At 37.2% G+C, this 101,355-nt stretch carries 51 protein-coding genes and 2 pseudogenes (1 of these 53 cut by a window edge); 30 read left to right on the top strand and 23 right to left on the bottom strand.

What is annotated here, in order from left to right:
* Positions 1 to 192 precede the first annotated feature (192 nt).
* Positions 193 to 486, bottom strand: coding sequence for a glycosyl hydrolase 53 family protein (locus tag CLV62_RS09155; protein ID WP_317048078.1), 294 nt, complete (start codon positions 484 to 486; stop codon positions 193 to 195).
* 83 nt (positions 487 to 569) lie between these two features.
* On the bottom strand, positions 570 to 2,297 hold the full coding sequence (locus CLV62_RS09150) for a hypothetical protein (protein ID WP_110310478.1): 1,728 nt from the start codon (positions 2,295 to 2,297) through the stop codon (positions 570 to 572).
* A gap of 365 nt (positions 2,298 to 2,662) precedes the next feature.
* Here CLV62_RS09150 and CLV62_RS09145 point away from each other — a divergent pair, with 365 nt between their 5' ends.
* From CLV62_RS09145 to CLV62_RS09125, 5 genes are all read left to right on the top strand, one after another.
* Positions 2,663 to 2,845 carry a carboxypeptidase-like regulatory domain-containing protein gene (locus CLV62_RS09145; RefSeq protein ID WP_110310477.1) on the top strand — a complete coding sequence of 61 codons (183 nt, stop codon included), beginning with the start codon at positions 2,663 to 2,665 and terminating at the stop codon, positions 2,843 to 2,845.
* A gap of 399 nt (positions 2,846 to 3,244) precedes the next feature.
* The gene (locus tag CLV62_RS09140; RefSeq protein WP_110310476.1) at positions 3,245 to 3,877 is read left to right on the top strand and encodes a murein L,D-transpeptidase catalytic domain-containing protein; all 633 of its coding nucleotides are present in this window, start codon (positions 3,245 to 3,247) and stop codon (positions 3,875 to 3,877) included.
* Positions 3,878 to 4,054: 177 nt separating this feature from the next.
* Entirely contained in the window at positions 4,055 to 4,438 is a 384-nt protein-coding gene (locus CLV62_RS09135) for a LytTR family transcriptional regulator DNA-binding domain-containing protein (RefSeq protein ID WP_110310475.1), read from the top strand.
* Positions 4,435 to 5,295, top strand: coding sequence for a phosphodiester glycosidase family protein (locus CLV62_RS09130; protein WP_110310474.1), 861 nt, complete (start codon positions 4,435 to 4,437; stop codon positions 5,293 to 5,295). Before CLV62_RS09135 ends, CLV62_RS09130 begins: the two co-directional genes overlap by 4 nt.
* A gap of 136 nt (positions 5,296 to 5,431) precedes the next feature.
* Positions 5,432 to 6,250 (top strand): polysaccharide deacetylase family protein, encoded by an 819-nt coding sequence (locus CLV62_RS09125; RefSeq protein ID WP_110310473.1) that lies wholly within the window; start codon positions 5,432 to 5,434, stop codon positions 6,248 to 6,250.
* 85 nt (positions 6,251 to 6,335) lie between these two features.
* On the opposite strand, the gene CLV62_RS09120 is transcribed toward CLV62_RS09125, so the two are convergent.
* The 14 genes from CLV62_RS09120 to CLV62_RS09055 form a co-directional block, all read right to left on the bottom strand.
* Positions 6,336 to 7,358, bottom strand: coding sequence for a zinc-binding alcohol dehydrogenase family protein (locus CLV62_RS09120; RefSeq protein ID WP_110310472.1), 1,023 nt, complete (start codon positions 7,356 to 7,358; stop codon positions 6,336 to 6,338).
* 43 nt (positions 7,359 to 7,401) lie between these two features.
* On the bottom strand, positions 7,402 to 8,649 hold the full coding sequence (gene fucP, locus CLV62_RS09115; RefSeq protein ID WP_110310471.1) for an L-fucose:H+ symporter permease: 1,248 nt from the start codon (positions 8,647 to 8,649) through the stop codon (positions 7,402 to 7,404).
* Positions 8,646 to 9,569: an amidohydrolase family protein gene (locus CLV62_RS09110; RefSeq protein WP_110310470.1), complete on the bottom strand. Its 924-nt coding sequence runs from the start codon at positions 9,567 to 9,569 to the stop codon at positions 8,646 to 8,648. The genes fucP (CLV62_RS09115) and CLV62_RS09110 overlap by 4 nt, the downstream gene beginning before the upstream one ends.
* Before the next feature lie 105 nt (positions 9,570 to 9,674).
* Positions 9,675 to 10,607 carry an aldo/keto reductase gene (locus CLV62_RS09105; RefSeq protein ID WP_110310469.1) on the bottom strand — a complete coding sequence of 311 codons (933 nt, stop codon included), beginning with the start codon at positions 10,605 to 10,607 and terminating at the stop codon, positions 9,675 to 9,677.
* A gap of 81 nt (positions 10,608 to 10,688) precedes the next feature.
* A complete protein-coding gene (locus CLV62_RS09100) occupies positions 10,689 to 13,406 on the bottom strand; it encodes a glycoside hydrolase family 78 protein (RefSeq protein ID WP_110310468.1) in 2,718 nt (905 codons plus the stop codon).
* 63 nt (positions 13,407 to 13,469) lie between these two features.
* Entirely contained in the window at positions 13,470 to 16,787 is a 3,318-nt protein-coding gene (locus CLV62_RS09095) for an MGH1-like glycoside hydrolase domain-containing protein (protein ID WP_110310484.1), read from the bottom strand.
* A 35-nt stretch (positions 16,788 to 16,822) separates the two neighbouring features.
* Entirely contained in the window at positions 16,823 to 17,767 is a 945-nt protein-coding gene (locus CLV62_RS09090; RefSeq protein ID WP_110310483.1) for a glycoside hydrolase family 43 protein, read from the bottom strand.
* Positions 17,768 to 17,772: 5 nt separating this feature from the next.
* Entirely contained in the window at positions 17,773 to 20,904 is a 3,132-nt protein-coding gene (locus CLV62_RS09085) for a DUF6298 domain-containing protein (protein ID WP_110310467.1), read from the bottom strand.
* Positions 20,905 to 21,039: 135 nt separating this feature from the next.
* Complete coding sequence (locus CLV62_RS09080) at positions 21,040 to 21,690, bottom strand: DUF3826 domain-containing protein (RefSeq protein WP_110310466.1); 651 nt, start codon at positions 21,688 to 21,690, stop codon at positions 21,040 to 21,042.
* 179 nt (positions 21,691 to 21,869) lie between these two features.
* On the bottom strand, positions 21,870 to 23,558 hold the full coding sequence (locus CLV62_RS09075) for a polysaccharide lyase (RefSeq protein ID WP_110310465.1): 1,689 nt from the start codon (positions 23,556 to 23,558) through the stop codon (positions 21,870 to 21,872).
* A gap of 58 nt (positions 23,559 to 23,616) precedes the next feature.
* A complete protein-coding gene (locus CLV62_RS09070) occupies positions 23,617 to 25,740 on the bottom strand; it encodes a RagB/SusD family nutrient uptake outer membrane protein (protein ID WP_110310482.1) in 2,124 nt (707 codons plus the stop codon).
* Positions 25,741 to 25,756: 16 nt separating this feature from the next.
* On the bottom strand, positions 25,757 to 29,074 hold the full coding sequence (locus tag CLV62_RS09065; RefSeq protein ID WP_110310464.1) for a SusC/RagA family TonB-linked outer membrane protein: 3,318 nt from the start codon (positions 29,072 to 29,074) through the stop codon (positions 25,757 to 25,759).
* Positions 29,075 to 29,118: 44 nt separating this feature from the next.
* Positions 29,119 to 30,591, bottom strand: coding sequence for a DUF4992 family lipoprotein (locus CLV62_RS09060; RefSeq protein WP_110310463.1), 1,473 nt, complete (start codon positions 30,589 to 30,591; stop codon positions 29,119 to 29,121).
* Between the two features lie 276 nt (positions 30,592 to 30,867).
* On the bottom strand, positions 30,868 to 31,059 hold the full coding sequence (locus CLV62_RS09055) for a hypothetical protein (RefSeq protein WP_110310462.1): 192 nt from the start codon (positions 31,057 to 31,059) through the stop codon (positions 30,868 to 30,870).
* Between the two features lie 500 nt (positions 31,060 to 31,559).
* On the opposite strand from CLV62_RS09055, the gene CLV62_RS09050 reads away from it, so the two are divergent.
* From CLV62_RS09050 to CLV62_RS08970, 18 genes and pseudogenes are all read left to right on the top strand, one after another.
* Positions 31,560 to 34,157, top strand: coding sequence for a glycoside hydrolase family 2 protein (locus CLV62_RS09050; RefSeq protein WP_110310461.1), 2,598 nt, complete (start codon positions 31,560 to 31,562; stop codon positions 34,155 to 34,157).
* 214 nt (positions 34,158 to 34,371) lie between these two features.
* Positions 34,372 to 35,364 (top strand): LacI family DNA-binding transcriptional regulator, encoded by a 993-nt coding sequence (locus CLV62_RS09045; protein ID WP_110310460.1) that lies wholly within the window; start codon positions 34,372 to 34,374, stop codon positions 35,362 to 35,364.
* Between the two features lie 63 nt (positions 35,365 to 35,427).
* Positions 35,428 to 36,747 (top strand): annotated as a pseudogene (locus tag CLV62_RS09040) (glycoside hydrolase family 28 protein); the annotation flags it as partial.
* A 263-nt stretch (positions 36,748 to 37,010) separates the two neighbouring features.
* Positions 37,011 to 38,411 (top strand): acetylxylan esterase, encoded by a 1,401-nt coding sequence (locus tag CLV62_RS09035; RefSeq protein ID WP_110310458.1) that lies wholly within the window; start codon positions 37,011 to 37,013, stop codon positions 38,409 to 38,411.
* 76 nt (positions 38,412 to 38,487) lie between these two features.
* Positions 38,488 to 40,887, top strand: coding sequence for a glycoside hydrolase family 95 protein (locus CLV62_RS09030; protein ID WP_449389518.1), 2,400 nt, complete (start codon positions 38,488 to 38,490; stop codon positions 40,885 to 40,887).
* Between the two features lie 27 nt (positions 40,888 to 40,914).
* Positions 40,915 to 42,360 carry a glycoside hydrolase family 140 protein gene (locus tag CLV62_RS09025; RefSeq protein ID WP_110310457.1) on the top strand — a complete coding sequence of 482 codons (1,446 nt, stop codon included), beginning with the start codon at positions 40,915 to 40,917 and terminating at the stop codon, positions 42,358 to 42,360.
* 1 nt (position 42,361) lies between these two features.
* Positions 42,362 to 46,108, top strand: a pseudogene (locus CLV62_RS09020) (family 78 glycoside hydrolase catalytic domain); the annotation flags it as partial.
* Positions 46,109 to 46,129: 21 nt separating this feature from the next.
* Positions 46,130 to 46,972: a sugar phosphate isomerase/epimerase family protein gene (locus CLV62_RS22030; protein ID WP_317048079.1), complete on the top strand. Its 843-nt coding sequence runs from the start codon at positions 46,130 to 46,132 to the stop codon at positions 46,970 to 46,972.
* A gap of 105 nt (positions 46,973 to 47,077) precedes the next feature.
* Positions 47,078 to 48,913, top strand: a complete 1,836-nt coding sequence (locus CLV62_RS09015; protein WP_110310455.1) for a right-handed parallel beta-helix repeat-containing protein — start codon at positions 47,078 to 47,080, stop codon at positions 48,911 to 48,913.
* Positions 48,914 to 48,917: 4 nt separating this feature from the next.
* Positions 48,918 to 51,083, top strand: coding sequence for an alpha-L-rhamnosidase-related protein (locus tag CLV62_RS09010; RefSeq protein ID WP_110310454.1), 2,166 nt, complete (start codon positions 48,918 to 48,920; stop codon positions 51,081 to 51,083).
* Between the two features lie 4 nt (positions 51,084 to 51,087).
* Positions 51,088 to 53,115 carry an aceric acid hydrolase gene (locus tag CLV62_RS09005; RefSeq protein ID WP_110310453.1) on the top strand — a complete coding sequence of 676 codons (2,028 nt, stop codon included), beginning with the start codon at positions 51,088 to 51,090 and terminating at the stop codon, positions 53,113 to 53,115.
* 93 nt (positions 53,116 to 53,208) lie between these two features.
* Positions 53,209 to 55,887 carry an alpha-d-galacturonidase gene (locus CLV62_RS09000; protein WP_110310452.1) on the top strand — a complete coding sequence of 893 codons (2,679 nt, stop codon included), beginning with the start codon at positions 53,209 to 53,211 and terminating at the stop codon, positions 55,885 to 55,887.
* 100 nt (positions 55,888 to 55,987) lie between these two features.
* The gene (locus CLV62_RS08995; RefSeq protein ID WP_110310451.1) at positions 55,988 to 60,439 is read left to right on the top strand and encodes a beta-d-glucuronidase/beta-L-arabinofuranosidase; all 4,452 of its coding nucleotides are present in this window, start codon (positions 55,988 to 55,990) and stop codon (positions 60,437 to 60,439) included.
* Positions 60,440 to 60,465: 26 nt separating this feature from the next.
* Positions 60,466 to 63,723, top strand: coding sequence for a glycoside hydrolase family 2 TIM barrel-domain containing protein (locus CLV62_RS08990; RefSeq protein WP_110310450.1), 3,258 nt, complete (start codon positions 60,466 to 60,468; stop codon positions 63,721 to 63,723).
* 84 nt (positions 63,724 to 63,807) lie between these two features.
* The gene (locus CLV62_RS08985; RefSeq protein ID WP_245904059.1) at positions 63,808 to 66,678 is read left to right on the top strand and encodes a glycoside hydrolase family 2 TIM barrel-domain containing protein; all 2,871 of its coding nucleotides are present in this window, start codon (positions 63,808 to 63,810) and stop codon (positions 66,676 to 66,678) included.
* Positions 66,679 to 66,682: 4 nt separating this feature from the next.
* Complete coding sequence (locus tag CLV62_RS08980; protein ID WP_110310449.1) at positions 66,683 to 70,030, top strand: glycosyl hydrolase; 3,348 nt, start codon at positions 66,683 to 66,685, stop codon at positions 70,028 to 70,030.
* A 46-nt stretch (positions 70,031 to 70,076) separates the two neighbouring features.
* Complete coding sequence (locus tag CLV62_RS08975) at positions 70,077 to 71,510, top strand: sialate O-acetylesterase (RefSeq protein WP_110310448.1); 1,434 nt, start codon at positions 70,077 to 70,079, stop codon at positions 71,508 to 71,510.
* 100 nt (positions 71,511 to 71,610) lie between these two features.
* The gene (locus CLV62_RS08970) at positions 71,611 to 73,860 is read left to right on the top strand and encodes a DUF5703 domain-containing protein (protein WP_110310479.1); all 2,250 of its coding nucleotides are present in this window, start codon (positions 71,611 to 71,613) and stop codon (positions 73,858 to 73,860) included.
* Between the two features lie 56 nt (positions 73,861 to 73,916).
* Here the strand turns inward: CLV62_RS08970 and CLV62_RS08965 are convergent, their stop codons facing one another.
* On the bottom strand, positions 73,917 to 74,777 hold the full coding sequence (locus tag CLV62_RS08965) for an AraC family transcriptional regulator (protein WP_110310447.1): 861 nt from the start codon (positions 74,775 to 74,777) through the stop codon (positions 73,917 to 73,919).
* Positions 74,778 to 75,042: 265 nt separating this feature from the next.
* Between CLV62_RS08965 and CLV62_RS08960 the strand changes: the two genes are divergently transcribed.
* The 4 genes from CLV62_RS08960 to fucP (CLV62_RS08945) all read left to right on the top strand — a co-directional run bounded on the left by CLV62_RS08960 (position 75,043) and on the right by fucP (CLV62_RS08945) (position 80,389).
* Entirely contained in the window at positions 75,043 to 76,830 is a 1,788-nt protein-coding gene (locus CLV62_RS08960; RefSeq protein ID WP_110310446.1) for an L-fucose isomerase, read from the top strand.
* A gap of 99 nt (positions 76,831 to 76,929) precedes the next feature.
* Positions 76,930 to 77,574: a class II aldolase/adducin family protein gene (locus CLV62_RS08955; RefSeq protein ID WP_110310445.1), complete on the top strand. Its 645-nt coding sequence runs from the start codon at positions 76,930 to 76,932 to the stop codon at positions 77,572 to 77,574.
* 6 nt (positions 77,575 to 77,580) lie between these two features.
* Positions 77,581 to 79,044: a rhamnulokinase gene (locus CLV62_RS08950; protein WP_110310444.1), complete on the top strand. Its 1,464-nt coding sequence runs from the start codon at positions 77,581 to 77,583 to the stop codon at positions 79,042 to 79,044.
* 7 nt (positions 79,045 to 79,051) lie between these two features.
* Positions 79,052 to 80,389, top strand: coding sequence for an L-fucose:H+ symporter permease (gene fucP / locus CLV62_RS08945; RefSeq protein ID WP_110310443.1), 1,338 nt, complete (start codon positions 79,052 to 79,054; stop codon positions 80,387 to 80,389).
* Positions 80,390 to 80,481: 92 nt separating this feature from the next.
* Here the strand turns inward: fucP (CLV62_RS08945) and CLV62_RS08940 are convergent, their stop codons facing one another.
* From CLV62_RS08940 to CLV62_RS08915, 6 genes are all read right to left on the bottom strand, one after another.
* Complete coding sequence (locus CLV62_RS08940) at positions 80,482 to 82,983, bottom strand: glycoside hydrolase family 2 TIM barrel-domain containing protein (protein WP_110310442.1); 2,502 nt, start codon at positions 82,981 to 82,983, stop codon at positions 80,482 to 80,484.
* A 22-nt stretch (positions 82,984 to 83,005) separates the two neighbouring features.
* Entirely contained in the window at positions 83,006 to 84,478 is a 1,473-nt protein-coding gene (locus tag CLV62_RS08935; protein WP_110310441.1) for a cellulase family glycosylhydrolase, read from the bottom strand.
* A 116-nt stretch (positions 84,479 to 84,594) separates the two neighbouring features.
* Positions 84,595 to 85,953 (bottom strand): hypothetical protein, encoded by a 1,359-nt coding sequence (locus CLV62_RS08930; RefSeq protein ID WP_110310440.1) that lies wholly within the window; start codon positions 85,951 to 85,953, stop codon positions 84,595 to 84,597.
* 26 nt (positions 85,954 to 85,979) lie between these two features.
* Positions 85,980 to 87,599, bottom strand: coding sequence for a RagB/SusD family nutrient uptake outer membrane protein (locus tag CLV62_RS08925; RefSeq protein ID WP_110310439.1), 1,620 nt, complete (start codon positions 87,597 to 87,599; stop codon positions 85,980 to 85,982).
* Between the two features lie 35 nt (positions 87,600 to 87,634).
* The gene (locus CLV62_RS08920; RefSeq protein ID WP_110310438.1) at positions 87,635 to 90,814 is read right to left on the bottom strand and encodes a SusC/RagA family TonB-linked outer membrane protein; all 3,180 of its coding nucleotides are present in this window, start codon (positions 90,812 to 90,814) and stop codon (positions 87,635 to 87,637) included.
* 119 nt (positions 90,815 to 90,933) lie between these two features.
* Positions 90,934 to 93,762 (bottom strand): TIM-barrel domain-containing protein, encoded by a 2,829-nt coding sequence (locus CLV62_RS08915; RefSeq protein ID WP_110310437.1) that lies wholly within the window; start codon positions 93,760 to 93,762, stop codon positions 90,934 to 90,936.
* Positions 93,763 to 93,972: 210 nt separating this feature from the next.
* Between CLV62_RS08915 and CLV62_RS08910 the strand changes: the two genes are divergently transcribed.
* The 3 genes from CLV62_RS08910 to CLV62_RS08900 all read left to right on the top strand — a co-directional run.
* Positions 93,973 to 98,094, top strand: coding sequence for a hybrid sensor histidine kinase/response regulator transcription factor (locus CLV62_RS08910; RefSeq protein WP_110310436.1), 4,122 nt, complete (start codon positions 93,973 to 93,975; stop codon positions 98,092 to 98,094).
* A 228-nt stretch (positions 98,095 to 98,322) separates the two neighbouring features.
* Positions 98,323 to 100,512, top strand: coding sequence for a glycoside hydrolase family 3 C-terminal domain-containing protein (locus CLV62_RS08905; protein ID WP_110310435.1), 2,190 nt, complete (start codon positions 98,323 to 98,325; stop codon positions 100,510 to 100,512).
* 47 nt (positions 100,513 to 100,559) lie between these two features.
* Positions 100,560 to 101,355, top strand: the start of a protein-coding gene (locus tag CLV62_RS08900) for a glycoside hydrolase family 95 protein (RefSeq protein ID WP_245904058.1). The gene runs 1,514 nt beyond the window's last position; only the first 796 of its 2,310 coding nucleotides appear in the window; the start codon lies at positions 100,560 to 100,562; its stop codon lies beyond the right edge, outside the window.

Raw genomic sequence — 101,355 nt, 5'->3', positions numbered from 1 at the left:
CTAAGATACGTAAAATCAAGGTCTTTTCAAAATGAAAAATCACTTATTATCAATAAATTACCTGATTTATTGCTCTTTTTTTGTCATGTACTGAGCAAAAGTGACACTTTTTTCAATGTCTTATTTTCCTTATTCATTCTTGTTACTTTACATCTATTTATAGATAAATGATCAACTGCTGATTCGCACCAATTATTCTTGTCCGTTTTGAAGGTGGACAATCACTTTTGCATTTGGAAATGTCGCTTTCACGGCATCATATCCTTTCATGTTTTCGGAAGCTTTACCGTCTTCCCATAACATACCATTGCCTGTTTCATTTCCTACTTGTACCCATTCAGGAGTTATTCCATTCGATTTTACGGTACTCAGAACTTCGGTTGTATGAGCGGCCACTGCCTTTTTCAGATTGTCAAAACTTAAGTCAGTCCAAGCAGAAGGTTTTGTTTGTTTCGAAGGGTTTGCCCATGTGTAAAGTGCCCCCAAAAAGATTAGGTAGAAAATTTTTGGGTGCACTTCAGTTTCCAATAAAAAAACAGCCTCTAGGCAATTTAATTATTATGAAATTTTCATTTTTTAAAATAAGCCATTAAATCTTTTGCTGTCCATAAATATGGACGGTATGATAAATTAGAAGCAAACTCATAGTCAGGATCGTATGTTCTAGTTGAATAGAAAGTTTTTGATACCCCATTAACAAGAATAGTATATTCAATAGAGACTTTAATATCTTCTGTATTCATAACATTCTTGGTACTAGCTAAATTGTAAGCAGGTTCATTTTGATTGCCATATGCAGAATTAGGTAATACATCAAAAACAGCATTATTCGAATAAGACATATACGGCATTCCCCCTCGATTATGAAAACGAATAAGAGAAGAGTCGTTCTGATAAATTATAAAGTTTAAATAATCTCCAGATTGATTATCAGCATAAAAGTTTACATACTTAGAAAGTTCTATTTTACTTTTGTTTTCGGCTTGTAACTCTTTCTTTGAATTACTTGTCGAATTATATATTTCATTTTTCATATGCCCATTTGAATAAATAAAAGAATATTTATAATTAGTCATATATGGGCTTAATGAAGGATTTATCACAGGGATACTTCTATTGTATACAATAAATTTAGTAAAGTCATATTTATAGAGATATGAATTATTGTAAAACATAGATATATCTTTTAAAACGGCATATTTATTTACTTCTACAACTGGTGCATTAGGTAAATTCCAGATACCAAGTTTTCTTTCATTATCTATAGAAATCTTTAGTGATGGAATTGAGGTTGTGCTAGGATTTTCCGTTCGACCCGTAAGTGATATTTCACCTGAAGTTTTAAATTGAAGAGTATAATTATTTGTAGTTGCTGTGGATACACTACTCCCCATAAAAGAGCCGAAAATTAAACTGATCCCCGAACTTACATAGCTTTTCATATCATTATTTACAATACTTGTAATTGTATTTTGAAGCACATTTTTTATAGGTTTCTTACTTCCACCAATGCTTATATTACTTAATATCCAATTTTTTGCACTATCGGCTACTGCTGTTATAGTACTCTTATTAAATGTGTCTAATGCCGTTGGTATTGATGATGATGATGATGGAGAACTTATGATAGTTCCAGAAGAAGTGGAGTTATAGTCTCCTTTTAGAACTATAGATCCTATATTTTGTTGAAACGCTGTAATTCCAAGAGTTAGATTCGGTTGTAAGGGATCAAATGTCAACTCAACTTGAAAGCAATTCCATCCTTCTGTAAATCCTTTTACTGGATTATCTGTGATGTTCATAATATTTACTCCTGAGATTTCCTTATTAAGAGAGACTGGGTACGTAAAAAAGCCATCCTGATTATATAGAAGCTTTTGAGAACCACTATCAAAATAAATTCTCCAATATGCGTTATTTCCAACAGATGCGGTTTCTAGATAATAGAATCCTTTCAGAAATCCAGTAAACTGATTATAAAAAATAAGATAATTCAACTTTGGTTGCTTTTCACTTATTGTATTTCGCAAAAGAATCCATCCATCTTCGGCCTTTATATCAAATCGAATCTTGTCTGGAATGGTAGTTGCAGAAGTCATTCTGTTCCATGGCACATTTACAGGATTGTCAATATTTACTAATTTAACCGAAGCCCAATTCTCCCACTCTCCTTGCGGTATTATTAAACTCGACCTCAGACTGTTGATTATAACGTCCTCTTTAATAGGTTCAACAATATTTTCGTCAGTACAGCTAAATGCTAAAAAAGTTACAAGTATTAGACAGATTCTTTTCATGTTGTTTTAATTTTAGTTAAGATGACATAATTATATTAAATTTTATTGATAACAGCTATACTTTTCATTATCATACATTTATAAATTATAGATAATTAACTTATTGAGCTCCTTTTCCGTTTATTAATTGCTCAGGCGAATTCATAAATCATGGATTAAAACACTGGTAACTGTACCTGTCAGGTCTTTTTTCAATTGCGAACCATAACCTATAACTACAAGTTCAGAAATCATCTGCGACTTTGGTTGTAATTGAACGTTTAAAGTATTGTTGTTTGTTATAATTATACTTTGGATATCGTATCCAAGGTAAGAGAATACAAGTTCATCCTTTCCCTGAGGAATTATTACTTATAGTGCCATTGATGATAAATGCAACACCTCGCCCTATAGAACAAAATAGTTTGCAGGCGAACAGAACTGTCACAGGAACAGTGATCGAAGAAAACAAAGAACCCATGATTGGTGTCATAATCAAAGTTTCAGATACCACATTGGGAACAGTTACAGATATAGACGGGAAATATTCTATAATCATTCTATTATGAGGTGAAAATGGATAAGCTTTTTTAAACTAATACATCTCTTCATGGTTAAATTTTTTATTTAAGGTAGTTATTCAAATGAAGGTCTCAGACCTATTTAATGTTTTGTAAGTATAGCAAAGAGTCAGTCGGTACTTTTTGAGAACTTAAAGGTTATTGGTTTCACTAAATCATTTTTTATTCGATCCATACGCTTCCTAATTCGATGTTTGAATTTTCATTTATATCGTCTGTTGTTGCTATTTGAAACTGAATGAAAGCCTTCCTTTTAATTTGTATTTGATAAACACATTCCGGGAAAATGTACAGACTCCTCTTTTATATAAAAAATTCTTTATTGCTATTTTGTAAAATGAATAAGAATTATGTACTTTACACAAAGTACACTAATCTAACATATATATGCATTATTCATTTATCACATATGTCAAAACAGCTATTGTTTTGGTATTTTTCTCTGCTTGCAATAATATTTCAGGTCAACCACTCGATACACAGGATACAGAGGCTCAAAAACGTTTGGAGCAAAAAGCAAATGAGGCTATAGCCTTTTGCGAAAAGAACAATTACAATACAGACTTTTGTGTCTTAATTGATCTGAAAATTCACTCGGGAAGAAATCGTATGTTTGTCTGGAATTTCAAAACAAACAGTATCGACCGAAAAGCTTTATGTGCACATGGTTGTGGTAAAGGCGAAAACCTAAGTACAGGAGCAAAACCAGTATTCAGTAACACCGAAGGCAGTTTATGTTCTTCACTGGGAAAATATAAGCTGGGAATACGTTCATACAGCCAATGGGGAATTAATGTGCATTACAAAATGCATGGACTCGAAAAGACTAATAACAATGCATACAAACGTATTATCGTATTTCATTCTCATACACCTTTGCCCGATAAAGAGATATATCCGCAGCATTTACCTATGGGATGGAGCTTCGGATGCCCTGTCACAAGTGATAAAATGATGACGTATATGGATAAAAAACTACAAAACAGTAAAAAGCCTACTTTGATGTGGATTTATTACTGATTTACAATTTTATAAGAAAAAAACACTTGTTACTGACCTATTAAGAAGCCCTCAAATACATTTCATCATCAGATTCGATAGTTTCATACATCCAACTGCCCATTTTATAAAATGGAAATAAATAGATAATACTAAATGCCGCGAAAGGCATATATTTGTATTATAAAAAAGTGAATAATGTCAAAGTTTTTAGTATTAACCAATAGCAATGAGGTAATTCGGGTTTCTCCCGAACGAATTGTATGCATATTGTCGGATGGTAATTATTCGACAATGACACTCGTCAATAAGGATGAACATGTGTTTACATTCAATTTGGCTTCATTCGAAAAAATAATAGAACAACAATTGGGTACTGATGCACAAACATTTATTCGTTTAGGAAAAAGTTTAATAATTAATGGTAAGTATATTTACTACGTTAATGTATCAAAGCAACAAATTGTACTTTCGGACAGCAGTTTCTCCAATAAATTTACCCTCTCGGCTTCTAAAGAAGCATTGAAAGCGCTGAAAACAGTCTTAGAAGATAGTATAAAAAGCAGGAGGATTGGAATATGAGCACAAAGAATAATAAAGACAACGAAGTATATATTCTTGGATCAGAAGTTCAGGAAAGAAAAAAAATTGCAGCAAAAGGAAAATGGCTTATCTTTTCTATTTGTTTTATAATAATTCTTATAGCCATATATGTAATTTTCTTTACTAAAGAACAAACTCCGGAATATTACTTTGAACCGGAGAATACCTCGCAAGAAAGTATATTAATGCCGATAGACAGCACCGATAATTCAGATAAGGCAGGATATCTCGAAATATTAAGCGACACCATAAATGATGTACCCCTGTCGGTTTATATTCCCCATAAAGCTACGATGTCACTAGTATTGGGAATGCCTGATAAATCCGATTCGACTATAATTTTTGCGGCAATGGCTGCAGATATACGTAAAGATAACCAAGAAATTGTAGGAGATTTTGTCCTTTCGGGCAAACAGTTATCTCGAGGTGTAGCAAAAAAAGGATTTTGTGCCATTGATAATAAAACAATTACTATTGGCATAGGTGAATCGACTCCTTTACTGGAACAGGTTATTAACAATAATGGTTCTTTTTTCAGACAATATCCTCTCGTACATAATGGCGAATTGGTTGAAAATAAACCGAAAAATAAATCTGTTCGCCGTGCCCTTGCTGTTCGAAATGAACAGGTTCTAATGATAGAAAGTAAAAATACCGAATCTTTCCACGACTTCTCGCAAGCTTTAATTGATATAGGTGTATCAAATGCCATATATCTGGTTGGAGGCAATGCCTATGGATGGTATTACGACAAAGAACACATTCTTCACGAATTTGGTGAAGAACTATCCGATCTTCCTCAAAACATATCCTATATTATCTGGCGAATAGAATAAAATAACCGCCTTAGATATTTATTAATTAATTGAAATTGGAGCTTACTGCTCCGATCATGGAATTCTATGCCTTCTTGGCAAGCAGAACTAATAACTAACAACACTTTTATATACAACAATGTAACCTGAAAAAATCATGAAAAGAGTAAACTCCCTATTCTTCATTACCATCTTATTAATTATGAATATAAGTTGTTCGTATAACGAAAACACACTGAATTCTGAAAGTCCGACTATTCCAATAACCGATTCGATAGCACACCCCGAAATTGTAATAGAAAAGAAAGACTCGTTAAGTCCGCTAAAATATATTTATCTTACAATTGATGATGCACCTCTCAATGGAAGTAAATATATTGACAGTGTTATATTAAATCAAAAAATAAAAACAAGCCTTTTTGTTGTGGGTAATGCAATAGATGGCAGTAGTAGATTTCGGAAATATTATAGCATGTTTCAAGAAAACCCTTATGTGGAAATTTATAACCATAGTTATTCGCATGCCAATAATAAATACACTGATTATTACAAGAATCCGGAATTAGTTCTAAATGATTTCGAGAAAAACCAAAACGAATTTAATATCTTGCATAAAATAGCCAGACTACCCGGACGTAACTTATGGCAAACAGGTGAAAAGACAAAAAATTACAAGCAGACAGGCTCTACATCTGCCGGATTATTAGCTGAAAACGGTTATAAAATATACGGATGGGATGTTGAATGGACATACAATGCAAAAGATTACAGTCCGCTAAAAAGTATTGATGAATTGATAACAGAGATTGAGAATTCTTATCATTCCTCTAAAACATTTACACCAAAACATGTTGTGTTATTGATGCATGACCAGATGTTTGCAAAAGTAAATGAAAAGAATAATTTGGGAGAATTAATTACTAAGCTAAAAGAACATGATTTCATCTTCGAATATCTTAGTTCATATCCCGAATAATTAATTTATCACACACTTTTTTACAATAATATTGCAAAATTGAAAAAGCCATAGATTTTAGATTTCCAATCTATGGCTCTCAACCTTAAAATTGAATTAACAACCGAAACACTTTGCCCGGATCTTCCTGCCATTTGATTAAAGCTTGTTGAGCTTCATCGGGCTTGTAGATGCCGCTAATCAGTTCATCGATAGGGCACGTTCCCCTCTTTAAATATTTCATTACACTCCTGAAATCTTCAGGCATAGCATTACGTGAACCTCTTATATCTAACTCTTTTTGAACAAAATACTTAGTTTCGAATGCTATTTCGCTTTTTGCATAACCAATGCACACTACCTTACCTGTAAAAGCAACTTCATTTATAGCCATCTGATACGTTATAGGTGAACCCACAGCTTCAATAATAACGTCAGCTCCACAAGCATTAGTAAGACCTTTTAAAACTTCTGTAACATTTTCTGTTTTAGAATTAATTGTATGATGTGCCCCAAGGCGTTTAGCCAATGCCAGTTTTTCATCATCCATATCTACGGCAATAACCGTAGCCCCTCGGATTACAGAACGAACAATAGCTCCTATACCAATCATGCCGCAGCCTATAACCATAACAATATCAAGGTCGGAAATGTCACCTCGGGATACCGCATGGAAACCTACACTCATAGGCTCAACCAATGTAAAATCTTTGGGAGAGAGTTGCGAATCAGCATCAATAATAACTTTACTCCATGGTACGGCAATATATTCAGCCATTGCCCCATTACGTTGAACCCCGAACGTTTCATTAAACTGGCAGGCATTAGGACGACCATTCCGGCAAGAAGGACAATTACTACAATTGGTATACGGATTTACCGTACACGGCAATCCAACTTTAATAGTTGAAGGAACTTTACTCCCTACAGACTCTATAACGGCTCCTATTTCATGACCGGGAATGACGGGCAGTTTAACCATTGGATTCTTTCCCAAATATGTATTTAGGTCTGATCCGCAGAATCCCACATAATGCAGCTTTACTAAAACTTCATCTTCCTGAAGTATTGGTGTTTCCAGTTCAACCATCTTAATTTCTCCGGGTTGAACAATTTGTATTGCTTTCATTGTTTTATTTCGTTATTATTTTTATTAAAGTTTTCGTTTACGTTCAATCTACCACTTTATAACCTTTCCATCCATAATAAGCACAGAACAAGAAACATATAAGAGGAATAATATAAGCAATCTGATAAATATGCTCATTAAGGTGCATTAAATAAGCTGTTACTTGCGGCAAACAGGCATTCCCCACAATTGCCATAACTAAGAAAGCCGATCCGCTTTTAGTATTTGATCCTAAATCTTTTAAGGCAAGCGAAAATTGCGTTGGGTACATTATCGACATAAAGAACGATACTCCCAACATAGCATAGAGTCCTATCGTTCCACCGAATACAGCTATCACAATACATAGCAGTACATTTATAATAGCATATAGAAGTAACATATTCTGAGGCTTGAATTTGCCCATAAATAATGTACCTATCCATCTGCCTAAAAGGAAAGCCAGCATATAAAGCCCGAAGAAAGTAGTTGCCACATGTTCTTCCATATTAACATATACACAGCAATATACCAGAAATAAACTATTGATAGCTGTCTGTCCTCCATTGTAAAAGAATTGTGCGATTACCCCCCATCTTAAATGAGAACGTTTCAGAACTTTAAAGTCGATTAATTTCCCTGAATCTTCTTCGGTTTCTTCCTCTTTTATTTTAGGAAACTTGAAAAAGATAAACAGAACTGCTATCATAACCAAAACAAAAGCCAATAGCAGATAAATCCATTTCATAGAATCGGTTTCGAACTGAATATATGCTTCCCATCCTCCTGCATAATCGGTTGGCAGTGTATCCCGTGTATAAGTATGTCCGCTCAAAACAAGCTTACTTAAAAACATGGCAGCAATAAAAGCCCCCAATCCGTTAAACGATTGAGCCAGATTGAGCCTTCGTGCCGATGTGTTAGGGTCACCCAAGGCTGTTACATAAGGGTTGGCGGCGGTTTCCAAAAAGCACATACCTGTTGCTATAATGAAAAATATGCCGAGATATACCCAATACTCTTTTATATCTGCTGCCAAAAGAAATAAAAATCCTCCGAAAGCGGCTATAAGAAGCCCCAAAACAATTCCCGATTTATAACTGTATTTTTTCATGAACATAGCTATCGGTATGGGAAATATAAAGTAAGCAAGCCAATAAGCAGTTTCGGTAAATGATGCCTCGAATGTGTTAAGTTCGCAGGTCTTCATCAATTGCCGAATCATGGTTGGCAACAGGTTACTACTGATTGCCCATATAAAAAACAGGCTGAAAATTAATATTAATGATCCTCTGTATGTGTTGTTTTTCATTCGGACATATTTTTAATATAAGGTAATTCTACTAAATCTTTTAAGTTATAAAATCGAGCAGCATTTTCTCCCAGAAATAAACGTTTTTCATTTTCAGAAAGTAAATCAGACTTCAATATAAAATCGTAAGACATACGATAAGTTATAGCTGTAATCGTACGGGGATAATCTGATCCCCACATCAATTTTTCCATTCCTACAAGCGAAGCAGCTTCTTTAATAGCTAATACAGCTCCTTTAAAGGGATAAAATTCATCATTAAACAACCAGGTTATTCCTCCCGATTCGATCATTACATTTTTATATCTGGCTAACTTAATCTGTTTTTGCCAGTTAGGTCGGTTTACCATCCCAAAGTGCCCTATTGCGATACGCAAATCTGGATATTCTGAAATTACTTCTCCCATTTCTGCAATTTGAGTGTCACCTTCTGCCAGATCAATAGACAGCAGAATATCTTTTTCCTCCATCAACTTAAATATTTTCATCATCTCAGATGATGTCAGGAATGTTTGTTTATGTGGTTCTATTAATCTTTCAGCAGGAATCTTAATAGCCTTAAATCCCTGTTCTATTAACTGCTTGGCATGTTCAAAATAATCAGGCTGACGAGCATCGACCATACCACAACATAAAAAACGATTGGGATATTTCTGTTGAACTTCCCACAAATAATCATTCTGCAAGCCGTCTATATATTCTTGCGTAATAACTGCCGACGATACTTGTGCATAATCCATATTCGATAAAAATATTTCGGCAGTATTACATCCGTCAATCATAAATGGAGGAAGCATTTGACGAACTTCTCCCATAAAAAGTGAACGTCCGTTATCTAATGTTTGTATTTTAAGTCCATTTACCTCGGCATCTTGTTTCAGCCAAAGATGTGCATGTGCATCAATAATTTTAATTTTCATACATCTTAGATTTAATAGTTTCTTAATTAAAATTTGTGTTCAATTTAAGGAATATAACTGTCAGTAGTGTTATGTTTACCAAAAATAATAGAAACATCTGAGACCTTAGCTATTCAACCAAGTATCCCGAAGCCTTGATCTCAGAATATCCTGTACCTCTGTCAACAATTGAATATCTAAAGGTTCTTCAGCCCATTGCAGATTCTGAAGAACTGCTTCTGAACGGGTAGTACTAAACAAAGTGGTCGAAATACGAGGATTACTTATTGAATATTTCACAGCCAATTGTTCGATACTTTTCCCTTTACTTTTACAATGTTGTGCCGCCTTTTTACAAAGCTCTATTAATGGTTTCGGTGCCGGATGCCAATCGGGAACACCTCTTTCAGTTAATAATCCCATAGAGAAGGGAGAAGCATTGATAACCCCCACCCCATTAGCTTCAAAATAATCAAGATAGTCACTCAGAGCATCGTCATTCAGACAGTAATGGCAGAATGAAAGAACACTGTCAACTGTTCCTTTAGGAACATGATCAATCACATATTTAAAATGCTTTAATGTCAGATTAGTAATCCCAACATGTCCAACAACACCTTCCTTCTTCAATTCGACTAAAGCAGGTAATGTTTCATGACAAACCTGATCTAAATCTGCAAACTCAATATCGTGTATATTAATCAAGTCAATGTAGTTGGCATTCAAACGCTCCATACTTTTGTATACACTCTCCTTTGCTTTTTTAGCTGAATAGTCCCAAAGGTTGATACCATTCTCCCCATATCGACCGACTTTTGTTGACAAATAATACTTACTCCTATCTATTTCTTTTAAAGCTTTTCCTAATAGAATCTCCGACTTTAAATGTCCGTAGTAGGGTGATACATCAATAAAGTTTATACCATTTTCGACTACTGTATGTACTGTTTTTATACCTTCGGCCTCCTTCAACGAATGGAAAACTCCACCCAATGAAGAAGCTCCAAAACTCAGAGTAGACACCCTCATGTCTGTATTTCCAATTCTTCTGTATTCCATTTCAATTCTTCTAAAATATTATAAGGTCTCAGACCTTTTATTTTTTTATCTGGTTATATTTTCAAAGCACTATGTCAATCTTTACTTTTTATTTAATTTACACTCTAGTAAATGTTCTCCTGAGTCAACTATTCTTTTTGTATTCTTACCATCGGGTAATATAATAGTAGCACGAGTATTAACGGGTACATCAACTGATAGGTAGAATGTATCATCCTCCACTTTCCAATTCACTGCTATCTTTCCATATAATGTTTCGTGATTAGCTTTTACCCAGGTTAAATCACCCACAGGTTGTGGTTGTATTGTGAACTCTTTGAATCCGGGTGTTGATGGAACGATTCCTGCTAAACTATGAAAAAACCACTCATCTATTTGTCCCATCATAAAGTGATTCCATGATGCACCTTTACGTGGATCCCATTGTTCTGTTAAAGTTGTTACACCAAATTGTATTTGAAAGCCATAGCCTGGAGCATCGGTATGGTTATTCATTAAATACATTAGTTCGCTTTCACCATTAAGAGCCAAAGCCTGAAATAAATACCTGTTGCCTACATCACCTGTTGTCAATCGATTACCTCTTTGCTGAATATCAGCTTTCAGATTTTGAAGTACAGCAACTTTATTTTGTGGCTCCACTATACCCATAAATAAAGCTACGGCATTACAAAACTGGCTACCAGAGCCATATTGCATCGTGTTTTTATCTAAGAACTTCTCATTGAACGCTTTTCTTATATCCTGAGCTAAAACTGTATATTTTTTATCATCATTAGACTTATTAAACATCTTTGCAGCTTTTGCAAACAAATGTGTGACATAGTAATAATGAGCTGTAGCCGACACTTCAACAGGGCTATTCATAGAGAATCCTGCACGATGTTCTCCATAATCGTACCAATCACCCAATCCATGAGAAACTATGTGATTTGTTGATCTTGAAGTTAAGTAATCTACATATTGCTTCATCACATTGTAGTATTCCCCAATCAAGGCATTATCTCCATAAAACTGATAATACATCCATGGTACAATAACTGCAGCACCTCCCCATTCGGGAGAATCTCTGAATACTTCGAGTCCTTTGCCAAACTCTACATATTCGGGAACTATATTGGGTACAAGTCCATCTGCTTGTTGTCCGTCTGCTATATCCTGCATTACTTTGGGAAAGAACTGAGTCAAGTCCCAATTGTAAAGAAGTCCCGGGCCATTTAAGTGCGTTTCTTCTAGCCATCCTAATTTTTCGCGGTGAGGACAATCTGTAAATACCGACTGCATATTACTTCTCACAGCATTTTTAATCAACTGATGCGCTTTATTAAAAATCTCGTTCGAAGATTCAAAATGCCCGTTCTCATTAGTTGAATTATATATGAAGTGTGATTTTATATCTACAATCAATGGCTTATCCGAACCATCTGACGATAATACATTAGCCCCGTCAATCTGAAGATATTGAAAACCATAGTAAGTAAACTCAGGGTGCCACTCCTCCACTCCATCACCTTTTAATGTATAGGAATATGTATGTGGTCCTCCCGATTGCTTTTGAGAAACTTTCCCTGTTTCTTCGTTCAACAACTCTCCTAGGGTAATTTTAACTGTCTGTCCTTTTTTGCCTGTAACTTTTATTTCGGGGTAACCCGAAAGGTTTTGTCCCATATTCAAAACATAGCTGGTATCTATTTTAGACATCGATACTGCTCCATATTCTCTCATGCTACGAACACTTGTAATCTGTTGGGCACGAAGAATTCCTTCTGGAGCTTTTTGGATAACAACCGATTTCCATAACTTATCATTGAAGTTTGGTTTATCCCATCCTTTTTGTTCTAAGCGGGCATCGTAGTCTTCGCCCCCAAAAATATCATTGAATGTGATAGGACTAAGTGCGTATTTCCACGACTCATCAGAAGTAATTATTTCACTTGTGCCATCCGTATAATACACATGCATTTCAAGAAATAAAGTTGGAGGTCCGAAAGAAACCCACAATTTCCGATAACGATTACCTACCGTATTGTAAAAGCCATTGCCTAATGTTATCCCGATAACGTTTTCTCCTTTATTTAGTAAAGTATCTATTTGATAAGTATTGTAGTAAACCGTCTTATCATAATCGCTCCATACAGGGGTAAAAATATCTTCACTTACTTTCTTGCCATTTAAAGAAAGGTTATAATGTCCCAAACCCGAAGCATGAACAATTGCTTTGTCCACAGTTTTGCTTGTATTGAAAGATTTTCTCAATATAATACTGCGTAATGCTAATGGATTTATTTTATCATATAGCTCTTTGTATTCGGCTTTCTTAAAGGATGGACTATGTAAATCGCGACGACCTATCGGTAAATTGGAATTTGCTTGAGTAATTGCTCCAATCCATTGTGTTTTTGTATTATTAAAATCGGGTGCAGTTTCAAAGAAAGTGTTTTTGCTCTCACTCATTTTACCTTTTGCATCCCACACTTTCACAGTCCATAAATAGCGTTTACCTTTTTCCAAAGGTTTACCTTTATAGGCTACTAATTGACTTTGATCGGATTTTACTTTTCCCGAATCCCAGATTTTCAATCCATTAGATGTAAGTGTTATCTGGTATGCCGATTGTTTATCCCCTTGTATATTAGAAGCCAGCTTCCAACCAAAACGAGGATTAGCTTTATCCATAGCTAATGGTGTCTTTTGCATTTCACAAGTCAGGTCCTTAATATCTATCGGATAGGCATTAAAAGCAAAAAGTGTACACAATATAAATAACAGAGAATATTTAATGTTGTATTTTAGAATCATAGTTATCAGTTATTTTTAGACTTGCCATAGCAATAAAAAGGTCTTATAGAATCCTTCGTATCATTACATCTTATAAGTTAATCGTTCCAATTTATCAGATTTAGCTACAATTTTTCCGTCTAGCATAATATAGAATCCTTTTCCTCTCTTATACTTACCTCCTGTTTTATCCCAAACGATAGTAACCGTTTTTCCATGATAAGGAACGTTATCCAAACAGAACCAATCCCATTTATTTTGAGGTATCAGAGGATTAACGTCTAAAGTATTATCGGGACGAGGTTTTAAGCCTATCAATCCAGAGATAATCAAGTCGTTGAATGTAGAGTGATTGTAATAACGGCTGCGTTCGTGATCGCCTTTGAGCCAGTAGCCTGTTACTTCATCCTGATATTCTCCGATATAAGGTCTTCCTCTGTGATACTGACTTTCTACATATAGTTCCATATGACGAAAATAAACACTGTCGTTTACTACATCTTGTTTGTAATTATTCAACAGATTAGCCATTGCTGTTAAAGTCTGAGACGAGGCAAAAGGCCAGATAGCTCCATCCCACTCACATTTGCAGCATCCATGAGAACGAAATTCGGGATGACGGCGTTCTGCTGTTGTAAGTCCGTAAGGAGCACAAAAACCATCTTCGTTTTTCACTTGAGACCATGCTTTTGCAAAATCAGTCTTATTGTCGGGAAGATTAAAATACCAAGGTATATAACCGATTGCTTCGCGTACCAAAGCAAATTTTCCGGGCTCTCTTAATGTTTCAAAGAATATACTATCTGAGTTCCATAGTTGATTTTGAACTAAATTCTTAATCTCAATAGCTTTATTCTCATATTTCTGAGCTGTAGCATTGTCTCCTTTCAATTTGGCAACTTCCGATAGAGCTTTTGCATTACCAAACATATAAGAATTGATAGTTGGGCGGGCATATTTCTTACGACGTCCACCACTAATGGTTTCTTCCATTCCGTCTTGTACATCTCCTTGCCAATATAATCCGCTTGGTAAGCGATGATCTCCCTCCCATGCTGCATATTCGCTCTCCAGATCGGGAAACATATCTAACAGATAGTTTTTATCTCCATCCACCAAATATTTATTATAAAGTGCATCGGATGTCCAACTACTGAAACTACGAAGCTTCGACATAGGTTTTCCCTCATTTCCTCTAAACCAAACATGTACGTATTGATTTAAATATTTAGGATCGCGTAACCATCGGCTTTCATAGATATGATGTCCTAAAGCACAAGAGATTAAATTATATTTATCAGCATACGAACGATTTACTAAAAACTCGGTCATTATATAACCTTCGGGAGTTTCTTTGATATGTTTTCTTAAAGACCACCATCTATAATAGAACATCTCCTCGAAGTTATTTTGAGGACATTCAAACAATGGTATATTGGCTTTCATCCACTCCCAAGACTGAGCATTAGGAATAGCTTGTGCTATATTTTCGTCTTCCATTGTATTAAAATAGTCTGAATAACGCTTATAATCATCCACATTTAGAATTGCAGCATGATTTGATGGATCAGATGTTTTTAGGTATGAAATATAATATTCGGCTCTCGGGTCTTCTGCTCCTGCATTGGGCAAATCGGTATCTCTGTCAGCCAAATCATTAGGAGTAGGATCGGTCGGTAAATCACCCGTTCTGAATACAATTCTTTGTATAGATTCTACGGGATTAAAAAATAATTTTGTAGAGATTTCCTTATCATTGATTTTCATTGTCAGGCTTCTCGTAGAAGTCGATAAAGAAACTTTGATATCATATACAATTCCTGCTTCATAGGGTATTAAGGTAGCATATCTTGCTCCGGTTTTTAATTTTATCAAACCGTCATTGTCAAAGATGATACGGGTACAAGCATCACCTTGAGCATTTTGAAATTCAACTTGTAGATTTCCATTCTTGTTTTGGGCAGGCAGAACCGAAAAAGAGGCTTCTAAATTCTTAGATTCGGGAATTACTCTTTCTACTTTTGCATAATCAAACGGATCCCAGTCTTTCAACGAAAGCCAACGTTTATTATCCGATCTTTTTTCTATTTTGACAGGAGCCCATAACGGGCTGTAAACATTCCATGTATCTAATTCTTTACCTTGTGATATCAAATCAAAGGTTTCATCGGCATGACTAATCGCTTTATCTGTCACGGGAACCGGAACTTTTGCCACCCATATATCCTCCTTATTCACACTATATGTTACCCACATATTACCATCGGGAGGTGTACCATTAGTTTCAAGAATACCTCTTGGATATTGAGGTCCTCGTGACTTATAGTTTCCACCGTAACGCATCGATGCTATATCTCCATGTACAGAATATAAATTAGTGTAATTCAATCCATCTTCACTTGTTGATACAGCCAATGGCCAACGAAACTCGGATGGGTTATAAACAGTAGCAAACTTTCCATCAGAGGTTCTTTGTCCCCATATTTTCGCGTTACTATTTACAAAGCCAACAGCACGGGCAACATTTCCCGGCCATGTTTTACCTCCATCTTTGCTTATCGTAGTTAGGGCATGCTTCCATAGAGCAACAACATCACCATTGTTTAAATGATAATAACTGAATGCTTTGTATTTTTTTTTCAATGGTATAAGAGCATCATTACCGTCCGATTCTTCAACCCATTGCATCATCATCAAAGGGTTAGCCATTAATTCGTCACACGCTGCAATAAATGCTTTATCCTTGCTCTTTTTATAAAAAGGATAAGCTGTGTTTTTCTCGTTCCACGTTGGATTGTAATGTATAAAATAAATAGGTCCGTAGCTTCCGTCAGCTTTTATTTCTCTTACAACACGCCCTATTCCTTTTCCATCATTCGGATCATCTTTTTTATCAAGACAAATACCGTAAAAGCCAATAATTAGTAAACGATTACTTTTTGATACATAAAAACCCATGCGTTGATGCATTATAGCGTATAAGTCTTTTGCAACACCATTATATCCGGCTTTGGTTGTACCATCGGGTACTTTATATCTAGGGAAAACAATTTCGGGTTTAGTCCAGCTGTAGCCGTCTTTTGATGTTTGTAACAATGTATGAGATGGAGGTATATGTTCACCAACAGAATCACTTAAATACTGCAGATAATATGTATTGTTCCAATATGCCAGAAAAGATTGATGATTGTAAGTCCAGCCGAAACCGTCTCCTTTTTCGGGATGCTCACGATTTGCACGCATCGTTTGAATATTGTGAGTACCTACCGCAGGGTTCAATCGTCCATTGTGATAGTTCACATTAGATAATGTTTTTCCCGTATAATAAACACCCTCTTGAGCCTTGGATAAGAAGATGCTGCTCAAACAAAGTAAGGATAGTATAATTGATTTCTTTTTCATAATAATCATTTAAAGTCACAGACCAAATTAAAAACTTATTTAGCTGCTTTTAGTTTAGTCAAAACACTTTCGGGAGCTTTAAATATAGTCCCATGTTTATGTCCGACAGGAATCGAAATTTTATCATTTATATCGGTAAATGTTTTGAAATCTTTTGTTGATACTGCATCATAAGACTTTTTATCGTAAGCATCAAAATAGATAAGCCATTCATTTCCTACTTTCACTACCGAAGGACCTTCTGTAAAATTACCTGTAAAGGGTGCAGATGGATTAATATATTCTCCTGTTGGAGTTGTTGCAAATGCTACTTTCATATTCCGTTCAGGGCGTGTATTGTCTTTGAAAACCAAAACATAATCTGCCGAATCTCGTTTAACAATCACAGCATCAATAGAGCTATATCCGGGATCATACAGCAATTCTGCTTTAGTGAAGTCTTTAAAGTCTTTTGTTTTTGTGTAATATAAGCGATGGTTATTATCTTCATCTTCTATTCCTTTTTCGAATTTGAATGGAACTGTTGAAGCCCATACAATAATAAAATCGTTTGCTTCGTCATCATAAAATAATTCGGGAGCCCAAACATTTACGGTGGTTGTGTCGAATGCCATGATCGGAATATACTGTTGTTCAGACCAATTAATCAAGTCTTTAGAAGAAGCATAACCAAATGCGGGATCACCTTTCCAACTGCAAGTCCACACTAAGTGAAATGTACTATCGGGTCCTTGAACTATACTAGGGTCACGCATTATTTTTTGCACCCCTACTTCGGGTTTTAGGTATATTCCCGGAATACTATCCCATTTATATCCATCATAACTATAAAGGAATCTAAGCCCTTCGTTAGCCGGTTCATGAAAAGAAGTAAATAGATAAACTTCTTTTTCTGGAGTGGTATTTTCTGCTTCTTTTTTACTTGTATTGCAGGACATAAGAAGAACTAGTCCTAATATATATAAGATTGATTTTTTCATAGTATTTATTTTTTTTGCAGCCATATAACTACATCCTTAGTATCAGTGTTTTTTAATTGAATGTGAGTTCCTCCTTTTACTTCATTTTTCTCTTTTACAATTGAGCCATCTGTAGGATTAATTCTATTCACAATAAATTTACCTGCCACTTTAGACAGATCTAAATCTATTGTTGAATTGCTCGTATAAATAATGAAGCCTTTACTTTCATCTCCCAATACATACTGATTTGTACTATTCAGTGCTTGTATTGGTTGCATAGAAGAAGCTGCTTCTAAGAAATATTTATTAGCAATAGTAGGTAAATTGGTTAAAGACCCACCAGCCATAAATGAAGCCCATGTTTGTTGCGGATATGAATTCGAAAAATAGGTAACTGCTTTTGCATATTTTGTTTTATATTCATTCACTGCACGATAAACGGACTCAAAGGAAACTTTTCCCGGTTTAGTCAATCTGGCATGTTGGCGTGGCGCCAAGTTTAATCCTCCCTGAGGTTCGTAAGTAGTACCGTCTTCACGATAAAACCAATAACGGATGTCTATAATATCAATAACTTTTGAACGGATAGGATCAGCAAGGATAGCGTCTTGAACATCTTTTGTAGCACTGAGAGCTATAAGAGGTTTCTCTCCTGTCTCGGTTTCCCATTCGGCAATTACATCTAACCAGAATTCCATAAAATGGAGAGGTCCTGTATATTCTTCGCTGATAAGCTGAACAACACTATTATTTCCTCTGAAATTCTCTAAACATTTACGAATAAAGGCACGATGTAACTCTCTTCTTACCGGATGATTTATGTCATAAAACTGCTCAGCCAAAAAGATGCGTTTATCTCCTGCATAAGGAGCAGGTTCGGGGAATCCCGTATCATTTATATTGTTTGCCGGTCTCCAAGGACTATCAGCCCAATGTGCACCTGCTTCGATAATATTATGTTGGAAATAATTCTGATGAAATAAGATCAGTTCGTCTTGATCTGCTTGATCTGCAAATTGACGAAGCCGCCTCCAATACCAGTCATTGTATTTTGTCAGGTCATATTTACTTAACCCGTCATAAGCAGTGCCTTCCCCACTACGGGCAAAAGGTTGCTCATAAAACGGAGGCCATACTTCGCCATTTATGCGACGGATTCGTTCGTGATCGTCTCTTCGGCGGTCATACCACAAACCATAATTATGATCAAGAACAAGAACATGTTCTTTTTTCATCCAGCTACTAACAGAATCAATATCATCAGTTAATCCTGTACCTGTTCTTCCCGGAACAAAGCGTGTTAAATGAGGACTAGCCGATTTGTTCAGATAAGAGGGCTGAACTGTTCCGTTCCACCATTGTATATTGTGTTTACCTCCTGTTTGAATAGTGTTATTTCTCACTAACCATCCATTTTTTATAGATAATGGTGAAGCAGTCGCCATTGATTTACCAGTAAGTAGTTTATTGTTTTGTCCAAAGGTTTTGATACCTGCTTTTTCAATAGGAATATTGCTATTCAAAATAAGAGTATCTACCCACTCCGAAAGGGTTAAAGGTGTTGTATATGCTTTCTTGGTTAACTCTTGTGCAACAGCTATTTGTGGAGAACTAGATGCTTCTGTTTCCACAGCCAATAAATTCGACCTATTAGTGTATTTATCTCCCAAACGCTCTTTCAACTGTGCATAATACAAACTTCTGGGATTGATATGATTATTGCTTTCGTTCCAATAACCGTTTCCTGAAAATTCAGACCATGAACCAAATGCCCAGTTTTGAGCTGTGGGGGGTGAAAAACATTCCATCAAAGACGCTGTACATTGCCAGAATACACTATTTGCTGCATTCCAACCTGCACCTTGTGCTTCTTGCATCCTATTTCTGTAACTCAATGCATTACCATTTATATTAACGATATCAAATAATACACCCGAAGCCCAACTATCAACAGGACCGCTAAAGCTATAAGGCAATTCAGATTGACATTGCACAAAAGCATTAGGGCCGGCAGCACAGAATCCTAAAGCAAAATCGTGATATCCTTGTTCAGTATACAATCGTTGAAATAAACATTGTTGTCCAGATGTAAAGAATGTGTATCGACGTTGTCCCCCTATTTCTGAAACCGGATCGAGTGATTTACAGTTTTCTACTGTTACACGTTTTGCCGATTCGAGAACAGCAACTGCCGATCCTGCAAAGTGTTTGAATATAACATTACGTACCCATGCATCAGAAGTATTTTCCATTGTTATTGCCATCCATGCATGTGCTTCATCTTTGGGATTACTTGAGTCATATTCAGAAATGCAGGATAAGTTTTCTATTCCCACATTAGATATTCGCCCATTCCAAGTGTAAGGCAGTATAAATCCTCCACCATATTTTTGATCTAAGGCAGTTGTAAGAGGTGCATCAAATGTTACTCTATTTCCGTTTACCGAAGTAATTGTTCTGTCCCAATAAATATTCTGCTCCGATGGTTTCCATCCTAGAGATGTTATACCTCCTCCGAAGTGATCTGTTCCCAATTTGTCAATCCACTCTTTCGTTGAAGGTCTTTGAATTAAAATATTATCCCCAATCTTTAATCCGTGATTTACTGATAATGTAACCGAAAATGAATTTACAGGCACATAATCATCGGATATTTTAATTGCTGTGTTTAATCTCTTATCATCTTGTCCTAAAACACGAATTAATGTACGACGGTCTTTTCCTGATACGATAAGATTTGTTCCATTCTCTCCTACACCGCTACCTCGAATAACAATTCCTGATTGTCGGATTTTTAATTGTCCTTCAATTTTAAAAGAACCTTTGTCTAATAAGATCGCTCCCCTAAATCCATTCTTATCCAGAGGTAACGAACCCACATAGTCTATTACATTTTGAAGAAGACCGGTTACATCTCCATCTTGCCATGCTACAAATATCTTTGCATCAATAGTCGGAATAGGCTCGTCGGATGCTTTATAACCGCAATAAGAGAAATCGGGTATCCTATTACCTAAGCTATCAGGTGCATAAGAAAGCCTTCCATCTTTAAATACTATAGGGGGTATTGGTTTAGGTGAATCCTTTTTATTCTGTGAAAATCCATTGATTCCCACCGCTAAAAAAAATAATAAACAAACACATATCTTTTTCATAAACTACTTTTAAAGTCGTAGACTGATTTATTGCTTTGGTAAGTACAATAACTAAAGTTCGTTACATTTGTGAAATTTATCATTAAATACTTTCACTTACTTTATTACTCTTGAAAATATAAAAATAAGCCTCTATTATTTTTTAGTGGTTTCTTTTTCTTTGATTCTTTTCTGCCATTCTTCTCTTTCTTTCTGTATATCATATCCTTGTTTCGAAAGATAGTTATTAAATCTGCCTTTATATTTTCCGAACCATTCATGTTTTTCTTTCGAAGATGCTGCACTCATTGCATGTTCACGAGCTTCTACTAACCAGGCATATAATTGTCTTTTTTCTTCGGGTTTTAACGAGGGGATCATATCTTGATATGAGGTATAAGTAACTTGCACTACCCCATAAGTCATTCCGTCTTTTACTTTTTCTACCTGATCATTTGTCAGATAAGCCGAAAGAGCACCTATATAAGCACAATGCAGATTATATAAGTTTGAATTCAATTCTGTATCTAATGCTTTGATAGCATTTTCTTTTGCTGTTTTATCAGCTATATTTTGCTTGGCGTTTTTGATGTCGGCATCCGATTTATCATGTAATTCTCCTAAACCTTTGTACTGCGTAACGATAACTTGTGTAACAGCATCATAAACAGATTTATCGTTAAGGTCAAGAGTATTAACTATTTTTTTAGCTCTTTGAGTCAAAACCTTGTTATATTCCTCTTCTTTGTTTTGACTAAAAGCAGATAAGGAGATTAAAACAGAAACAAATAATATAAGTGATTTCATAGATTCAGATTTCTAGAAAGGTCTCAGACCTCTTTATTGTTTTAGTAAGTAAACAATTTGTTGTAGTATTTAAATATAGCAATTAAGATTTATATATTGCTTAATAAGTTCAATTTTAAAAGAGTAACTGCACAGCCTAAGCCTGTACAGTTACCTTCAATTCAAAACTATTATTAAACCTAAAATAAACTCTTTCTTTTTGCTAAAGTATCGTAGTTGTTATTTGGATTTTTCCAATCAACTTTTTTCTTAGGATCTATACCATTGATATATTTTTCAATATTAGTATATCCATCACCATTCAGATCTTTAACAGCATCCGAGGGATCATTCGGATTCAATCCGTATTTAATTTCCCATGCATCAGGCATTCCATCGCCATCAGAATCCTTGTATGGTGTTCCTTTGTACTCAGGGTAGCCGCCTACTTGTTCAATATCTGTAATAATACCTTGCTTATAGGAATCAGCAGGTAAACGGCGGTGTTCAAACTGATAGAAACTTTCAGGATTTAATCCTTCTTTATAATATACTTTTCCGGTCTTCACTTGTTCAATAACACGTTCGTCTACAATATCACGTTTAGGGAAAGTAGCTCCTACATTGTCCATCACGAAGTTATATGCCTCTTTTGCAGGCATAATAGGAAAAGGATTATCTATAGGGAATGGCTTATCCCATTTCATATTGGCAGTATATCCCTCAGTGTCTTTTTGTTCCTGTACTTGAATACCTCCGTTCCAATTGTCCTTTGTAACTGCATCGTTACCTTCCACGATATTACCATTAGCGTATACCCGACCAAAAACAAAATAACCTAATTTACTACGTCCTGCCTCAGGCTTAAGTATTCTGTGTCCAACAGGTTTATCTATCGGAGTTAAAGGTCCCGGTTTATAATAGTTATTAATCATATTATAAAGAGCAGTATAATCCCCACCATCTACAGAGCGATGCACCCAATTGTAGATTACATTATTTACAAAGTTGAAAACTCCATTCCAACCAATCGACGGATTCCGACCTGCATTATTAGCCCAAAGGTTACGCATAAAAGTACAATTCTCTCCACCAAGCGTACTACCGAAAGAATGATTATATGTATCTAATGCCTGAGATGATATTGTATTCTGAATAGTAACATTTACAGTTGGTAACTTCAGGTCTTTACTTCCGTCTTGTGGATTAAACATGTGACGATAAAAAGATATATTCTCATCCAATCCCCACGAAGTAGAACAATGGTCTATCATAATGTTACCTACAGGATTTCCCCCAAATGAATCATCACGCCTTCCGACATAAGTTTCACCCCTGCGAAAACGCATGTGGCGTACAACAACATCGTGAGTATTTGCCCAAATAGTTTCGCCTGCAATACAAACACCATCGCCCGGAGCTGTTTGTCCTGCAATCGTAATATAAGGAGCCCTTATAATAACAGGAGTTTTGATACGAATGATTCCCGATACATTAAAAACGACAATACGGGCTCCGCCTGTTTCGCAAGCTTCGCGGAAGGTTCCGGGGCCGCTATCTTCTAAGCTTGTAACTACAATAACTTTTCCGCCACGACCACCTAAAGAATATGCACCGCCACCTTCAGCTCCGGGGAAAGCCGGAATTTCGCCTTGAGGAAGATCTGTTGGACGAGCTGCCCAAGGAATATACGGGCGACCTTCTTTTGCCTGTTGTTCTATAATTGGCAAAGCTTTTTCCCAAGCTATGTCTGATAATCGCTCTGTCTCTGCCATCATTGCATCCGACTCTTTTTTTACCTCAGGAGTAATCTTGGGGTATTGTGCAAATAAGTTATTAGCACAGACCAAAGAGACAAAAGCAGTAACTACTAAAAATTTCTTTTTCATTATTATTATTTTCAAGTTTATTGTATTTTCAATCCAATGTACTATTCGATTTATCCTATCATTCAGCAAGTGGATCGAATGTTCCGGTGCCACCTTTGATTATATCTGCCCAACCTACGGTTTGTTCCAGTGTAGGGTTATTGGTTTGAGCATTGGATTTAAGACCTATGAAATAATATTGGGGTTGGAATGAAACAGTCTTTGTCAGGTCATCCCCTATTCTATCCTTACGTGTCAAACTGTCAGTGTAGAATTTAACCAAATCGGCACGATCCGAAAGAGTCTGTGTTGCCAGATTCCATGCCGCAGGGCGAGTCGCGTTATAAGGATCGGTAGCAGTAGCATTGCCGACAACTCCATTTTTTACTGTTACACAAAGTTCTACAAGACCTCTTCTATTTCCATTGAAAGGCTTAACACCCAAATATGTACACGTATTAGCATTAAATCCGGTCAATGCCCAAGTCGGCTGTATAGAAGCTTGTCCTACACCTCCATCCCAAAGCATCCAGCGACGCATATCATCGAAACGTTTTCCTTCGTAAGCCAGCTCTATCTGGCGTTCGTATAGAATAGCTGCGAACAGTCCGCCTCTGTCTCCGGCTAAGGCATTATCTAAACCACACTCTCCCGTATAACCTACACGCTTACGTATATCCCTCAAAGCTTCCAAGGCTTCACTATAATAACCGGCTCCACATGCAGCTTCGGCAAAGTTAAGCAATACTTCGGCATAGCGTATCTCCATATATGGAGAGGCAGATTGTTCGAAGCCGTTCCCTTTATCAACTTTATATACATATAATGGTGTGGCGTTTATATCCAAATCATCTGTACGTTTGCGAATATATACACCTTTATAGTTCTCGGCTAAGCCATCACCCGAGTATCCGCTCTGATCCATTGCTGTGCGTTTATCTGCCGTATCATACCATGCATAATTCCATAAAGCATAATCACTTCCTTTATATGGATAGGCACTAGAAGGTGGATTGGTAGTAGGATCTCCCGAGAATCTCCAATATACCCCGGGAAATGCAAATGTGCGGTAAAAACGGGGGTCTCGATTTATCATAAAGAGGTTTTTATTATAAGTAAATGATGATTGTCCCGGTTTCTTACCGTCAGCCATAGGGAACAAGTCTATCATTAGGTCTGTGGTATTTTTCCCGCCGCCGCCATTTGCATTAGTCGGACGAATCGCTTTTTCCCAACCATTCCATAGTTCCGGAGTGGTGTTTGTGCCTTTATTTACATTGTTATAAAGTGTTACAAATACAGCCTCTGTGGAGGAAAAGTCGGAAAACATTTTTCCCCAACCCGAAGCATTTACTCCCGGAGCATCCGCATAAGCCAAACCGAAGCCTGCGGCTTTCAATTCTGCAATTGCATTTTTATTAGACTGGTAAGCCGCTTCCCAACGGTCTTTATTATCGGCACGATTAAATACCGGGCTTGCATACAACAAGCGTGTACGTCCTTGCAGTGCTAATGCCGCACCTGCAGTTACCCTGCCATAATTGTTACCGCTCCATGAAGAAGGTAGAAGTGTGCTTGCCGTTTGCAAATCTTCGCAGATAAAGTCGATACATGCTTTTGTTGTTGAGCGCGGAATCGTTAGAGCATCAACCTCTCCGCTTATAGGGTTTTGAACTTTTGTTACAATGGGTACGCCTCCATACTCTTTCACCAAACGATAATAAACCCATGCACGAAAAAAATACGCCTGACCGATCAGTTTATCTTTCTCTTCTTGCGTAAGCCCTGTACTTGCAGGTATACTTTCGATGGCATCGTTGCAGGAAAAAATAAACCCATATAAATTAGTTGAGGTTTTACGTTCATTATAAAAAACATTTGGTAAAGAACCGTCACCAGAGGTTGTTATTGTTACATCTTGGTCAACCAAAGCCGATAACCCTGAATATTCCTCCGTTGATTGAGAATATATATCACTCGAGCCCGCACTCGAAAATCGCCAACCGAAACTTGCGGTCGAGTTCGATAAGGCTAAAGCATATATACCATTGATCGCAGCTTCTGCTGTGGCATAATTACTATAAGGATCGGTTACTTTAGTGTAGTCTTTTTTATCTTGCAGGAATTGGTCGCTACATCCGGTAAAGATGAGTACTGCAGCCAAAAGGGCAGTAGCGAAACCAACTATTTTTCTTGTATTCATCATTTTTTTTTCGTTTTTAGAATGAAACATTAATTCCTAATGTAATTTTCCGCAAGTTGGGGTATTGTCCGTAACTCCCGGCAAACGAGCTGTAAAAATTATCGGGATACGCATTGTGGAAATTCAATACATTCTGTGCTGTCAGATTCAGGCGGCAGTTTTCGACCCCGACTTTTTTAATAAACACTTTAGGCAGCGTATAAGCTAATGTGATGTTACTCACCGAAACAGAAGCATTATTCATTCTCCAGAATGTAGACTCGACATCGTTTACCTTTTCATACATCAAGTTAGGATATCTGGCATTGCGGTTGGCTTCGGCTACTACATTCCCATTAGCATCCAGTACATCTTCGTAAACAAACATATTGTTTGCCCAGAAAGACGGCAAGTTGGTGTACTGCATCGAATTGTAGCCCGATGTATTCAATAAGCTATTGTTGATTGAACGCATATTTTTCGACATAACGGTGTAGCTTCCCCAATTGGCATTAAGCTGCATGCTTAGTGAAAGGCTTTTCCATTCAGCATTAAGAATTACCGTAAAGCCATAGATATTATCACTACGGTTAGATATTTTAACACGGTCAGCTTTTTCATCTATTACTCCGTCAGCCGTTTCGATATAGTATCCGTTTTCGTCCCGTTTAGTGCTGCGAATGTCTTTATATATCAACATACCGGGTCGCATATCGGCTTTTCCCACTCCTAAATAATCGGTAATGTTATTCTTTGCAAAATATTCTTCAATTTCCTGATAAGTTTTGAATATACCTAAACATTCGAGTCCCCATACGCCTCTATCGTTTCGCTCGCCTTGTACTATGCCATCCAGTTCTTTTGTTGTCGGCCAGTTCATTTTATTCAGGCGATTGTCGGAATATCCGGTATTCACCCTGACACCATATTTGAAATCTTCGCCTATTTTGTCTTTCCACGCTGCTGCAATCTCAATCCCATAGGCGTCGATTGAAGAAAAATTTTCATTTGCAGGCATTGAACCCGCTGTACTTGGTATACTGCTGTTGAGTGGAGTAAATATGTCCCGGTTCCACTCGTAGTACCCATCGACATTGAAGCTCAGGCGATTGTTGAGTAAACCGAAATCGAGTCCGTAGTTAGACTTGTAACTTTTATCCCACTTGGCGTCGCGGTTAAAGCCTTGATCGGGAAGAGTAATATAATTTCCGCTAGCAGAGTTTGGACTTCCAAACACAGGACCTTTGTCCGGATTATAACTATAATTTTTAGCCCATGTCCAAGCCGTAATATTATCACGACCGGTAAGTCCGAACGATGCACGTAATTTCAGGTAATCAATAACTTCTATCTTAAACCATTCCTCCTGCGACATAATCCAGCCTGCAGATAGAGAGGGGAATACCCCCCAGTAATTTTCGGGGGCAAATTTAGAGGAAGCATCAGAGCGAACCAAAAACTCTAACAGATATTTATCCCTGTAAGCATAGTTTATGCGTCCGATATACGAAAGGCTAGCCGATTCGGCACGCGAGAATCTGTTATCTTTGGTTCCTGCAAGATTGCCGGTGGTAGAAGATTGCCCATTTGCATTAGGGTATAGATCCGATCTTGATGCATACACATCTTCGAATACTCTTTCAGATTTTTCGATACCAAACAATCCGTTTAAATTATGGTTACCGAATGTACGTTGATAGGTCGCCAAAAAATTCATCTGATAATTATCGGTACGAGACATAGTACGATCGACCATACCTCCGTTATTTACGGTAGATCTTGTGAAATTACTATCTGACAAATCTATATCACTTCCTGTATAAAGATGGTTGCCACTACCACCCCGAGCCACCAGACTATAGAGATTATAGCTTGTTCCTAATTGTTTCGATTCGAGCGTATTTATACTTTTTATATAAGTAAATTTTAGTTTCAACCCTTTTAGCAAATCGCTCCAGCCAAAATCATATTCCAGCCCCGTGTTGACATTCATCTCCTGATTTATGTTCATTTTATAGTCACCCGAATTCTGAACGGCATCATAGTTGTAGAGTTGAGAGTTATGTACAGTGGCATTTGTAATACCATAGGATGCTATGGGACGGCCATCTATAGACGAAGGAATATAACGTGGTTGCGTTAGCAATCTGTTATAATCCGCCTCAGCATTAGTAGATGAAGCAACTCCGTTATAGGCTTTAGTATCTTCACCGTAGTTACCCGATACCTGCAACGATGCTTTTAACCATTTATTTATTTTAAGATCCATACCGGCACGGTAGTTCCAACGCTCGTAGTTGAGTTTCCCTATATTTCCGTCTTGTGAGTAAAATGCTATACCAGCAAAGTAGTTGGCATTATCGCTCCCTCCGCCCATATTTACAGCATGCTTTTGTGTAAAGGCGGCACTCCATGCATCTTCCAGCAAGTCGTAGTTCAACCTTTTCATAATTTCCAATTCATCTGCCTGAAATAAATCAAGACGCGAATCATATGGTTCAGACGGATTAGCTGCACGAACACCGTTCCATATTTTACCGTATTCGTAAGAGTTCAGCATTTTTGGACGGGCTATTTCATCAGCATAGCCAAATTGTCCGCTATACGAGATTTTAGGTTTTCCAATCTGTCCACGTTTAGTGGTTACCAAAACAACACCATTTCCTGCACGAGAACCGTATACAGCGGCAGAAGCATCTTTCAATACCGAAATACTTTCTACCATTGTAGCATCCAGATTATTGAAGGCTATTGCACCCTCTTGCATAGGATAAGCATATCCATCGATTACATACAATGGATCTGTTTCATTAGCTGAGCTGAGTCCACTCACTGCATTGTTCTGACGGATATCTATTCGGGATGTTGCTCCGGGACGTGCAGTTCCTGTTGTACTGACCGAAACACCGTTCATCAAACCTTTCAAAGCCGAAGAAAGATCGCCTGTGACAAGGTCGGTTACATCATTCATATTCGTAGTTGCAATAGAACCGGTAAGGTGGGCTTTCTTTTGTACACCATAACCAACAACCACAATATCGTTCAGTTGCAAAGCATCTTCTTTTAGAACAATACGGGTATTGGAAAAATCCGAAATAGTCTGATTTGCATGCCCGATATAAGACACAACCAGTTTTTTACCCACCGGTACCTGAATTGAATACTTGCCATCGAGATCGGTTATTGTAGCAGTAGTAGTACCCTCTACTTTCAATGTGGCTCCGATAACAGCCTCTCCGTCTTCGAATACGACAGTCCCATTGACTGTCCGGGAATCCTGTGCATGAGCCGGCAAAACAAAAGCCAAGATAAAGCTCATGCATAAACCGAGAATTATTAAATATCTTTTCTTCATATCTTTTTTCTTTTTTGATTTACAATCAATCCTCTTTTAATTTATTATTGAGCAGGCAGCCATCTCGGATCGCCCGTTCGGTCAGAGATCTGAGCAGCTCCTCCAACAGTAAAGTTTCCATTTGCAGGGTCTGCAAGTTTAGGGTCAGACTCTATATGGGTTCCGGATTTGTCTCCTTGATTATGAGTGATTTCATTTTCAGCTAATACTCCATCATACCAATATGTATTTTGAATGAAAGTGGCAGCAACATTATTACTTGACATTCTGATTCGTCTAAGCACCTCTTTATTTGCAGTATCTACAAATATAGATCTTTGTACATTCACAGAGTTGGTAGTTTGTGCCCAGCCGTTAGAATTGAAAAACTGCCTGCTATAAGCAATCTGCCAAAATGTACAATTCTGGATATTTATACTTCCTTTTTCATTTGCCCATATAACCCTGTCGGCAACTTGAACAACACGAACGTTTGCATACACAATCCAGTTGCTTCCATAACTCTTATTATTGTTGTAGAAGGTAGAGTTTATCATTGACAATTCTTTTATTAAAGCACCTGTGAAGTTAATGAATGGATTGCTTGATGTAGCATGTTGTTCTACAATACAATCATTGAAAGTGAAGTTTTTCAAAGCATATCTTTGACCTCTATCATTAATTAATGAAGTTTTAAGATTGGTAACTTTACAGGATTCCATGCCCGATGAGACTCCTACCACAATCCACGGATTACCGTTGTAGTAAATTGCATTTTCTTCATTTATGGTGGTATTGTATTGTATAAAACCAACACCGGAATAATCATTCAGGTCGAAATCTGTCCATCTTATTTTGAATCCGGCTCCATCACTGATAAAAGAGGCATTACCGGTAACTTTTATCTTAGGATGATAGACTTTATCACCTCGGAGGGTAATATTCGTTGATTTGAGTCCAACATCAGACCCCATGGTGTATTCACCATTTGCCTCCAGTTCATAAACAATCTCTGTAGCATCGCGACCTTGTGGTTGAACAGGATTATTTGTAAAATACACTCCCAAATCAGTCCCGCTGGGGATAGACGCATATACAGGGATCAATGTAGTGTATTCAGTCTCTGTAGCCTCCGTTGCACCAGTATTGTTGAGTTCTGTATTGCCCAATGTTTTAATAACAATTTTATATCTTGTGTCATCAGCCCTTTCACGCGTGACAGAACATCCGTCAATAATTTCATTTTCTATGCCAACTACCACAGGGTTGTCAGGGTCATCCACATTGTAAAGAGTGAACTGATAGCCTCCGGCACCATAGACCACAGGCCATGTGATTTTAAGATCTTGTCCCCCTGTGATATTAGCTACAGCTACAGTTGTTACTTTACTGCCATCAGGCGATATCAGTTGTGTGTTCCTTACATCTGAGGAGAATGTATTATCATCCTTATATCCATCGACACAGGAAGTAACGAATAGAGCCATCAAAAAGCATAGAATGCCTATGATCGGTCTAATTTTCTTTTTTGTATTCATACATTAAATTTTATAATAAGTTAAGTATTAAAGTATATAAACATATAATAAACAGACAATTATGCCATTTGTAAATTGTTTTTTTTTAAAATATGCAATAGCGTTTTATATATTGACGATTCTCAACAAATTAATTATCTGTTGAGAATATAATTCTATTGCTTATTTGCAAAGTGCAGGCATAATTTTGGTCTTTTATACATTGGCAACTTTTAAGGTTATATTTAAATCAGTTCATCCTCCGATATGTGTTGCAGTATCAATGGCTCTGGTTCTTTAATCAACAACATTTCCGCTTACTTTAATTTTAGATTGCTGTTGCTCTGATACAATAGCCTTTTCTGATTTAGCTTGAAGTTGTGGTATTGCGCACAGCGCCAGAAAAAAACAAAATATATTTCTGAGGTAAGAACTCAGATAACTATACTTCGTACTGGCTTTCAATAAATTCAGTGACTTGTTTTCCATAGTTTTTTCATAATTAATAAATTAATAAAATGGTATTAATAAAATAGGTTTTCAATATTGATTAATCGTTTAACTAAAGAGAGATGAAATCTGATTAAACGTTTAACTTAATTCAACTAAAAAAATCGGGAATTTATTTATATTAAATAGTGTCTTCTTCAGGTTTTAAAATTCTAAATGATTTAGGTTTAATTTTTCTAAATAGTATTTGATGTCTGCAAATATATGTTCTTATTCACATTTTGATATATGCAAATTGATCTTAATTGTAATTTATTTGATCTTATATTAAAGTAACATTGGTATATTTTCATTACTTATTTACACCTGAGAGTCGCTTCAATACTAAGGTTTTCGAATATTTCGTCCTGTACCAAAAATACAAAAGACTTTCTTTTACTCATTTTATTCTATGACAAAACTTATATATTTTTGAGAACACAATCACTTTTATACAGGCAAAAATAACCTTTTAATTGATCATTTGAAAATCACGAATAATGAATAAAAAAATATTATTTCTTTTATTTTCTCTATTTTTATCATTTGCCACTCGAGGTAGTGGAATCCAACCGGAGACATCGGTTGCAGGTTTTTTCGATTTGAATAATTCGGGTCGAAAAGTTTATAACTTCAATGTTGGATGGAGATTTCAAAGAGGCAATCCAAGCGGTGCTGAAAAGATAGACTTCGATGATTCTCGATGGGATATAGTTTCTACACCTCATACTGTTCAGCTAATGCCCGCAGAAGCTAGCGGAGGACGAAACTATCAAGGACCAGCATGGTACAGAAAGCATTTTATAGTAGATGAGACTTTAAAAGATCAGTTGATAAATATCTATTTTGAAGCTGCTATGGGTAAAACCATTATATATTTAAACGGACAAAAAGTAGAAGAACATTTGGGTGGTTATCTGCCATTTAGCATAGAACTGACTCAGTATGGAGTAAAGGCAGGAGATAAATGCCTGATCGCAGTACTAACCGATAACTCTGATGATAAAAACTTTCCTCCGGGTAAAAAGCAATCAACACTAGACTTTACATATCATGGAGGTATCTACAGAGATGTATGGTTAATAGCAACTTCCAAGATTCACATTTCAGACCCTAATAAAGAAAACAAACCTGCGGGAGGTGGAATATTTGTACATTTTGATGAAATTTCTAAAAAGAAAGCATCCATATCCATTGACACAGATGTATTGAACCAATCTGCAAATAATGAAAACATTAAGATTGAAACCCGACTGTGTGACGCAGATGGAAATGTGTTAAAAACAGTATCTTCTAAAGTAAATCTAAAACGAGGAGAATCGAAACAAATAAAGCAAAATATTATACTGAATAATCCTACCCTATGGTCGCCCGATCAGCCCTATTTATATAGAGTAGAATCGAGAATTATTGCATCTAATGGAACGAGCTTAGATGGTGGAACAACACGTATAGGTTTAAGGAAAGCCGAATTTAGAGGTAAAGATGGTTTCTGGTTAAACGATGAGTTATCGGACAAACTTATTGGAGGTAACAGACATCAGGATTTCGCATATGTAGGTAATGCCATGCCCAATTCTCAACATTGGCGTGATGCTAAAAAATTGCGTGACGCAGGATGCCGTATAGTTCGTGTAGCACATTATCCGCAAGATCCCTCTTTTATGGATGCTTGCGACGAGTTGGGTATATTTGTTATTGTAGCTACTCCTGGATGGCAATACTGGAATAAAGACCCTAAATTTGCTGAACTGGTTTATGAAGATATACGGAATATGATTAGACGAGACCGTAATCACACCTCAGTTTTAATGTGGGAGCCTATTCTTAATGAAACACGTTTCCCTTTAGAGTTTTCACTAAAAGCCCATCAGATAACGCACGAAGAATATCCATATATGGGAGCTTTCTGTGTAGCCGATGCACATTCGGAAGGGGTGGCCGAAAACTACGAAGTTGTTTACGGATGGCCTAAAGATGTAGGTAACTATAAGCAGTGTATATTTACACGCGAATTTGGTGAAAATGTAGATGATTGGTATGCACACAATACTAACAACAGAGCATCTCGCAGTTGGGGCGAAAGACCTCAGGTTGTTCAGGCTTTGCAGCTGGCGAAAGCTTACAATGAGATGTATACACAAAGCGATCAGTTTATAGGAGGTGCATTATGGCATCCTTTCGATCACCAGCGAGGTTATCATCCTGACCCATATTGGGGTGGACTAATGGATGCTTTCCGTCAACCCAAATATTCATATTACATGTTCAAGAGTCAGGTTGATGCCGACCTTAAACATCCATTATCGGAAACTGGTCCAATGATATTTATCGCACATGAAATTTCTCCTTTCTCAGATCAGGATGTAACCATATTTACTAATTGCGACGAAGTCAGACTGATTGTCTACGGAAAAGATACTTTAACTCAGAAAGTACAAAAGGCTCAATATGGAATGCCCCATCCTCCGGTTATTTTCAAGAATGTTTATGATTTCAATTCTATGAGAGAATATCCATATGTACAAAAGCAATGGCAAAAGGTAACCTTTGTTGCAGAAGGTCTTATAGATGGTAAAGTAGTATGCTCTACAACTAAAAAGCCATCGAGACGCTCTACTAAATTGAGTTTGAGAATAGATAACGAAGGAAGACAATTATATGCTGACGGCTCTGATTTTGTCCCCGTTATATGCGAGGTTACCGATGATGAAGGTAATGTGCGCAGATTAGCTAAAGAGCAGATTTTATTTACGATAGAAGGCGAAGGCGAAATAATTGGAGGTTCGCAAATAGGAGCAAATCCACGGACAGTAGAGTTTGGTTCTGCCCCCGTTTTGATAAGATCAACTATAACTCCCGGTAAAATAAAGGTGCATGCCCGTGTATTATTTGAAGGGGAACATGCCCCTACCCCGGCTGATATAGAATTTGAGACAATCGCCACAAATCGTAATCTATTATTTTTAGATAAACCGACAGTTAATAAAAATAGCAGTGAAGCATATCAGCGAAGCTTTAACAGACAACTTTCAGAAGAAGAACGAAAAAAAGCTTTAGATGAAGTTGAAAGGCAACAAACCGAATTTGGGCAATAAGGTCATAAACCTTCTTATAGCTTTGGTTAGTGTATACAGTCAAAGCTATAAGAAAGCTCAACAATAGACAGTAATCGTTACATAGATATGATAGCCATAGAAATAATTATTAGAAGGGTTTTAGTAATCCATGTTTCATAACATAACAAAAACACCTTGCTAAAACGTTTAATCTGATATTTTTGTAAAATCGAAAACTATAAATAGCACAACAATGGCACGAGTTTCTATCAAAGATATTGCAATAGCATTAGGCGTTTCTAACGCCACAGTTTCGTTAGTTATCAATGGCAAAGAAAAGGAAGGGCGTGTAGGATTTGAAATGGCTGAAAAGATCAGAGCAAAAGCCAAAGAATTGAATTATGAGCCTAATAATCTGGCTCGAAGTTTAAGGATTGGTCGCTCAGAAACAATAGGACTCATTGTAGCCGATATATCCAATATATTCTTTGCTACTCTAGCGTTTCATATACAAGAATATGCCGAGAAACTAGGATATACTATTGTTATAACCAATACGAATGAAGATACATCAAAAATGGAAAAGATGATACAAACACTTCAAAGCAGACAAGTGGATGGATTCATAATAGTTCCAACTGAGAATGGCGAAGAGTATATAGCTAAACTTGTTAAGTCTAAGATTCCGGTTGTATTACTCGACAGATGTTTTCCTGCTATCGAAACAAGCCATGTAATGATTGACAATCATCAGACTTCCTATTTAGCTACCCGACATCTGATAGCTTTAGGGTGTAAAAAAATAGCATTGCTTACTTATAAAAATAAACTTCATCATATGGCCGAACGTAAACGTGGGTATGTAGAAGCTGTGCAAAATGCCAATATATTTGATGCCGGACTAATTAAAGAAGTAAACTATGAAAATATCACAGAAGATACAAACAATGCCATTAACGATCTGCTTAAAATAAAAGATCTGGACGGTATATTCTTCTCTACGGATAGTGTTTGTGTGGCAGGAATAAAATATATGCAAGAAACAGATAAAAATATTTTTAAGAAAGTAAACCTGATGAGTTTTGATAGAAATGAAATATTTGATTTTGTAAATTATGATGTTCCTTACATGATGCAACCTCTACCCGAAATGGGGAGAAGAGCCATAGATATATTAGTAAATAAAATTGTAAACAAATCAAATACGTCCGAAAAAATAGAACTTCAAGCTAGCTTACATAGTTAACATAAGTATATTAATTTAAACAACTTAACCTCTGGTATTAAATAGAAACACGTATAAGATATAATGAAAAAATTATTATTAACAATTTATTTTTTAAGTGTATTTTTTTGCAGTAATGCTAAAACGATTAACCTTATTTCGTTTGGAGGAAAATCCGATGGGAAAACCTCAAATACACAAATAATAAAAAAAGCTATTGATGAGCTGACTTCCGATGGAGGGGGGACTTTATATTTTCCTGCAGGAACATATCTAACAGGTCCTATCAAGCTTGAAAGTAATATTACAATTGATATTGAATCCGGTGCTACAATTCTATTCTCGGGTGAGTACGAAGAGTATACACCGTTTGTAGAAATGCGATACGAAGGTGTTGTGATGAAAAGTTTTCATCCTCTATTTTATGCCTATGAGAAAGAAAATATTACCATCAAAGGCAGAGGGAAGATTGATGGAAACGGAGCTTATTGGTGGCATGTAGCGTGGGCAATGGATGGTATTGAAAAGTATGCACCACTTTTAAAAAGAGTAGCTCCTCTACAAGAATTATGGGATAACGAAAATCCAAACCTTAAGATTGAAGAACAGTCGGATTGGAAAAGAACACTTGCAAAGAAATTCTTTCGCCCACCTTTCATCCAGATGTATAAGAGTAAAAATATACTTATTGAAGGAATTACAATCGAAAATTCTCCTTTCTGGACAATCAACCCTGAGTTTTGTGAAAATATAACCATTAAGGGAGTATCTATTTTTAATCCTTACTCTCCAAACACAGATGGTATAAATCCTTCATCGTGTAAAGATGTACATATCTCGGATTGTCATATCAGCGTAGGTGATGATTGCATCACCTTGAAATCGGGACGTGACCTTCAAGGGCGTGAATATGCTACACCTTGTGAAAATGTAACCATTACAAACTGTACAATGTTAGCAGGCCATGGAGGTGTTGTTATCGGTAGCGAAATGTCAGGCGATGTTCGCAAAATAACCATATCAAACTGTATTTTCGATGGTACCGACAGAGGTATACGCATTAAATCGACCAGAGGACGAGGCGGAATAGTGGAAGAAATAAGAGTGAGTAATGTGGTGATGAAAAACATCAAAAAAGAGGCAATTACTTTGAATCTTTTTTATTCGGATGTTCCTGCCGAGCCACTATCTGAAAGGACACCGATATTCAGAAACATTCATTTCTCAAATGTTACAGGCTCTGATGTAAATGCAGCCTGTACTATATGGGGAATCGAAGAAGCTCCCATTTCGAATATAACTTTTACAGATATTAATATCGATGCTAAAACAGGATTCGACATTGATAAATCGAAAGACCTTACATTTACCGATGTACAGGTAAATGCAACCTTGAGTCCTTCGTTTACAATCAAAAATTCTGAAAATATTCAGATGAACAATGTATATACGTTGCAACCTAACTCAGAGAAAAGTCTTATATCTCTCACTGATGTAAAAGACATTTTCATTAGAGGATGTTTTCCCTTAGCAGGAAGCAAATCTTTCCTTAAAGCAGACGGCGCAAGTACCAACAATGTTATATTAATGGGGAATTACCTTAAGAGATTGAATCAAAGCATTGAGAAAGGACAAAACTTGAACTCGAATGCAATAATTATAGAGCAATGAGAAAACTGACAACTATCCTCTTATTTCAATTAATTATTATTTCATCTGCATTGTTTGCACAAACAGCAGACGATTCTTATGCACGTCCTCTCAAAGACGTTTTGGCAGATATTGAGCTACAATTCAATATCAAAATTAAGTATGATAATAAAATGATAGACGATAAAGTCTTGAATTATGCTGATTGGAGAATCAAACCATGGAGTGTAGAAGAAAGTCTATATGCTGTGCTGGCTCCTTTCGATTATACTTTTGTTATGGATAACGATAAGTATAAAATAAAATCGTTTGAATATGCCAGAACAAATGTTGCTCAAGGAGAAAAGTTTCTGGCATATCTCGAATCACAATATAACGATAAAGCAAGCTGGGAAAAACGTAAAACTGAACTTACCCCCTGCTTTAGAGAAGCTTTAAGGTTATCGCCATTACCCGAAAAACCAGATTCTAAGGTTATACTGACAGCTAAAAGAAAATACAACGGATATACAGTTGAGAATTTTGCAATTGAAACATTACCTGGTATATATGTTTGTGGATCTATTTATAAACCTTCAAAAATAAAAGGTAAATGTCCCGTTATACTAAATCCCAATGGACATTTCGGACTTGGCAGGTATCGTGAAGACCAACAAAAACGATGTGCTATGCAAGCTCGTATGGGTATCATTTCCGCCTCTTGGGATATTTTTGCGTGGGGAGAAAGCCTACTACAATTTGATGGTACATTACATCGTTTAAGTGCGGCACACTCTATACAAACATTAAATGCTATACGAATACTCGATTATCTCTTAACCCTCAAAGAGTCAGATTCTTCTCGTGTAGGGATCACAGGAGGATCGGGAGGTGGCAGCATGACGATGATGATGTCGGCCATAGACGATCGGATTAGTTTGAGTATTCCTGTAGTAATGCTAGCATCGCATTTCAATGGAGGCTGTCCATGCGAAAACGGTATGCCCACTCATTTATGTGGAAACCGTACTAATAATGCTGAAGTTGCAGCCATATTTGCACCTAAACCCCAATTAATAATCTCAGATGGTAAAGATTGGTCAAGTAGTGTTCCTGCTTTAGAATATCCTTTTATAAAACGGATTTACGGATTTTATGGCGCTACTGATAACGTAAAGAATGTTCACTTACCTGAGGAAGGGCACGACTACGGGTTCTCTAAAAGGATAGCAGCGTATGATTTTATAGCTGAAAAATTCGGGTTAAATGCCGAAATGCTTAAAAATAAAGAGGGTCAATACGATGAAAGTACAATAACCATCGAGAAAGAATGGCAAATGTATGCTTTCGGTAAAAATGGAGAGAATCTTCCTCTAAATGCCATAAAAGGAAAAGAAGCCTTGATGAATGTTTTGAGACAAGTAGGCATTGAAAAATAAACCTTATATCTTAAATAAAGCAACCATGAAAAAACTCGTATATCTCTTAATCTTACTATGCTTTTCATCTCAATGGATGACAGCAAAGGATAACGACAATTTACGCTTGTGGTACAACAAACCCGCTGCCGATTGGAACGAAGCCCTCCCACTGGGTAACGGACGTTTAGGTACGATGGTATTTGGTGTATCTTCAGTAGAACACTTGCAATTAAATGAAGAAACTATTTGGGCAGGTTCTCCTAACAATAATGCTCATGAAGTAGCCCCAGAAGTTTTACAAGAAGTTCGCAAGCTTATTTTTGACAAGAGATATGTTGAAGCTCAACAATTAGCGAATGATAAACTGATGTCGAAAAAGAATCACGGGATGCCTTATCAAACGATGGGCGACCTGTTTATTTCTTTTCCGGGACACGATAAATACACAAACTATTACAGAGACTTAGATATATCTGATGCTCTGGCAACAGTGACCTATAAAGTGAATGGCGTAACTTTTAAGCGTGAAATTATTACCTCATTTACCGATCAGGTGATTATGGTTCGACTGACAGCCGATAAACCCGCAAGTATTTCGTGTAACGCATTTTTGACAACTCCACAGGAGAAAGTAGAATATACTTCTGATAACAATCAGATTATATTATCGGCTCTCACTCCTGCACACGAAAAGCAAAGCGGAAAAGTTCAATTAGAAACCAGAGTAAAGCCCAAAATTGTAGGAGGAACTTATCAGGTAAAAGATAATATAATCAGCATTGAGAATGCGGATGAAGCAATTATCTATATTGCTATCGCTACTAATTTTGTCAACTACAAAGATATATCGAGAGATAAAACGCTGAAATGTAAAACATATCTTGATAATGCAATTCTGAAAAATTATGACTTGTCAAAACAAAGCCATACGGCTTTTTATCGTCAATATATGGATCGTGTTTCCTTGAATTTAGGAACAACCGATGCAGTCTTAAAACCTACTGATATCAGAATAAAAGAATTTGCACAGACATTCGATCCTCAATTGGCAGCCCTATATTTCCAATTCGGACGTTATTTATTGATCTCATCTTCTCAACCAAATACCCAACCTGCTAATTTACAGGGAATCTGGAATGACAGACTCCTACCCTCTTGGGATAGTAAATATACCTGCAATATAAACTTAGAAATGAACTATTGGCCTGCCGAATCAACAAATCTAAGCGAGATGCACGACCCAATGTTACAACTCGTAAAAGAGGTTGCCGAAACGGGAGAATCTACTGCTAGGATGATGTATCACACTCGTGGATGGGTTTTACATCACAATACGGATATATGGAGAACCACAGCCCCTGTGGATCAGGCAGCATCTGGTATGTGGCCAACCGGAGGTGCATGGGTAAGCCAACATTTGTGGTATCGGTATTTATACACAGGTGATAAAAAATACTTGCAAGACGTTTATCAAGTGATGAAAGGTGCAGCAATGTTTTTTGTAGACTTTCTGATTGAAGAACCCAATCATGGCTGGCTGGTTGTATCTCCCTCTAATTCACCTGAAAATGTTCATGCAGGCAGTAATCTGAAAGCAACAATAGCAGCAGGAACGACAATGGATAACCAATTGGTATTCGATTTGTTTTCGAATGTAATAGATGCTGCCAACATATTAGGGTTAGACAAAGCATTCGCAGACACATTGCGAATGAAAAGGGTAAAACTTCCTCCTATGCAAGTAGGGCAACATGGTCAGTTACAGGAATGGCTATACGATTGGGATTCACCCGAAGACAAGCACCGCCATGTATCACATTTATACGGATTATACCCTAGTAACCAAATATCGCCGCTGCACACTCGCGAATTGAGCGAGGCGGCAAAAAATACGCTGATTCAACGTGGCGATCCGTCAACAGGTTGGTCGATGGGATGGAAAGTATGTCTTTGGGCACGCCTTTTAGATGGAGATCATGCCTATAAGTTGTTGACAGAGCAATTAAACTTAGTAACCAACGAAAAGAAAAAAGGAGGAACTTACAGCAATATGTTTGATGCTCACCCACCCTTTCAGATTGACGGTAACTTTGGATGTACTGCCGGAATCGCTGAAATGTTTGTACAAAGTCACGACGGATTTATCTACATATTGCCCGCTTTACCTAGCGTTTGGAAAACAGGAAGCATCAAAGGTCTTGTTGCCCGTGGTGGTTTTGTAATAGACATCGATTGGAAAGACGGAAAAGTGGAGTCTCTGAAAATAGTATCTCGAAACGGAGGAAATTGTCGTTTGAAGATCGATTCACCATTACAGATAAAAGGATTGAAACAGGCAAAAGGAGCAAATACAAATCCAATTTTTACAACACCTGAAGTAAAACAACCTATAATCTCCGATAAAGCACAATTAGCTGTTGCATCTAATAGAAAATCATATACATACGACCTGAAAACAGAAAAAGGAATAACATATACATTCAAGAATAAATAAGACAATAGACCTCAAATTATAGAAAACATGAAGACATACAAAGTTATACTTATAGCCGCCTTAGCATTTTTAGGACTGGGTTCTATCCATGCACAAGAGAAGAAAAGCAAAATCGACATACCTTGGGAGAATGGGAAGCTAAAAGTCAGCGACAATAAACGTTTCCTTCAACACGAAAACGGAAAACCGTTTTTCTGGCTGGGAGAAACGGCATGGCTATTACCTTCACGCTCCAATCGGGATGAAGTAGACTTCTTTATGAACGAAACCCAAAAGAACGGCTATAATGTTGTTCAGATATCGACCCTGCATACCTTTTCTGCAATGAATGCCTACGGAGATTGGGCACTGCCTGACGGGTTCACCTTCGAAAATACAGACAAAAAAGGAGAATACAACTATTGGCAACATGTCGACTATATAGTTGAGAAAGCCAAAGCCAAAGGTATATATATAGGTATCGTTTGTGTGTGGGGAAGTGTTGTCCAACAAAAACAGTTATCCATAGAAAATGCTAAGATATACGGTAAATTTTTAGCCGAACGATATAAAAAATACCCCAATATTGTGTGGCTTATCGGTGGAGATATCCGTGGGGATGTTCAACCCGAAGTATGGCAAACATTAGCTAAAACAATAAGAGCCATTGATCCAGACCATTTAATGACTTTTCATCCTCGCGGACGTACAATATCTACCACTTGGTTTAATAATGAACCTTGGCTTGATTTCAATATGTTTCAATCGGGTCATCGTCGCTATGGGCAACGTTTCGGTGACGGAGATTATCCGATAGAGGAAAATACAGAAGAAGATAACTGGCGTTTTGTAGAACGTAGTTTAGCCGAAAACCCACTAAAGCCTGTAATCGATGGAGAGCCTTCTTATGAAGATATTCCTCATGGTTTACATGATTTTGATGAACGTTACTGGCAAGCTGAAGATGTACGCCGATACGCTTACTGGTCGGTATTTGCAGGATCGTTCGGTCACACATACGGGCATAATTCTACAATGCAAATGCTTCGCCCCAGTTATCAAGCTTCATTTGGAGCAAAGAAACCTTGGTGGGAAGCCCTTCACGATCCGGGTTGTCAACAAATGAAATATTTAAAAAAGTTGTTCTTGGCATTTCCTTTTTTCGAACGCATTCCTGATCAATCGGTAATAACTAATGTAAATGGAGTACAATACGAGCGAGTAATTGCCACACGTGGAAAAGATTATATCCTGGTATATAATTACACAAACAGATTGACAGAGATTGATTTAACTAAAATATCCGGAAATAAGAAGAAAGCGTGGTGGTTTAATCCTAGAAATGGAAAAACAGAATTTATTGCTGAGTTTGAAAATGGAAAACAGACATTCATCAATGACTCGGGGTATGGTGCCGGAAATGACTGGGTATTAATAGTTACAGATGCATCAAAATCTTACGTAGAAGGTAATTTAATAGATAATAAGAATTGATATGAAAAGAATAATATTAATACTATTATCGGTATTTTACTTATCAAGTGCATTTAGTATCGAAGTAGACAGGCTTAGATGTGAAATGCTTACCAATCCAGAAGGAATTGCTACTTCTCAACCTCGGTTGAGTTGGATAATTCTCGCCAAAGAGCGGAATCTCAGTCAAACTACCTATCAGATACTGATGGCTTCATCAGCTGATAAGCTAGCTAAAAACGAAGCAGATATTTGGGATTCGGGAAAAGTAACCGATAGCCAATCTATTTTTATAAATTACGGGGGCACTCCGTTAAAAAGCCGCACCGATGTGTATTGGAAAGTAAAAGTATCTACCAACAAAGGCGACTCGGAATGGAGCAAACCCGCAAAATTCAGTATCGGGCTCTTATCTGATAAAGATTGGTCTGCTCAATGGATAGGATTAGATAAAGTATTCCCTTGGGATAGTGAAACACAGTGGGCTAGACTTTCAGCTCGCTATTTGAGAAAAGAATTTAACAGCAATAAAAGCATTAAGTCAGCTAAAGCATATATCTCAGGATTAGGAGTATATGAGCTTTATATCAATGGTAATAAAATAGGCGATCAGGTATTAGCACCTGTGGCTACCGATTATACAAAGACTGTACTTTATAACACGTTCGATGTTACCAAAGAGATCAAAAACGGTAAAAATGCCATCGGAGTCGTTTTAGGAAACGGACGTTTTTACAATATGCGTCAGAATTTCAAACCGCATAAGATTAAAACATTCGGATACCCTAAACTACTTTGCCAAGTCGAAATAGAGTACACCGACGGTACAAAAGAAATTATAGTAAGTGATGGTTCATGGAAAATTACAACCGATGGCCCTGTCCGTTCGAATAATGATTTTGACGGCGAAGAATACGATGCTACCAAAGAACTGGGAAAATGGAACGAAATCGGATTCAACGATAAAAAATGGCAAGCGGTTGAATTAATAAAAGCTCCCGAAGGTAAACTATCGGCTCAGATGAGCGAGAATATGAAGATACATGAATCGCTCAAGCCCGTTTCTATTACTCATCTTAAAGCTGATACTTTCATTGTAGATATGGGGCAAAATATGACAGGCTGGGTGAAGATTCAGAACCTAAAAGGCAAAAAAGGAGCTAAAATATCCATGCGATTTGCTGAGACCCTAAAAGCTGATGGACATTTATTTACAGCCAATCTGAGAAGTGCCAAGCAAACCGACATCTACACAATGAGAGGCGATGCTTTAGAGTCGTGGGAACCATCGTTTATGCACCATGGCTTCCGTTATATGGAAATCTCAGGGTATTCCGAAAAACCTGTTATCGAAAACTTTCTAGGACAGGTAGTTTATGATGGCATAGAAACAACAGGTCACTTCGAATCATCCAATGATATACTGAATAGGGTCTATAAGAATGCTTATTGGGCTATTCGTGGAAATTACAAAGGAATACCCCTCGATTGTCCGCAAAGAGACGAAAGACAGCCGTGGTTAGGCGACCGTACAACAGGCTCTTTGGGCGAAAGTTACATTTTCGGAAACGAAAAAATCTATACCAAATGGCTGAAAGATATACAGGATTCTCAACTCGATAACGGTCAACTGTCGGATATAGTGCCTCCTTTTTATATGACTTATTACAGCGATAATATGACATGGCCGGGTACATATATGTTTATTGCCGATATGCTATATAATCAGTTTGGAAACTCCCAGCCTATCGTTGAGCATTATCCGTCTATGAAAAAATGGCTTTCGTATATGACTGACAAATACATGACCAAAGATTACATCATGACGAAGGATAAATACGGTGATTGGTGCGTTCCTCCCGAAGCTAAAGAAATGATTAAGTCGCAAGACCCTGCCCGAATAACCGATGGTCAGCTTATTGCCACTGCTTATTTCTATAAGATATTGTTATTCATGCAGAAATTTGCAAAAATAAGCAATAACAGTGCGGATATTCAACCTTATGCAGATTTGGCTGAAAATGTAAGAATGGCATTCAATACTAAATTTTATGATCACAAGACAGGGCAATACGGCAACTATACAGTTACCGCTAATTTGTTGCCTCTGGCATTCAATATGGTAGATAAGCAAAACGAAGGTATTGTATTCCAAAATATGCTCGATAAAATTGTCATAAAAGATAAAATGCACATCGGCACAGGAGTTATCGGCACACAGTGGCTTATGCGTGAACTGACGAAAAGAGGTTGTGCGGATGTCGCTTACACCATTGCTTCACAAAAAGACTATCCGAGTTGGGGATATATGGCTGAAAAAGGAGCTACAACCATCTGGGAACTTTGGAACGGCGATACAGCCAGTCCCCAAATGAATTCTCACAATCATGTCATGTTATTGGGAGATCTCATCACATGGATGTATCAGGATGTGGCAGGTATCAAACCCCACCCTAACTATCCCGGATTTAAGAATCTGTGGATGATGCCCAATCCGACCGAAGATCTGACGTATGCAAAAGCTTCTCATCAGACCTTATACGGATTGGCAAAAAGTGAATGGAATCTGGATAAAGGTATTTTTACCTGGAAAATTACGATTCCGGCAAATACCCGTGCCAATATTTTATTGCCTGCCGCCTCCGGAGATGATATTACAGAAAACGGGCAACCGATAACCAAAGTCGAAGGGCTTAAATATGTTAGGGAAGAAAAAGGCAGAATCAACCTCGAAATAGGATCGGGAGAGTATGTTTTCACCTGCAAATACGGACAATCGTTTAATCGCTGGAGGGAAGGAATCATAGTCGATCAATTTATAAACAAGACTGCCCCCTACCCCGAAAGTCACGCGGCTACTATTGCCGAGACGAAAGAAGGGCAATTGATAGCCTCTTGGTTTGGCGGCACTAAAGAACGAAATCCCGATGTTTGTATCTGGACGAGCCATTTAATCAACGGGCAATGGACAGAACCTCAGAACGTAGCCAACGGCATTGTAAACGATACTTTGCGATATGCCTGTTGGAATCCCGTATTGTTTCAAGTACCCAACGGTGAATTACAGCTATACTACAAAGTAGGTCCCAATGTTGCAGGATGGGTTGGCAAACTCATAACCTCTCAGGATGGCGGTAAAAGATGGTCGAAACCGATTGACTTACCCGATGGATTTTTAGGCCCAGTGAAGAACAAACCTGTTTTATTGAAAAACGGAACACTTCTCAGCCCATCGAGTACCGAAGGCGGTGTATGGAGAGTACATTTCGAAGCCAGTAAAGATTTAGGTAAAACATGGTATAAAATAGGCCCTATAAACGAAGGGATAGAGTTACATACAATACAACCGTCTATCCTGACTCATAAGGATGGAAAACTACAGATACTTTGCCGAACCAAAGAGCGTGCGATTGCCGAATCGTGGTCGTCTGATAATGGAAAAACATGGACTCCTATGGCTAAAACAATGCTACCCAATAATAATTCGGGAACGGATGCGGTAACCTTGCAAGGCGGTCGTCAACTATTGGTATACAATCACGTATTGCCCCACGACACTCTAAAAAATGGAAAAGGAGCTCGTACACCTTTGAATGTAGCTATTTCGGAAGACGGTAAAACTTGGTATGCCACTTCTATTTTAGAAGACTCGCCTATCAGCCAGTATTCTTATCCGTCTGTTATTCAGAGTAAAGACGGCATGGTACATATTGTGTATACATGGAGACGGAAAGCCATAAAACATATTCAGATAGATCCCAGCAAGCTGGTATTGTCAAAGATAGAGAATATGGCTTGGCCATCGGCAGCCGAAACTTCTGAAATTCAAGTTGTAAATAACAACAGATATAAAGTTTCGGTCTGCGACTGGATGATGCTGAAACGTCAGAAAGTGGGTGCTATGCAATTGGCTCAGGAAGTAGGTGCAGACGGTTTGGAACTGGATATGGGTAGCCTCGGCAAACGTGTATCTTTTGACAACAAGCTTACAGAGAAGCAATTTCAGGAGTTATTTATCTCCGAATGCAACAGAGTGGGTATACAATTCAGTTCTATAGCCATGTCGGGCTTTTACGGACAATCGTTTGCCAACAGAGATAATTACGAACAATTGATCGACGAATGTATCGCAACCATGCAGGTATTAGGTGTAAGAGTGGCTTTTCTGCCTCTTGGAAATCAAAGCGATTTAGCTAAAAATCCCGAATTATATCCTATTATTTTGGAACGTATGAAAGTGGTTGCCAGGAAAGCCGAAAAAGCAGGAGTAGTTATTGGTATCGAAACTTCTCTGGATGCCAAAAAAGAAGCAAAATTGATCGATGAAATAGGTTCTCCGTCGATAAGAAGTTATGTTAATTTTTCAAGTATTCTGAAACGTAACGGAGATATTATCAAAGAGCTTAAAACGTTAGGAAAAGACCGTATTATCCAAATACATGCAAGTAATACCGACGGGGATTGGCTCGAAAACGATCCTGCAATCAATATGCCCGAAGTAAAGAAAACGCTTGACAAGATGGGATGGAGCGGATGGCTTGTTGTAGAGCGATCACGTGATACAACGGATGTTCACAATGTGAAGAAAAATTTCGGAGCAAATGCCAATTATCTGAAATCAGTTTTTCAATAAGGTCGCAAATAGTGTGATGTAGGGGTGAACCTATGTGTTCACCCACAAATGACAGACACACAGGTCTGCCCCTACAATTAGAAATATGCTATTAATCTTTGTATTATGATTAAATATATTAGTTTTTTAGTTTTCATTTTTGCTTCATTCCAATCTTTCGGTGCGGATATTTATGTCAGTCCCACAGGAAAAGACAGCAATGAAGGAACAAAATCTGCCCCTAAAGCAACCTTACATAGTGCTTTGAGGGAAGCTCGTAATATGCGTCGATTGGGTAAGATCAACAAAAACGAACCTCTTTATATCTGGATGGCAGGGGGTACTTATTCCCTTTATGAACCTGTTTTTATCCGTCCCGAAGATTCGGGAACAGAAGAAAGCCCTACCATTATACAAGCTGTTGAAGGTGAAAAACCAGTATTAAGCGGAGGTATAAATATAACCAATTGGAAAAAAGAAGGTAAGTATTGGACTGCCAGTGTACCGTCGTTCAACGGAAACCCTCTCCTATTCAGACAACTGTGGGTCAATGGTAAGAAAGCCACACGTGCACGTAATGTTTCGGATTTTGAGAAAATGGACAGAATCCGCAGTAACGATAAAATAAATGAAATTCTTTGGGTTCCTGCTTCTGCCGTAAAAAATGTGATGAAGTCCGAAAACCTAGAATTGGTTATCCATCAAATGTGGGCAATTGCAAACCTGCGTGTAAAATCAATCCAGATACAGGGCGATTCGGCAGGGATCAAATTTCATAATCCCGAAGCCAGAATTCAGTTCGAGCATCCTTGGCCGCAACCGATGATAAAGGAAGGATTCAACTCCGCTTTTTATCTGACCAATGCTATCGAGTTGCTTGATGAACCGGGTGAATGGTATCACGACAGAACCTCAAATAAAATATATTACATCCCCCTAAAAGGCGAAGACATGATCAAAGCAGAAGCTATAGTTCCTGCTGTTGAAACTCTTATCAATATCTGTGGAACATTGGATAAACCTGTTGAGCATATCTATATTAAAGGACTCTCCTTCAAAAACACAACATGGACAAGACCTTCCGAAAAAGGACACGTTCCGTTACAGGCAGGTATGTACTTGGTCGATGCCTATAAATTGCGTCCTCCGGGAGTTCCCGGTAATTTCAATAAAGGCATCGAAAATCAAGGATGGATCGGTCGCCCTCCTGCTACACTTCAAATAAAAAACACAAATTATATTGAGGTTGAAGACTGTCGATTCGAACAGCTTGGTTCTTGTGGAGTGGATATTCTTCCGGGTTCTAAATATTCTACAATTGAAGGTTGCCTATTCAGAGACATAGCCGGAAACGGTCTGCAAATAGGCGAATTTGCAGAAGAAGCTTTTGAAAGCCATTTACCTTATGATCCCAAAGACGAAAGACTACTTTGCTCACATCAACGTATAGCAAATAATCTGATTACCGATGTTACCAACGAAGATTGGGGATGTTTAGGTATCGCAGCGGGATTTGTACGGGATATCACCATCGAACACAACGAAATCAGTGAGGTTTCATATTCGGGAATCAATCTCGGATGGGGATGGACAAAAACCGTCAATAGTATGAGAAACAATCTTGTTCATGCCAATTATATCCATCATTATGGTAAGCATATGTACGATGTGGCAGGTATTTATACCTTATCGGTACAATCGAAATCGACTATCAGCGAGAACGTTGTAGATAGTATTTATGTGCCCTCTTATGTGCACGATCCCGATCATTGGTTCTATTTATATACGGATGAAGGTTCGTCTTTCATCACCGTAAAAGACAACTGGACTCCTTCAGAAAAGTTTCTGCAAAATGCCAATGGCCCCGGTAATACCTGGGAAAACAACGGGCCGATGGTCGCAGACTCTATCAGGCAAAGAGCCGGATTACAGGTAAAATACAAACATTTATTAAACCGATAAGTCTATGAGACACATATTATTTATTTTTATAATTGCTTTTTCGATACAATCGATCAATGCCCAAAAAGCTACTTGGATATATTATCCGGGAGATTTCGAAATATGGCTGGGCAACGAAATGCAAAACAGAAGAACCGAAAGAGGTACTTTTTTTCCTCCATTCTGGAAAATGGACAGCCATTATGTATTAGTTGAGTTCTCAAAGAAGTTAGACCTAACTCAACCCGAAGAAGTACAAATTTATGCAGAAGGTCGCTACAATGTAAAATTGGACGGAAAAATGATTTCGGGCTACCCTACTACTGTTACGATCCCCGCAGGAAAGCACAGCTTAAATATAAAAGTACATAATCAAGCAAATGTTCCTGCTATTTATGTAAAAGGGAAAACCGTACAGTCAGACAATACATGGCAAGTCACTTTCGAGGATAAAGAATGGATTGACGAATCGGGTAAAGCCTCGGATACTTCTTCGGGAACTGTGTATCTGAATGCCTCTTCATGGAATTTCGATTCTCCAGAAAATACACCATCTAAATTCAAATTGGCAACCGAACCTATGTCTGCCGTAAAATCGGAAAAGAAAAACAATGGTACACTTATCGATTTTGGAAAAGAAACTTTCGGTTTTGTAAAATTCCACAATCTGAAAGGCAAAGGTAATCTGAATATCTACTATGGTGAGTCGCCCGAAGAAGCTTTATCAACAGAATCTTGCGAAACATTAGATCGCTTAACTATTGACAACAGTAATGCGAAGGACTTAACTATTAACGATTCTAAAGCATTTCGTTATATCTATATTGAAAAAGACAATAGCCTGTCGTATGATTCGGTATCAATGTTATACGAATACTTGCCTTTAGATTACAGAGGTAGTTTCAGATGTAACGATGCTCTGTTAAATAAAATATGGGATATTTCAGCCTATACGATGCACCTCACTTCCCGTGAGTTTTTCATTGATGGAATCAAGCGTGACAGGTGGGTATGGTCTGGCGATGCTTACCAAAGCTATTTGATGAATTATTACCTGTTCTTCGATTCATCTTCTGTTACAAGGACAATGCTCAATCTGAGAGGGAAAGATCCTGTAACAAGCCATGTGAATACCATTATGGACTATACATTCTATTGGTTTATGGGTGTGTACGACTATTATCAATATACAGGAGATAAGACTTTTATCGAACAGTTTTATCCGCGTATGCAAAGCCTGATGCAGTATTGCCTGTCACGCACCAATTCGACCGGAATGATGGAAGGTCTTTCGGGCGATTGGGTATTTATCGATTGGGCAGATTTCAAAATGAGTAAAACAGGAGAAGTAAGTTTCGAACAATTGCTATTCTGCCGAAGCCTCGAAACTATGGCTCTCTGTGCTAAATTGGTGGATAATACGGAAGACAGCAATAAATATACGTCATTGGCTAATAACTTGAAATCAAAATTGTTTACTGCTTTCTGGTCTGGAAAGGAAAACGCATTTATACATAATCGGGAGAATGGCGTTCAAAGCGAGCAAGTAACACCATACACCAATATGTTTGCAGTTTTGTTCGGCTACTTGGATCAGGATAAAACAAATGCGGTGAAACATAATGTACTATTGAATCCCGATGCACTGAAAATCACCACTCCTTATATGCGTTTTTATGAACTGGAGGCATTATGTATGCTTGGCGAACAGAATTATGTTCTGAAAGAAATCCGTGATTATTGGGGCGGAATGCTCCATGAGGGGGCTACTTCTTTCTGGGAAAAATACAATCCGAATGAAAAGGGAGCGGAGCATTTAGCTATGTATGGTCGCCCATTTGGTAAAAGTTTGTGCCATGCGTGGGGAGCAAGCCCGATATACTTATTCGGGAAATACTATTTGGGAGTAAAACCTGTTTCTCCGGGATACGAAACATATACTATTGAACCCAATCTGGCTGATCTGAAATGGATCGAAGGAAAAGTACCGACTCCAAACGGAGATATTTATGTCTATTGCGATACAAAGCAGATCAAAGTAAAATCGGATACAGGAATCGGTAAACTAACTGTCAAAAGTAAATCGAAACCTGCCTGTAAGGATGCTGTTATAAATCCGAAAGGCAGCAATACTTATGAAGTCGAAATACAGAAAGGAAAGGAATACACCATAACCTATAAAGCATTGTAAGAGAATGAGAAAATTAAGCTATATATTTTTATCCGCATTATTTTTGAGTGGCACTTTTACGTCGGTCGCTCAGAATAAGAGTTTGGTTAATACTTCTCAAAGCCCGTATGCCAAACTTTCGGGTGTGGGAATGAGCGATGTTCGATGGACAAACGGATTTTGGGCAGATCGCTTTGAAGTCTGCAAACAATCGATGTCGCCCGAACTGATGAAAACCTATATGGCTGAAAGCATCAGCCATTCATTTAAAAACTTTGAAATAGCTGCCCGATTAGATACAGGGTCGCACGTAGGGCCTCCCTTTCACGATGGTGATTTCTACAAAGCATTCGAAAGTATGGTTAGTCTATATGCCACTACAGGAGATAAAAACCTGATGGTATTGATGGACGAGATTATCCCCGTTATTACTAAATCGCAACGTGAAGACGGATATATCCACACACCCGTTATGATCGAAGAACGTAAAAACGGACAAAAAGCAAAGGCTTTTGACGATCGGTTGAACTTCGAAACTTATAATATGGGGCATCTTATGACTATGGCTTGCCTCCACTATCGGGTTACGGGAAAACGCACCTTATTGGATGTAGCAATCAAGGCAACCGATTACCTCTATAATTTCTATAAAACGGCATCACCCGAACTAGCTCGGAATGCAATTTGCCCTTCGCATTATATGGGAGTGGTTGAAATGTACCGAACAACCCGAGATCCTAAATATTTGGAATTATCGAAGAGCCTTATCGACATCAGAGGATTGATGGAGAACGGCACAGACGATAATCAGGATAGAGTTCCGTTCCGTCAGCAAACTAAGGCTATGGGGCACGCTGTACGTGCAAACTATCTGTATGCAGGAGTTGCCGATGTGTATGCAGAAACGGGTGACACATCGTTACTTCGTCCGTTGAATCTGATCTGGGACAATATGGTGAATACCAAAATGTACATTACGGGAGCTTGCGGTGCTCTTTACGATGGAGTATCTCCCAACGGAACATCCTATGATCCATTGGAGGTTCAGAAAACACACCAATCATACGGTAGAGACTATCAACTGCCTAATATGACGGCACATAACGAAACTTGTGCTAACATAGGTAACCTATTATGGAATTGGCGGATGCTACAATTAACAGGAGAAGCCAAATATGCAGATATTGTTGAACTGACTCTTTATAATAGTATTCTATCGGGGGTAAGTCTCAATGGTCTTGATTTTTGCTATACAAATCCATTAGCAGTTTCCAATAAGTTTCCGTATACCATGCGTTGGTCGGGAGGAAGAATTCCTTATATAGCTTTATCAAACTGTTGTCCTCCGAATACAGTGAGAACTATTTCGGAAGTTCAGAATTATGTCTATAATCTTTCAGAGGATGGTTTATACGTAAACCTTTATGGAGGAAGTCAATTAAAAACCAATCTTAAAAACGGTGAAAACATTCAGGTGACTCAAGCAACTGATTATCCATGGGATGGACAAATATCATTAACTATTGATAAAGCACCAAAGAAATCATTTACTCTTTCGATGCGTATTCCTGGATGGTGTAAAGGAGCAACAATATCCGTTAATGATGAAAAGGAAGAAGCCAATTTAGAATCGGGTTCCTATGCTCAAATAACAAGAACATGGAAAAACGGCGACAAAATAGAACTAAATCTCCCAATGGAAGCCAAATTGATAGAAACAAATCCTTTGGTAGAAGAAACACGCAATCAGATTGCAGTTAAAAGAGGGCCTGTTGTATACTGTCTGGAAAGTAACGATCTGTCTAAACAAGATATATTTCAAGTAGTTATTCCTTCTGATGTTAAGTTTACTCCTCTTTCTATGAATATTGACAACAGTAAATTCGTCGCTTTAGAAGGACAAGCATATATTGAAAATAGTAATTGGGATAACACTCTATATCGTGAAGTATCACCTGTAAATAAGCTTAGTTCAGTAAAATTAATCCCCTACTACGCTTGGGGTAACAGAGGTAAATCGGATATGACTGTCTGGATGAATCTAAAAAGATAAAATCTATCAATATAAGGGAGATACATAGATCTGCCTCTATAAGAAGAAATAATAACAAATGGGTCTGCAACCTTGATCCAAAATCTATAAATTATGAAGCATAAATTAATATTAGCTATTTTTTCTATGATTTTATTTATTTCGTGCTCAACGGAAAAAGTAACAATCATAGTCGAAGACAATCCGTCAACTCGTGTATCCTTTGGTGTTGAGAAATTAAAATCAGCTCTTGAAGAAGCTAAATATACAGTTTCAATAAAAACTGTAAACGAGAATAACGACGCACTAGTTATTACTATAAGCGAGAATAAAACCGATTCTTTAGCAAAAGAAGGATATACAATAGCATCCGAAAACGGATTGATTTCAATTAAAGGCAATGACGCTTCAGGCACATTATATGGTTGTATAGAATTGGTAAAACAAATTAAAGAGGAAAAGAAACTACCTGCAAATTTCAACATTACAGATCAGCCCGAAATGGTTTTGCGTGGTGCTTGTGTAGGTATTCAAAAACCATACTATCTACCTGGCAGAAATGTATATGAATATCCATATACCCCTGAAACGTTCCCTTGGTTTTATGATAAAGCATTGTGGATTGAATATCTGGATATGTTGGTCGAAAATAAAATGAACTCTTTATACTTATGGAACGGGCATCCTTTTGCTTCGTTGGTAAAACTGGAAGATTATCCATTTGCAGTAGAGGTAGACGATGAAACATTCAAAAAGAATGAAGATATGTTTGCATTTCTTACCGAAGAAGCCGACAAACGCGGTATTTGGGTTATACAGATGTTTTACAATATATTCGTATCTAAACCTTTTGCCGAACATTATGGAATAAAGACACAAGATAGAAGCCGCCCCATTACGCCACTTATTTCGGATTATACTCGAAAATCAGTAGCTGCATTTATTGAGAAATATCCTAATGTTGGACTTTTAGTTTGCTTGGGAGAAGCAATGGATACTTATGAAGATGATGTTGAATGGTTCACTAAAACGATTATTCCCGGAGTACAAGATGGTTTAGCTAAATTAAATACTACAATACAACCTCCAATAGTTGTAAGAGCACATGATACTGATGCCAAAATGGTGATGGATGCTTCCCTACCCCTTTACAAGAACTTGTATACCATGCACAAATACAATGGAGAATCGTTAACCACTTACGAACCTCGAGGTTCGTGGTCTAAGATTCATACCGATCTTAGTAGCTTGGGTTCAGTACATATATCAAATGTTCATATTCTAGCTAATCTTGAGCCTTTCCGTTACGGATCTCCCGATTTTATCCAGAAATGTGTACAAGCTATGCATAAAGTACATGGAGCCAATGCTCTTCACCTATATCCACAAGCATCATATTGGGACTGGCCTTATACTGCCGATAAAACTGAACCTCGTTTAAAAGAAATGGAACGAGATTGGATTTGGTATCAAGCTTGGGGACGTTATGCTTGGAATGTAAACAGAGACAGAAATGATGAAATAAAATACTGGACAAAACAACTCGACAATATGTACGGTTGTGGCGAGGAAGGTAAGAATATACTCGAAGCTTACGAACAATCGGGTGAAATAGCACCTAAACTGCTTCGCAAATTCGGCATTACCGAAGGAAACAGACAAACCCTCCTATTGGGCATGTTCTTAAGTCAATTAGTGAATCCTGCCAAATGGAAAGTATATCCCGGATTTCACGAATCGTGCGGACCCGAGGGCGAAATGCTAATTGATTACATGAACAAAGAATGGAACAAACAACCTCATGTAGGCGAAACACCTCCTCAGTTGATTTCTGAAGCCGTTGCGCATGGTAATGCTGCCGTTGCTGCTATAGACAAAGCTGCACCTAAAGTAAATAAAAATAAAGACGAGTTTAACCGTCTGAAAAACGATATGTATTGCTATCAGGCATTTGCTAACTTCTTCTCAGAAAAAGTAAAAGCTGCTATGCTAATACTTCAATATACACATTCTAATAAAATTGCAGACCTGGAGAATGCAATTCCTCATATCGAAAAAAGTTTGGAATATTATCAACAATTAGTAAATCTTACCAAAGATGCCTATCTGTATGCAAATAGTATGCAAACAGCTCAACGCCGTATTCCGATTGGAGGCGATGATGCAAAAAATAAAACGTGGGAAGAACTTCTGCCTCACTACCAAGCAGAATTAGCAAACTTCAAGAAAAATGTTGAGTTTATCAAAAAGAATGGAAATTCAGATAATCAAACCTTTGATGTACTAAAACCTGTTGAGGTTAAGATAGATAATAAAGAAGGAGTCTCTTACCTTATTAAAAAAGGAGAAAGAGTATTCTCTGATAAAGATTTTGTGATCGGAGATTTCTCTCCTGAATTGAAGAATATGAAGGCAATTCGCTTTAGTCAGGATAAACAAGCAGAACATGGAACGACCCTATCTTTCGAAAGTCTGAAACCTGTTAGTATCTTAGTTGGATATCTTAATACCGAACGTAAAGAATATGCTAAAGCTCCTACCTTAGAGACAGACGCAAGTGCCAATCAATACGGACAAGGAGATGTTAAGATAGCCAATGCTTTAGACATTCCGGGAAGAGGTTCTGTCAATATTCACTCTTATACTTTCCCTGCAGGAAAAAATACGCTGAATTTGGGTAAAGGAGCTTTAATGATTCTCGGATTTATAGATGCTAATCAGAAAATCACACCTCATAATGCAGGATTTGGAGGAGAAGATGCTTCAAGTAAAATTGATTGGTTATTCTATTGATATTTTAGATTAAATAGAGGGGGGAACCTATTTGTTCACCCCATATAGAACAGACAAACTGGTCTGCCCCTATGGATAAAAGTATTTCAAAAAACGTACTATGAAGAAAATATTTGCTACCATACTATTATGCATTACCTATATATCGTTACTGTCTGCACAAAAGACAGTAACGAAAGATGTAATGCAGAAAATATATGAAGAAGTAAAAACTCCGTTTAAATATGGGCTTGTACTTGCTCCTTCCGATAACAAATATAAGATGGATTGCCCTACCGTTTTTCGAGAGAATGGAAAATGGTATATGTCATATCTAGTTTATGACGGAAAATCGGGCAAAGACGGACGTGGATATGAGACATGGTTAGCTGAAAGCGACGATCTTTTGCAATGGAAAACACTTGGTAGAATAATGTCTTTCCCTCAGATTGGAAGTGGCAGATGGGACGAGAATCAACGTGGAGGATATATCTCCCTCATAGATTACGAATGGGGCGGAAGTTATAAAGCTCAGAAATTCGATAATAAATATTGGTTGTCATACTTTGGAGGTATTGGTCAAGGATACGAACAAGGAAGACTAGAAGAAGGTATTGCTTATACTGATGGAGATATAACCAAAGCTCACGAATGGAAATACTTAGATAAGCCAGTTCTCTCTCCTTTAGACCCTAATAAAGGCTGGTGGGAAAACATTACACAATACAAATCGTCTGTTATTTGGGACAAGAAAAAGACGTTGGGCTATCCTTTCATTATGTATTACAATGCCGGCGGTATCAATCCTGCCAATAATGTAAAAGCCGAACGCATAGGTATTGCCCTGTCAAAAGATATGGTTAACTGGAAACGCTATAAAGGCAATCCGATAGTTAACCACGAAGAAGGTATTACAGGCGACGGTGTGATACAAAAAATAGGCGATGTATATGTGATGTTCTATTTCAGTGCTTTTCGTAAAGACCGCCCTTATAAAGCATTCAATACATTTGCATGCTCGTATGATTTAGTCAATTGGACAGATTGGGATGGTGAAGATTTGATTATCCCTTCTGAAAAATATGATAATCTTTTTGCTCACAAATCGTACGTTGTAAAATGGAATGGAACTGTATATCACTTCTATTGTGGAGTGAATGAGAATGATCAACGGGCAATCGCCGTAGCTACATCTAAAGACTTAGGTAAGAGTCTTCTTCGTTTCCCAAAACCCGACAAAGAAACTTTCAGAAAAGAGTTTTCTTTGAATGAAGGTTGGAAAACAATAGTAAACGAAACAAACAAAGATGCTCACAAAGGATTTGAAAATCCGCTTTATAACGATACTCAATGGGAGCGCGTAAGTGTTCCTCACAATTGGGACAAATATGAGGGTATACGACGCCTGAAACATGGAAATAAACACGGATATTCCTGGTACAGAAAAGATTTCAATGTAGAAAAGCAAGGTGAAAATAAAAGATACTTTCTATATTTTGAAGGTGTGGGTTCGTATGCAACCGTATTTGTAAATGGTAAAAAAGTGGGTTACCATGCAGGTGGTCGTACCACATTCACTTTAGATGTAACAGACGTTGTCAACTTTGACCGCCCTAATACATTAGCGGTGCAGGCAGACCATCCATCTATGATTTCTGATTTGCCTTGGGTATGTGGCGGTTGTTCGTCAGAATGGGGTTTCTCTGAAGGTTCTCAACCTATGGGTATTTTCCGACCTGTAACATTAGTGGTTACAGATGAAGTGAGAATAGAACCTTTCGGTGTTCATGCATGGAATAACGAACCCACTGGTAGTAGTAAAAAAACATTTACGCTAAATGTAAATACAGAAGTCAAAAATTATAGTTCAAGAGAGCGAACTTTTGAGGTCATTCAAAAGCTGGTTAACAAAGACGGTATTCAGGTAGAGCGTATTACCGATAAAGTAATCTTAAAACCCAACGAAATAAAAACTATCAGTCAAAAGAGTAAAGACATCGAAAATCCACATTTATGGGATACCGAAAATCCATATCTCTACAAATTGATAACTATGATAAAAGAAGATGGGAAAACCATCGACCAAGAAACTACCGCTTATGGTTTCCGTTGGATTTCGTGGCCTATCTATCGTACAGATGGTGACCAGCGATTCTATTTGAATGGTAAGCCTGTTTTTCTAAATGGAGTTTGCGAATACGAACACATGTTGGGAGACAGCCATGCTTTCAGCGAAGAACAGATTCTATCACGTATCAGTCAGATGAAAGCAGCAGGATTTAATGCCTTTCGGGATGCTCACCAACCGCACAACCTTATCTATCAGAATATGTGGGATAAAACGGGGACGCTTTTCTGGACTCAGTTATCCGCCCATGTATGGTACGATACCCCCGAATTTAGAGAAAATTTTAAGAACAATCTGCGTGAATGGGTGAAAGAAAGACGTTCATGCCCTTCAGTTGTTTTGTGGGGATTGCAAAACGAAAGCACACTACCCGAAGATTTCGCTAAAGAATGTACAGATATTATTCGTGAGATGGATCCGACTTCACCTTCACAACGCTTGGTTACGACATGTAATGGAGGTGCAGGAACGGATTGGAATGTAGTGCAAAACTGGTCGGGAACTTATGGAGGTGACCCTTATAAATATGACAAAGAGCTTAGCAAAAAAGAGCAACTACTCAACGGCGAATATGGAGCATGGAGAAGTATCGGACTACATACCGAAGGCGGATTTAAACAAGACGGCATTTGGAGTGAAGATCGAATGACCCTTCTCATGGAAATGAAAATCCGTTTAGCAGAACAAGCTAAAGACAGTGTCTGCGGACAATTTCAGTGGATATACAGTTCGCACGATAATCCCGGTAGAATACAGAACGAAGAAGGATTTCGGGATATAGACCGTATAGGACCTTTCAATTATAAAGGTTTGGTCACACCATGGGAAGAGCCTTTGGATGTATATTACATGTACCGTTCCAATTATGTATCGAAAGAAGAAGCACCAATGGTCTATCTGGTTTCTCATACTTGGAATCACCGATGGACAGAAGCAGGCAAAAAAGACAGCATTATTGTATATTCAAATTGTGACGAAGTTGAACTTTTCAACGATGTAAAATCCATTTCGTTAGGTAAACGCACCAGAGGTGGTATAGGCACACATTTCCAATGGGATAATGTAGACATTCGTTATAATGTACTTTATGCAGTGGGATATGTAAACGGAGAAGCCGTTGCCGAAGATTATATTGTTCTGGAAAACTTACCTCAATCTCCTGATTTTAGTAAATTATATAAAAATGTAACCAATCAAACTTTACCCCAAGATGGATACAATTACCTCTACCGTATCAATTGCGGAGGGGGTGATTTTATAGACGAAAACGGTAACCTGTGGTCTGCCGATGTACATAAAAAAGACGGAAACTATTGGGGTTCTCTTTCGTGGACAGATCAATTTGGCAATCTGCCTAATTTTTTAGCTTCTCAACGAGTTACTAAAGACCCTATTGAAGGCACTAAGGATTGGGAATTATTTCAAACTTTCCGTTATGGTCGAGACAAACTAAAATATCAATTTCCCCTTCCCGATGGAGAGTATTTGGTAGAAATGTATTTTATCGAACCTTGGTGGGGAACCGATAGAAGCATGGATTGTGAAGGCTACCGCATCTTTGACGTGGCAATAAGTGGAGATACTGTTCTGAAAAATCTGGATATTTGGAAAGAGGCAGGACATGATAAATTACTGAAAAGGACAGTAAAAGCCTTTGCTAAAAACGGTATGCTAGAAATATTTTTTCCGAATACTACAGCAGGGCAAGCTATCCTTTCGGCTGTTGCTATCGCATCCACAGATAACAGCATTAAGGCTGCACCACAATCGCCTCAACTGATTACTGATGTAAAAGGAGGTACGCAAAAATCGTGGCTCGATACAGGCAAAGAGTTCAAAACACTTCCTCCGTTATTATACGGAGCAGAATATATAATTCCGAACAAAGACTCTAAAGAAATTAGTTTTAGTTTGATTGACAATGCTGATATTTATATCAAAGAAGATACAGGTTTTGTAAAGAAATCATATCCTAAAAATCAGTCGGTCATAATCAGAGGAAATAAATACATTGTAGCCATTCCTCAAATCAATTGGATAGAAGAACCTAATCTTCGCCCAGAAATCAGTTACGAAGCAGAAGAAGCCATCACCAAAGGAAAAGGCTGGGAAAAAGTTACTCACCGCAAAAAAGACGGAATGAAAATAGTACAAAATGGTGCACATAGTATCACTTGGACTATTTCACCCGGATTGGCGGGAGTGTATGCTCTTCGTTTCAAGTATATGAATGTGACTAAAGAACCCATCATCGCTAAAATTCAAGTATTGGCTTCGGATGACAGGGTTATGCGTGAAGACAACATACAATTTCCGTCGGCTCCCGAAAAATGGCGTATGGTAAGCACCACCACAGGAGCTTATATCAATGCAGGACATTACAGGGTAGTGATAAGCGGTGAAAATCTTAACGGACTTTGGTTCGATGGTTTAGATATGCAGTAAGGTAGTTACAAGTTACAAGATAAGAGATGAAAAGATTTTTAATTATAGCCATTTTACTGGTCTCGGCACTTTCGGGTTTCGCACAATACGATAAACCCGATTGGGAAAACTTATCGGTACTGGAGATAAACAGGGAAGATGCCAGAGCCGATTTTATTCCTTTTGCCGATACTCAACAAGCATTGTCGGGCAACAGGGAAAAATCACCCTATTTTGTGTTACTCAACGGAAACTGGAAATTTCATTGGGTAGATAGCCCTGATAAAAGACCGTTGGATTTTTATCAAACGAATTTTGACGATAGTCAGTGGAAAACTATTCCTGTGCCCTCCAATTGGGAAATGCAGGGATACGGTACACCTATCTATGTGAGTGCCGGCTACCCCTTTAAGATAGACCCTCCCCGTGTAATGGGAGAACCTAAAGCAGATTATACGGCGTTTAAAGAACGTAACCCGGTGGGCTCGTATCGGCATTCGTTCGATCTTCCGCCCAATTGGGATGGTCGCCGCACGTTTATCCATTTTGCAGGGGTACAAAGTGCTTTTTATGTATGGGTCAATGGCAAAAAAGTAGGATACAGCCAAGGAAGTATGGAACCCTCCGAATTTGATATAACCGATTATGTTCAGATAGGCAAAAATCAATTGGCAGTAGAAGTCTATCGTTGGTGCGACGGCAGTTATCTCGAAGATCAGGACATGTGGCGGACAAGCGGCATTCATCGGGAAGTATATCTATATTCGACAAGCGATGTCCGTATATCGGATTTTGCGGTGAGAACTGTTTTAGGCAAAGACTACAAAGATGCAAGCCTGCAAATAAAACCCGAACTGAAATCGTATAAAGGAAATAAACTCGAAGGTTGGAACATCGAAGCTCAATTGTATGATGCACAAAACAAGCCTGTATTTGCAGATGCTTTGAAACAGGATGCCCTGCCCGTACTCAATGCCGATTATAAAGCGGCAATAATGAACGATAGAGCTCCTCAGCGTGGATCTGCTAAATTTGCATGGTTGAAAGCGAATGTATCTGATCCATTGAAATGGACAGCCGAAACACCAAACCTATATACTTTAGTTTTGAGTCTCGTAAACGATAAAAACGAAGTCATTGAAACGGTTCGTACTCGAGTCGGTTTTCGTAGCGTAGAAATAAAAGGTGGTCAAGTTTTAGTGAATGGGAACCCTATTCGCTTACGGGGAGTAAACCGTCACGAACACGATCCTGCCACAGGTCGAAGCATTAGCTACGAAAGAATGAAACAGGATATTATTCTAATGAAGCAAGCTAATATAAATGCCGTTCGTACATCTCATTATCCTAATAATACACAGTGGTATGAACTCTGCAACGAATACGGAATGTATGTAATGGACGAAGCCGATATAGAAGAACATGGTGTAAGAGGGCAACTGGCAAACGATCCTTCTTGGCATGCCGCATTTATGGATAGAGCTGTTAGAATGGCTGAGAGAGACAAAAATTATCCTTCAATAATATGTTGGTCGATGGGAAATGAGGCTGGTTACGGTCCTAATTTCGCCGCTATATCAGCTTGGCTGAAAGACTTCGATCCTACCCGATTTATTCATTATGAAGGAGCGCAAGGTACACCCACAGACCCTAAAACGGTAGATGTAATTAGTCGTTTTTATCCACGTGTACAGCAAGAATATCTCAATCCAAATATCAAAGAAGGAGAAGACAAAGAACGTGCTGAAAATGCCCGTTGGGAAAGACTCCTGAGCATCGCACAAGATACTGTTGACAATCGCCCCGTGCTTACCAGTGAATACGCTCATGCTATGGGAAATGCTTTAGGCAACTTTAAAGAGTATTGGGATGAGATCTATTCTAATAAACGAATGTTAGGCGGATTTATATGGGATTGGGTAGATCAAGGACTATACAAAACGGATGCAAACGGCATTCGTTTTATGGCTTATGGTGGAGACTTCGGAGATAAACCAAACCTCAAAGCATTTTGCTTTAACGGAATTGTATTTGGAGAACGAGAAACTACGCCTAAATACTTTGAAGTAAAAAAAGTGTATCAGCCTATACTTATTGAGCCTTTGGTTTTAAATAAAAATGAAGCATCGTTCTATATAAACAATCGCAATCATCACATAGATCTTAATGAATATGAAATGAGGTGGCAGATAATTACAGAAGGAGACACTATCCAAAAAGGAGTTATCCCTAATCTAAATATTGCGGCAGGAGCGAAACGTGATATACAACTCCCCATCCAAGCTATAAAAGTTAAGCCAAATTCTGATTATTGGTTACGCATAAGTTTTCATCTGAAAGAAAATACTCTTTGGGCAGATAAAGGATTCGAAATAGGCTTTGAACAATTTGATCTAGATATTAGAGAAGATGCAGCTGTATTAATAGATAAGACACCTATCTCTAAAATTGATAAATATGCTGATAGAATTGAAGTTCAAGGAAAAAGATTCTCGACTATATTTGATTTACAAAATGGAAGCTTATCTTCTCTTGTATATAATGGAAAAGAAATGATAGTTTCTGCTCCTATTTTTCAGGGATACCGTGCTCCTGTTGATAACGACAAAGGTTTTGGTAATTGGTTAGCTAAAGACTGGAAACAGCAAGGATTAGATAGTTTAAAACGAATAGTAAAATCAGCTGAAATAATAGAAGAGAACAGTGTATACATCAAAATAAAAATCATTGCCGAAAGTTTTTCTAAAAATGGAAAGTTTACACATGAATGTATCTGGAAAATAAATGGTGACGGAAGTATTAATGTCGATAATAAATTTATCCCATCGGGAGATTTACCCGAATTACCCCGATTAGGAGTAGTTATGTCTTTAAACTCTGATTTAGAAAATATAAAATGGTATGGTCATGGTCCTTTCGAAAATTATTCGGATCGTAAGACAAGTTCTCCCATTGGTATATATTCAAGTACTGTTACAGACCAATATATACCTTACCCTCATCCACAAGAAACAGGAAATAAAGAAGGGATAAAATGGATAAATCTAGCCGATAAAAACGGAAAAGGTATCTCCATGACTCGCCTATCTGAAACCATGTCGGGCTCTGCATTACATTTTACAGCAGGAGATTTAGATGCTGCAACCCATGCTTATCTTTTGAAACCAAGAGAAGAAGTAGTACTGTCTCTTGATGCTATTATGTTAGGTTTAGGAAACAGTAGTTGCGGACCGGGTGTATTAAAGAAATATGCGATCGAGAAAAAAACGTACGAATTAAATTTCGTTATTAAACCTCTAAATTAAGTAGATAAAAGTATTTAATGAAATGCTTTCGAAAGTAATAAAAAGGTCTGAGACCTTAATAACAATAGAACTCTATATTAGACTATGAAAAAAAGAAACCTCTTATTCCAATTTATGCTATTCTGCGGTATTTTGGCCTCACAATGTATAAATGCACAAAATAAAGTCCAGTCTTTTCATCCTACCGAAACTGGCATACAATATTTATCAGGCACAGGGTCGGATGATACTGTCGATTGGGAGTTTTTCTGTACTGATGGACGTAATAGCGGTAAATGGACAACTATTCCCGTTCCATCCTGCTGGGAATTACAAGGCTTCGGTACATATCAATACGGAATGCCTTTTTACGGCAAAGCCAATCCTCCGGGAATAGCAAACGAACAAGGTAAATATAAATACAAATTCAAACTACCCAAAGAATGGGAAGGCAGAACTGTACGTATTGTTTTTGATGGAGTGATGACCGATGTAGAAGCACTAATCAATGGTCGTCGATGTGGTAATTTGCATCAAGGAGCTTTTTATCGCTTTAAGAGCGATGTTAGCGACCGTATATTTTTTGGAGATAAAGAAAATGTATTGGAACTCACTGTTAGTAAAGAATCTGCCAATCCCAGCGTGAATATGGCTGAGAGACGTGCCGATTATTGGAACTTTGGAGGCATTTTCCGTCCTGTATTTGTAGAAGCACTTCCTGCACAATTCATCGATCGTACAGCAATTGATGCAGATGCAGACGGTAGTTTCTATGCAGATGTATTTCTAGGCTTAGCAATGGGCAACAATACTAAGGTAGTTGCCGAATTGACCGACATAAACGGTAAATCAATAGGTAAAAGCACAGAAACTCCGATTTCAGGAGGTTCAGACAAAGCTATAATCAGGACTAAATTCGATAATATAAAGAAATGGACACCCGAAACGCCCAATCTGTATTATGTTAAGTTTTCATTGATACAAGACAACAAAGTACTGCATACTGTAACTGAACGCTTCGGTTTCCGTACTATTGAAGTTCGTCCAAGTGATGGTTTATATGTAAACGGTCAAAAAGTTATGATAAAAGGAGTTAACCGTCATAGCTTCCGTCCCGAGACAGGAAGAACTCTGAGTAAAAAAGATAATTATGACGATGTAAAACTCATCAAAGAAATGAATATGAATGCTGTTCGCCTGTCTCATTATCCATCTGACCCCGACTTTTTAAAAGCATGCGACGAATTGGGCTTATACGTGATGGTAGAGCTTGCAGGATGGCACGGAAAATACGACAGCAATGTAGGCACTAAACTTATTCACGAAATGGTCAAAAGAGATGTAAACCATCCATCTGTAACATGGTGGGCCAATGGTAACGAAGGAGGTCACAATCTTGAAATAGACAAAGAGTTTGCTCCGCTCGATCCTCAAAAAAGACCTGTTTTACATCCACAGAAAAATTTTGGAGGATTTGAAACTATGCATTATCGTTCCTATGGTGAAAGTCAGGAATATATGCGTTTACCCGAAATTTTTATGCCTACCGAATTTCTTCATGGTTTATATGATGGTGGAGCAGGTGCAGGACTTTGGGATTATTGGGAAATGATGCGTAAACACCCTCGCTGTGCAGGTGGTTTTATCTGGATGTTTGCTGATGAAGGAGTCGTAAGAACCGATCAGAACGGACGTATCGATAATGTTGGTAATTATGGCGCAGATGGTATTGTAGGCCCTCATCACGAAAAAGAAGGAAGTTTTTATACCGTAAAACAAATATGGTCACCTATACAAATAACGAATACTACCCTACCCGATAATTTTGATGGTACATTTACAGTCGAAAATAGATATGACTTTACCAATATTAAAGATTGTCGTTTTGTATGGAAACTTAAGTCATTTGATAATCAGGAAAGAGTAATTAAAACCGGAGAACTAAAAGGTAGTAATATTGTTCCTCATGTTTCGGGTACATTAAAAGTAAATCTTCCATCTGATTGGAAAAATTCAGATGCTTTATATTTGACCGCATACAGTCCAACCGATGAGGAACTTTGGACATGGGATTGGCAATGGAAAAACCCTAGCGAGTATTATTCGTTCTCTAAAGAAAAAAACAACTTATCAGTAAAAGAAGAAACTGATAAACTTATTGTAACAACAGGCTCAACTCTATTATCCTTTAATAAGAGAACCGGAGAATTAAGTTCTGTAAAACAGAATAACAAAGACATATCTTTTGGCAATGGTCCTCGCTTTATAGCAGCTCGCCGTGGCGATCGTTCGATGGATGTTTTCTATAATCATGATGATCCCGAAGCACGAAGCAAAGAACGTATTTACAATGATATCTCGGGCGAAAACAAGCTGACTAATTTTACATTTAAGAGTACGTCAGACAGTATCACTATTACTGCCGATTATTTCGGAAACATGCGTCAAGCACATTGGGTTATCAAATCAGATGGAAATATCCGTTTAGATTATAGCTATCAGTATGAAGGAGTCGTAGAATTGGTGGGTATAAAATTTGATTACCCCGAAAATCAAGTAATATCTAAGCGATGGTTAGGCGAAGGTCCTTATCGAGTATGGCAAAACCGTATACATGGTACTAACTTCGGAATATGGGAGAACGATTATAATGATCCTATTCCCGGAGAATCATTTATTTATCCTGAATTTAAAGGTTATTTCAACAATTGGAAATGGGCAGACATAAATACTAGTGAGGGTATTATCAGCTTAGGCAATACTAACGAAAATAACTACTTGGGAGTTTATGCACCTCGTGATGGACGTGATGTATTATTATATACTATTCCTCAGAGTGGAATCTCTGTATTAAAAGTGATTCCTGCCGTCCGTAATAAAGTAAATTCGACAGATTTAGTTGGTCCCTCTTCGCAAGCTCAATGGGTCACAGGTCTACAACAAGGTAGTATTTATTTAAAATTCGATTCTAAATAAAATTATGAAGAAAATACTTTTATTCTGTTTCATATGCTGGCTCAATCTGAATCTGAGCTATGCACAGGACTTACGGAAATTATGGACATCTCCTCCCGAAAAATCCAAATCGTGGGTGTTTTGGTATTGGATGCAGGGAGCTGTTTCAAAAGAAGGAATCACCGCCGATATAGAAGCAATGAAAGAAATAGGAATAGCAGGTGCATACCTCATGCCAATAAAAGGTGTTCCTGAAAAACCTTTTGTCACCCCTATAGTGGAGCAACTCAGCCCCCTTTGGTGGGAAATGGTAGAATTTGCTTTTAAGGAAGCCGATCGTGTAGGTGTGAAAATAGGATTCCATATCTGTGACGGATTTGCTTTAGCCGGAGGTCCTTGGATTACACCCGAATTATCCATGCAGAAGGTAGTATGGAGCAAAGTAAATGTAAATGGTGGAGCCAAAATCAATCAGATACTTCCTCAACCCGAAAGCTACAAAGGATATTACAAAGACATTGCTGTATTTGCCTATCCTACCCTACAAGGAGAAGGAATTTCGACAGAAACTGTAAAACCTAAAGTAACAGCGAATGTTCCTGACATTGATCCACAATTTTTAGTAGATAAAAACAGTACTGAAACTTTCCGTAGCGAATCACCTTGTTGGATACAATATGCATTCGAGAAACCGTTTACATGTCGAACAATACAAGTACAAGCTCCTCCCCGAAGCTTTCAAGTGCAACGACTTACTATTGAGGCAAGTGATGATGGAGTAAATTTTCAAAAAATAGTACAACTAGCACCTCCGCGTCAGGGATGGCAAAACGATGATTTCCCTATGACGAATAGTATACCCACAACTACCGCCCGTTATTTCCGTTTTCTATATGATAAATCGGGAACAGAACCCGGATCAGAGGATTTGGATGCTGCCAAATGGAAACAGTCTTTAAAGATAAAAGGCATCTTATTATCTTCTGAAGCGCGCATACATCAATATGAAGGCAAAAGTGCACAGGTATGGAGGATGAGTCCACGTACAACCAACGATCAAATAACAAGCGAATTATGTATTAACCCTAAACAATTAATAGATATATCTCAATACGTAGATAAAGATGGTAAACTCAATTGGAAAGCTCCGAAAGGAAACTGGACAATACTCCGCATGGGACATACTTCGACTGGGCATACTAATGCGACAGGCGGTAAAGGAGCCGGATTGGAATGTGATAAGTTCAATCCCGAAGCCATCCGTTTGCAATTTAATTCATGGTTTGGCAAAGCAGTAGAAATAGCAGGCGAAGATTTAGCATCACGTGTATTGAAAGTCTTTCATGTTGATAGCTGGGAATGTGGCAGTCAAAATTGGTCATCTAATTTTCGGGATGAATTTAAAATACGAAGAGGTTATGACATACTACCATATCTGCCTGTTATGGCTGGTATTCCGATAGAAAATACAGAAAATTCGGAACGTATATTATACGATGTCAGACAAACAATATCGGAATTAGTTGTAGACAAATTTTATGCTGTATTGAAGGAAGAAGCCAATGCAAAAGGTGCCCAATTTAGTGCCGAATGTGTATCGCCAACTATGATGAGCGACGGTGTAATGCATTATAAAAACACAGATCTTCCTATGGGTGAATATTGGTTACAAAGTCCTACACATGACAAGCCAAACGATGTACTCGATGCCATTTCAGGAGGACATATCTATGAGAAAAACATAATTCAGGCAGAGTCTTTTACCCAACTCAGAACCATGTTCGATGAACATCCTGCTATGCTCAAGACTTTACAAGACCGACATTATGCATTAGGTATCAATCGCTTGAGTTATCACGTAAATGTTCTGAATCCTTGGCTCGACCGCCAACCGGGTATGACTTTAGATGGTATTGGTTTATACTTTCAGCGTGACCAAACTTGGTGGAAATTGGGAAAAGCATGGGTAGACTATGCACAACGTTGTCAGGCATTACTACAGTTTGGCAAGCCAGTGGTGGATATAGCTGTATTTATGGGAGAAGAACTTCCCCGCAGGGCAATTCTTCCCGACAGACTAGTTCCTTTCTTACCGGGAATCTTCGGAGAAGAAAAAGTAGAGTTAGAAAAAAAACGTTTGGCAAATGTAGGCGAACCAACCCGTCAAATGCCTGTAGGGGTAAATCATTCATCAAATATTACTAACTCCGAAAATTGGGTGAATGCACTCAGAGGCTATCATTATGATAGTTTCAATCCTGATGTACTTCTCAATTCGGCAAAAGTAGAAGACGGGCGAATAGTTCTCCCTAATGGTATGAGTTATGGAGCACTGGTTATTCCCGGAAAACATCCGATGCAACCCAATCCCGAACGTATGTCGATAGAAGTCGCAAATAAAATTAAGGAATTCTCTACTAAAGGAGCAACAATTCTAATAGGTGATGATCTTCCACACGAAACATTAAGCTATAAAGATAATAGTCAAAAAATTGTATGGGGTAATGATAACTTTATCAGGCTTCCCTATACGCAGGAAACATTCGCCCCCATAGGGATCGAACGTGACTTTATTGTAACTGAGACCAATTCTAAATACGCAAAAGATGTTGCTTATACTCATAGACAGGGGGATGGTATAGATATTTATTTCGTATCTAATCAGCAAGATTTTCCACGTCAAATCGATATCTCATTGCGTGTCACAGGTCGCATACCTGAATTATGGAATCCTGTAAATGGAGAAATTAACACTGATATTGATTGGGAAATGCAAAATAACAGGACTAATATAAAGCTTCATTTAGATACAAATGAATCCACTTTTATTGTACTTCAAACTCCAACAAATGAGAAAAAGAATCAATCTAAACTTACCCGAATTTCGGGTCTGAAAATTAAAAGTCCTTGGCAAGTACAGTTCGATGAAAAATCTCGTGGATCGAAAGAAAGGGTTATATTTAATAAATTGACCGATTGGAGTACACATAAGGATGACCGTATCCGCTATTATTCCGGTACTGCTGTTTATATAAATAATTTTAACCTTACACTTGAAAAATCAACACGTTACTATCTGCAACTGGATGAGGTCTATAATCTTGCAGAGGTAAAAATAAACGGCAAATCTTGTGGTACTATCTGGACAAAACCTTATCTCACAGAGATTACAGGAGCTGTCAAAGACGGTGAAAATACACTCGAAATATCTGTAGTTAATACATGGGCAAATCGTATTATGGGTGATGAAGATTTTGACGCAGAAAAGGATGAAAGCAAAAAGATATGGACAAATGCCCGTTACCGTATGGCTGAAAAGAAATTGGTAAAAAGCGGACTTATAGGAGAAGCTACCATATTAAAATTAAAATAAAGCCCATTTATTATTTAGACTATAGAAATTCACAAAAAGATATACTATGAAAAAGATATTTCTTTCAATGCTATTATTATTCATTGTTTTATCCATAAAAGCAGAATTAAAGCTACCTGCCATATTCGGTAATAATATGATGCTTCAACAAAATACAGAAGTGAAAATATGGGGATCGGCAGATAAGAATCAAACCATTACTGTTATTGCATCATGGACAAAGCAGAAATACACAACAAAGACTGATAACTCAGGAAAATGGGATTTGAGAATCACTACTCCTACAGCAAGTTATCAGATTTATACCATCTCTGTATCAGATACAAAAAACAGTATAAATTTTGAGAACGTATTGGTGGGCGAAGTATGGCTTTGTTCGGGGCAATCGAATATGGAAATGCCCATGAAAGGATTTAAGAATCAACCTGTTTTAAGAGGTAATGAAAGTATTTTAAAATCTAAAAATAAGAATATACGGTTGATCACAGTTAAGCGAGCATCTTCTTTAAACGCTCAGGACGATATTATCGGAGAGTGGACGGAGGCAACTCCCGAAACTGTAAAAGAATTCAGTGCCACAGGCTATTATTACGGCAGATTATTAAATGAGATGCTGGATGTTCCCGTCGGGTTGATTCTCTCTGCATGGGGAGGTTCGTGGATTGAAGCATGGATGAGTAAAGACATGCTCAAAGATTTCAAGGATATAAAACTACCAACATCGGAGGAGGATATGAAAATACCTAACCGCACTCCAATTTTACTATACAATAGTATGATTAACCCTATAGCAGGATATACTATTAAAGGATCTATCTGGTATCAGGGCGAATCTAACTATGAAAGACCGGATCAATACCCTCTTCTTTTTGAAAAAATGATTGGCGAATGGCGTAAAATATGGGGACAAGGCGAATTTCCATTTTACTTTTGCCAGATAGCCCCTTATAACTATGCTTCTATCGCTCCGGTCGAAAAGCAGGGAGGCAAATTTAACTCTGCGTTTTTGAGAGAAGCACAATATAAATCGGCTCAGATAATTCCTAATTCGGGAATGGTTGTATTAATGGACATAGGAGAAGAAAAGTGCATCCACCCACGAAATAAAGAAATAGGCGGTGAACGACTAGCTATGATGGCTCTCGGAAAAACTTACGGAATGACAGGTTTCGCTTACGAAAGCCCGACTTTCGAAGAAATACAAATAGAAGATAACAAAGCTATACTTTCGTTTGAGAATGCTCCCATGTGGCTTTCTTCATATGGTCAGGAATTAAAACAATTTGAAATAGCAGGAGCAGACAAAATTTTCTATCCCGCTAAAGCAGAAATTAAGCGAAGCAAAGTAGAAGTGTCATCCGATAAAGTTAACAAACCTGTTGCTGTAAGATATGCTTTCAAAGATTTTGTTGTAGGAGATCTCTTCAGTACAGAAGGACTCCCCCTATCCTCTTTTAGAACCGATAATTGGGATAAATAAAAAGAGGCAAAGTTTCAACGTTTTATATTGATTTAGTAAGCATAGAAATATAACTATGAGATATAGCAATAAATATTTTATATCAATCATATTCTTTTTGATGTTCTGGGTCGTTCAATCAATGGCTCAGAATATTTCAGATTACAATATTGTATGGCATAGTCCTAGTAAAAATTCTTCGGAGAGTATGCCTTGTGGAGGTGGAGATATAGGAATGAATGTTTGGGTAGAAAATGGAGATATACTCTTTTACTTTTCACGCAGCGGTACTTTTGATGAAAACAATACTTTATTGAAATTAGGACGAGTAAGAGTAAGACTTACCCCGAACCCTTTTGATGGGAATGACTTTAGTCAGGAATTAAAACTTGAAGAAGGACATATTATTATCAAAGGAAAAAATAATACCATTTCATCAGACATTCGTATTTGGGCAGATGTTTTTAATCCTGTTATTAATGTAGACATTTCTAACAACCAAAATCTAAAAGTGGAAGTCTTTTATGAAAATTGGCGTTATCAAGACAGATTATTGAGAAAAAACGAAAGTAATCAGAATTCTTATAAATGGGCAGCATCCAAAGATCTGGTTACAAAGAAAGACGAAATTCAATTTGAAAGGGATAAGATTTTATTTTTTCATCAAAATGATAAGCAAACTCTCTTTGATGTAGTTGTTCAGCAACAAGGATTAGAAGCAGTTAAATCTGAAATGTTTAACCCAATAAAAAATCTTACTTTCGGTGGAGTTCTTGAAGCTAAAAATTTTAAAGCATCCGATATATCAATAGGTATTTATGCCGATACCGATTATAAGGCATGGAAATTAGAGAGTAATAAACCAACTAAAAATGCTCAGATAAAAATAAAGCTGCATACAGAACAAACAGAGAATATTGATGATTGGAAGAGTAATCTTTATAAGCCTATTGTATCTGATTTAGCAAAGAATAAAATCTGGTGGAAAGCTTTTTGGGATAAAAGTTTCATACATGTTCAATCTGAGAAAAAAGAGAGTAAAGGTTTCGAAATAGCCCGTAACTATCAGCTTTTTCGCTATATGCTCGGATGCAATGCTTACGGAAAATATCCTACTAAATTCAATGGAGGATTATTTACTTATGATCCTGTTCATACAGACAGTACTTTAAATTTTACACCCGATTTCAGAAAATGGGGAGGTGGAACGCATACTGCTCAAAATCAGCGGTTAGTTTACTTTTCTATGTTACGAAGTGGTGATACGGATATGATGAAACCTCAGTTTGATTTCTACAATCGTATACTTACCACAGCAGAACTAAGAAGCAAAACCTATTGGGGGCATGAGGGAGCTTGTTTTACGGAACAAATTGAAAACTTCGGATTACCCAACCCGAGTGAATATGGTTGGAAACGTCCCGAATCGTACGATAAAGGAATGGAATACAATGCTTGGCTAGAATATCAATGGGATACAGCTCTCGAATTTTGCTTTATGATTCTCGAAACTGAAAGATATACAGATAAAGATATTTCGACATATTTACCGCTTATAGAAAGTACACTTCGTTTCTTTGATGAGCATTATCAATATCTGGCAAAACAACGAGGACGAAAAGCATTGGATGAGCAAGGGAAATTAGTCCTTTATCCGGGGTCGGCTTGCGAGACTTATAAAATGGCTTATAATGCAGCATCTACAGTCGCAGCACTACAAACTGTTAGTTCTCGTTTATTAGAGTTACCCCAAATACAGTCTGATACTATTAAGAGTAAATATTTCAAGGAGTTTTTAACTAGAATCCCTGAAATTCGTACACGTGAAATTGACGGACATACTACCATCTCGCCTGCTTGGCTATGGGAGCGAGTTAATAATGTTGAAACGCCCCAATTATACCCTGTTTTCCCTTGGGGTATTTATGGAGTAGGCAAACCCAATTTAGATATTGCTCTCAACACATGGAAATATGATAACGATGTTATAAAATTCAGAAGTCATGTTGGATGGAAACAAGATGCCATTTGGGCGGCTAGGCTCGGTTTAATTAATGAAGCAAAGGAATTAGTCACAAATAAGCTCGAAAGTGCTAATACACGCTTTCCTGCATTCTGGGGGCCTGGTTACGATTGGACTCCCGATCACAATTGGGGAGGAAGTGGAATGATTGCTTTACAAGAGATGTTACTTCAAACAGACGAAGAACGAATATTACTTCTCCCAACATGGGATAAATCGTGGGATGTACATTTTAAACTTCATGCACCTTACAATACAACTGTAGAATGTAAACTTGAAAATGGTGAAATAACTTTATTGAAAGTAACTCCAGAAAATAGAAAAAAAGATGTAATTGAAGTCTTTTGATACTCGTTTTTTAGATATATACTAAGAGAGTCGACAATTATAGTCGGCTCTCTTTGTTACCTATTGTATTCCTCTCTATACTGGGTAGGAGTTTTTCCTGTATGCTGTTTAAATATCCTATTGAAATACGATATATTATCTATTGATAGATCAAAAGCAATATTTCTGATGGACATATCCGTAGTCAATAGAAATAACTGAGCTTTTTCCATTTTCTTTAAATTGATATATCTAGTTGGTGTACAGTTCATCTCTTTCTTGAACAAACGAATGAAATGATCTTCTGTTATACAGGCTATACTTGCTAATTGATCAATAGAAACATCTTTATCTATATTTTCGTGTATATGAAGGAGGCTTTTATTAATGCGGATATCCTTATTGTTCGATTTCATTTTTATCAATTCGAGAAATTTCGACATCAGCATATAAAGAATGCCCTGTGTCTCAATATTCGAATGTAAAGCCATCTTATTGTTGTTTGCTATATACTGAGAGAATATAGGAGGATTATCGTACAATTTCGGGTCGAAATGATGTAAATACCTATCAGGATTTATTTCCAATAACCGCTGTGTTAATAATAAATCCAAAGAAGAAGCTTCTATCTCTATCGGAAAATCGTATTTATCAAATATGGACTCCTTGTTTAATACCTTTTCATAGAAATGGATATAGTATAGCGAGAAATAGCTGTCGCATTCGTTATCGTGTAAAGTAAAGGGAGGTGTTAAATACAAATAACCAGGTTCTAAAATATATGTTTTATCACCAATCTTAGTTCTGGCTTTTCCCTCTTTTACATAATATATACGAGCAAAAGGACTGTGTACATTTTTCCAATTCCAGTTTGCATTCAGTTCAGAATAACCAACGTTAAGCAAAATAAGGCTAAGATCTTCATTCGATTTAAGCATATGGCATATCGTTTTAATATCATACCAAGAATGTGTAAATATACTTATATATAATTAATAACATATAATTAAAATATTAGAATATCGATATTGTATTAGTCGTCTGTCGAAATAGTGAAAGCGATTGTAATATCTTAAACATATATTTGTCATATAAGTAATACCAATTCTTTATTATTAAACCTTACAATTATAACAGTCTCTGGTTATTGTGCTTTATGCAAATACATATGAGACCTCACTTTAATCTTATATAATAATTATCATGAAGAAAAACAGATTTCAAGGAGAATGGCCTAAGATCGGAATACGCCCAACTATAGATGGTCGTATGGGTGGTGTACGTGAATCGTTGGAAGTTCAAACAATGAACATGGCCAAAAGTGTAGCTACATTAATAGCTGATAATTTAAAATACCCCGATGGTACTCCTGTACAATGTGTAATTGCAGACTCTACAATAGGTCGTGTACCCGAAAGTGCTGCTTGTGCAGAAAAATTCAGAAAAGAAGGTGTAGGCGTTACTATTACCGTTACCCCTTGTTGGTGTTACGGTAGTGAGACTATGGATATGGATCCGCATACAGTTAAAGCTGTTTGGGGATTTAATGGAACAGAGCGTCCCGGAGCTGTGTATTTAGCAGCTGTTTTAGCCGGACATGCACAAAAAGGATTACCTGCATTTGGCATATATGGTCACGATGTTCAAGAATCATCAGACACTTCTATTCCAAAAGATGTTACCGAAAAACTATTACGCTTTGCCCGTTCCGGAATGGCAGTAGCTACTATGAAAGGTAAATCATACCTATCAATAGGTGCTGTATGTATGGGTATTGCAGGGTCAATTGTGAGTCCAGACTTCTTCGAAGATTATTTAGGTATGCGTTGCGAAGGCATCGACGAAGTGGAAATAATTCGCCGTATGACAGAAGGTATATACGATAAAGACGAATACGAAAAAGCATTAGCTTGGGCTAAAGCCAATTGTAAAGAAGGCGAAGATATTATCAACCGAAAAGACTTAATAAAAGACAGAGCCGGAAAAGATACAGACTGGGAGTTTGTTGTAAAGATGGCTATCATTGTCAGAGATTTGATGGTGGGCAATCCTAAACTTAAAGAAATGGGGTTTGGAGAAGAAGCACTTGGTCATAATGCTATTGCAGCAGGATTTCAAGGTCAACGCCAATGGACTGATTTTTATCCGAACGGAGACTTTGCAGAAGCAATTCTTAATTCATCTTTTGACTGGACAGGTATTCGCGCTCCATATATGTTAGCAACAGAAAATGATGCTTTAAATGGAACGGTAATGCTATTCAGTTATTTATTAACCAACACAGCTCAAATATTTGCCGATGTTCGTACTTATTGGAGTCCTGAGGCTGTAGAACGTGTTACAGGCAAGAAACTCGAAGGAGTAGCAGCTAATGGTATGATTCACTTGATAAACTCGGGTGCTGCAACATTAGATGGTTCAGGTCAGCAATCAGATAAAAATGGTAATCCAGCAATGAAAGCATTTTGGGATATTAGCGAAGTAGAAGCCAAAGCTTGCCTTGATGCAACTACTTGGATGCCTGCCAACCGCGAATATTTCAGAGGGGGTGGCTATTCTTCAAAATTCCTAACAAAAGGAGGTATGCCTTGTACTATGGCTCGTCTGAATTTAATTAAAGGACTTGGCCCTGTACTTCAAATAGCTGAGGGATGGACAGTAGATATTGATCCTACAATTCACAAAGTATTAGATGACAGAACCGATAAAGGCTGGCCTACAACCTGGTTTGTGCCTCGTTTAACAGAAGACTCTAATTTCAAAGATGTATATTCTGTTATGAATAACTGGGGAGCTAATCATGGAGCAATTAGCTATGGACATATTGGAGCTGATATAATTACCTTAGCATCAATGCTACGTATCCCTATTTCAATGCACAATGTGGATAAAGAAGATGTATTCCGTCCGGCTGTATGGAGTGCCTTTGGAATGGATAAAGAAGGTGCCGATTATCGTGCTTGCGAAACTTACGGACCTTTGTACAAGTAATTAACTGTTAAATAAGAACAAAAGTAATACCAATCACACACTAAAACGGATAGACTTTACGTTTATTCGTTTTAGTTGATGTAAGCACATATATACACCATGATAACAGATAAACATTTCGCTGAATTTATAACACAGGCTCAAAGAGTAGGAAAAGAACGTTTACAACTTTGCAGCAGTGGCAACATATCCTGGAGAGTAGAAGAAGACTTAGCTTTAATCTCAGGAACAGGCTCTTGGCTTCCCCGTATTACAGAAAACAAAATTGCAGCATGCCGAATTTCTGACGGAATGCCTGTACAAGGAGTAAAGCCATCTATGGAAAGCTCATTTCACCTAGGTGTGTTACGTACCAGAAAAGATGTTAATGTTGTTCTACACTTCCAATCTCAATACGCAACAGTAGTTTCGTGTATGAAGGATAAACCCACCAATTTTAACGTTATTGCAGAAGTACCTTGTTATTGCGGTCGCGAAATATCGATTGTAGACTATCATAGACCGGGATCTCCCGAACTTGCTAAGGCTGTGACAACAGCATTAACAAATAATGATACTGCATTACTCAGCAAGCACGGACAAGTAGTTTGTGGAAAAGACTTTGATGATGCTTTTCAAAAAGCAGTATTCTTTGAATTGGCATGCCAGATAATTGTAAATGCAGGAGCAGGTAATTATTTAACTCTTACGGAACAAGAAGTTGACGATCTTGATAAATATATTCTAGGCAAAACATCTAAATGATCACTTATGGCATATCTTGCTTTAGATCTGGGTGCAGGCAGTGGTCGAGCCATTGTCGGAACTATTGTTGATGGAAGAATTTGTTTAGATGAAATTCACCGATTCGAGAATAAGCCTGTTCAATTAGGTAATACGCTACATTGGAACTTCTTATCTCTTTTTGAAAATATAAAACAGGGTATATTTCTTGCCGTAAAAAAAGGATATAATCTAAAAGGCATAGCTGTTGATACATGGGGTGTCGATTTTGGTCTTATAGATAAAGCAGGGCATCTGGTTTCCAACCCTGTGACCTATAGAGACCACCGTACATTAGGTATGGCAAAAGAGGCTACGCAAAATATATCCAAAGAATATTTGTATGAGAGTACAGGTATTCAGCAAATGGAGATAAATACCATTTTTCAATTATACAGCCTTCACTCTAAAGGCGATCCTTCTTTATGTTCCGCAGATAAACTACTTTTCACCCCCGATCTTATAAATTATTTCCTGACAGGTGTGGCAGCTAATGAATACACAATAGCTTCTACTTCTCAATTATTAAATGCAAAAACACGACAATGGGACGAATATATATTTCGTCAATTAGAGTTGCCCTTTTCTGTCATGGAAGAAATTATAAAACCAGGAGAAATTATAGGAAGTCTTTCAAAAACAATTGTAGAAGAAACAGGAGCCATACATACAAAAGTCTTTGCTGTTGGCTCGCATGATACAGCCAGTGCAATAGGAGCAATTCCTGCTGAAGGCGGTAATTGGGCATTCCTCAGTTCGGGTACATGGTCTTTGTTAGGCTTGCTTACTGATGAACCTATTCTGACATCCGAAGCAATGCTGAACGATTTTACAAATGAAGGCGGAGTGAATGGCAAAATACTCTTCATGAGAAACATCACAGGTCTTTGGCTCTTGCAGCAATTAATTGCTGAATGGGAAAAGAAGGATGAAAAGAAATACTCGTACGAATATTTGTTGTCAGAAGCAATTCAAGCAAAAGCATTCCAAAGCATTGTAAATCCCGATGATGTAAAGTTCTCGAATCCATCTTCAATGAGTGCAGCAATAGAATCTTACTGTGCTAGCACCAATCAAGTTAGACCAGTAAGCAAAGGAGAGTTTGTAAGGTGTGTTATGGAATCATTGGCATTAAAATATTATTTTGTTGTCAAAAAACTAAAGGAATGCTCTGGTAGAAAAATCGAACAATTGTATGTTGTGGGAGGTGGCAGTCAAAATGATTTACTAAACCAATATACAGCAGATGCCCTCAATGTTATTGTCTCAACAGGCATGACCGAATCTACAGCTATTGGTAATATTATGCAACAAGCCATTGCTGATGAAACAGTCAAAGACTGGAATGAAGGACATGAAATTATAAAAAACAGCTTTATCCTTAAATCTTATTATCCTAAAGACAACCAGAAATGGTTAGAAATTTCAGAAAATGTAAAACACTTATTTTAATTAGAATATGAAAAAAAACTCGATGTTTACAGGAGAGAATGGAGTTAATTATTTATTCCCATTTATCCTTATCACCAGTCTGTTTTTTTTATGGGGATTTGCACATAGCCTACTGGATGTTTTAAATAAACATTTTCAGGATTCATTATCCCTTACAAAAGCCCAATCCGGGGCTGTGCAAGCAGCTGCTTATGGTGCTTATTTTATTATGGCGATTCCTGCCGGAATTATAGCGCGAAAGTTTGGTTATAAATTCGGAATTATAGTTGGTCTTTCTCTTTTTGCAGCAGGAGCCTTTTGGTTTGTTCCCGCAGTTGGTATTAATGCATTTTGGGCTTTCTTAATAGGTCTGTTAGTATTATTCTGTGGTCTGGCATGTCTCGAAACTGTAGCCAATCCATATACAATAGTATTAGGTTCTCCCGAAAAAGCTGCAAGCCGTATAAATCTGGCTCAAACCTTTAATGCAATCGGTTGGATCTTAGGACCTCTTGTTGGTTCTATACTAATCTTTAATAACGAATCAGATAAGTCAATATTAGAACTATTTGTTGAAGCCGTAAAAAAAGTATTCTTAGGAGCAACAGAACAAGTACAGAATATTACAACCTCGGCAAGTGAAGCTATAACTGATAACTCTGCATTAGTAGCACCATATGTAGGATTGGGTACAATTGTTCTATTAGTTTTGGTTTTATTTATTTTCGTAAAACTACCTGAAATTAAATCAGATACATCTTCGGATGATGCCGCTGCAAGTCTCAATAACGAACGGATTTCAAACAGACCACTGATAAAACAAAGACATTTTATAATGGCTGTTATAGCTCAGTTTTTGTATGTTGCAGCCCAAACAGGGATAGGCAGTTTCTTTATTAATTACACTGTTGAAATAGAATCTTTGCAATTAAACGAAATGCAAGCCGGACTATTGCTAGGACTTGGAGGAATGGCTCTATTTGCAATAGGCAGATTGTCGGGTAGTATGATCATGCAAAAAGTAAAACCCGAAATGTTATTAGGAGCTTTTGCTCTTATAAATACATTATTGATGGTGGTTGCAATGACAAGCCATACACGTTTCGGACTTATCGCTTTAATAGCAAGTTATTTGTTCATGTCTATCATGTTTCCATCTATTTTCGCTTTGGGATTAAGGCATCTGGGTGAAAAAACTAAAACGGCTTCTTCTATATTAGTATTCACTGTAGTTGGTGGAGCAATTGCCCCAACACTAATGGGACTGATAGGAGAAACAAGTATGAGTATTGGTTTCATTGTTCCTTTAGTGTGCTTCCTGTATATATCCTTCTTCGGATTCTTTGGAAGTACAGTAAAACAATAAGGTCCCAGACCTTTTTACTTTGGTAAATAGAAGAGAGAGTATTTCATTAAGAAATACTCTCTCTTCAGATAACCAACCTTCTTTTTACGAAATTACTTCTTTACAGACCTAATCTCAACACTATTACTCTCTAAACCTTCTGAGCTTGCTCTCAAAACAATCTTTCCGTCTTTTCTTGCAGATTGAATCACAGCTATTGCCTTTCCACTAAATAAGCGTCTTTCGGGTTTCTTTAGAGACAAAGAATCCGTAGGATTTCCATTGTCAGTACCAGTAATAAAACCATTGCCTTCAATCGAAAATTTAATAAAACTGTCTGCTGTCGGAACAGGTATACCTTCTGCATCTAACACCTCGGCAGTCACAAAAGATAAATCTTTACCGTCTGCGGTTATCTTGTTCCTATCGGCTGTTAAACGAATAGATACGGGTTTTCCTGCTGTTTTTATCTCTCTTGATAAAACTTCTTTTCCATTTTTACGGGAAACAGCTTTTAATGTTCCTTTCGTATATGGAACTCGCCAGAATACATGAAACTCTCCATCTTTCTTAGTTTTCTTACCTAATGATTTTCCATTCAGATAAAGTTCCACTTCATCCGCATTGCTATAATATGCCCAAACATCAACAAGTTGTCCTTCATTCCAATTCCAGTGAGGAAATAAATGTAATACATCCTTATTAGTCCACTCGCTTTGATACATATAGTAAACATCCTTAGGAAAGCCTGCTAAATCTATAATTCCGAAATAAGAACTACGCGATGGCCACCAAAAAGGAGTTGGCTCACCCAAATAATCAAAACCTGTCCACAAATATACTCCCGATATATGATCGTACTTTTTTATCAATTGCCACGTACCCTCATGAGTCGTTCCCCAAGGCACATGATTATTGTCATACGAAGAACACTGATGTACGGGTCTGTCAAAAGGTTTATCCCAACGTTCCGGCCAAATATTCATACTGTCGGAAGGCATTATATAATAGCCCCGAGACATAAGTGCAGAAGTAGATTCGGTTATAATAAGCTTCTGATCAGGAAACTTCTCATGGAAATTCACCCAATTATTCTCATGATAATTAAATCCTATAATTTCCATCGCTCCCGATCGAAATATATGATTGCTTGGCTCAGTTTCATTATTACCCGTTGTTACAGGTCGTGTCGGATCCAGTTGTTTTACTATATCTGCTAATTTGAGAGTCAAAAGAGAGTTTACATGTAAATCTTTCGATGGAATAGACTTTTTATCCAAAGTATTTGCAAAATTCAAAACCATATTAGCTTGCTGCAAATCCAGAGTATCAGCATCAATATGTGACCATTGCTCTAATATTTCATTTCCAATACTCCACATAAAAATAGAGGGATGGTTACGATCTCTCAGAATAAGATCAGTTAAATCTCTCTCGTGCCACTCAGGAAAAAATTGTGAGTAATCGTGTGGAGATTTCTTTTTTCTCCACATGTCGAAAGCTTCATCCATCACTATAAAACCCATCTTATCACACAAGTCTAATAATTCGGGTGAAGGTGGATTATGAGCTGTACGTATGCCATTACAACCCATTTCTTTTAAAATCTCTAATTGACGCTCAATAGCTCTCACGTTAACGGCTGCACCTAAGCATCCTAAATCGTGATGATTACATACTCCTTTTATTTTAACTGATTCTCCATTCAAAAAGAAGCCTTTATCTTTATCAAATGTAAAATAGCGTATTCCAATAGGTGTTTCATATTCATCAATTATTTTTCCATCCCGTTTAATCTGAGTGACTACCTTATACATGTATGGTCTATCTACTGACCACAGATTAGGTTGTTCAACTTTCAACAATTGTTCTGAGGATACTATTCCCGAAGCAGTTACATTCACAGAATTATCAATCCGAGTTATCTCTTTTCCGTCTGCATCGACTAATATCGAATACAAATCTACATTTGATAGTGTATTTTCTGTATTTCGAATAGTGGTTACAATCTTAACATCCGAAGAATCTTTTGTCACTACGGGAGTTGTAATATATGTACCATTATAATCAATATGAACAGGATCTACCGTTACTAACCAAACATTTCGGTATATACCCGACCCCGAATACCATCTGGAATTAGGCTGTTGAGAATTATCGACCCGTACCGAGATAACATTCTTTTCGCCAAACTTCAGATATGGTGTAAGATCATACCTAAAAGATATATACCCATTGGGACGTTCTCCTATTAGATGACCATTAACCCAAACTTTGCTATTCCAATATATCCCATCAAAGTCTATATAAACCACCTTACCTTCGGATGATTTATCGGGAGTGAATTCTTTTCTATACCATCCAATTCCACCGGGAAGTGCTCCCCCACCAGGTGTTGCCGGATTTGACAGTGAAAAATCAGCTTCAATACTCCAATCATGAGGCAAATCTAAGGTTCGCCATTTAGAATCATCATATTGAGTTTCATTAGCGAGAGAATCATCTCCTAAGTAAAATTTCCAGTTTTCTGTGAAATCAGCTCTATCTCTTACTTTTAGCCGAGAAGAACACCCACATAGAATAGAAATAATTATAAGTCCATATACTATTTTCATGGTCTATTTCTTTATCCAATAATTACTCTACTGCTGTTACTATTGCCCTTAAAGCATCTGCATGTACTTGGTTGCCTGTACTACGAGTAAATAATGCAAAACCTTTATCGCCGGCATTGCCATTGTCCCAATACACAGGAATCAAGCCATTATTCTTTGCTGCTTTAGTCACATAGTTCAAGTAGTAGTTACGTGCCTCAATATGTTTTGCTTGTAGCTCGGCAGATAATGATGTACGAAGAATAGCACCATACTCACCTAAAACAACGGGAATTCCTTTATTTACAAAGTTTGTTTTCATTTTCCCAAAAGCTTCATCTATCCAAGCCTCTTGTCCCCACGAAGGCACATCTCCACCTGCAAATGGTTTTCCCCACTGGGTTTTATATGTACCATCTTCTTGTAATGCAAAATCATACGGATCATAGAAGTGAACTTCCGACATTAAGCGATTTGCAGTAGCATCAGTAGGCATCTTTAAATAATTTACAGCATACTCTATGTTTGTATTATAGGCTTGTACAACAAGATTACGCCAAGAGTTTCGTCCTCCCGTAGCACGTACTGCATCTACAAAGGTTTGATTATATGACATCTGCACTGTCAGGTTTTCTGTAGAAGGTGCATTATAGTCCTTATGTACTTCATTTGTTCCTGCAAATAATAAGTGCTCATCGTAATCGCGGAAATAAATAGCTATTTGTTTCCACAAAGCTTTCTGTTTTACATTTACACTTTCTTGTTTGTCGTAGGTAGGATTATTTTCCAACCATCCACCATCCCAATGAATATTGAGAATAACATACATATCGTTATCAACACAATAGTCTACAACCTCTTTTACACGTGCCAACCACGATTCTTTTATCTTATGAGTTGCTGCATCTTCTATATATCCACTCCATGCACAAGGAATGCGAACAACATTAAAACCTCCTGCTTTAACTGCATCAATCAGTTTCTTAGACGTCATAGGATTTCCCCACATCGTTTCTCCTGCATTTGTAGCATCACATGATTCCATTGTATTGCCCAGATTCCATCCTAGTCTCATTTTAGCAGCTAAGAGCAAAGCATCATTTGTCATTCCCGTTTTATCCGGATTAATGTAATCTGGTATGATTACTGCCGGATCTTTAGCCTTTTGTGTGATGGTTATCACAACATCTGTCATCCCCGTTACCGAAAGAGTAAAAGTTTCGCTACGAACCTCTTCTTTGTCATTTGCATCTGCAGTTATAGTTACCTTAACGTTTCCTTTAGATGCTTGAATAGAAGGTCTGCACCAAGTAGATGTATAATTTATTTTCCAGTTAGAATTACTTACTATCTCGAGAGGGCTTGTACCGCCCACAGCATCAAAAGAGATAGCCGCAGAACTGACCGAGACAGTCGGAATTATTTCTTCCGGAATTATTTCATCTTCAGAATCGCTACAACTCTGTAAAGAAAAGAATACCAATATAATAGGAATTAAGCATTTTAGTAGTTTCATATACAAATCGTATTAAAGAAATGACTACCTCTGAGAGTTCATTTCGGTGAGCATCCGAGAGGTAGTCAATTATTGATTTATTTTCAAGAATAAGTTATCTAATCCATTTTTTAAGCTTATTTACTGATAAAGTGGAATACCATATACTCAGGTTTTGCCGGATCTCGTTTTCCAAACCAAATTCCACTTACGTTCCCTAGAACATTATGCTCCACTTTTACAATCTTCCATTGATTTTCGTCTGTTGTAGCAACACTTATCCAACCTGCAATAAGGAAAGAAGGTGTAACATCCTTAAACGTAATTGTATTGGTTGATTGAGTATTCTTGCAAGTTCCGGATGTTTCCGTTCCATTATCTTGTCGTACAGTTACTTTTCCATCTTGAGTGAAAGTTATAGAACAGCCATCGATATTAGCAACCGACGAATCATCATAACCAGTCCATCCAGCAGATATAATATCAGCTCTGCTATTCCATTCATTTAATAGCTTACCATTAATATCAGCCCAGTTAAAAGGAACCTCAGTATCTAAGTACCATGTTTTAGTTGTATTCACAGCAAGAATTTCCGATTGATTTCCAAAATTAAAGTTCGGATCTTCTACATCTTCAGGAACATATTTTTCAGCATATTCATCTGATACAAAATTCCAGACATATAGGTAATCACCCTCCGAATTGGTACGTCTAACTCCTACCATCAATTGATTCTCAGTCAAAGAAAGTATAACCAAATTTTTATTCCAGTTTGTTGCATTTGCAATAAAGTTTTTCGAACGAAGGATAGTTGCATCTGTAGTTGTCAATGTATGATTATTTACGTCCAAGAAGAATGTTCCCGATTCATTTACACCCTCTGTTACTTTATGCGTTTTCATATAAGCTCCACCTTTGAGGCTAAAGGTCATGCGGCTTTCTTTATCAGCTTCCTCGATAATCCATTGATTATCATTCCAAGAAGGAGCCCAACCCACTTCGGCTGTACCTGCTTGCCATTGAGTCCATGTTGTTAAAGGAGCACAGTAGGTCAAAGGTCCTGCATTCAATCCATACATTCCATAATCTAATCTCCATACTTTCTCATTGCCTACACCACCTGTAAGATTTGTCCATAAAGGATCGTCTACGTAACTTAAATTAGTAGTTGTGATAGTCAATTCAAAAGGATCGGCTTGTGTAGCTCCACCATTGGAAAGAGCTCCGTAAGTAAATGTATAAGTACCGGGGAAAGCAATTCTTACGGTATCTCTCACATGAGTTGAACGACCTAAAGGTGTAGTCCAGAATGGTGAAGCATTAGGAGTAAGACTTTCTAATATCACCATATTAGGATCGTCAGGATTTTGTGTAATGCTAAATTTTAATTGATCTTTCGCCAAAATAGACCCCAGTTGCGGATTGTCCGGAGAACAAGCCGTAAAGAGCAGTCCCATGCTTAAAATAGCTAATATCGATTTATATATATTTTTCATAACGTTTCAATATTAAATGTTGATTATTACCATCCTGGATTTTGGATCAGAACATCATTAGATATTATAATCTGTGTATTTGGTATCTGCATAAAACCTCTGGTCTTTTTAATATTATCAGCAGTTATAACCACTTCGTCATCGGCTGCACCACTTTTCACTTTTTGAGTTTGTGCAATGGTAGAAGCCGCAACATCTAAGCCTTGACGAAGTAAATCCCAATAACGAAGTCCCTCAAAAGCAAATTCCAAACGACGTTCTTCCTGAATATTAGCTAATGATACTGATCTGCCATTCAACCCTGCACGTTTACGTACACTATCATAATAGGTCTGGGCATTAGGCGAACCTAACTCTGCAGCCATTAACAATATATCCGCATATCGGATCACAACATAATCCTGATCCTGTGATATTTGATTATCCTTAGAGCCACCTGTATCGGAAGTTCCATCGGGTAAAGCTGTAGGAGTATACTTCTTTGTTGAATATCCTGTATATTCACGTGCATCTTTCAAATCAAATTTCTTAGCAATCCCTTCACCTACAATATCAATTATAGAAGCTTTCTTACGTGCATCATTATCCGAAAAAGCAGCTACCAGCTTAGGATTCACAGTACAAGCACCCCACCCTTTTCCGTATGGAGACCAGTTAGTATTACGCATACCCATCATTACTAACCAGCGGTTACCATCGATATTACCATTATAATCGGTAGTACTATTAAATTTCTGAGCAAATACAGTTTCTTTGTTACCATCACCTACATATCCTGATTTATCAAGGGTATTAGCTGTTTCTGAAGGGATATAACTAGCGGCAGGCCATAGAGATTTGTAAGAATCGATTAAACCGTACTCACCGCTACTAATCACATTTTCTAAACCTGCCAATACTTCTGATTTAGTGATACCTAAGTCATCAGCCTTATAATATCCTGTGTAGAATAAGTATACACGCGCCATCATAGATTTAGCAGCATAAGGTGTTACTCTACCATCATTTTCACTTGCTTTTGACTTCGGATAAGCATCCGCCGGAATATTTTCAGAAGCAAACTTAAGGTCTTCTACTATTAATTTATACGTTTCAACAGGTTCTGCCTGTGGAATATTTTCCGTAGTAGGAACTGTTAATAATGGAACTCTTTCAAACAAACGAGCCAAATCAAAGTATAGAATTGCTCTCAGGAAACGAGCTTCTCCTTCAATACGATTTCTGGTATTTGTTCCCTCTTTGAAAGGAATACCATCTAATTTGGATAATAGTGTATTGCAACGAAATATAGCAGCATAATAGTCAGTCCATGTTCCGTTAAACAAATTGGCATCCGATGGTGATTGAGATAAATCAAAACGATCCAGTGCCTGATAGCCACGTCCGTCAGTATTACCTGTTCCACCGAAACAGTTATCCGATAAGACTTCTGAAACTACATAAATAGATAAGTTACCATTAGATGCTGTACGTTGAAACCCATCGTAACATCCTACCAGAGCCATTTCGGCATCGCTCACTGTTTTATAGAAATTGTTATCAATAATACTGGTTTGGGGTTCTACATCCAAGAAACTCTCAGAGCAGGAAAATAAGCCTGAACTCACTCCTATTGCCAGTAATATATTTAATTTAAAATTTTTCATTGTTTTCTCTTTTTTTAGTAAACATATCTGTGACCTTAAAACTTAAGATTTACACCAAACAGGAAGGTTCTCGGACGAGGATAATATCCAACATCAACACCCGATACCCAATTGCTTGTGCCATATCCGATTTCGGGATCCATACCATCGTATTTAGTGAAGGTAAACGCATTCTGAACAGCACCGTAAATTCTCAACTGACTAAGATTCTTCCATTTAATTAATTGTGCGAGATCATATCCCAACATAATATTATTAATCCTTAGGAAGTCACCTTTTTGGATATATAAATCCGAAAATTGCCAGTTAGTATTAGTTTCGGTTACACGAGGCATTCTATTAGATGTTCCCTCACCTGTCCAGCGATTCAATATAGCAGTTGTATAATTTGCTTGCTTATTGGCATGGTTACGATAAGATTGTACAATCTTATTACCTGCTACGCCATTTGCATTTACCGAGAAATCGAAATGTTTATAGTCAATAGCTATATTGAAACCAAAAGTAAAGTCGGGCATACCATTTCCTAAATCGGTTTTATCTAATTTATCAATTTTACCGTCTTTATTAATATCTACATATCTTACATCACCGGGGCGTACATCACTTTGCAAAACACCATTTCCGGCAGCCTTCCAATCTGTAATTTCTTGTGTATTCTGAAAAATTCCATCTGTTTTAAAACCATAGAAATAGCCGATAGGGAATCCATTTTGAGCACGGTAAAATTCAACCGAACCATCATAGAGCATATTCTCAAGACCATTTATAGTACCTGCATCTCCCGGAATATTTCCTACTTTATTTTGATTGTAAGCTCCGTTCGCTCCAATACTATAGCCAACCTGACCTATATTATCTTTCCATGACACAGCTAATTCAAAACCTGTATTCTTAACATCACCGCCATTGATAAAAGGTGCTCCGGCTCCCGCAGTTGCTAAAATAGGAGCCCTTACTAACCAGTCTTTGGTTGTTTTGACATAAAAGTCCATATTAACTCCTAAACGGTTTCTCAACATAAAGACATCTAAACCGATATTGGTTTGTTCTGAAGTTTCCCATTTTAAATCGGGATTGGATAAGCGATTAGCATATGCCCCCGGAACATTTACTTTATTTGTTCCGAATGTGTAATAAGCGGCAGGATTATCAGCATTATATCCCGTAGAAGTATTGATCGGAGAAGCAAATTGAAAATCTGGAATATCCTGATTACCTACTTGTCCCCAGCTTAGTCTCAATTTCAACATATCCAACCATGAGCCCTTTGTCATATCTTCCATAAAAGATTCTTTTGAAATAATCCATCCTGCTGAAACTGATGGGAAATATCCCCAACGGTGTCCTTGTGCAAATCGTGAAGAACCATCGGCACGCAATGTTGCATTAATCATATATTTTTCAGCATAGTTATAACCTATACGTGTAAAATACGACATACGACGATACGCATTTTCGGGTCTTCCTCCTACTGTCTTTGTTTCTACGATGTTTCCTTTTTCATCCAAATGAGCTTGTCCCGTAGTATTATCTAAGTAAGCATGAGAAAAATCATTGAATTGAGATAGAAGATTCCAGTTAGAGCCTGACAAGAAAGTTCCCTGATAACGAACAGCTTCTGTTCCAACTAAAGCACTAAAAGCGTGATCTTCACCTATATTGAAATCGTATCCGGCTGTATTCATCCATGTTAAGGTATGTCCTTTACTCATATTTTGATTTACAGTAGTATGATCATTATTATACGAGTAAATAGAGAATTGATACAATGGATCGAAACTACGAAACTCAGATGAATAGTAATTGATACCAAGAACCGATTTTATCTTTAAGTTCTTTATTGGTTCAAGTTCAGCATAAACATCGGCCAGTAATTTTTGAGCATCGTTTGCATTATTACTGTTAGTCATCATATTTCCATAAGGATTACCATCCCCTTTGTACCATAGAGAATTGCTAGTATCATTAAATGGACTGTCGTAGATATTATTATCACTATATACGGGAGAAAGAGGTGAAGTCGCAAAAGCTCCTCTTAGAGTATTATTATATTGATTACCAACGTCTATCCCTCTACTTTTAATGTAATTAAAATTTAGGTGCTGTCCTACCTTCAATACATCTTTGTAAAGTTTGTGTTCAGTATTTAGACGAAATCCATAACGCTCATAATTAGAGACATCACTACCTCCAATAATACCTTCCTGAGATAAGTAGTTTAGAGACATAGCATAAACCGAAGTTTCGGAACCACCCATCACATTTAACGAATAGTTTTCGATCTTTGCATTATCCTTAAACATCTGGTCTATCCAGTTGGTATTGGCAAGTTCGCCCATTGCATTGAAATCATACATTGCGGAACCCGAATTTATAGCTTGCTCATTCATAATTACCTTGTAAGCATTAGCATCAAGCATATTAGCCTTACGAGCTACATTCTGAACTCCATAAAAAGCATCGAACGATACTTGTCCTTTTCCTTTTTTACCTCCTTTTGTTGTTACCAGAACCACACCATTTGCCGCCTGCGATCCGAAGATTGCCGCCGATGCTGCATCTTTAAGTACGTCAATAGATTCTATATCAGCGGGATTCAGCACAGTAATATCACCTTCAATACCGTCTATGATATAAAGAGGTTGCGAATTACCTACAGTTCCCAATCCACGAACGGTAACTTTCATATCAGCACCCGGCTGTCCCGAAGTAGATGAAATTTGTACCCCTGCAGTTTGTCCCTGTAAAGCCTGAAGTGCATTAGTTGTATTCAACTTAGCCAATTCATCTCCTTTTACTTGTATAGTTGCACCTGTATTTAGTTTTTTCTTTTGAACACCGTATCCAATTGCAACTACTTCATCCAGCATATTACTGTCTTCCTGTAATTGAATATCCAATTGTTTTTGGTTATTAACCGATATTGTTCGGGTCGTATATCCTAAGTAAGTAACTACCAAAGAAGCATTACCGGCTACATTAAGAGTAAACTTACCATCCAGATCGGTAATGGTTCCATTGGTTGTACCTCTTTCTACTACCGAAGCTCCCACAAGAGGTTCTCCGTTACTAGTTACAACCCCCGAAACTTCCTGTGCAGTCTGAGCTTGTAGATTGAGAGTCAATCCAAAGCTTAGTATAATCATCAAACACAGCTTCAAAAAGCCAAAATGAGATGATTGGTTAACTAATAATTTTAATTGTTTATTCATGGTTTTGAAATTTTAAGAAATTATTAAGTTCCCAGAACTATTTATTGCTTTGGCTAGTAAAACAACAATAGATAGTTCTGATTCTAAAACATAGTATCAAATATTTTATTTTACTTTTTTCATACAGTTACAGATAACTTCTTACCTGAGTATTCTACGATTTTAGGAGTTTGTTTTTTGTTGTCTTTAGTTATTAATTCAATTTCAAAAGTTCTGGTATTAGGCATTCCCGAGTATCCTCCCTGAATGTCTGCAATGGTTACAGTTTTGGTTTTCTCCTCATAGTTGATTTTTATTTTAGCAAATTGTCCTTTTTCATAATTATAATTTACGCCTTCATCTTCATAAATTGTAAACTCTCCGTCTTTACCCTCATATATTTTAAGTTGAATATTATCTGCCTGAGATTGCTTTGTATTTTGAATGTCTTTACCAATGGGCAGAATAGCCCCTTCTCGTACAAACAGCGGAATACGTTCGTAGGGTGCAGCAATCTTCTCTGTTTTTCCACCTGTTATATATCTGCCCGATTCAAAATCGTACCAATTTGTATTGGCAGGGAAATAAACATCACGTGAAGTAGTTTTGTAAGTATATACAGGACAAACCATCAGATCGGGTCCAAACATATATTGATCGTCAATGTTGAAAGTCTTAGCATCTGTTCCGAAATCCATTACTAGGGCACGCATGATAGTATAGTCATTGAAGTGTGTCATTCCTGCAATCGAATATATATAGGGCATCAAACGATAGCGAAGTTTATCATAATATACCATACTCTTATAGGCAGGATGATTTTCGGGAGCAATGTTATAAATCTCACGATACGGATATTGTCCGTGACTGCGGAAAAGAGGACAGAATGCACCGAACTGAAACCAACGTGTATTCAATTCACGCCATTCGTTTAAATCTTCCGATCCTTCTTTTGCCTGTTCGTAACGTTTCTCAACGCAGAATCCGCCAATATCCATAGTCCAGTATGGAATGCCCGACATAGCAAAATTGAGTCCTGCCGAAATCTGAGCTTTCATATCTTCCCAACGTGTACCGATATCGCCGCTCCATGTAGCTGTTGAATAACGTTGCAGTCCTGCGAATCCTGAACGAGTCAAAAGAAATACACGACTATCGGGATTAACCGAACGTTGTCCGTTATATATAGCCATTGCATTCACTAAGGCATAGGCATTAAAATACTCAGTAGAAGAACCCAAAGCGGTAGGAGTACTCAACTCCTTACGATATTTCATACTCGCATTCGATAAAATATCTGGTTCAGAAGCATCCATCCACCAAGCATCAATACCTTTCGAATAAAGTTTCTCATTCATTTGATCCCAGAACATTTTGCGGGCATCTTTACTATAAGCATCATAAAAACCGGCTATATAACCCTGACCAATCCAATCTCTGATGCTATCTTTTACTGCACGATTATACATCCATCCTTTTTCATCAAAAGCTTTATAGTTATCAGTAGTATGGTAGAATTTAGGCCAAACAGAAATCATAATACGAGTATCCATAGCATGTACACTATCAATCATACCTTTTGCATCAGGAAAGCGAGCAGTATCAAAGTCATGGCTTCCCCATGCATCTTGAGGCCAGTAAGACCAGTCTAAAACAATATTATCTAAAGGAATCTCTCTTTTGCGATATTCTTTTACTGCACTCAATAATTCGTCTTGAGTTTTATAACGCTCACGGCTTTGCCAGAATCCCATAGCCCATTTAGGCATAATTTGCGATTTTCCTGTAACCGTACGATACCCTTTGATAACGTCATCCATATTATTTCCTCTGATGAAATAATAATCAATTTCGTCACCCATCTCAGACCAAAGAGATAATTTGTTTTGATCTTTCTCATTCTTGGAGTCTAAAGCTTTAAGACTTATATAGGATATACCTCCATCGGGTTTCCAATCTAGTTTAATTTTATGCTTCTCCCCAGCTTTTAAATCAATAGCAAATTTGTAGCTGTTAGGGTTCCAAGCTGTACGCCATCTTTCGGGTACAATCAATTCATCATCGATATATACTTTGGTATACCCCGCATAGTATAATATAAATCGGTGAGTTCCCGATTCTTTTGATTCGATCTCACCTTCCCATGTAATTCTTGAATTATTAAAAGGAAAATCTTTAGGGAAGTTTTTTACAGTCTCTAGATTTTCATAATCTATTGTAGCTTCAGTACGTTCTGTAAATATATGTTTGGGATCGTTGCTCTCCATGTATGTAGCAGTAAGACCACCCTCGTTTCCATTCTTGTCATATAGTTTGAATTGATCCAGATTCTCATAATCTCTCGGATCTCCAAATTTTGTCAACGAATAATTATCCCATAAAACACCATAGTTTTTAGAGGATACAACAAAAGGAACGGAGACCTTAGTATTATATTGAAACAATACTTCGTTCTTTCCTTTATAGTTAAATTCATCTGATTGATGTTGTCCTAAGCCATAGAAGGCTTCATCATCGGGCGAATCAAATATTTGACGTAGCGTATATGCCTTTTTGCCTTCAACTTCTATGTCTTTGAAAGATTTTCCACCACCTTTATTTTCAGACAATAGTATATTACCTTGTAAATCGGTAAATACGATCTCTCCTGTTTTTAGAGAAACTTTTGCAATTGTTGTAGCAGTTTTAAGTACAACTTCGTCTCCTTGTTCGGAAACTTCCCAACCATTTGTTTGAGTTTTTTCATAAACACTTATTAAACTCTCTCTATCGGAGAACTTATCTTTAGGAGTTGCACTAACACGAATAATATCGTCAGTGATAACTTGCAATCTAATTTGTTTTGTTGCATTTATAGAGTCATTCTTTAGACTTACAATAATTCCGTCTCTAGTTTTCTCATAAGAATCATTGCAACTAAAGAACAGAGCAGGTAATAACACCATTATTAATAATAGATGCTTCTTCATGGTCAATTATATTTTTAGATTTTAGTAACAATACAAATGTATGCCATCAAATAACAAAAGTTCTGTTTAAATGTTTTGAAAATAAGGTGTTCCTGAACAAAGGAGGGGGCTATATGTTTCTATATGGAGGCTAAATTTGTAATAAATCCTCTATAATTATATAATTTATCTAAATTTGCTAGAGAAAGAACCAATGTTAGCCCAATCTTCATGAAAATAATAATCTCCTTGCTACTACTAGCGCTCAATAGTGCGGTAAGTATTATTTATGCTCAATCCTTCGATTTCTCACACCTAGATAATAGTGATGGATTATCCAATAATCAAGTTGAGTGCATTTTTAAAGATAGTCGTGGTTTTATGTGGTTTGGAACCAATCAAGGTTTAAATCGTTACGATGGTCAAAATTTCAAAGTGTACAAACATAGCCGTAATGAGTATTCGAGCATTCCATTTGATAGAGTTACCAATATTCAGGAAGATGCACAAGGCAAGCTATGGTTACAAATAGGTAATGCAGGATATATTGTATATGATTTTAAAAGCGAAAGTTTCACTCAGAATATCGATTCCTTAGTTACCAAAATGGGACTGCCACCTTCTCCATCCCTTGTGGAAATAGATACTCATATGAATCTCTATTTTTACTATAAAGAGAAAGGAATATATAAATACAATATTGAAACAGATAAGTATGTAATATTTAATCAGTCGAAACAAGGGCAAACTTTAAGCCCCGGAGAAATAATTGACTTAAAAATACACAACCAATACATATGGGTATTGTACCGAGATGGACTAATAGAAAGATTTAACGAAAAGACCAATCTTACAGATATACGAAACACTTTTTTCAGAGAAAACTCTAAAAATTCTACTATTCAGAAATCTTTATTTGTAGATGCTGATAATGATGTCTGGGTTTATCCAGGAGTTGGCGACAAAGGCAGTGCTTATTATGATATAAAAGCAAACACTTGGATTTTCTTAAATAAAGATTCGGAAATTGCTCTCTCCAGTAATTTTTTTCGATGTATAGATCAAGACAAAGAAGGCTTAATCTGGATAGGTACAGATCATGGAGGTTTGAATATCTTCGATAAATCGAAAAAGAAAATTACAGTTTTACGCAACAACATATATAATAATAATTCAATTAGTCAGAATTCTATTATCAGTATATTTTGTGACAATGATGGAATTATCTGGATAGGAACATATAAAAAGGGTATCTCTTATTATCATCCTAATATGTTTAAATTCAAGAAGTCTCCCCTGTTCTATCACTTAAAGGAAGACTCTGAAACCTTCGATTGCAATAGCCTATATAAAGATGATAATAATAACCTCTGGATAGGTACAAATGGCAGAGGCTTAATCAAGTATAATGAAGAAAAACAAAGCATAGAGACATTCAATTATAATGCGAATAATCCTAAAAGCATCTCTGCCGATATAGTTACATCTATCTTAGAAGATCATTCAAAAACTCTCTGGGTAGGAACTTTCTTAGGTGGCCTAAATTCTTTTGATGGAAAAAGTTTCACCCGATATCAGATTAATGAAACAGACTCTAATTCAATATCAGGGAAAAGTGTGTATGGACTAGCAGAAGATAAAGATAATAATCTATGGATAGGAACATTAGGTGGTGGCGTGAATAGTTTAAATAGCAATCGGACTAATTTCACTAGATATACAACTCTAAATACAAAAGAACTATACTCTGATTATATACTTTCCGTATATACAGATATCAATAAGAATATATATCTAAGCACCGACAGAGGTGTAAATATTATAGATACCAATAGTAAAGTAATAAGTACTTATTTTAAAGACCAGATACAGCAAGATTCTCTATCTAATATTTTGACTAATAACATTTTAGTCGACTCCCGAAATTTAACATGGATAGCTACTGATAATGGACTGAATATATATAATCCTCTAACTAAACGGTTTGTATATATAACCTCGAAACAAGGGTTACCAAGCGATGAAGTGGTGTCTCTTATAGAAGATAATAATAACAATATTTGGGCAGGTACACGCAATGGATTAGCATGTATCCATTGTCAGTACACAAATAACACACTGGATTATACGATTACTTACTTTGACTCTAAAGATGGCTTGCCTAGTTCTATATGCAATCAGAACGCCATGTTTAAGGATAAAAACGGTATTATTTATGTAGGCAGTACAAATGGCTATGTGAATTTCGACCCCAATAATATAATATTTAACGAATACATTCCTAAACCTAGATTTACTGAGCTATTAATTGCCAATCAAGCAATTAGACCCAACGAAAAATACAATAATCGGGTAATTATTAATCAATCAATTACCTATCTTGATCAGATAACTCTTAATTACAAAGAAACCAATTTCACATTACAATTTTCGGCACTTAACTATATACATCCTGAGAAAAATCACTACAAGTATATGCTCGAGGGCTTAGATACCGATTGGATAGAGGTTAAAAATGGAGTTGGTGCAGCTTCATACTCGAATCTTAATTCTGGAACATATAAATTGATAATATATGCAGGAAACAACGATGGTGTGTGGAGTGATACACCCTTAATAATAAAGATTATTGTAAAACCTCCATTCTGGCTTACATGGTGGGCATTCTTTATCTACTTCATTATATTCGTTATAGTACTTAGATTCTTTATCTTATACAAATTAAATAAGCAAAAGCACGAATTCAAGCAGGCTCAAAAGATAATGGAAGCCGATAAGATTCATGAAGTAGACGAACTCAAATTTCGCTTCTTTACAAATATAAGTCACGAGTTTAAAACACCGATTACGCTTATATTGACTCCTCTAGAAAAACTGATGAAAGAGCCACATTCAGAAGAACAAAAGACCTTGCTAACCATCATGCGCAAAAATGCTTTGAGCCTTTTGAATATGGTGAATGAGATTCTGGATTTCAGAAAACTGGACTTGAATAAAATGAATCTGAACTTATCAACAGGTGATATAATACCAATAGTAAGAGAAATATGTCAATCATTTTCTTCTCTAGCTGCTGATAAATCCATAAAATTCACATTTACAACTTACCTCAAAGAACTTCAGGTGGATTTTGATCCCGAAAAAATGAGTAAAATAATTATCAATCTGATTTCTAATGCCTTCAAATATACAGAAGAAGGTCATATTGATGTAAGCGTGGGTATTACCGAAGAAGTTCAAAAAGATGCAAAAAAGCAATTATGTATCAAAGTTTCGGATACTGGTATAGGAATAGAAAGTAAATATCTGGAGAAAATATTCGACCGTTTTTATCGTATAGAACAGTCTCAAAAGAATAACCAAGCTGGTACAGGTGTTGGATTACATTTAGTTAGTGAATATGTAAAACTTCATAATGGAGAAATTTCGGTAGAAAGCACAGCAGGCAAAGGCTCCACTTTCACAGTATTAATACCTATTGATAATTCTACTTATAAAGAATCTAAGAGTCAAGATGTTATTTATTCGGGAGATATTCGAGATACTCTATTAACAGAGCCAGAAACTTCTGCTGTTACGGCAAAAGATTCAAACTTACCTCTATTACTGATAGTTGATGATAATGAAGATTTCCGTGAGTTTATCAAGAGCCTGTTCATTCACTCCTATCGGATAATTACAGCAAACGACGGTGAGGAAGCCTCTCAAATAATATTAGATCAATTACCTGACATTATTTTATGCGACGTAATGATGCCTAAAATGGATGGCTATGAACTTTGTCGGAAGATAAAAGCAGACATAAGAACTTCTCATATTCCGATTATTCTTTTAACAGCAAAATCATCAGAAGAGAATCAATATTCAGGTATAGAAGCTGGTGCAGACGATTATATCTCCAAACCGTTCAATATAGATATGCTGACGCTGAAAATCTCGAAAATAATAGAACGTCAGAAGAAAAACCAGTACAATTTTAAAAAGAAGATAGAAATATCTCCAAGTGAAATAGAGATAATGACAATGGACGAGAAGTTTGTGAAAAAAGCTATTTCCATTGTAGAAGAAAATATTGGAAATGCAGATTTTCTGGTGGAAGACTTATGCCGTGAAATGGCTATGAGCCGTGTTTATTTCTATAAAAAAATATTGGCACTCACAGATAAATCACCCTCGGAGTTTATTCGTTTTATCAGACTAAAACGTGCAGCCAATCTATTAGAAAAAAGCCAGATGTTTGTGAACGAAGTAGCCTTTCAGGTGGGATTTAATGACCCTAAATACTTTCGAAAATATTTTAAAGATGAATTTGGAGTAACACCAAACGAATACAAGAAAAAGTTTACAAATTAGTCTAAAGAAACATATTAGTACCCTATAGTTAGCATACAACCCCCGTAACGATTTAAGGAATACCCTCAACGGAAACACACGTATAGAGAGACTAACTAATTAAACAATAACTTTGCATAGTTAAGGTCTCAGACCTTTTTGTTATCCATCTGTAGTTAACTATGATCGCAAGTTAGAACTGTAAAGTTTGACATTAAATTCTAACTATTACTTAAGTAACCTATAACCATGAGAAAAATTGTTATGCTCGCAATGTGCATATTCGGCCTGAATATTGCATCATTTTCCCAACATATACACCCTTTTCAAGATACTGCTCTTTCGGATGAAGAGAGAATATCTAATTTATTGTCGTTAATGACAATCGATGAAAAGATCAATGCGCTATCTACAAACTTAGGAGTACCGCGTCTAGGAATACGCAATACGGGGCACTCCGAAGGCTTACACGGAATGGCTCTTGGTGGCCCTGGCAATTGGGGAGGTTTCCAAACGATCAATTATCAGCAAGTACCTGCTGTATTTTATACTACCACCTTTCCTCAGGCATATGGTTTGGGCGAAACATGGGACACTCAATTAATAAAAAGAGTAGCCGAAATAGAAGCAAACGAAATACGATTTTATACTCAAAACGAAAAGTATAAAAAGGGAGGTTTAGTTATGCGTGCACCCAATGCAGATTTAGCTCGTGATCCACGATGGGGACGCACTGAAGAAAGTTTTGGTGAAGATCCGTTTCTAGTCTCTCAATTAAGTGTAGCGTTCATAAAAGGCTTACAAGGAGATAATCCGAAATATTGGAAATCTGCATCACTAATGAAGCACTTCTTAGCCAACAGCAACGAAGATGGGAGAGATTCTACATCTTCGAATTTCGATGAACGATTATTCCATGAATACTACGCTTACCCTTTCCAAAAAGGAATAGAAGAAGGAGGCTCCCGTGCATTTATGGCTTCCTATAATGGATGGAACGGCACAGCTATGACCGTACATCCTGTACTAAAAGAAGTTACATGCCAACAATGGGGTAACAATGGTATAATATGCACCGATGGAGGAGCATTGGATTTACTTATTACCGCACACAAGGCTTATCCTTCTCATGTTGAAGGAGCAGCAGCAATAGTAAAAGCTGGAGTCGGACAATTCTTGGATAATTATAAGCCATATGTGTATGAGGCTATAAAGCAAAACATTCTATTTGAAAAAGATATAGACGAGGCTATAAGAGGAAACTTCTTTGTCGCTTTACGACTAGGATTATTAGATGGTGATCAAACACATCTACCCTATTCCAATATCGGAGTAACAGACACTGTTTCGCCTTGGCTAGATAAAGAAGTACAAGATTTTGTACGCCTTGTAACTGCCAAATCGGTAGTATTGCTTAAGAACGAAAAGAAATTACTACCTCTCGATAAAAATAAAATTAAATCCATAGCAGTAATAGGGCCTCGTGCTGATGAAATACTTCTCGATTGGTATAGTGGCACCCCACCCTATACAGTAAGTATTCTGCAAGGAATCAAAAATGCGGTTGGCAATAATATCGAAGTATATTACGAAGCATCCAACGAAATAGATAAAGCCTCTATTGCTGCACAAAAAGCTGATATTGCTATTGTTTGTGTAGGAAATCATGTATATGGAACCGACCCAAAATGGAAATATTCTCCCGTACCAAGTGATGGAAGAGAGGCGGTTGACCGAAAATCATTATCTTTAGAACAAGAAGACCTGGTAAAGATAATCAACAAAGTTAACCCTAATACTATTATGTTATTAGTCAGCAGTTTTCCGTTTACGATCAACTGGTCGCAAGAAAATATACCTGCCATATTACATGTAACCAATAATAGTCAAGAGCTTGGCAATGGAGTAGCCGATGTTCTGTTTGGTGATTTTAATCCCGCAGGACGTACCAATCAAACATGGGTTAAGTCAATAGCAGATCTTCCTCCAATGATGGATTACGATATCCGCAATGGACGTACTTATATGTATACAAAAGAGAAACCGCTCTATCCATTTGGCTATGGATTGAGTTATACTAATTTCTCATACTCAAAGATGAGTACATCTTCCTCCAGATTAAAAAAGGCTGAGAATATCTCTGTATCAGTAGATGTAAAAAACGCAGGTAAATTAAACGGAGAAGAAGTTGTGCAACTCTATTTCTCTTTTCCTAATTCCAAAATAAGCAGACCAATCAAACAGCTTAAAGGATTTGAACGAATTATGATCGAATCCGGTAAAACTGAAACAATAAAATTCAATATAAAAGCATCTGATTTAGCTTATTGGGATATGGATACACATTCATATGAAATAGAAGCTGGAAAGGTCAATCTTATGATTGGCAGTTCCTCTGAAAATATTCAATTAACCCAACAAATAACTATTACAGAATGATCTCAAAAATCTCATCTTGCATAATACTATGCCTGTGCACACTATCAATGTCCGCACAAAATTCGTGGCAATACTATTTTGACAGTCCCGCTTCAATCTGGGAAGAATCTATACCCCTCGGCAACGGACGTATAGGAATGATGCCATGGGGCGATGTCGATAAAGAACGAGTTGTATTAAATGAAATATCGCTCTGGTCAGGCAATAAACAAGATGCAGACAATCCCGAAGCTTATAAATATTTAGGAGAAATACGCAGACTTCTTTTTGAGAACAAGAACAAAGAAGCACAAAACCTCATGTATAAGACCTTCACCTGCTTAGGTAAGGGTAGTGCCGATACATCGGCATATGGTAATTTTCAGAACTTTGGAAATCTGCAAGTAGATTTTCTATATCCGAATCAGTCTGCACCTATATCCAATTACAAGAGGACATTGGATATGAATAATGCTTTATCTACCACTTCATACACTAAAGGAAAAATAACTTATAATAGAGAATATTTCACATCATTTTCTGATGATATTGGAGTTATCAGATACACTGCAAGTCAAGCAAAAGCTCTGAACCTTACAATATCACTTCAAAGAGATGAAAATTACGAAGTTTCAGCCGAAGACAATACCTTATCTATTTATGGACAGATGAAAGATAATGTAAAGAATGATGGAATGAAATACTTCGGACAGGTGAAAGTCATACACAAAGGAGGAACTTTAGTTACCGGAAATAAAGATATTCAGATACAAAATGCAGACGAAGTCATCTTGCTTGTATCTCTGGCTACGAGTTACAAGGGCAAAGACGAAAAGGCTATAGCTACCCAATTAATAAAAAGTA

Origin of the sequence: Indolivaga alginatilytica, assembly GCF_003201355.1 — a bacterium.
GTDB lineage: Bacteria > Bacteroidota > Bacteroidia > Bacteroidales > Dysgonomonadaceae > Dysgonomonas_A > Dysgonomonas_A alginatilytica.
The sequence above is the reverse complement of the archived record's forward strand: the minus strand, read 5'-3'. Positions and strand labels throughout refer to the sequence as shown.

What these genes read in the sequence shown, in the direction of transcription:
- CLV62_RS08985 (WP_245904059.1), top strand. Translation starts at nt 63,808, where the DNA reads ATGAAAAAAAGAAACCTCTTATTCCAATTTATGCTATTCTGCGGTATT.
- CLV62_RS09060 (WP_110310463.1), bottom strand. Translation starts at nt 30,591, where the DNA reads ATGAATACAAAAAAGAAAATTAGACCGATCATAGGCATTCTATGCTTT.
- fucP (WP_110310471.1), bottom strand. Translation starts at nt 8,649, where the DNA reads ATGAAAAACAACACATACAGAGGATCATTAATATTAATTTTCAGCCTG.
- CLV62_RS08970 (WP_110310479.1), top strand. Translation starts at nt 71,611, where the DNA reads ATGTTCTGGGTCGTTCAATCAATGGCTCAGAATATTTCAGATTACAAT.
- CLV62_RS09080 (WP_110310466.1), bottom strand. Translation starts at nt 21,690, where the DNA reads ATGAAATCACTTATATTATTTGTTTCTGTTTTAATCTCCTTATCTGCT.
- CLV62_RS09055 (WP_110310462.1), bottom strand. Translation starts at nt 31,059, where the DNA reads ATGGAAAACAAGTCACTGAATTTATTGAAAGCCAGTACGAAGTATAGT.
- CLV62_RS09120 (WP_110310472.1), bottom strand. Translation starts at nt 7,358, where the DNA reads ATGAAAGCAATACAAATTGTTCAACCCGGAGAAATTAAGATGGTTGAA.
- CLV62_RS08955 (WP_110310445.1), top strand. Translation starts at nt 76,930, where the DNA reads ATGATAACAGATAAACATTTCGCTGAATTTATAACACAGGCTCAAAGA.
- CLV62_RS09015 (WP_110310455.1), top strand. Translation starts at nt 47,078, where the DNA reads ATGATTAAATATATTAGTTTTTTAGTTTTCATTTTTGCTTCATTCCAA.
- CLV62_RS09090 (WP_110310483.1), bottom strand. Translation starts at nt 17,767, where the DNA reads ATGAAAAAATCAATCTTATATATATTAGGACTAGTTCTTCTTATGTCC.
- CLV62_RS09045 (WP_110310460.1), top strand. Translation starts at nt 34,372, where the DNA reads ATGGCACGAGTTTCTATCAAAGATATTGCAATAGCATTAGGCGTTTCT.
- CLV62_RS09030 (WP_449389518.1), top strand. Translation starts at nt 38,488, where the DNA reads ATGACAGCAAAGGATAACGACAATTTACGCTTGTGGTACAACAAACCC.
- CLV62_RS09070 (WP_110310482.1), bottom strand. Translation starts at nt 25,740, where the DNA reads ATGAATACAAGAAAAATAGTTGGTTTCGCTACTGCCCTTTTGGCTGCA.
- CLV62_RS08940 (WP_110310442.1), bottom strand. Translation starts at nt 82,983, where the DNA reads ATGAAAATAGTATATGGACTTATAATTATTTCTATTCTATGTGGGTGT.
- CLV62_RS09140 (WP_110310476.1), top strand. Translation starts at nt 3,245, where the DNA reads ATGCATTATTCATTTATCACATATGTCAAAACAGCTATTGTTTTGGTA.
- fucP (WP_110310443.1), top strand. Translation starts at nt 79,052, where the DNA reads ATGAAAAAAAACTCGATGTTTACAGGAGAGAATGGAGTTAATTATTTA.
- CLV62_RS09130 (WP_110310474.1), top strand. Translation starts at nt 4,435, where the DNA reads ATGAGCACAAAGAATAATAAAGACAACGAAGTATATATTCTTGGATCA.
- CLV62_RS09095 (WP_110310484.1), bottom strand. Translation starts at nt 16,787, where the DNA reads ATGAAAAAGAAATCAATTATACTATCCTTACTTTGTTTGAGCAGCATC.
- CLV62_RS09150 (WP_110310478.1), bottom strand. Translation starts at nt 2,297, where the DNA reads ATGAAAAGAATCTGTCTAATACTTGTAACTTTTTTAGCATTTAGCTGT.
- CLV62_RS08975 (WP_110310448.1), top strand. Translation starts at nt 70,077, where the DNA reads ATGAAAAAGATATTTCTTTCAATGCTATTATTATTCATTGTTTTATCC.
- CLV62_RS09025 (WP_110310457.1), top strand. Translation starts at nt 40,915, where the DNA reads ATGAAGACATACAAAGTTATACTTATAGCCGCCTTAGCATTTTTAGGA.
- CLV62_RS08965 (WP_110310447.1), bottom strand. Translation starts at nt 74,777, where the DNA reads ATGCTTAAATCGAATGAAGATCTTAGCCTTATTTTGCTTAACGTTGGT.
- CLV62_RS09110 (WP_110310470.1), bottom strand. Translation starts at nt 9,569, where the DNA reads ATGAAAATTAAAATTATTGATGCACATGCACATCTTTGGCTGAAACAA.
- CLV62_RS08990 (WP_110310450.1), top strand. Translation starts at nt 60,466, where the DNA reads ATGAAAAGATTTTTAATTATAGCCATTTTACTGGTCTCGGCACTTTCG.
- CLV62_RS09010 (WP_110310454.1), top strand. Translation starts at nt 48,918, where the DNA reads ATGAGACACATATTATTTATTTTTATAATTGCTTTTTCGATACAATCG.
- CLV62_RS22030 (WP_317048079.1), top strand. Translation starts at nt 46,130, where the DNA reads ATGGCTTGGCCATCGGCAGCCGAAACTTCTGAAATTCAAGTTGTAAAT.
- CLV62_RS09005 (WP_110310453.1), top strand. Translation starts at nt 51,088, where the DNA reads ATGAGAAAATTAAGCTATATATTTTTATCCGCATTATTTTTGAGTGGC.
- CLV62_RS08950 (WP_110310444.1), top strand. Translation starts at nt 77,581, where the DNA reads ATGGCATATCTTGCTTTAGATCTGGGTGCAGGCAGTGGTCGAGCCATT.
- CLV62_RS09105 (WP_110310469.1), bottom strand. Translation starts at nt 10,607, where the DNA reads ATGGAATACAGAAGAATTGGAAATACAGACATGAGGGTGTCTACTCTG.
- CLV62_RS08960 (WP_110310446.1), top strand. Translation starts at nt 75,043, where the DNA reads ATGAAGAAAAACAGATTTCAAGGAGAATGGCCTAAGATCGGAATACGC.
- CLV62_RS09065 (WP_110310464.1), bottom strand. Translation starts at nt 29,074, where the DNA reads ATGAAGAAAAGATATTTAATAATTCTCGGTTTATGCATGAGCTTTATC.
- CLV62_RS08930 (WP_110310440.1), bottom strand. Translation starts at nt 85,953, where the DNA reads ATGAAAAATATATATAAATCGATATTAGCTATTTTAAGCATGGGACTG.
- CLV62_RS09050 (WP_110310461.1), top strand. Translation starts at nt 31,560, where the DNA reads ATGAATAAAAAAATATTATTTCTTTTATTTTCTCTATTTTTATCATTT.
- CLV62_RS09135 (WP_110310475.1), top strand. Translation starts at nt 4,055, where the DNA reads ATGTCAAAGTTTTTAGTATTAACCAATAGCAATGAGGTAATTCGGGTT.
- CLV62_RS08910 (WP_110310436.1), top strand. Translation starts at nt 93,973, where the DNA reads ATGAAAATAATAATCTCCTTGCTACTACTAGCGCTCAATAGTGCGGTA.
- CLV62_RS08935 (WP_110310441.1), bottom strand. Translation starts at nt 84,478, where the DNA reads ATGAAACTACTAAAATGCTTAATTCCTATTATATTGGTATTCTTTTCT.
- CLV62_RS09125 (WP_110310473.1), top strand. Translation starts at nt 5,432, where the DNA reads ATGAAAAGAGTAAACTCCCTATTCTTCATTACCATCTTATTAATTATG.
- CLV62_RS08920 (WP_110310438.1), bottom strand. Translation starts at nt 90,814, where the DNA reads ATGAATAAACAATTAAAATTATTAGTTAACCAATCATCTCATTTTGGC.
- CLV62_RS08925 (WP_110310439.1), bottom strand. Translation starts at nt 87,599, where the DNA reads ATGAAAAATTTTAAATTAAATATATTACTGGCAATAGGAGTGAGTTCA.
- CLV62_RS09000 (WP_110310452.1), top strand. Translation starts at nt 53,209, where the DNA reads ATGAAGCATAAATTAATATTAGCTATTTTTTCTATGATTTTATTTATT.
- CLV62_RS08905 (WP_110310435.1), top strand. Translation starts at nt 98,323, where the DNA reads ATGAGAAAAATTGTTATGCTCGCAATGTGCATATTCGGCCTGAATATT.
- CLV62_RS08980 (WP_110310449.1), top strand. Translation starts at nt 66,683, where the DNA reads ATGAAGAAAATACTTTTATTCTGTTTCATATGCTGGCTCAATCTGAAT.
- CLV62_RS09075 (WP_110310465.1), bottom strand. Translation starts at nt 23,558, where the DNA reads ATGAAAAAGAAATTTTTAGTAGTTACTGCTTTTGTCTCTTTGGTCTGT.
- CLV62_RS09035 (WP_110310458.1), top strand. Translation starts at nt 37,011, where the DNA reads ATGAGAAAACTGACAACTATCCTCTTATTTCAATTAATTATTATTTCA.
- CLV62_RS09100 (WP_110310468.1), bottom strand. Translation starts at nt 13,406, where the DNA reads ATGATTCTAAAATACAACATTAAATATTCTCTGTTATTTATATTGTGT.
- CLV62_RS08915 (WP_110310437.1), bottom strand. Translation starts at nt 93,762, where the DNA reads ATGAAGAAGCATCTATTATTAATAATGGTGTTATTACCTGCTCTGTTC.
- CLV62_RS09145 (WP_110310477.1), top strand. Translation starts at nt 2,663, where the DNA reads ATGATAAATGCAACACCTCGCCCTATAGAACAAAATAGTTTGCAGGCG.
- CLV62_RS09085 (WP_110310467.1), bottom strand. Translation starts at nt 20,904, where the DNA reads ATGAAAAAGATATGTGTTTGTTTATTATTTTTTTTAGCGGTGGGAATC.
- CLV62_RS08995 (WP_110310451.1), top strand. Translation starts at nt 55,988, where the DNA reads ATGAAGAAAATATTTGCTACCATACTATTATGCATTACCTATATATCG.